Annotated in this window: 74 protein-coding genes and 1 tRNA gene; 36 read left to right on the plus strand and 39 right to left on the minus strand. The window is 66.8% G+C overall.

The genetic code is table 11. From position 1 onward, the window contains the following. Window positions 1–160 precede the first annotated feature (160 nt). A complete protein-coding gene (locus tag ACNQPB_RS18065; protein WP_498753801.1) occupies window positions 161–1,561 on the minus strand; it encodes an MFS transporter in 1,401 nt (466 codons plus the stop codon). Between the two features lie 291 nt (window positions 1,562–1,852). On the opposite strand from ACNQPB_RS18065, the gene ACNQPB_RS18070 reads away from it, so the two are divergent. From ACNQPB_RS18070 to ACNQPB_RS18090, 5 genes are all read left to right on the plus strand, one after another. After that, window positions 1,853–3,259, plus strand: a complete 1,407-nt coding sequence (locus tag ACNQPB_RS18070; RefSeq protein WP_498753802.1) for an MFS transporter — start codon at window positions 1,853–1,855, stop codon at window positions 3,257–3,259. A 1-nt stretch (window position 3,260) separates the two neighbouring features. Then, window positions 3,261–5,495: a molybdopterin oxidoreductase family protein gene (locus ACNQPB_RS18075; protein WP_498753803.1), complete on the plus strand. Its 2,235-nt coding sequence runs from the start codon at window positions 3,261–3,263 to the stop codon at window positions 5,493–5,495. Next, entirely contained in the window at window positions 5,492–7,045 is a 1,554-nt protein-coding gene (locus tag ACNQPB_RS18080) for an FAD-dependent oxidoreductase (protein WP_498753804.1), read from the plus strand. Before ACNQPB_RS18075 ends, ACNQPB_RS18080 begins: the two co-directional genes overlap by 4 nt. Window positions 7,046–7,165: 120 nt before the next feature. After that, window positions 7,166–7,555 carry a RidA family protein gene (locus ACNQPB_RS18085; RefSeq protein ID WP_498753805.1) on the plus strand — a complete coding sequence of 130 codons (390 nt, stop codon included), beginning with the start codon at window positions 7,166–7,168 and terminating at the stop codon, window positions 7,553–7,555. A gap of 32 nt (window positions 7,556–7,587) precedes the next feature. Beyond that, window positions 7,588–8,352, plus strand: coding sequence for an MBL fold metallo-hydrolase (locus ACNQPB_RS18090; RefSeq protein WP_498753806.1), 765 nt, complete (start codon window positions 7,588–7,590; stop codon window positions 8,350–8,352). 113 nt (window positions 8,353–8,465) lie between these two features. On the opposite strand, the gene ACNQPB_RS18095 is transcribed toward ACNQPB_RS18090, so the two are convergent. Continuing rightward, on the minus strand, window positions 8,466–9,881 hold the full coding sequence (locus tag ACNQPB_RS18095; RefSeq protein ID WP_498753807.1) for an NAD(P)H-quinone dehydrogenase: 1,416 nt from the start codon (window positions 9,879–9,881) through the stop codon (window positions 8,466–8,468). 138 nt (window positions 9,882–10,019) lie between these two features. Here ACNQPB_RS18095 and ACNQPB_RS18100 point away from each other — a divergent pair, with 138 nt between their 5' ends. From ACNQPB_RS18100 to ACNQPB_RS18115, 4 genes are all read left to right on the plus strand, one after another. Further along, a complete protein-coding gene (locus ACNQPB_RS18100; RefSeq protein WP_426302648.1) occupies window positions 10,020–10,838 on the plus strand; it encodes a purine-nucleoside phosphorylase in 819 nt (272 codons plus the stop codon). A 478-nt stretch (window positions 10,839–11,316) separates the two neighbouring features. Beyond that, a complete protein-coding gene (locus tag ACNQPB_RS18105; protein WP_498753808.1) occupies window positions 11,317–12,921 on the plus strand; it encodes a glycoside hydrolase family 68 protein in 1,605 nt (534 codons plus the stop codon). Window positions 12,922–13,033: 112 nt separating this feature from the next. Next, entirely contained in the window at window positions 13,034–14,668 is a 1,635-nt protein-coding gene (locus ACNQPB_RS18110; RefSeq protein WP_498753809.1) for a glycoside hydrolase family 32 protein, read from the plus strand. Between the two features lie 99 nt (window positions 14,669–14,767). After that, window positions 14,768–16,579 carry a phospho-sugar mutase gene (locus ACNQPB_RS18115; protein WP_498753810.1) on the plus strand — a complete coding sequence of 604 codons (1,812 nt, stop codon included), beginning with the start codon at window positions 14,768–14,770 and terminating at the stop codon, window positions 16,577–16,579. Window positions 16,580–16,581: 2 nt separating this feature from the next. Here the strand turns inward: ACNQPB_RS18115 and nirD are convergent, their stop codons facing one another. Then, on the minus strand, window positions 16,582–16,944 hold the full coding sequence (gene nirD / locus ACNQPB_RS18120) for a nitrite reductase small subunit NirD (RefSeq protein ID WP_498753811.1): 363 nt from the start codon (window positions 16,942–16,944) through the stop codon (window positions 16,582–16,584). A 247-nt stretch (window positions 16,945–17,191) separates the two neighbouring features. On the opposite strand from nirD, the gene nirB reads away from it, so the two are divergent. From nirB to ACNQPB_RS18170, 10 genes are all read left to right on the plus strand, one after another. Next, window positions 17,192–19,825: a nitrite reductase large subunit NirB gene (gene nirB / locus ACNQPB_RS18125; RefSeq protein ID WP_498753812.1), complete on the plus strand. Its 2,634-nt coding sequence runs from the start codon at window positions 17,192–17,194 to the stop codon at window positions 19,823–19,825. A 2-nt stretch (window positions 19,826–19,827) separates the two neighbouring features. After that, on the plus strand, window positions 19,828–20,862 hold the full coding sequence (gene cobA, locus ACNQPB_RS18130) for a uroporphyrinogen-III C-methyltransferase (protein WP_498753813.1): 1,035 nt from the start codon (window positions 19,828–19,830) through the stop codon (window positions 20,860–20,862). Window positions 20,863–20,947: 85 nt separating this feature from the next. Beyond that, window positions 20,948–22,039, plus strand: a complete 1,092-nt coding sequence (locus ACNQPB_RS18135) for a uroporphyrinogen-III synthase (RefSeq protein ID WP_498753870.1) — start codon at window positions 20,948–20,950, stop codon at window positions 22,037–22,039. Window positions 22,040–22,131: 92 nt separating this feature from the next. Next, window positions 22,132–24,759: a GMC oxidoreductase gene (locus ACNQPB_RS18140; RefSeq protein ID WP_498753814.1), complete on the plus strand. Its 2,628-nt coding sequence runs from the start codon at window positions 22,132–22,134 to the stop codon at window positions 24,757–24,759. Then, window positions 24,756–26,735 (plus strand): hypothetical protein, encoded by a 1,980-nt coding sequence (locus ACNQPB_RS18145; RefSeq protein WP_498753815.1) that lies wholly within the window; start codon window positions 24,756–24,758, stop codon window positions 26,733–26,735. Before ACNQPB_RS18140 ends, ACNQPB_RS18145 begins: the two co-directional genes overlap by 4 nt. Continuing rightward, window positions 26,732–27,781 carry an alpha/beta hydrolase gene (locus ACNQPB_RS18150; RefSeq protein ID WP_498753816.1) on the plus strand — a complete coding sequence of 350 codons (1,050 nt, stop codon included), beginning with the start codon at window positions 26,732–26,734 and terminating at the stop codon, window positions 27,779–27,781. The genes ACNQPB_RS18145 and ACNQPB_RS18150 overlap by 4 nt, the downstream gene beginning before the upstream one ends. A 45-nt stretch (window positions 27,782–27,826) precedes the next feature. Continuing rightward, a complete protein-coding gene (locus tag ACNQPB_RS18155) occupies window positions 27,827–28,780 on the plus strand; it encodes an acetoacetate decarboxylase family protein (protein ID WP_498753817.1) in 954 nt (317 codons plus the stop codon). After that, window positions 28,777–29,259, plus strand: coding sequence for a hypothetical protein (locus tag ACNQPB_RS18160; protein ID WP_498753818.1), 483 nt, complete (start codon window positions 28,777–28,779; stop codon window positions 29,257–29,259). The genes ACNQPB_RS18155 and ACNQPB_RS18160 overlap by 4 nt, the downstream gene beginning before the upstream one ends. Beyond that, window positions 29,256–29,702: a hypothetical protein gene (locus ACNQPB_RS18165; protein WP_498753819.1), complete on the plus strand. Its 447-nt coding sequence runs from the start codon at window positions 29,256–29,258 to the stop codon at window positions 29,700–29,702. The genes ACNQPB_RS18160 and ACNQPB_RS18165 overlap by 4 nt, the downstream gene beginning before the upstream one ends. Beyond that, window positions 29,699–31,042 carry a patatin-like phospholipase family protein gene (locus ACNQPB_RS18170; RefSeq protein WP_498753820.1) on the plus strand — a complete coding sequence of 448 codons (1,344 nt, stop codon included), beginning with the start codon at window positions 29,699–29,701 and terminating at the stop codon, window positions 31,040–31,042. The genes ACNQPB_RS18165 and ACNQPB_RS18170 overlap by 4 nt, the downstream gene beginning before the upstream one ends. Window positions 31,043–31,251: 209 nt before the next feature. Here ACNQPB_RS18170 and ACNQPB_RS18175 read toward each other — a convergent pair whose 3' ends face one another. Beyond that, a complete protein-coding gene (locus ACNQPB_RS18175) occupies window positions 31,252–32,721 on the minus strand; it encodes an HNH endonuclease signature motif containing protein (RefSeq protein ID WP_498753821.1) in 1,470 nt (489 codons plus the stop codon). Between the two features lie 298 nt (window positions 32,722–33,019). On the opposite strand from ACNQPB_RS18175, the gene ACNQPB_RS18180 reads away from it, so the two are divergent. The 7 genes from ACNQPB_RS18180 (at window position 33,020) to ACNQPB_RS18210 (ending at window position 39,021) form a co-directional block, all read left to right on the plus strand. Then, window positions 33,020–33,922, plus strand: coding sequence for an FAD-dependent oxidoreductase (locus tag ACNQPB_RS18180; protein ID WP_498753822.1), 903 nt, complete (start codon window positions 33,020–33,022; stop codon window positions 33,920–33,922). A 100-nt stretch (window positions 33,923–34,022) separates the two neighbouring features. Continuing rightward, window positions 34,023–34,715, plus strand: coding sequence for a deoxyribose-phosphate aldolase (gene deoC, locus ACNQPB_RS18185; RefSeq protein WP_498753823.1), 693 nt, complete (start codon window positions 34,023–34,025; stop codon window positions 34,713–34,715). A 53-nt stretch (window positions 34,716–34,768) separates the two neighbouring features. Beyond that, window positions 34,769–34,996 carry a hypothetical protein gene (locus ACNQPB_RS18190; protein WP_498753824.1) on the plus strand — a complete coding sequence of 76 codons (228 nt, stop codon included), beginning with the start codon at window positions 34,769–34,771 and terminating at the stop codon, window positions 34,994–34,996. 633 nt (window positions 34,997–35,629) lie between these two features. Beyond that, on the plus strand, window positions 35,630–36,079 hold the full coding sequence (locus ACNQPB_RS18195) for a hypothetical protein (RefSeq protein ID WP_498753825.1): 450 nt from the start codon (window positions 35,630–35,632) through the stop codon (window positions 36,077–36,079). 95 nt (window positions 36,080–36,174) lie between these two features. Then, the gene (locus ACNQPB_RS18200) at window positions 36,175–36,984 is read left to right on the plus strand and encodes a COG1470 family protein (protein ID WP_498753826.1); all 810 of its coding nucleotides are present in this window, start codon (window positions 36,175–36,177) and stop codon (window positions 36,982–36,984) included. A gap of 1 nt (window position 36,985) precedes the next feature. Further along, complete coding sequence (locus tag ACNQPB_RS18205; protein ID WP_498753827.1) at window positions 36,986–37,495, plus strand: hypothetical protein; 510 nt, start codon at window positions 36,986–36,988, stop codon at window positions 37,493–37,495. Next, entirely contained in the window at window positions 37,492–39,021 is a 1,530-nt protein-coding gene (locus ACNQPB_RS18210) for an OmpL47-type beta-barrel domain-containing protein (RefSeq protein WP_498753828.1), read from the plus strand. Before ACNQPB_RS18205 ends, ACNQPB_RS18210 begins: the two co-directional genes overlap by 4 nt. A 24-nt stretch (window positions 39,022–39,045) precedes the next feature. Here the strand turns inward: ACNQPB_RS18210 and ACNQPB_RS18215 are convergent, their stop codons facing one another. Further along, a complete protein-coding gene (locus tag ACNQPB_RS18215) occupies window positions 39,046–39,858 on the minus strand; it encodes a metal-dependent hydrolase (protein WP_498753829.1) in 813 nt (270 codons plus the stop codon). Between the two features lie 4 nt (window positions 39,859–39,862). Continuing rightward, the gene (mfd, locus tag ACNQPB_RS18220) at window positions 39,863–43,591 is read right to left on the minus strand and encodes a transcription-repair coupling factor (RefSeq protein WP_498753830.1); all 3,729 of its coding nucleotides are present in this window, start codon (window positions 43,589–43,591) and stop codon (window positions 39,863–39,865) included. Window positions 43,592–43,736: 145 nt separating this feature from the next. Between mfd and ACNQPB_RS18225 the strand changes: the two genes are divergently transcribed. From ACNQPB_RS18225 to nhaA, 3 genes are all read left to right on the plus strand, one after another. After that, the gene (locus ACNQPB_RS18225; protein ID WP_498753831.1) at window positions 43,737–44,234 is read left to right on the plus strand and encodes a DUF2505 domain-containing protein; all 498 of its coding nucleotides are present in this window, start codon (window positions 43,737–43,739) and stop codon (window positions 44,232–44,234) included. A 1-nt stretch (window position 44,235) separates the two neighbouring features. Then, entirely contained in the window at window positions 44,236–44,457 is a 222-nt protein-coding gene (locus ACNQPB_RS18230) for an SCO4848 family membrane protein (protein ID WP_498753832.1), read from the plus strand. Window positions 44,458–44,578: 121 nt separating this feature from the next. Then, a complete protein-coding gene (gene nhaA, locus ACNQPB_RS18235; protein WP_498753833.1) occupies window positions 44,579–45,904 on the plus strand; it encodes a Na+/H+ antiporter NhaA in 1,326 nt (441 codons plus the stop codon). 69 nt (window positions 45,905–45,973) lie between these two features. Here nhaA and ACNQPB_RS18240 read toward each other — a convergent pair whose 3' ends face one another. After that, window positions 45,974–46,999, minus strand: coding sequence for a hypothetical protein (locus ACNQPB_RS18240; protein WP_498753834.1), 1,026 nt, complete (start codon window positions 46,997–46,999; stop codon window positions 45,974–45,976). A 240-nt stretch (window positions 47,000–47,239) separates the two neighbouring features. Here ACNQPB_RS18240 and ACNQPB_RS18245 point away from each other — a divergent pair, with 240 nt between their 5' ends. Further along, window positions 47,240–48,073: a DUF2690 domain-containing protein gene (locus ACNQPB_RS18245; protein WP_498753835.1), complete on the plus strand. Its 834-nt coding sequence runs from the start codon at window positions 47,240–47,242 to the stop codon at window positions 48,071–48,073. A 2-nt stretch (window positions 48,074–48,075) separates the two neighbouring features. On the opposite strand, the gene sufU is transcribed toward ACNQPB_RS18245, so the two are convergent. From sufU to ACNQPB_RS18345, 20 genes are all read right to left on the minus strand, one after another. Next, window positions 48,076–48,537, minus strand: a complete 462-nt coding sequence (sufU, locus tag ACNQPB_RS18250) for a Fe-S cluster assembly sulfur transfer protein SufU (protein WP_498753836.1) — start codon at window positions 48,535–48,537, stop codon at window positions 48,076–48,078. A gap of 26 nt (window positions 48,538–48,563) precedes the next feature. Beyond that, a complete protein-coding gene (locus ACNQPB_RS18255) occupies window positions 48,564–49,871 on the minus strand; it encodes a SufS family cysteine desulfurase (protein WP_498753837.1) in 1,308 nt (435 codons plus the stop codon). A gap of 114 nt (window positions 49,872–49,985) precedes the next feature. After that, window positions 49,986–50,960, minus strand: a complete 975-nt coding sequence (locus tag ACNQPB_RS18260; protein ID WP_498753838.1) for a glycosyltransferase family 2 protein — start codon at window positions 50,958–50,960, stop codon at window positions 49,986–49,988. Then, window positions 50,957–51,631: a polysaccharide deacetylase family protein gene (locus tag ACNQPB_RS18265; RefSeq protein WP_498753839.1), complete on the minus strand. Its 675-nt coding sequence runs from the start codon at window positions 51,629–51,631 to the stop codon at window positions 50,957–50,959. The genes ACNQPB_RS18260 and ACNQPB_RS18265 overlap by 4 nt, the downstream gene beginning before the upstream one ends. 56 nt (window positions 51,632–51,687) lie before the next feature. Further along, the gene (locus ACNQPB_RS18270; RefSeq protein ID WP_498753840.1) at window positions 51,688–52,689 is read right to left on the minus strand and encodes a glycosyltransferase family 2 protein; all 1,002 of its coding nucleotides are present in this window, start codon (window positions 52,687–52,689) and stop codon (window positions 51,688–51,690) included. A 6-nt stretch (window positions 52,690–52,695) separates the two neighbouring features. Further along, a complete protein-coding gene (locus ACNQPB_RS18275) occupies window positions 52,696–53,718 on the minus strand; it encodes a glycosyltransferase (RefSeq protein WP_498753841.1) in 1,023 nt (340 codons plus the stop codon). 44 nt (window positions 53,719–53,762) lie between these two features. Continuing rightward, entirely contained in the window at window positions 53,763–57,359 is a 3,597-nt protein-coding gene (locus ACNQPB_RS18280) for a PKD domain-containing protein (protein WP_498753842.1), read from the minus strand. Further along, window positions 57,349–58,281 carry a hypothetical protein gene (locus tag ACNQPB_RS18285; protein WP_498753843.1) on the minus strand — a complete coding sequence of 311 codons (933 nt, stop codon included), beginning with the start codon at window positions 58,279–58,281 and terminating at the stop codon, window positions 57,349–57,351. Before ACNQPB_RS18285 ends, ACNQPB_RS18280 begins: the two co-directional genes overlap by 11 nt. Further along, window positions 58,278–59,039: a hypothetical protein gene (locus ACNQPB_RS18290; RefSeq protein WP_498753844.1), complete on the minus strand. Its 762-nt coding sequence runs from the start codon at window positions 59,037–59,039 to the stop codon at window positions 58,278–58,280. The genes ACNQPB_RS18285 and ACNQPB_RS18290 overlap by 4 nt, the downstream gene beginning before the upstream one ends. After that, a complete protein-coding gene (locus ACNQPB_RS18295) occupies window positions 59,036–59,857 on the minus strand; it encodes a CDP-alcohol phosphatidyltransferase family protein (RefSeq protein WP_498753845.1) in 822 nt (273 codons plus the stop codon). Before ACNQPB_RS18295 ends, ACNQPB_RS18290 begins: the two co-directional genes overlap by 4 nt. Next, a complete protein-coding gene (locus ACNQPB_RS18300) occupies window positions 59,854–61,032 on the minus strand; it encodes a DUF1972 domain-containing protein (RefSeq protein WP_498753846.1) in 1,179 nt (392 codons plus the stop codon). The genes ACNQPB_RS18295 and ACNQPB_RS18300 overlap by 4 nt, the downstream gene beginning before the upstream one ends. Next, a complete protein-coding gene (locus ACNQPB_RS18305) occupies window positions 61,029–61,484 on the minus strand; it encodes an FAD synthase family protein (protein WP_498753847.1) in 456 nt (151 codons plus the stop codon). The genes ACNQPB_RS18300 and ACNQPB_RS18305 overlap by 4 nt, the downstream gene beginning before the upstream one ends. A gap of 33 nt (window positions 61,485–61,517) precedes the next feature. Further along, window positions 61,518–63,089 (minus strand): sugar transferase, encoded by a 1,572-nt coding sequence (locus tag ACNQPB_RS18310; protein WP_498753848.1) that lies wholly within the window; start codon window positions 63,087–63,089, stop codon window positions 61,518–61,520. A gap of 542 nt (window positions 63,090–63,631) precedes the next feature. Beyond that, entirely contained in the window at window positions 63,632–66,346 is a 2,715-nt protein-coding gene (locus ACNQPB_RS18315; RefSeq protein ID WP_498753849.1) for an AAA family ATPase, read from the minus strand. Continuing rightward, window positions 66,333–69,074: a helix-turn-helix transcriptional regulator gene (locus tag ACNQPB_RS18320; protein WP_498753850.1), complete on the minus strand. Its 2,742-nt coding sequence runs from the start codon at window positions 69,072–69,074 to the stop codon at window positions 66,333–66,335. The genes ACNQPB_RS18315 and ACNQPB_RS18320 overlap by 14 nt, the downstream gene beginning before the upstream one ends. Window positions 69,075–69,222: 148 nt before the next feature. Then, window positions 69,223–69,807 (minus strand): aminoacyl-tRNA hydrolase, encoded by a 585-nt coding sequence (gene pth, locus ACNQPB_RS18325; protein WP_498753851.1) that lies wholly within the window; start codon window positions 69,805–69,807, stop codon window positions 69,223–69,225. Between the two features lie 120 nt (window positions 69,808–69,927). Continuing rightward, window positions 69,928–70,518 carry a 50S ribosomal protein L25/general stress protein Ctc gene (locus tag ACNQPB_RS18330; RefSeq protein ID WP_498753852.1) on the minus strand — a complete coding sequence of 197 codons (591 nt, stop codon included), beginning with the start codon at window positions 70,516–70,518 and terminating at the stop codon, window positions 69,928–69,930. Window positions 70,519–70,777: 259 nt separating this feature from the next. Further along, window positions 70,778–71,758 (minus strand): ribose-phosphate diphosphokinase, encoded by a 981-nt coding sequence (locus tag ACNQPB_RS18335; RefSeq protein WP_074586418.1) that lies wholly within the window; start codon window positions 71,756–71,758, stop codon window positions 70,778–70,780. After that, window positions 71,755–73,257 (minus strand): bifunctional UDP-N-acetylglucosamine diphosphorylase/glucosamine-1-phosphate N-acetyltransferase GlmU, encoded by a 1,503-nt coding sequence (glmU, locus tag ACNQPB_RS18340; protein ID WP_498753853.1) that lies wholly within the window; start codon window positions 73,255–73,257, stop codon window positions 71,755–71,757. The genes ACNQPB_RS18335 and glmU overlap by 4 nt, the downstream gene beginning before the upstream one ends. Window positions 73,258–73,396: 139 nt before the next feature. Continuing rightward, a tRNA-Gln gene (locus tag ACNQPB_RS18345) sits at window positions 73,397–73,468 on the minus strand. Between the two features lie 281 nt (window positions 73,469–73,749). On the opposite strand from ACNQPB_RS18345, the gene ACNQPB_RS18350 reads away from it, so the two are divergent. Beyond that, the gene (locus ACNQPB_RS18350; protein ID WP_498753871.1) at window positions 73,750–74,349 is read left to right on the plus strand and encodes a TetR/AcrR family transcriptional regulator; all 600 of its coding nucleotides are present in this window, start codon (window positions 73,750–73,752) and stop codon (window positions 74,347–74,349) included. Window positions 74,350–74,351: 2 nt separating this feature from the next. Here the strand turns inward: ACNQPB_RS18350 and uraD are convergent, their stop codons facing one another. The 6 genes from uraD to ACNQPB_RS18380 all read right to left on the minus strand — a co-directional run bounded on the left by uraD (window position 74,352) and on the right by ACNQPB_RS18380 (window position 81,204). Beyond that, window positions 74,352–74,879, minus strand: a complete 528-nt coding sequence (uraD, locus tag ACNQPB_RS18355) for a 2-oxo-4-hydroxy-4-carboxy-5-ureidoimidazoline decarboxylase (protein WP_498753854.1) — start codon at window positions 74,877–74,879, stop codon at window positions 74,352–74,354. A gap of 153 nt (window positions 74,880–75,032) precedes the next feature. Then, window positions 75,033–76,877: an ABC-F family ATP-binding cassette domain-containing protein gene (locus tag ACNQPB_RS18360; protein ID WP_498753855.1), complete on the minus strand. Its 1,845-nt coding sequence runs from the start codon at window positions 76,875–76,877 to the stop codon at window positions 75,033–75,035. A gap of 26 nt (window positions 76,878–76,903) precedes the next feature. Next, window positions 76,904–77,878, minus strand: coding sequence for a 4-(cytidine 5'-diphospho)-2-C-methyl-D-erythritol kinase (locus tag ACNQPB_RS18365; protein ID WP_498753856.1), 975 nt, complete (start codon window positions 77,876–77,878; stop codon window positions 76,904–76,906). Beyond that, on the minus strand, window positions 77,875–78,756 hold the full coding sequence (gene rsmA / locus ACNQPB_RS18370; RefSeq protein WP_498753857.1) for a 16S rRNA (adenine(1518)-N(6)/adenine(1519)-N(6))-dimethyltransferase RsmA: 882 nt from the start codon (window positions 78,754–78,756) through the stop codon (window positions 77,875–77,877). The genes ACNQPB_RS18365 and rsmA overlap by 4 nt, the downstream gene beginning before the upstream one ends. A 120-nt stretch (window positions 78,757–78,876) precedes the next feature. Beyond that, window positions 78,877–80,010, minus strand: a complete 1,134-nt coding sequence (locus tag ACNQPB_RS18375; protein ID WP_498753858.1) for a resuscitation-promoting factor — start codon at window positions 80,008–80,010, stop codon at window positions 78,877–78,879. A gap of 279 nt (window positions 80,011–80,289) precedes the next feature. After that, window positions 80,290–81,204, minus strand: a complete 915-nt coding sequence (locus ACNQPB_RS18380; protein ID WP_498753859.1) for a TatD family hydrolase — start codon at window positions 81,202–81,204, stop codon at window positions 80,290–80,292. Window positions 81,205–81,342: 138 nt separating this feature from the next. Here ACNQPB_RS18380 and ACNQPB_RS18385 point away from each other — a divergent pair, with 138 nt between their 5' ends. From ACNQPB_RS18385 to ACNQPB_RS18395, 3 genes are read left to right on the plus strand one after another with little or no spacing between them, the layout of a single operon-like run. Continuing rightward, window positions 81,343–82,470 (plus strand): AAA family ATPase, encoded by a 1,128-nt coding sequence (locus ACNQPB_RS18385; protein WP_498753860.1) that lies wholly within the window; start codon window positions 81,343–81,345, stop codon window positions 82,468–82,470. A gap of 9 nt (window positions 82,471–82,479) precedes the next feature. Continuing rightward, window positions 82,480–83,913: a DUF58 domain-containing protein gene (locus ACNQPB_RS18390; protein ID WP_498753861.1), complete on the plus strand. Its 1,434-nt coding sequence runs from the start codon at window positions 82,480–82,482 to the stop codon at window positions 83,911–83,913. Then, entirely contained in the window at window positions 83,910–86,360 is a 2,451-nt protein-coding gene (locus ACNQPB_RS18395) for a transglutaminase TgpA family protein (RefSeq protein ID WP_498753862.1), read from the plus strand. Before ACNQPB_RS18390 ends, ACNQPB_RS18395 begins: the two co-directional genes overlap by 4 nt. A 104-nt stretch (window positions 86,361–86,464) precedes the next feature. Here the strand turns inward: ACNQPB_RS18395 and ACNQPB_RS18400 are convergent, their stop codons facing one another. From ACNQPB_RS18400 to ACNQPB_RS18410, 3 genes are all read right to left on the minus strand, one after another. Continuing rightward, window positions 86,465–87,943 (minus strand): NAD-dependent succinate-semialdehyde dehydrogenase, encoded by a 1,479-nt coding sequence (locus ACNQPB_RS18400; protein WP_498753863.1) that lies wholly within the window; start codon window positions 87,941–87,943, stop codon window positions 86,465–86,467. Window positions 87,944–88,114: 171 nt separating this feature from the next. Continuing rightward, on the minus strand, window positions 88,115–88,978 hold the full coding sequence (gene rsmI, locus ACNQPB_RS18405; protein ID WP_498753872.1) for a 16S rRNA (cytidine(1402)-2'-O)-methyltransferase: 864 nt from the start codon (window positions 88,976–88,978) through the stop codon (window positions 88,115–88,117). 98 nt (window positions 88,979–89,076) lie between these two features. Then, on the minus strand, window positions 89,077–90,534 hold the full coding sequence (locus ACNQPB_RS18410; protein WP_498753864.1) for a peptidase M16 family protein: 1,458 nt from the start codon (window positions 90,532–90,534) through the stop codon (window positions 89,077–89,079). Window positions 90,535–90,623: 89 nt separating this feature from the next. Here ACNQPB_RS18410 and ACNQPB_RS18415 point away from each other — a divergent pair, with 89 nt between their 5' ends. Next, window positions 90,624–92,270: a dolichyl-phosphate-mannose--protein mannosyltransferase gene (locus ACNQPB_RS18415; RefSeq protein WP_498753865.1), complete on the plus strand. Its 1,647-nt coding sequence runs from the start codon at window positions 90,624–90,626 to the stop codon at window positions 92,268–92,270. A 106-nt stretch (window positions 92,271–92,376) separates the two neighbouring features. Here the strand turns inward: ACNQPB_RS18415 and ACNQPB_RS18420 are convergent, their stop codons facing one another. Both ACNQPB_RS18420 and ACNQPB_RS18425 read right to left on the minus strand, forming a co-directional pair. Next, a complete protein-coding gene (locus ACNQPB_RS18420; protein ID WP_498753866.1) occupies window positions 92,377–93,510 on the minus strand; it encodes a TIGR01906 family membrane protein in 1,134 nt (377 codons plus the stop codon). Between the two features lie 134 nt (window positions 93,511–93,644). Further along, window positions 93,645–94,637: a stage II sporulation protein M gene (locus ACNQPB_RS18425; RefSeq protein ID WP_498753867.1), complete on the minus strand. Its 993-nt coding sequence runs from the start codon at window positions 94,635–94,637 to the stop codon at window positions 93,645–93,647. A gap of 75 nt (window positions 94,638–94,712) precedes the next feature. Between ACNQPB_RS18425 and ACNQPB_RS18430 the strand changes: the two genes are divergently transcribed. Further along, window positions 94,713–95,510 carry an RDD family protein gene (locus ACNQPB_RS18430; RefSeq protein WP_498753868.1) on the plus strand — a complete coding sequence of 266 codons (798 nt, stop codon included), beginning with the start codon at window positions 94,713–94,715 and terminating at the stop codon, window positions 95,508–95,510. 27 nt (window positions 95,511–95,537) lie between these two features. On the opposite strand, the gene ACNQPB_RS18435 is transcribed toward ACNQPB_RS18430, so the two are convergent. After that, the gene (locus tag ACNQPB_RS18435; RefSeq protein WP_498753869.1) at window positions 95,538–96,770 is read right to left on the minus strand and encodes a L,D-transpeptidase; all 1,233 of its coding nucleotides are present in this window, start codon (window positions 96,768–96,770) and stop codon (window positions 95,538–95,540) included. Window positions 96,771–97,116 lie beyond the last annotated feature (346 nt).

Below are 97,116 nucleotides of genomic sequence, written 5' to 3' on the forward strand. Positions count from 1 at the left end.
TGGGGAACCCGATTCTTTCCTCAAGGGAGAATCTGATTTTGACCTTAGAGACGACACGGTCGTTGCAACTCCCAAAAGATCTGGGTGTTGCAACGACCGTTAGAACCCGCCAATGGTGCGGGGCCGCTTTTGCGTTGCCGGAAGGCTTACTAGCGCAGGCTCAGGCGATGTTGTCTTCGAACTCGCGGTCCTTGGTTTCCTTGGTCATCACCAGGGCAACCAGGGTGCACACTGCAGCGATGGCCAGGTAGATCCCGACCCACACCGTGCTGCCCTTGCCGGCCTGCCACAGGGCAATCGCCACGAAGGAGGCGGGCGCCGCACCGATAACCGAGGACAGGTTGTAGGCCACGGCCGAGCCGGTGTAGCGCACGTTCGCCGGGAACAGTTCGGGCAGGATGGCGGCCATCGGACCGAAGGTCAGGCCCATGAGCGCGAAGCCGACAATGAGGCCAACCAGGGCCGCGCCCTTGCCGGGACCGAACATCAGGCCCCAGGTGACTCCGAAGGCCAGGATGCCCAGGGTGACCCAGATCAGGAACTTGCGGCGGCCGTACTTCTCGGCCAGGGGCCCGGAGACCACGGTAAAGATGCCAAAGAACACCACGCCAAGGATCAGCATCCAGAGGAACTCACCGCGTTCGATGCCCAGGCCCGGTACGAAGGCGGTTTCGTTGAAGGTCTTGCCGGCCTTCACGGCGGCCGCACGGGCCACCTCGGCACTGGCCGGGGCGGTGCCGTAAGTAAGCGTGAAGCTGGTGGTCAGGTAGAAGAGTACGTAGGTGGCCAGCATGATGAAGGTGCCTGCGATCACTGCGCGCCAGTGGTACTTGAACGTGGCAGCCAGCGGAACCTTGGCCACCTGCTCCGATTCGACGACCTTCTGGAACGAGGTGCTTTCGACGAGCTTGAGGCGCACGTACAGGCCGATGGCCACCATTATGATGCTGGCAAGGAACGGGATGCGCCAGCCGAAGTCCATGAACTGCTTGTCGTCCAGGTAGAGGTCCAGGACAACGAAGAGCACGTTGGCCAGGATGAAGCCGATCGGAGCGCCCAGCTGCGGGAAGGTGCCCCAGATGGCCCGCTTGCCTTCGGGGGCGTTCTCGGTGGCCAGCAGCGCGGCACCGGACCATTCACCGCCAAGCGCGAGGCCCTGGCAGAAACGCAGCACAACGAGCAGGAGCGGGGCGAGCACGACCCAGCCCGCCGTCGTCGCCGGCGGAAGAAGGCCGATGAGGAAGGTGGCCACGCCCATGGTGAGCAGGGACGCCACCAGGGTGCCCTTGCGTCCGAGGCGGTCGCCGAAGTGGCCGAACAAGATCGAGCCCACCGGGCGGGCGATGAACGCGACGCCGAAAATCGCGAAAGAGCTCAGGATGGCGTTGATGTCCGTGGCGTTGGGGAAGAACAGCTTGGGGAACACGAGGACCGACGCGGTGGCGTAGGCGTAAAAGTCGAAGAACTCGATCGTGGTGCCGATCAGGCTGGAGAAGATGACCCGGCCCTTCGTATTGGCGGAGGCCGACTCGCTTTCCTTGGGTTCAGCTATGGAAGACATTCACCGTTGCTTTCGTTCGCACCGGTCCGGCGCCTGCGGCCTGCCCGGCAAGTTTTATTGAGACTTCAATAATAGTTCCCGCTATCCACACTTTGGACATTCCGTCCGGAATGCGGACTTCCGGAAACGTATCACTGTGTGGGTCAGGGCCACACTAGCCTTCACGGCTTCTCACGTGGTTCCGACACCCCCGGATAGGCAAATGTCACAGCACGTTTACACAGAGCGCCGGTCGCCGAAACGAGCCGTTCCTACCTTGGAAGTACCTAGTCCCCACCAAGGAGGCATCCATTGACTGTCGAACAAAGCGCACTGATCCAAGGCAAAGAGGCCGCCAAGCTTGAAATACCCGTCCTTGAACATCGTCCCGGCCGCTGGATCGCCAAATGGGATGCCGAGAACAATGGACAGTGGGAGGCCGAAGGCCGTTCCATCGCCAAGCGCAACCTCTACTGGTCCATCTTCGCCGAGTTCCTGGGCTTCGTGGTGTGGCAGTTGTGGTCGATCGTGGTGGTGCAGCTTCCCGGCGCGGGATTCAAGCTCGGCACCTCCGAGATCTTCTGGCTCATCTCGATGCCGAGCCTGGTCGGAGCGACCCTCCGCATCCCGTACACCTTCATGGTTCCGAGATTCGGCGGCCGCAACTGGACCATCATCTCCGCGCTGCTCCTGCTGATCCCTTCGATCGGCCTGGCCATGTGCGTTTCCAACCCGCAGACGCCGTTCGGCGTGATGCTCGCCGTGGCGGCCGTCGCCGGCTTCGGCGGCGGCAACTTCGCCAGCTCCATGGCGAACATCACCTTCTTCTACCCCGCCCGCGAAAAGGGCTGGGCGCTGGGCCTGAACGCCGCCGGCGGAAACATGGGTGCCGCCGTCGCACAGCTGGTGGTCCCGATCGCGGTGACGCTGCTCGCCGCGGGCACCGTCAACCTGCCCGCCGCCGGCCTGATCTGGGTGCCGTTCATCCTGCTGGCCGCCTTCGGCGCCTGGAAGTACATGAACAACCTCACCAGCGCCAAGGGTGACGTGGCCGGTTCCATCGCCGCCCTGAAGGAACCGCACCTGTGGATCATGGCCTTCCTCTACATCGGCACCTTCGGCTCCTTCATCGGCTTCTCCGGCGTCTTCCCCAAGCTCATCAAGGACTACTTCCCGGACTTCTCCGCCATCCATGTCGGCGCCGTCGCGCTGTCCCTGGCCTTCCTCGGCCCGCTGGTCGGTTCCCTGGCCCGCCCCTACGGCGGACGCATGGCAGACCGCCGCGGCGGTGCCCGGATGACCGTCACCTCCTTCGCCGCCATGGCCGTCATTACCCTCACGATGGTCGCGACACTGCCGCTGAAGAACTTCTGGCTCTTCCTGGTGCTGTTCCTGCTGCTCTTCACCGCCAGCGGCTTCGGCAACGGCGCAACCTACCGCATGATTCCGATCATCTTCGCGACCTCCAGCCGCGCAGCACGCAACGGCGCCGCCCCCGCGGCCACCCAGCGCCTCGCGTCCTCCTCGCTCGGGCTGATCTCCGCGATCGGCGCCTACGGCGGCTTCGTGATCCCGCAGGTGCTCAACGCCTCCAACACAGCGTCCGGCTCCTACACCCCGGCCTTCTACGGTTTCGTGGGCGCCTACGTGCTGATGCTCGCTGTCTGCTGGACCTGCTACCTCCGCAAGGCAAAGAACACCTCGATGGGACACATCTAACATGCCCTCCGGCACCGCCACCCACTGCCCGTACTGCGCTCTCCAGTGCGCCATGACCCTGTCCCCGGCCGCCGTGCCGGGGGCGGGGTTCCCGGCCGCGGACGCTCCGACGTCGGACAGCGCAAGGGCTGCCCTGCAGCAGAACACAGCTCCCCTCCTTGAGGTGGCTGGCCGCGAGTTCCCCACCAACCGGGGCGGGCTGTGCCGCAAGGGCTGGACCTCTGCGTCACTCCTGGGTCATGCGGGCCGGATCACCGAGCCGCTGCTTAAGGGCTCCGACGGCGTCTTCCAGCCGGTCAGCTGGGAGCAGGCCCTGATGCTCGTCGCGGGCGCGGTCCGGGACAGCTGGGCACGCCACGGGCACGACTCCGTGGGGGTGTTCGGCAGCGGCGGGCTCACCAACGAGAAGGCCTACCAGTTGGGCAAGTTCGCCCGGCTGGCGCTGCGCACCTCCCGCATCGACTACAACGGCCGTTTCTGCATGTCCTCCGCTGCGGCGGCCGGAAACCGGGCCTTCGGCGTGGACCGCGGCCTGCCCTTCCCCGTGGAAGACCTCGACTCCGCCTCCGTGATCCTGCTGCTGGGGTCGAACGTGGCCGAAACCATGCCGCCGTTCGTCCAGCACCTGCAGGGAGCGCGCGACGCCGGCGGGCTGATCGTGGTGGATCCGCGCCGCTCCGCCACCGCCGCGTTCACCGGCAACGGCGGTGGCATCCACCTGCAGCCCCTGCCCGGCACGGACCTCGCCCTCATCCTGGGCATCTCCCACGTGGTGGTCCACGAAGGCCTCGCCGACACCGCCTTCCTCGAGGAACGCACCAACGGCCACAAGGCCGTGCAGCGCAGCCTCGCCGCGTTCTGGCCCGAGCGCGTACAGTCCATCACCGGCGTCCCGGCCACCCTGATCCGTGAAACCGCGCGCCGCCTGGCCAGGAGCACACGCCTCGCCAAGGACGAGGGCCGCGGCGGTTGCTACATCCTCAGCGGCCGCGGCGTCGAGCAGCACGTGGACGGCACCGACACCGCCACCGCCGCGATCAACCTGAGCCTGCTGCTGGGCCTGCCCGGCTCCGCACGCAGCGGCTATGGCACCCTCACCGGCCAGGGCAACGGCCAGGGCGGCCGCGAGCACGGCCAAAAGGCAGACCAGCTTCCCGGTTACCGCAAGATCACCGACCCAGCGGCCCGCGCCCACATGGCGAAGGTCTGGGGTGTGGACGAGGCCCTGATCCCCGGCGCCGGGCTGCCCGCCGTCGAATTCCTGAAGTCCCTGGGACAGCCCGACGGCGTCCGCTGCCTTTTCGTGCACGGCGCCAACGTGGCGGTGTCCGCCCCTGACGCCGGCGCCGTGATCGCGGGACTGCGCAGCCTGGACTTCCTGGTGGTCTGCGACTTCTTCATGTCCGAGACCGCCGCCGAGGCGGACCTGGTGCTCCCCGTGGCCCAGTGGGCCGAAGAGGAAGGCACCATGACCAACCTCGAAGGCCGCGTCATCCGGCGCCGCCGGGCGCTTACCCCTCCCCCGGGGGTCCGCACCGAACTGTGGCTGATGTCCAAGCTCGCCGAACTGCTTGACGCGCCCTCCACCTTCAGTGAGGACCCCCGTACCGTCTTCGAGGAACTGCGCCTCGCCTCGGCCGGGGGGCTGGCCGACTATTCCGGCATCGACTACGACATGCTCGACGCCGGCGAGGCCGCCTACTGGCCGTACCCCATGGGCAGCACGGGAACCCCGCGGCTTTTCGCCGAAGGTTTCGCACACGCCGACGGCCGCGCCGCCATGGTGGCGGTCACCCCCTCCCGGCGCGCCCAGCGCAGCTTCCCGGGAGATTCCCTGGCCCTGGCCACCGGCCGGCTGCTGGAGCACTACCAGTCCGGGGCACAGACCCGCCGGGTGGCCGAACTTTCCGCGTCCCAGCCGGAGGCCCGCCTTCAGCTGCACCCGGAAACGGCGGCCCGCCGCGGCATCGTGGACGGCGGCCTGGTGACCGTCAGCAACGAGCGCGGCGAAGTCCAGGTCCGGGCCGAGGTGAACACCGCAATCCGGCCTGACACGGTGTTCCTGCCCTTCCATTTCCCCGGAGCCGGCAGCGCCAACCGGCTCACCGAGGCGGCCACCGATCCCATCTCCGGCATGCCGGAATTCAAGACCAGCCGGGTGTGGGTGAAGGCCCTTACAGCGGAACCCGCCATGGCCGCAGCAGCTTTGTCGTCGCACCGCAAGGAGGAATCATGAGCGAGCGCATCGTCGTCGTCGGTTTCGGGCCCGTGGCAGCCCGCCTGGTGGAGGGTCTCCTCCCGGCGGTGCGCCGCGGCAGCGTGAGCCTGATGGTCCTCGGCCAGGAGGCCGAAGCGGCGTACAACCGCGTGATGGTTGCCGAGTTCGGCGTCGGCCGCAGTACCGCCGAAGCGCTCGCCATGGCCGATGCCGCCGAGCTCATCGCCGAAGGCGTGGACGTCCGCCTTGGCGTCACCGTCAAGCGGGTGGACCGGGCCCGGCAGCGGCTGGTGCTCTCCGACGGGACCGCTGAAGGCTACGAACGCCTGGTCTTCGCCACCGGCGCCCGGCCGGTGATCCCCAACCTCACCGGCATCAACCCCGACCCCGCGCACCCCGTGCTGCCCTCCGGTGTCACCGCACTGCGCGACCTGAGCGACGCCGGGATGTTGCGCCGCGCCGTGACCGCCCGCCAGCGCGTGGTGGTGCTGGGCGGCGGCGTTCTGGGCCTGGAAACCGCCCTGGCCGCGGCCGAGGAGGGCGCGCAGACCACGGTGGTGCACAGTGGACCGCACCCCATGGGGCGGAACATCGACCGCGGCGGCGGGGCTGTCCTGAACGCCGCGCTGCGCTCGGCCGGCGTCTCCGTTGTCAGTAACGCGGTGTCCACCGCGGTGGAACACAACGGCCCGGACGGCACTTTCTCCGCACTGCTGCTCGACGACGGATCCCGGGTTGAGGGCGACCTCCTCCTGCTTTCCTGCGGCGTGCGTCCCCGCATCGAACTCGCCGAGGGTTGCGGCCTGCCCGTTGCCGCCGGCATCCTCGTCGACCACCGGCTGCGCACCCACCACGAACCGCACATGTTCGCCATCGGTGACTGCGCCGAAGTGCGCTGCGCGGACAAATCCTGCCCCGACTGCAAAGGCGCCACGGCGCCGTCGGGCCTGGTCGGTCCCGGCTGGCGGCAGGCCGAATGGCTGGCCGCCTACCTGGAAACCCTCGCCGAGGACGGCCAGCAGGCCGCGGACAGCCTGCCGCCGCTGGCGAAGGAACAGCCCGGCGTCGTGGTGCTAAAGGCGCGCGGCATCAACCTGGCCGTCGCGGGCGACAACTCGGCCGAACCGTGGGACGACATCCTGTGCCCTTCGCCGGACGGTCTTCAACACCGCGAGGTGGCTCAGTGGGCGGACCCCGGGCACGGCCGCTACGTCAAGATGACCACCCGCGGCGGGGTCCTGCAGGGCCTGGTCTCCGTGGGAATGCCCCGCACCGCCGCCGAGCTGGTGGTCCTGTTCGAGCGAGGCTCCGAGCTCTCGGCGGACCGTTCCCTGCTCCTGCGCCTGGACGGGACGGACCAGCCCGCCGGTGCGAACAACGACCCGGCGCGCACGGTGTGCCGCTGCGCCGGTGTCAGCGGTGCCGCCATCGAGGAGTCCGTGGCCTCCGGCTGCGCCTCCGTGCCCGAGGTCTCCAAGGCCACCCGGGCCGGCACCGGCTGCGGCGGCTGCCACGACGACATCAAGGCGATCATCGAAAAACACTTCCAAGGGGCCGTAGCGGCGTAGGGGCGCTCGCTCCTCCGCTTGCTGCCGGCCGTTTGCCATTATGGGTCGCTTTCACGCCATAATTCCGGCCCGAAATGGCAAACGGTGGGCAATTGATTGAGTTAACGCCACACTGTTCAAATGCCAACTCATCGTTTTAGCCGCGCCCTTTACCAGTCTTCGGCCCCCTTTTCGCATTTTGTGGAGCATAATGGCGCCGGCTTCACCGCCGGCATTATCGGCCAGCGCCCGGATGACGGAAGCCTGGTCTCCAGCGACGTCGCAGAGCAATGTGCGGCAATGATGGACAACCTGGCCACGCTTCTTTCAGAGCTTGGCTTGGACCTTTCAGAGATTTTACGGACGACGATCTATTTGACGGACTACGAGGACTTTGACGCCATCAACACCGTCTATGCCAAGTATTTGTCTGAGCCTTTCCCTGCCCGCACGACACTCCAAGTAGCAGCCCTTCCGCTCGGGGCCAAGGTGCAAATTGACGCCGTCGTGGCCCTTGGGAATCAAGCATGAACCCTGAGTTAGGACCCAGCTACGATGGGCAAATGCCCGAGCTTCCCTCCCGCGTCCATGAGACTGCGCCAGGTGTCTTTTTCGTCGAAGGCCCGGCCTCGAACTGGATTGTGGTCCGGGACCACACCGGTTTCATGCTGATCGACAGCGGCTATCCTGCCGACCGCGATCTGGTCCTTGGCTCCATCCGCGGGCTGGGCCTGGATCCGTCGGAGGCGAAGGCTCTGCTCATCACGCACGGGCACGTGGACCACACCGGCTCCGCTGAGTACTTTTCACGCACTTTCGGCACGCCCGTCCTGTGCGCACCGGAAGAACTGGGGCATGTCCAGGGCAGGGAAAAGCACCAGGTCACGTTGGCTCAGGTGCTCGTGCGCGCGTGGCGTCCGGCCGTCTTCCGGTGGATGCTGCACGCCATCAAGGCCGGCGCGCTAAAGGCGAAGCCCGCCACCCTGGCCGAAGCGTGGGACGTCGCCAGGCTCCGCAGCCTTCCGGGGAGCCCCGAGGCGATCCTGCTCCCGGGCCACACGCCGGGCAACGCCGCGATCCTGCTCCCGGCAGCGGGGGCCATCGCCGTTGGTGACTCGTTTGTCACCGGCCACCCGATCAGCCGGAGCTCCGGGCCCCAGATGCTGGACCGGATGTACCACTCGGCCCCGGCTGCTGCCCTGGCCGCGACACACCAGCTCGACGGCGTCGGTGCCTCCGTGATCCTGCCGGGCCACGGCCCCGCCCTGCGCATGCCGCTGGCCGAGGCCCTGGCGGAACTGCGCGGCCGAGCAGGAACCCAGCCCTGACACCGCCTTTCGACGCGCAAGTTCCCTGGCGCCACGGAACGTGTCCCACGACGCCGGAATTCCGTGCGCGCCAAGAAAGAAGCGCGTCGAAAAACGACGGGCGCGTCCGGAAACTACATGTGCACGTGCAGGCGGCGCGCGGCTTCCGAGATGGACCCGGTCAGGGACGGGTAGACGGTGAAGGTGCTGGCGAGGTCGTCGACGTGCAGCTTCTGGGTGACGGCCACGGAAATCGGGAAGATCAGCTCGGAGGCGTTGGGACCGACCACGACGCCGCCGATCACGGTGCCGGAGCCCTTGCGGGCGATGATCTTGACGAAGCCGTCCTTGGTGTTGCGCATCTTGGCGCGCGCGTTGCTGAGCAGGGAGAGCATGACGACGTCGCCCTGGTACTTGCCGGACTCCAGGTCCGCCTCGGAGACGCCCACGGAGGCGATTTCCGGGGAGGTGAAGATGTTGGAGGCCACCTGGTGCAGCTTGATGGGGGTGACGCTGTCGCCCAGGAAGTGCGCGATGGCGATGCGGCCCTGCATCGCGGCCACGGAGGCCAGGGCGAACACGCCCGTGCAGTCGCCGGCAGCGTAGATGTTCGGGGCCGTGGTGCGGGAGACGCCGTCCACCTTGATGTGCCCGGATTCGGAGAGCGCCACGCCGGCTTCCTCCAGACCGATCCCGGCCGTGTTCGGGATGGAGCCGACGCAGACCAGGCAGTGGCTGCCGGTCACGGTGGTGCCGTCACCGAGGGTGACCTCCACCCCGGTTTCGGTGCGCACGACGGCGTTCGCCCGGGAACGCGAGAGGACGCGCACCCCGCGGCGCTTGAAGACGTCCTCCAGCACCGCTGCGGCGTCGGTGTCCTCGCCGGGCAGCACCTGGTCGCGGCTGGAGATCAGGGTGACCTTGGAGCCGAGGCCGTTGTAGGCGGACGCGAATTCGGCGCCCGTGACGCCGGAACCCACCACGATCAGTTCTTCGGGCAGTTCTTCGAGGCTGTACAGCTGCGCCCAGTTCAGGATGCGCTCACCGTCCGGCTTGGCGGTGGGCAGTTCGCGCGGGTGGGCGCCGACGGCCAGCAGGATGGCGTCGGCGGTGACGGTCCTGGTGCCCTCGGTGGAGAGGACCTCGATGGTGTGGTTGTCCACGAGCTTGCCCGAACCGATGACGATCTCGACGCCCAGCTGGTCCAGGGCCTCGTGGATGTCTTCTGACTGTTCGCGGGCCAGGCCCAGGAGTCGGTCGTTGATGTGGCCGAGGTCCGCGCGCATGTGCGGGGCGACGTCGCCGCCGTCGACGGCGAACTTGACCCCCAGCTCCCCCGCCTCGCCGACACGGGTCATGAGGTCCGCCGTCGCGATCAGGGTCTTGGAAGGTACGACGTCGGTGAGGACGGCGGAGCCGCCGAGGCCGGCGCGCTCGATGATGGTGACATGCGCCCCGAGGGCCGCTGCGACCATGGCGGCTTCGTAGCCGCCAGGACCTCCTCCAAGAATTGCGATACGGGGTGAACTGAAGTCAGGATGCATGGTCACAAAGAACAATTGTTACGTATCGCCGGGGGTGCTTGCCACTAAGCCCCGCCTGAGTGGCCTGCGCCTCACCAGCGGGACCCCTTTCGCTGTTCAATACTGCGCTGTTCAACACCGCGAAGCGCCCTGTAGCTTGTACCCGTGAGTAACAGTGAGCTGCTAAACACCGATCCCTTCGAAGCTGCCCGGGACGCCGCGGACTACATCGCCGCTGAGACCGGCGTCGAAAACCACGACGTAGCGCTGGTGCTTGGCTCCGGCTGGGGCGCCGCCGCCGACCTCATCGGCGAAACCACCGCAACCCTCACCGCGGCCGAGGTGCCCGGTTTCTCGGCACCCGCCGTCGAAGGCCATGTGGGGACCATCCGCTCGGTGCTGACCAAGGAGGGCAAGCGGGCGTTGGTGCTGGGCGCGCGCACCCACTACTACGAGGGCAAGGGCGTACGCGCCGTGGTCCACGGAGTGCGCACCGCGGCCGCTGCCGGCTGCAAGACCTTGGTGGTCACCAACGGCTGCGGCGGGCTGAACGAAGCCTGGTCCCCCGGTACCCCGGTGCTGATCAGCGACCACATCAACCTCACGGCAACCTCGCCGCTTGAGGGCGCCACCTTCGTTGACCTGACGGACCTCTACTCGTCCCGCATCCGGGGCCTGGCGCGCGAGGTGGATCCCACCCTGGACGAAGGGGTCTATGCCCAGTTCACCGGACCGCACTACGAAACTCCCGCCGAGGTGCAGTACGCCAAGCGGATCGGCGCGGACCTGGTGGGCATGTCCACCGCTCTCGAAGCGATCGCTGCCCGCCATGCCGGCATGGAGGTCTTCGGCATCTCCCTGGTCACCAACCTGGCCGCAGGCATCAGCCCGGTACCGCTGAGCCACCAGGAAGTCATCGAAGCCGGTGAGGCTGCCGGTGCACGGATCTCGAAGCTCCTCGCGGAGATCATCGCGAAGCTCTAGAGCTACTCACCGGCCCGGGAGTCGGGGCCCGGGGGTCGGGGCCTGCGGGCCGACGCCGACCGGCCGCCTGCCTGCAGAATCCGGGGGGTCCGTCAAGTCAAACGGACCCCCAATTAACGGCGCATGAACTCTTCGAAATAAAGCAGATTTATGCGAAACACTTGCATCGGAAGTGCGGCTGTGGCACGCGCGCGATGTAGAAATGTAAACGCTTGCGCATATTTGTCAGACAGCCGTGATGGGCGGCACGGGAGCCGGCGAAACCGGGCTTGATCCTCCCGCCGGGAACGTGCAAGCGTTGAAAACGTTCCGGCGGCACCCCCTGCCGGAAACCAGCGTTGGCTGCCCCGGGCCGCCAACGCCACTCGATACGATGGCGTCCTCGAAGGCGGCATCACCGTCATCGAGGAGCCGGAGTTGAGACCCCGGGCCCTTGGCCCGTCTTCCACGAAACACAACTCCGCGAGAAGAGCAAAGCATGAGCACTCACTCAACCCCCACGCGGCCCCGCCGCCGCCTGCGGGCTGCCGTGGCCGTCACGGCAGCCGCGAGCGTCGCCGCCTCGGTCCTGTTGGCCTCCGCGGCCGCACAGGCAAACATCCCGTCCGACCCGCCGTCGAGCACTATGCCGGCACCGACCCCCGGCTTCGCGCTGCCCGCGGTCCACACGCAGAAGGCCTATGACCCCGCCGCCGACTTCACGTCCAAGTGGACCCGCGCGGATGCCAGGCAGATCATGGCCCAGAGCAACCCCAACGTGGCACCGGGCCAGAACTCGATGAGCCCCAACGTCTCCATGCCGGAAATCCCGCAGGACTTCCCGGCCATGAACGACGACGTGTGGGTCTGGGACACCTGGTCCCTGACGGACGAGAACGCCAACCAGATCAGCTACAAGGGCTGGGACGTCATCTTCTCCCTGGTGGCCGACCGCCACGCCGGCTACGGCTTCGACCAGCGCCACTGGAACGCCCGGATCGGCTACTTCTTCCGTAAGACCAACGCGGACCCGAGCAAGGACAAGTGGAACTACGGCGGACACCTGTTCCTGCCCAATTCCTCCATCGGCAACACCGAATGGTCCGGTTCGGCCCGCCTCATGCAGGGCGACAAGGTCAACGTCTTCTACACCGCCACCACGTTCTACGACGTTGCCGAGCGCAACGCCGGCGGCGGCGGAATCGCCCCGGACGCCGTGATTGCCAAGGCCCTGGGCAACATCCACGCCGACAAGAACGGCGTCACCTTCGACGGCTTCCAGCACACCAAGCTGCTGGAACCGGACGGAAAGATGTACCAGACCAAGGCCCAGAACCCGGGCTTCGCCTTCCGCGACCCGTACACCTTCACCGACCCGGCACACCCGGGCAAGACCTACATGGTCTTCGAAGGCAACACCGGCGGCAACCGCGGTGAATACCGCTGCACCGAGGCCGACATGGGCTACCGTCCGGGCGACCAGCACGCCGAGACCGCGGCCCACGTCAACTCCACCACCGGTTCCTTCTACCAGACCGCCAACGTCGGCCTGGCCGTCGCGGAGAACAAGGACCTGACCAAGTGGAAGTTCCTGCCGCCGATCCTGTCCGCCAACTGCGTCAACGACCAGACCGAGCGCCCGCAGATCTTCATCCAGAACGAGAACGGCAAGAACAAGTACTACCTGTTCACGATCTCGCACCAGTTCACCTACGCGGACGGCATGCGCGGCCCGGACGGCGTTTACGGCTTCGCCGGCGACGGTATCCGCTCCGACTTCCAGCCGGTGAACAACTCGGGCCTCGCGCTTGGCTCCCCTACTGACCTGAACCTGCCGGCTAACAACCCGAGCGGCACCATCTCCGGTCAGCAGAACGGCCGCCAGTTCCAGGCCTACTCGCACTACGTGCAGCCGGGCGGCCTCGTGCAGTCGTTCATCGACAACGTCAACGGCGTGCGCGGCGGCTCGCTCTCCCCGACCGTGAAGATCAACTTCAAGGACGGCGTGACCCAGGTGGACCGCAGCTTCGGCCAGAACGGCCTTGGCCCCTTCGGTTACCTGCCCACCAACGTCCGCGTCGGCGGCGAAGGCCTCTACAAGTAGGCCACAACCAAAACCGCGGGGCAGGCGTTGCGAACCGTCTGCCCCGCACCGGCGGGGACCTCCACCACCCACGGAGGTCCCCGCTCTTCTTCAAGCCTCAGGATTTTCCCCCATGCTTTTCCAGAACCCCCTCAAGACCTTCCGCCCGGCACTCTGCGCGGCAGCCGCCGTCGTCGTCGCCCTGACTGCCGGGTGCACCGCCTCAACATCGGAAAACCCGACGACGGCCGCCCCGCCTGCCGCTTCCGCCGCGGCGCCGTCCGCGAGTGACCCCTGGCGGCCCGCCGTCCACCTGAGCGCGGAACGGAACTGGATCAACGACCCCAACGGCCTGGTGTACGAAAACGGCACCTACCACGCGTTCTACCAGCACAATCCGCACGGGAATTCGTGGGGCAACATGTCTTGGGGCCACTCCACCAGCACCGACCTCATCCACTGGACCCAGCAGCCGGTGGCCATGGAAGCGAGCGAGGCCGAGGAGATCTTCTCCGGTTCGATCGTGCTCGACACGCACAACGCCTCCGGGCTCGGCACGGCCGGAAACCCGCCCATGGTGGCCCTTTACACCAGTGCCTACGGCAAGGGCGGCGCGCGCCCGGCCGGGGTCCAGGCCCAGTCCCTCGCGTACAGCCTGAACCACGGAAAGAGCTGGCGGAAGTACAAGGGCAACCCCGTGCTGGACCTTGCCCCGAGCTCCAGGAACTTCCGCGACCCCAAGATCACCTGGTACGAACCGGGCAAGTACTGGGTGATGACCACTGTGGTGGCCGATGCCCAGGTGGTCAAGCTGTTCAAGTCCACCGACCTGCTGCACTGGGAGTTCCTGAGCGACTTCTCCGGGGTCGGCGCCCAAGGCGGGCTCTGGGAGGTCCCCGAACTGCTGCAGATGGACGTCGCCGGTTCCTCCGCAAAGAAGTGGGTCATGCTGCTGAGCATCAACCCGGGCGGCATCGCCGGCGGCTCCGGCATGCAGTACTTCGTGGGCGATTTCGACGGCCGGAAGTTCACGGCGGAGAACGCAGCCCCGCCCGGCGCCCCGCTGAGCGATAACCAGTGGCTGGACTACGGTGCCGACTTCTATGCGGCGAACTCGATCAACGGCGCCCCCGGCGGCAAGCCCGTGCTCCTTGGCTGGATGGGCAACTGGGACTACGCCCAGCACGTGCCCACCACGCCCTGGCGCGGAGCCATGGCCGTCCCCCGGGAGCTGGAACTGGTGCGCGACGGCGGCCGTTACGCCCTGCGTTCGGGCATCGCCACCGCGGCCGACGAGGCCCTCGGCAAGGCGGCGGCCGGTGAGGTCCGGCGCAAAGACCTCACCGTCTCCGGTTCTTTTGAATCCTTGGGCGACGGTTTCGGCGCCCGGACCCAGCTTCTCGACGTCGAAATCGAACCGGGCGGGGCATCGGAAGCGGGGCTGGTCCTGCGCGGCTCCGCGGACGGCAAGCGGGGCCTGCGCATCTCCTACGAACGTGAAAGCGGCACCCTGAAGGTGGACCGCTCCGAGGCCGGCACCGACAACTTCTCCCCGCTGTTCAGCCCGTACCACCAGGCCCGGGTTCCGCTGAAGGACGGCAAACTCCGCCTGCGCATCCTGCTGGATTCCTCCTCCCTGGAGGTCTTCACACCGGAGGGCACGGTGACCATCACGGACACCTTCTACCCGGCGTGGGACGACACGGAAACCCAGGCGTTCAGCCGCGGAGGCCAGGCGACGCTGAGGATCTCCTCCACGTCCCTGTGAGCCAACGCGGGGTCGGATCGCACCCATTTCGACAGTTTGATGGGCCGTATCTGACCCCGCGTTGCCAGTTGGGAAGGCAATACAGATAGTTTTGTTCCTATGACATCGAGCGATGCCGCCCCTGAATCGTCAGAACAAGCGGCCTTGGGCCAGTTGATCTCCGCAGCCCGCGTCTGGGCGCGGCAGGATCCTGATCCGGTAACCGCAGCCGCGCTGGACGAACTCGCCGACCAGGCCGCCGAAGGAACCGCGCTGGCCCGCCAGCAGCTTGAAGACAGTTTCAACGGCACCTTGCAGTTCGGCACCGCCGGGCTCCGGGCTGCGCTCGGCCCCGGCCCCAACCGGATGAACCGGGTGGTGGTGCGGCGGGCAGCGGCCGGCTTCGCGGCTTTCCTGAACGATGCGGTGTCTAATAGCGCCGTATCCAACACGGCAGCGGCGACGGAGGCCCCCGGCTCCCGGCCACGCGTCGTCGTCGGCTACGACGCCCGCCACAATTCCGATATCTTCGCCGCGGAATCGGCGGCCGTCTTCACGGCGGCGGGGATCGAGACCTTCCTGATGCCTTCGGCCCTGCCCACTCCCCTGCTCGCCTACGCCGTGCGGGCGCTGGACTGCGACGGCGGCGTGATGGTCACCGCGAGCCACAACCCGCCGCAGGACAACGGCTACAAGGTGTACCTGGGCGGGCGGGCCGTGGAGGAAAGCGGCCGAGGCGCCCAGATCGTGACGCCCTACGATGCCCGGATCGCCGAATGTATCGAGGCGGTGGGCGGCCTGGACACGATCGCACTGGCCGAAGACGGCTGGACCGTGCTGCCCGAGTCGATCTCCGAGGACTACCGGGCCGCCGTCGTCGCCCTTGCCAATCCCGCGCTCTTTCCGGCGCGGGATCTGAGGGTCGTCCTGACGCCGATGCACGGCGTGGGCGGCGATACCGCTGTCGCTGTGCTCAAGGACGCCGGGTTCCATGATGTGACCCTCGTCGAAGAACAGGCCATACCGGACCCCGATTTCCCCACCGTGAGCTTCCCGAACCCGGAGGAGCCGGGTGCGCTGGACCTCGCACTGGCCGCCGCCGAACGGCTGGATGCAGACATCGTGCTTGCCAACGACCCCGACGCCGACCGTGCCGCCGTCGCTGCCCGGGACCCCGAAAGCGGGGCGTGGCGGATGCTGCGCGGCGACGAGGTAGGGGCGCTGCTCGGTGCGCACGTGGTGGCGCGTTCCGCTGCGGGCTCTGTTGCAGGGGATCCCGACGGCGGCGCGCCGGGCGTGTTCGCCAACTCGATTGTGTCGTCGCGGCTGCTGTCCCGGATCGCCGCGGCTGCGGGTGCCGCACATGAGGAGACCCTCACCGGCTTCAAGTGGATCTCCCGGGTTCCCGGCCTGGTGTACGGCTACGAAGAGGCCTTGGGCTACTGCGTCGCCCCGGAGCTGGTGCGGGACAAGGACGGAATTTCGGCGTCCCTGCTGATCGCCGAACTGGCAGCGGCCGCGAAGGCGGCAGGCCAGACAATCTTCGACACGCTGGACGAGCTCTACCTGCTGCACGGCCTGCACGCGAGCGACCAGCTCAGCATCCGGGTGGCCGACCTCGGCCTGCTGGACGCCATGATGAACCGCCTGCGCTCCGACCCGCCCGAGGCATTCGGAGGCTCCGCCGTCGAGCAGTTCACGGATCTTTCCGAGGGCAGCGAACAGCTCCCGCCCACGGACGGGCTGCTGTACCTGACCCGGGACCAGAGCCGGGTCATCATCCGCCCCAGCGGCACGGAGCCGAAGCTCAAGTGCTACCTGGAAGTGATCGTCCCCGTGGAATCGGCCGCGGAACTGGCCGAGGCCCGTGCCGCAGCACGGGCCTCGCTGGACCGGATCCTCGCGGACGTGCGCGAGGCGCTGGGGCTGTAGGCCTACAGCTCCACTTCGATGAAGCCGTCCACGATCCGCGTGGCATAGCTTGCCAAACGCAGCCCGGGGTCGGAGAAGCATTCGCCCGTGCGCAGGTCGTAGACCTCTTTGTGCAGCGGCGAGGCGATGGTGGGGCTGCTGCCGCGCGAGCCGATGATGCCGCGCGCCATGACGTTGGCCAGCGTGGCGGGGTCCTGCTGGGCCACGGCGTAGACCTCGCCGGACGCCAGGCGGAACAGGGCCAGCTGCAGGCCATCGATGAAGGCCGCCTCGCCCCAGGCAGGCTCGAGTTCATCCAATGCGCAGACGCGGTGCCAGCCTGCCGCCGGGGCGGTACGTGTTTCGCGTTCCAGTACTACCGTCATGTCTTTTCCTCTCGCCTTGCCGGGACTGCAAATGGGGATACCAAGAACGGTAGGCCGGGCACGTTTCGCTGGAAGGCCTGCCGTGTGTCCGGTACGTAAAAGAGTGCTCACAGGGCCCGAAATGTAAGCGTGACCCAGAAGTTAAACCCACGAAACAATCGGGAAACTGAGGCGAAACTGGCCCTCCCTACGCTGATATGACCAGCTGCGGAGCACCCTCTTCCGCAAAATCTGCGAAAGGCCAGCAATGACCGGACCCACCAATGCCCCTGAGACCCCGCGCATCGTCGTCGTCGGCGGCGGCCCTGCCGCCCACCGCTTCACGGATGCGATGTACACCCGTGGTCTCGAGGGCTGGCATCTGACGGTCCTGGCTGAAGAGGTCCATCTCCCCTATGACCGTGTGGCACTGAGCAAGGCCCTGAGCGACATGGACTACGACCTCACCATGGGCGACACCGCCATGTGGGACCACGAATCGATCACCCTGCGCACGGGCGAACGCGTCACCGGCATCGACACCGCTGCGCAGGCCGTGCAGACCTCCACCGGCGCCAGCTACCCCTACGACCACCTGGTGGTCGCCACCGGCTCCGATGCCGCGAAGCTCCCCTTCCCCGGCGGCGAGCTCGCCCATGTCTACCGCACGCTGGACGACGTCTGGACCATCAATAAGGCGGTTGCCGAGCTCGGCGGGAAGCTGGGCCGCCCGGTCCGCACCGTGACCATCGGCGGCGGCCTGCTCGGCCTGGAAGCCGCGGCCGGCACCATGGAACTCGGCGCCGAGGCCGCAATCGTCAACGGCTCCCGCTGGCTCATGAACGCCCAGCTGGACGAGGGCGCAGGCCAGGCACTCGGCCGCCTCGTCTCGGCGAAGGGCCTGGAAGTGCACACCGGCAGCTACCCGGCCGAGGTCCTTTCCGACGACGACGGCCAGGTCACCGGTGTGCTGTTGAAGAACGGCACCGTCATCCCCGCGGACATGGTGATCGCCTCCATCGGCGTCCGTGCGCGCGACGAACTGTTCCGCGGGTCCGACGGCGGAGCTTCCCTTTTCGAGCTCGGCCCCAAGGGCGGCGTGGTCATCAACGACCACTGCCGCACCGGCGTCGAGAACGTCTGGGCGATCGGCGAGGTGGCGAACTTCGAGGGCATGACCATGGGCCTGGTGGCTCCGGCGAACACGATGGCCGAGATCGTCGCGGACCGCCTGCACGGCGGGCAGGCGACCTTCCCCGGCTTCGACACCGCGACCAAGCTCAAGCTCTCCGGCGTGGACGTGGCCAGCTTCGGCGACGCCTTCGCCACCACCGAACACGCCCTGGAAATCGTCTACGCCGACCCCGCCCGCGGCGTCTACCAGAAAATCGTCACCACCGATGACGCCAAAACCCTGCTCGGCGGCATCTTCGTCGGCGACGCCACCCCCTACATGAGCCTGCGCCCCCTGCTGGGCCGCGAACTCCCCGCCGAACCCGGCGCCTTCCTCTCCGCAGCCGGCGGCGGGGACGCCCCGGAAACCGAACTGCCCGACGACGCGATCCTGTGCTCCTGCAACAACGTCGCCGCCGGCACCATCCGCGAGAACATCAACGGCTGCGGCGCCTGCGACGGACGGGCCCCCGTCCAGGAACTCGGCGAACTGAAGACCTGCACCCGCGCCGGCACCCAGTGCGGCTCCTGCGTGCCGATGCTCAAGAAGCTCCTCGAAACCGAACTGACCAAGTCCGGCGTCGAAGTCTCCAAGGCCCTGTGCGAACACATCAGCCTCTCCCGCCAGGAACTCTTCGAAACCATCCGCATCCTGGAACTGAACTCCTTCGAAGACATCATGGCCCGCTACGGCACCGGGGCAGGCTGCGACATCTGCAAACCCACCATCGCCAACATCCTGGCCAGCCAGAACAGCGCCTACGTGCTCGACGCCGGCCGCGGCACCCTGCAGGACACCAACGACCGCGCCCTGGCCAATATGCAGAAGGACGGCACCTACTCCGTTGTCCCCCGGATCGCCGGCGGCGAAATCACCCCCAAGGGCCTCGGCGTCATCGCGGCCGTCGCGGAAAAGTACGGGCTGTACACGAAGATCACCGGCGGGCAGCGCATCGATATGTTCGGCGCCCGGCTCGAACAGCTCCCGGAGATCTGGAAGGAACTGGTGGACGCCGGCTTCGAATCCGGCCAGGCCTACGGCAAGAGCCTGCGCACCGTGAAATCCTGCGTCGGGTCCACCTGGTGCCGCTACGGCGTCCAGGACTCGGTAGCCATGGCCATCAACCTGGAACTGCGCTACCGCGGCCTGCGCAGCCCCCACAAACTCAAAATGGGCGTCTCCGGCTGCGCCCGCGAATGCGCCGAAGCCCGCGGCAAGGACGTAGGCGTCATCGCCACCGCCGACGGCTGGAACCTGTACGTGGGCGGCAACGGCGGAGCCGCCCCCGCCCACGCACAGCTGCTGGCCAAGGACCTGGACGACGAAACCCTCATCAAATACATCGACCGCTACTTCATGTACTACATCCGCACCGCCGACCGCCTGCAGCGCACCGCACGCTGGCAGGAAGAACTCGACGGCGGCATCAAGCACGTCGAAGACGTGGTGGTCCACGACTCCCTTGGCATCGCCGAAGAACTCGAAGCCGCCATGGCCAAGCACGTGGACACCTACGTCGACGAATGGGCAGACACCTTGAAGGACCCGGAGCGCCTGCGCCGCTTCCGCTCCTTCGTCAACGCCCCCGACCAGAAGGACGACTCCATCACCTTCGTCCCCGACCAGCGCGGCCAGATCCGCCCCGCCACCAACGAAGAAAAGGGCAGTGTCCTCATCGGCGCCACCATCCCCGTCCGCGGCAGCTCCACCAACGGAAGCGAGAACTGACCATGCAGCTCAGCATCGACCTGACCAGCCGCGACGTCCTCGTTACCGGCTCCGAAACCGCCGCCCGCCAAGCGGTCCGCCGCTACCAAGCGGCAGGCGCGAATGTCTTCCGGCTCAGCGTTCCCGAAGGGGCACCCGGCGACGGCCCGCTCCCGGAGCGGCCCTTCCTGATTGCCGCCGTCGACGACGGCCAGCCCGGCTGGGAGCCGCTGCTGGAGCGTTCGCGCGCGGCCGGCGTCCTCGTGGCGGCGGAACCCGCAGCAGGCCCGGCAGGCCACGTGACCCTGGTCGGCGGCGGACCCGGCACCTTGGACTTGCTCACGGTCGGTGCCGTCAGCGCTTTGCGGGACGCCGACGTCGTTTTCTACGACCGCCTGGCCCCATGCCAGGAACTGGAGCGCCTCACCAGCGGCCGCCTGGTGGACGTCGGCAAGCAGCCGGGCCACCACAAGGTGACCCAGGGCGACATCGAAAAGCTCATGGTCGAGGCGGCGCTGGCCGGCGAGAACGTGGTGCGGCTCAAGGGCGGTGACCCGTTCGTGTTCGGCCGCGGCGGCGAGGAAGTTGCTGCCTGCGTGGCCGCCGGTGTTCCTGTGAACGTCATTTCGGGCGTCACCAGCGCCATTTCCGTTCCGGCGGCCGCGGGCATTCCGGTCACGCACCGCGAAGTCAGCCACATGTTCACCGTGGTGTCCGGCCACGCGCCGCTGACCGAGAAAGAGCATACTCACTTGGCCGGCCTGGGCGGCACCATCGTGGTGCTGATGGGCATTGGAACACTTCCGCAGCTCGCCGCCGGCCTGCGCCGCGCCGGCATGCGCGCGGACATGCCGATCGCCGTCGTCGAACGCGGCTACCGTCCTGGCCAGCGGACCACAGTCGCCGAACTCGGTACGATCGAAACCGCGGCCGCAGGCTGCAGCAACCCGGCCGTCCTGGTCATTGGCGAGGTGGTCGGGGTGGCAATGGCCAGCCGTAACCATGCTGCTGCCTCCGCTGACCTGAACCGCCTCGCAGCTTCGCTCCTTGAAGCCTGAAGGGACCCATATGAGCACCACGTCCATCATCAACGCCGAGGAAAGCACCCCGCTGGCGGCCGTCGAGACTGACACAAGCGATGCTATGACCCCGCTGGACGGCTTCCTGATCGGTGTGACATCGCACCGCCGCTCCCGCGACCTGATCGAGGCCCTTGAACGCCGCGGAGCCGAGGTGCTACATGCCCCCGCGCTGAAGATCGCCCCGGTGCAGGAAGACACCGTCCTCATCGAGGACACCAAGACCATTATCGAGGCGCGCCCGGACATCTGCATCGCCACCACCGCCTACGGCATGCGCCGCTGGTGCGAGGCTGCGGATTCCTTCGGCATCGGCGAGCAATTGCTTGAGGTGCTTTCGGCCACCCGCATGTTCGTCCGCGGCCCCAAGGCCCGCGGTGCCGTCCGCGCGGCCGGCCTGGCCGACGTCGGGATCAGCAGTGACGAAACCACCGCCACCCTGGTGGACATGCTCCTCCAGGAGGGTGTGCGCGGCAAGACGGTGGCCGTGCAGCTGCACGGTTACACGGACTTCCGCCAGCTGGAACGGCTGCGCATGTCCGGTGCGACGGTTCTGACCGTCACCCCTTACCGCTGGGTGAAGCCCGACGGCAGCGACAAGCTTCCGCGCCTGATCGAGGCGGCCTGCGGCGGCAAGCTGGACGTGCTCACCTTCACGAGCGCGCCCGCCGTGGATGCACTCTGGAGCACCGCCCACGAGATGGGCATGTACCGCGAGCTGATCGAAGCGCTCAGGACCCAGGTGACCGTGGCCGCCGTCGGCCCAGTCACCGCCCAGCCGCTGCTCGACGCCGGGCTGTCCCCGCTGATTCCGGACCGCTACCGCATGGGCGCGATGATCCGGCTGGTCACCGAGCACCTGGCACTGAACCATGTGCGACGCATGGCCACCAAGGCCGGGCAGGTGGAGCTGCGCGGCCGCTGCCTGAAGATCGACGGCGAAGTGGTGGACCTTGCCCCGGCTCCCCTGCTGCTCCTGCGGGCGCTGCTCGGGGCCGGCGGTGCGGTGCTCTCCCGGGAGTCACTGTCGGAGCTGCTGGAACTACGCGGCTCGGTGCACGCCCTGGACATGACCGTGAGCCGCTTGCGCTCCGCGCTGCCCGACGGAAGCCTCGTGGAAACCGTAGTGAAACGGGGCTATCGCCTGCGCGTCTGACGCAGTTGGCGCAATTACTCCAAGGCATGGACAGATTGCGCGGCCGGTGGGAACATGTCGCTATATTCCGCAGCTGCTGCTAAGGAACGGCCATGACTTTGCCGGGGAAGTATCAACAGGATGAGACCGTGGACGCCGTGGTGGTCGGCTCCGGATTCGGTGGTTCGGTGGCTGCCCTGCGCCTGGCCGAGGCCGGGAAATCCGTGGTGCTCATGGAACGTGGGAAGGCCTACCCGCCCGGCAGCTTCGCACGGAGCCCAGCCGAGATGGGCCGGAATTTCTGGGACCCGGACCGCGGGCTGTACGGCCTGTTCGACGCCTGGACCTTCCGCGGCATGGAGGGCCTGGTGTCCAGCGGCCTGGGCGGCGGTTCGCTGATCTACGCCAACGTGCTGCTGCGCAAGGACCCCAAGTGGTTCGTCAAGGAATCCCCGGTTCCCGGCGGCGGCTACGAGAACTGGCCCTTCAGTTACGAGGACCTGGAGCCGTTCTACGAGGACGCCGAGGCCATGCTGCAGCCCGTCCCGTACCCGTACCAAGACACAGCCAAGACCCTCGCCATGGAAGCCAGTGCCGCCGCCCTGGGCCTGTCCATCAGCCGGCCGCCGATCGCCGTCACTTTCGCCACCGCACCCGGCGCTGAGCCCGGCACCAACCAGCCGTTGTCCGCCGCACCGTATGGCAGCGTCCACGGCGAGCGCGCCGTGCGGACCACCTGCACCCTCTGCGGCGAGTGCGATATTGGCTGCAACTCCGGGGCCAAGAACACCTTGGACCACAATTACCTCTCCGCGGCGAAGAAGGCGGGGGCGGACCTCCGGACGTTCCACGATGTGCGCGGCATCAGGCCGCTCGGGGTTTTGGGAGACGGTGGTTCGGGAGACGGCGGCCCGGGGAACGGCAGTCCAGGCTACGAGGTCCGCTACGTGGTCCACGATCCCGAGAACCCCGAGGCTCCGCTGTTCGAGCGGATCATCCGCTGCCGGAACCTGGTCATCGGGGCGGGCACCTTCGGCAGCAACTTCCTGCTCCTGCGCAACAGGGCCTCCCTGCCCGGGCTCAGCGAAACCCTGGGCACCCGCTTCAGCGGCAACGGCGACCTGCTGACCTTCGTCATGGGCGCCAAGATGCACGACGGCGGCAAGGTGCCCGCAACCCGCACCCTCTCGGGAAGCCGCGGGCCCGTCATCACCACGGCCATCCGTGTACCGGACACCATGGACGGCGGCACCGGGCGCGGCTACTACGTGGAGGACGCCGGCTACCCCGCCTTCATGAACTGGCTGATCGAAACCGGGCAGCTCGGCCAGGTGGTGCGCCGCACGGCCCGGGTGGCCGGCCAACTGCTCAAGGACCGGCTCTTCGAAGCCCGCCGCTCCAACGTCTCCGCCGACCTCGCCGCTGCGCTGGGCGACGGCAGCCTCTCCGCCAGTTCGTTGCCCCTGCTGGGGATGGGCCGCGACATCCCGGACGGCGTGCTGAGCCTGCAGGACGGCAGGCTCGCCGTGGACTGGACGCTCGCGACGTCCACGGGTTACTTCGGCAGGGTGCGCAAGACCATGGCGGACATCGCCGGCGAACTGGGCGGGGACTTCGTGGATAATCCGCTCTGGTGGGCCAAACGGGTCATCACGGTACACCCCATCGGCGGCTCCCCGGCTGGCCGCAATCCGTCGGACGGCGTGTGCGATTCCTATGGTGAGGTGTTCGGCTATCCGGGGATGTTCGTGGTGGACGGCTCGGCCATGCCGGGACCCGTGGGGGCCAACCCTTCCCTGACCATCGCGGCGTTCGCCGAACGCGCCTGCCGGCGCCTGCTGGAAGGTGCCCCCTCTGCTTCCCGCGGAATCACCCTGGAACCGGAGTCCGTCGCCGACTCCCCCGAAGAGTCACCGCGCGTCCTGGCGCCGGACGCCACGAAGGGTAAAGCCGCCAAGCCCGAACGGCCGGCCCCTGTGAGACCCGATCCGGCAAAACCCGATCCGGCAAAGCGCGGTCTCGGCGCGCCGTCGACGGCAAACTCCACCGCCACGTCAGCCCCCGCCACTTCTGTCAGCTTCACTTCGGTCAGCTTCACTTCGGTCAGCTTCACAGAGCAGATGCACGGCTGGTTCAGCCCGGGGCAGAGCGATCCCGCCAAGGGCCTGAGCCTGGGCCGGGACCGGGACAGCCGGATCATGTTCGAACTGACCATCACGGCCCCGGACATCGACGCCTTCGTGGCCGACCCCCTGCACCAGGCCAACGCTGAAGGCTACGTGCTGGCGGACCGCTTCGGCGGGCGGATGCCGGTGGAGAAGGGCTGGTTCAAGCAGTTCGTGGCGGACGCTTCCCCGGACGGACGGCCGGCCCGGCGCATGCATTACCGCCTGTGGCTGCGCGATCCCGGCGGAACCCCGCTCACCTTCACGGGTTTCAAGCTCATCCACAACGACGCCGGACTTGATTCCTGGGCGGACACCACCACCTTGTACGCCACGATCGTGCGCGGGCACGTGCCGCCCCCGGATCCCGGCCAGCCGCCGTCGGACGAATGGGCGTCCCCGCCCGCCGTCGCGGTCGCCGGGGCGGGGATCCTGCGCATCCGCCCGCTCGACTTCGCCAAGCAACTCACCACGTTCCGGGCTGCCGGCCCTGAACCGCTGCCGGCCCTGGCCGCCTTCGGGAACTTCTTCCTCGGCGAGCTCTGGCGGGTCTACGGCAATCGCGCACGGCGATGAAGCGCAAAGAGCTCGCACTGCACAGCAAGGACCTGGGCTTCACACCGCGGGACGCGGTGCGCTGGCTTGCTCCGATCGCCCTGGGCCGCACCGCCCTGAAGGTCATGACGGCCACGGTCTTCGCGGACTTCGGCGACAAGCGCGAGCTGGAGGCAGGACTTCCCGGCACACCCCTCGAGCTGGCCCGCCTTCCGCTCCCGGGCCAGGCAGCCCAGCCGCCCGTCGAGCGCGGGCTGCCGGAGCCAGCCGTGCACGGGAGGGATGGCCTGTGGCTGGACTTCACCGCTGACCTGGGCGACGGCTTCGACGCCACCTACACCGTGGCCCTGCTGCTTGCACAGGAACAACTGACGGTGGACGGGACGGAACTGAAACGCGGAAACGTCCTGGTGCTTGGCGGGGACGAGGTCTACCCCGTGGCGTCCCCGGGCCGCTACGAGGACCGCATGGTGGGCCCGTACCGCACGGCCTTCCCGGCGCCCGCTGCAGGCGGTCCGCCACCCACGTCGTGCCCGCCGGCGAACGTCCTGCTGGCCCTGCCCGGGAACCACGACTGGTACGACGGCCTCACCTCCTTCATCCGGGTTTTCACCCGGCAGCGCAGCATCGGCTCCTGGCGCACAGTGCAGAACCGCAGCTATTTCGCGGTGCGGCTCTCGGGCGGTGCGGACACGCCGGGCTGGTGGCTCCTGGGCCTGGACAGCCAGCTGGGCCAGTACATCGACGAGCCGCAGCTGGAGTACTTCTACCGCAACGTCAGCACCCTGCTCGTTCCGGGCGACTCGATCATCCTGTGCCTGGCTTCCCCGTCGTGGGTCTACTCGGAAACTGCCGGGGACCGGGCCTTCCAGCAGGCGGACTTCTTCGAACAGGACTACCTGCGGCGCCGCTTCAACCCGCAGACCGGGCTCTTTGAGGACACCGGCGCCACGGTGCGGCTCTGGCTGAGCGGAGACCTGCACCACTATTCGCGCTATGCGGAATCGGATCCCGACGGCGGCACGCCGGTCCAACTGATCACCTGCGGCTTGGGCGGGGCGTACCTTTCTGACACCCACTGGCTGCCCGACGAGCTCCGGCTTGCGCAGCCGGTCCGCGAGCGCGGGCTGTCCGCCGCGTCGCCATCTGCGGCCCGGAGGCATGCGGATCCCGGAAACGGGCGCCGCTTCGTCCGCGCCCCGGGCAGCCATCCCGCCAGCGACACCAGCCGTCGGCTCGCACTCCGTCTCGCCAACCCCTTCTCGCAGTACTGGCTGGCCGCCCGGAACCCGGGCTTCGGCCCCTTGCTGGGCCTGGTCCACGCCGTCGTCTTCCTCGCCGGATGGGTGGTCTACAGCAGCGGCCGCGGACGCTCCCTGATGGCGGCCATGGACACTGTGGGCCTGCCCCGGGCGCTGTTCTTCGGCCTGCTGTGCCCGCTGCTCACCCTGGGACTCTTGGTGGTTTTCTGGAAGCTCTTCGGCCGAACCCGCCTGCTCCGAAGCCGGGGCGGACTGCTGACCCTGCTCCGCGGTGTCCTCTACCAGCTGACCGCCCTGGGTGCGGGCATCAGCCTCGCCGTCCTGGCTGCCCTGATCCCGCTTCCCCCCGGACTTGTCGCGTTACTGGTCCTCGCCGTCGTATACGTGTCCGGCTGGGTCCTCGGCAGCGAAGCCTTCGCGCTGTACATCCTGCGCACCCCCGGCGGGGAGGTGGCCTCGTGGAAGATGTCCGGCCAGGCCGTGGAGGACCACAAGGGCTTCCTGCGGATGCGCCTCGATCCGGACGGCGGCCTCACCGTCCACCCCCTCCTGGTCGAGACTGTGTGCCGGGACTGGGAGCTTGAAGACACGCACGACGGCGTCCGGCCCGTTCCGTCCAGAGGCTTGCCGGCCGTCCGGCTTCTTGAACAGCCCATCACCATCCAGCCCACCGCCACTGCCCAAGCGACCGCCACCCAGCCAACCGCCGCCCAGCGGGAAGGAATCCAACCATGACCATGACCATCACCCGGGCAGAACATCGCAGCGAGGTCATTCCATTCAAAGCCGGCGACGGCGTTCCCTTGAACTTGGTGCACGTGACCTCTCCCGTGGAGCCGGCCAAGGGACCGGTGCTGCTGGTGCACGGCTCCGGCGTCCGCGCCGAACTGTTCCGCCCGCCCATCCCCACCACACTGGTGGACGTGCTGCTGGAGGACGGCTGGGACGTCTGGATGCTGAACTGGCGCGCTTCGATCGACCTGGACCCGCTGTCCTGGACGCTCGGCGACGCCGCCGTGCATGACCATCCTGCCGCCGTCGAGCACGTGCTGCAGGCCACCGGGGCGGACACCCTCAAGGCCGTGGTGCATTGCCAGGGCTCCACCTCGTTCAGCATGTCCGCAGCGGCCGGTCTGCTGCCCCGGGTGGACACGGTGATCTCCAACGCTGTGTCCCTGCATCCGGTGGTGCCTGCGTTCTCCCGCTTCAAGATCGACCATTTCACGCCGATCGTGAAGGCCTTCACCCCCTACCTTTCCCCGGCCTGGGGCAACCGCTCGAACGGCTATTTCACCCGTTTCGTGCGCTCCCTGGTCAAGGCCACCCACCATGAATGCGACAACACGGTCTGCAAGCTGGTCAGCTTCACCTACGGCAGCGGCAGGCCGGCGCTGTGGTCGCATGAGAACCTCGACGACGCCACCCACGAATGGATCAAGGGAGAGTTCGCCGAGGTCCCGGTCAGCTTCTTCGAAGAGATGGGGCACAGCATCCGCGCCGGGCACATGGTGGCCGCCGGATCGCACCCCGAACTGCCGGAAAACTACGAGGCCCAGGCCCCCAGGACCGATGCCCGCTTCGTGTTCCTCGCGGGCCAGGACAACCGTTGTTTCCTGCCCGAGAGCCAGGAACGCAGCTTCCGTTTCTTCCAGCAGCACCGCCCCGGAAAGGACGCTCTCCATCTCCTCCCCGGCTACGGCCACCTGGACGTCTTCTTCGGCGCCCACGCCTGGCGGGACACGTTCCCGATCATCGTCAAGGAATTGAACTCAGGCAATTAATCAAGCTCAGGCAAGTAATCAAAACTCAGGCAAGGAGCTCGACTCATGAACAAGCTCAACGGGCTGCTGGCCGGGCTCCTCCGGCTCATGCCATCCCCCCTCCCGCGGCGCCAGAACGAGTTGCGCGGCCGGTTTGCCCGGGCGGACGGCATCCCCTACTCCATGCCGGTCAACTCGGACGATTCCCCGGTGCTCATGGCGGCGTTCCCCATCAACAAGCGAGCCGCGGCGGTCCTCCTGCCGGGCGAGGAGATGCGCCCCTTCAGCCTGGGCGGCAAGGGCCTGTTGGTGGTCACCGTGGTCAACTACAAATCCACGGACATCGGCAAATACATCGAGTATTCACTGGCCATCGCCATCACCCACGGCAGGCGGCCGGTCCCCCCGCTGCTGCCCCTGCTCTTCCAGAAGACGTTCGGCCTGGGCCAGTTCGTGGTGGACTTGCCGGTCAGCACGGAAATCTCGGTCAAGGGCGGCAAGGGCATCTGGGGCATGCCCAAGCACCAGGCCAACCTGGATTTCGTGGTGACAGATTCCACGGTGTCGGCCCAGTACGACAAGGACGGGATGCTGGGCTGCTTCGTGGAAATCGAACGCCCCGAGCCGGCAGGGTTACCGCTGAAACTCGCCGCCTCGAACTACTGCGCCTTCCGGGGCATGCTCTGGAAATCGGACATCTACTTCGAAGCCACAGGCGACCTTGCCCTCGGCAAGGCGGCCAAGGCCCGGCTCATCCTGGGTGACGCGCCCGGCGTCGCGCTCCTCAAGACCCTGCAGGTCGCCGAGAAGCCGGTCTTCACCGCCTGGCTGCCCGAAGCCCACGGCGTGCTGGATGACCACTACGAGGCGTGGTTCCTCACCGCCCCGAGTGCGGCCGAGGCCGCGGCGCAGCGCGGCGGCGAGATGATGGACAGTGTGGTGGGGCTGGGCCAGGGCCAGGAATGGCTGGAACCACCGGACCGCAGCAGGATCCCCGGGAACATCAAGGCGTCCTCGTGAACTGGCTGCTGCTCCTGAATGTCCTGTACTTCCTGTTCGGGGCCACCATGTATGTGGGCACCATGTGGGTGCTGAAGTGGTTCCTCTACCCCACCTGGGAATCGCTGGAACGCGGCAACGTGGACATGCACTTCGGCATCCCCACTCGGCAGGCCACCAAGTTCTTCACTGTGGTGGTGCCGCCGATGTTCATCTCCGGCGCCATCCTCGTCTGGAGCGAATGGGGCAGCATCCGCGTGGTTCCGGCCGCAATCTGCCTGCTGGGCATCATCACCCTGACCGTCGTGGGACAAGGCATCATCATCCCCATCAACGTGCGCATCCGGGGCGGGGACTTCAAGGACGACGCCGAACTGCGCACCCTGCTGCGGCGCTGGATGTTCCTCAACGACATCCGCTTCTACGTCTCCACCATCGTGTGGCTTGCCATGGTCTGGCTGCTCGTCGACCGCGGACGGCTGCTGGAGTCCTACCTGTGAACACAAACCCCGCGACAAGCGGCCCGGCTGCCTGGGCGGCGGCCGACCCCCTGCGCGCCGTGCTCACCATCCTCGCGGCCATCACGGCGCTGACCGGCGTCGCGGAAATCGCCTTCGGCGGATTTGTCCTGCACCTGCTGGGCGCCGAGGCGACGCCGCTCGCGCTGCAGTTGTTCGGCACGCTGGGCATGTTCATGATCGTAGTGGGCGGTCTGCTCCTGCATACGCTGCTCAGGCACGACGCCGCCCCAGAGGTCATCTTCTGGGCCGGGGTACAGAAGTCCGGGGCGTTTGCCGCCGTCGGGTTCGGTGTCCTGAACGGCGTGTTCGCGGCAGCCGCACTGGCAGTCGCCATCTTCGACCTCGCGACGGCGGTGCTCTGCTTTGTCTATTGGCGCCGGGGTCTACTGGCACAGGATGCATTCGGAGGAAGGCTGAAATGAATCGTTCATTGGTGCTGGCGGGCGGCGGGATGCGCGTGGCATGGCAGGCCGGTGTGGTGCGGGCGCTGGCCGAGGAAGGACTGGAATTCAGCCATGTGGACGGCACGTCCGGCGGGATCCTGACGGCGGGCATGCTGCTGTCCGGGATCGGGCCGGAGGAGATGTGCGCCCGCTGGTCCACGGTGGACGTCAAGGACTTCGGCTCGGCCCTGCCGTTCGGCGACTACCTCAAAGGCCCGTGGTCCCTTCCTGCGCTCGGCGACGCGGACGGCCTGCTCAACAAGGTCTTCCCCGCCCTGGGGATCGACGCCGGAACCATCCGCAGCAGCGCAACGGAACCGGGCGCCGTCGGGGGTTCCTTCAACGTGGTGGAGTTCACCGGCAAACGCTGCCACGCGATCGACGCCACCGAAATCGACGCCGAACTGATGGCCGCGGGCATGTCCCTGCCGATCTTCCTGACGCCGCTGCGACGTGACGGGAAGATCTGGACCGACGCCGTGTGGGTCCGCGACGCCAACGTGCAGGAGGCCCTGCGGCGCGGGGCCGAGGAAGTGTGGCTCATCTGGTGCATCGGGAACTCGCCCTATTGGGGCGACGGGCCGCTGGAGCAGTACGTGCACATGATCGAGATGAGCGCCATGGGGGCGCTGCTGGCCGATTTCGACGCCGCCCGGGCCACGGGACGCGAATTCGTGCTCCACGTCATCCGGCCGGAACATCCGCTGCCCCTCGACCCCGAGTTCTACCTCGGCCGGATCAGCGCCGACGCGCTCGTGGCCATGGGGTACAGGGACGCCCGGGCCTACTTGGCCGCCCGTCCGTCAGAGGGTTTGCCGAAGGACGAACGATGCACCGCCATGAGCGAGCCGGACCCCGGTGTCCGCTACACGGACCATCTCCGCGGCAGCCTGGACGGGCAGGACCTGGAGTTCACCGCCGTAGTCGAAATGCCTTCCTCCGGGACGGGTGCGAGGCTTTCGGGGTTCCTCGATTCGGAGCGATTCGGTGCCCGGCGCTTCCTGGCCGGCGGGCGGGTGGAGGCCTCCGGCGACATGTTACGGTACCGCGCAGAAGTACTGCTCGACGGCGGCTGGCACAAGCTGACGGTCACCCGCACCTTCCACGACGACCCCGGACCGGACGCCTGGACCGACTCCCGCAGCGCCATCCTGGAGCTGGAGGGCTTTCCCCCTGTGGAGCTACGGATGGCACTCGGCGATGCAGCCGCACTGATCGCGTCGGTGGAGCCGGTAGGTTCGCACGGTTTCCTGGACCGTGCCTCCGCGGCAGCGGGTTTCATTGGCAACGGGCTGCGGGAGCTGCTGGAGAAGTACTGACTGCGGTGCGTAGTGGCCGGCGCGCCGCAGCGGCACGGTCGTGCGCCTTTCTGAGGCGCAGTCGTGCGCCTTTCTGAGGCGCAGTCGTGGGCTTTGCTGAGGCAGAGTCGTGCACGACGCACCCCATGTTGAGCCGGTCCTTGTTTGAACCGCCCCCCGTCGTTCGACTGGAGGGCCCTGGGAAATCGCTGGCATTGGACGGCTTGGGGTCAGAAGGGCGGCGGGTCCGGTTCGGCGCCCTGGCGTGCCGTGAAGGTGGCCGGTGTTGGGGGTTGGTCTGTGTACTTTCGGCCGGTGGGGCTGGTCCACTCGAGGACTCCTCCCGCGGCCTGCCGGAGCGTCCATTGTGAATGGTGTTTGAGCATGTGGTGGCGCCGGCAGAGTCCGGCGAGGTTGCCGGGTTCCGTCGGGCCGCCGAGGGCCGCGTCGAGGGTGTGGTCGAGGTCCAGTTCGCGGGCTTTGATGCCGCATCCGGGGAAGCGGCATCGTGAATCGCGTGCCCGCAGCAGCCGCCGCAGGTTTTCGCTGGGCCGGTACCGGTCCACGGCCAGGACGTTCCCGGTGTCCGGGTCGGTGAGGACCCTGTTCCACCCGGCTGCCGCGCCGGCCAACAACCGCGCGGTGTCCGTGTCGATCGGGTGGCGTCCCTCCAGCTCGGCCGGGACACGGGAGGCCGGGACCCGGGCGGAAGTGTCCGCCGGGTCTTCGCAATCCGACAGCCTTGGTGCTTCCAGCAGCTTCGCCGGCACGGTGACATCGACTCTGGCCATGATCGCGGCCAGGACGCCGTCGGGGGTGTCGTGACCTGTCGGGGTGCCGCGCAGCATCAGGTCCGCCAGCAGGTCGGCCCGGAGTTGGTCGACCGAACGGTGCTGAGCAGGCGTATGGCCCTGGTCAAGCGGGCAGTCGGCTCCGCCGTCCGGCTGGCTGCCTGCGGCCGCGCCGGCACGGGTGGCCGCGCCTGGCTGTGCGTGGGCGTCGGAATAAGCATGTGCCATCTGCGTGAGCCGGTCGTGGATCCCGTACGCCACCACCGCGGGCAGCACCGCACCGAGTTCGGCCATTCCGTCCGGCAAGGGGTTTACCCAGACCCGGCGTTCTTCCCGTGCCCGTTCGTGCCGGGTGGTCAGGGGCTCACACTGGGCTTTCTCGGCCTCGAGCACCGCCAGGCGCCGCACGCGCCCCGGTGCCTGCCGCTCCGCGTACCCCACGACGGCTTCCTCGTACCCGGCCCGGGCGTCCGCGTCGGCCAGTCTGGTCCCGGCATCCTGGATCACCCGGGCATGGGCCAGGCTGATCCGCCCTTCCGAAAGAGCCCCGAAAGTCAACGGGAACCTGCTGACCAACTCGACCGCCTGCCCCATCTGCCGCTGCACCGTCCGGTCACTCATCCGCGCGGCCGCGGCGATCTCCGCCGCCACCGCCCGCTCGGCCAGCTCAGCGGCCCGGGAATCCCAGCCCGCGCCTGCAAACCCGGCCGGCGCACCGCCGTCGGGCATCATCAACTCCGCCACCTTGGACGCCATGACCAGCAAACCCTCCCGGACTGCCTGCACACGGGCCAACACGCGCTCAACGGACTCAATCGAAGACACCACGTCAGCCAACACACCCAAGGGGTCCTTCCCCTCCGGTGCTGTCCAGGTCAAAACCATCCCCGTGGCTGTGGTGTTCTCCATGCCTTAATTCAAGCAAGGGCGTCTGACATTTTTGGCGCAAGTGCGGCTAGCGGGATTCGGCCGGACGTCGTACCTCGGGCTCCGTCCCGACTCGCGGTTTGCAAGACGTGAGTTGAAAGAGCCCACACCTGTGACCTACCTCATTACCAGCCAGTAACGGTCAGGGAACGGGAACCCGAAAAACTGCAACGCCCGGGAAACACCCCCGAAAAGGCGCTCTTCTAGGCTGAATGCAACCGCGAAACACCAACTGAACTCCGCTCGCAAAAGACCGCCCATGAAGCGAAAGGGACCCGCCATGCCGGAAACCTCAACCCACCTCGTCATCGCAGGAGCCGGGCCGGCCGCCCAGTCGCTCCTCCGACACCTGACCGGATTGGAAAGCCCGGTACAACCCAACAGCCTGGGGTACCCCGCTCCGCCGTTCGCCGGCCGGATCACAGTGCTGAGCAACCGCGACGAGTGCCCCGAGGCGCTGATGGAAGCGGCCGCCCATCCGATGGTTTCGTTGCGATTCGGCCAGGCTGCCAGTTTCATCGACGCGGCGAACCGGAAGGTCACCACCACGGAAGGCCTCGAGTTCTCCTACGACCAGCTTGTGATCGCCACCGGTTCGGCCCCGCTCCAGCCCCCGGTACATGGCGCCGAACATGCACTGGCGTATTCCACGATCGACGACGCCGAACGCCTCGGTGCCAACGTCGAGGAAATCGCCGCAACGCTCGGCCGCAGGCCGCTGGGCATTCTGGTAGGCACCGGCCCATCGGCAGGCCAGGCCGAGGCGGTCTTGAGGGCAAGCGGCGTCCGTCCGGTCCGCACCACGCTGCGTCCGGCCGCCGTCGTGTCCTCGCCTGTCTCCGGCCGACCCGCCGCCGGAATCGTCTTCGACGACGGCAGCATCATGAACGGCGACCTCGTGGTCCTCGCCGAGGAACGGGCACCGCGCAACAGCCTCGCCGAAAGTGCCGGACTGAAGACGGCTCCCGACGGCGGCATCCTGGTGGGCAGCGGATTCGAAACCTCCGTGCCGGGCATCCGGGCGATCGGCGACTCCGCGGCACGCGACGGCCTGCGGCTTGGCCTGGTCCTCTCCGCAAAGGAAGCTGCTGCCCGCTGCGCGGGGCATCTCGCCGAGGCTTCCCGGCCTAGCGAAACCGACCGCCTGGTACCGTCCGAAATGCGGGTCATCGCGGCAGCCTGACACTGCCGCCGGCGGGCCGGTCCGCGACGCGGCGCCTGTGGCAAGATGGTCCTTTGACGAGCCATCTAGCCGCCACCCGGCCCGCCACGGAAGGATTGCCATGAGCCACGACGCCGCTACCGCAGCAAGCATCGCCTCCTATATCGACCACACCCTCCTCAAACCCGAGGCGAGCGAGGCCGAAGTCCACCAAGTCTGTGCCGAAGCCGTCGAATACGGTTTCAAGTCCGTCTGCGTGAACCCGATCTGGGTCAAAACGGTTTCCAAGGCCCTCAGGGGCTCCGGCGTACTCACCTGCGCCGTAGTGGGCTTCCCGCTCGGCGCCACGCCCAGCGACGTCAAGGCCTTCGAGGCACGCGGCGCGGTGCTGGACGGTGCCGAAGAAATCGACATGGTGATCGACATCGCGGCCGCCCGGGCAAATGACAAGGGCGCGCTGGTGGATGACATCACCGCCGTCGCGGAGGCCGTGCACGCCGGTGAGGCGATCCTGAAGGTCATTATCGAAACGGCGCTGCTGAGCGATGCGCAGAAGGTGCTGGCCTGCGAGGCCGCAATGGAAGCCGGGGCCGACTTCGTGAAGACCTCCACCGGATTCAATGGCGGAGGCGCCACCGTGGAAGACGTGGCCCTGATGCGCAAGACCGTCGGCCCGGACATCGGCGTCAAGGCCTCGGGCGGAGTGCGTTCCCTCGCCGACGCACGGGCTATGATTGCTGCTGGTGCAACACGTATTGGCGCGAGCTCCGGAATTGCCATCGTCAAGGGTGAACAGGGTTCATCCGCCTACTGACCGGCCCGGCAGCCGCCATGGAATTTGAGCCCCGAGGGGCCGAGGAGGAAAGAATGTCCCAGCACGCTGGCAGCAAGCCCATCGAAAAAGAGAACAACCTGGCACAGAGCCTTGTCCTGTTCCTGGTCAGCATCGCCCTGTTCCTCGGCGCCATCTACTCGCTGTCCTTCCTGACGCTGGACAACGCTTGGCCGATGGCCGTCTGCCTGGGTCTGTTCGCCCTGGCCTTCTGGATTCCGCAGACCATCCTGGGCCGCTCCGACTCGGCCGGCGAGCACTAAGACATAGGCGAGCACTAAGACATAGGCGAGCAGTAAGACACAAACGTAGCAAGGCCCGGGCAGGTTGCCCGGGCCTTGCTGTTTAACCGGACATTCCGGTTGATGGCGTCTTCTTGGAATTTTCCGAAATAAGCCCCGAGAATTCGGGGAAAAGCACAATTTCCCTGAAATCGCGCATCGCCTTTCGCACGTCATCACTTTCCACGCTTTCCCACATCTTCCTTCCTCGTCCGGACAAGTTTTTTGTCCCGCCGGCGGGTTCGTTCCCGACAAGATTCCGGCAGCTACTTGCTTCCGGATTCACCGCGTGCCGCGCTGCGCCCGCGCCGCCCGGCCTTTGCCTGCCTGGATTCCGGGCACCTGCGCCCGCCCGCGCCGCCGGCGGGCCCGCCTGATCGTTTCGGCATTAGGTCCGCCTAACTGAGTACACGGGTCAGGTAATCACTATTTGCCCCATAAAAAGTCGAGTACAGCCAACCATTGATGGCAAATTCATGGCATGCCAACCTATGTTCATCGACTGGCTGGGCAGTCAATACAGAAACGCATTACGGAAACAGTTTTGCCATTCTGCGGACCCCTTGTGCCGGTTTAGGAAAACAACACAATTCAGGGAGTCTCAAAATGCGCAAAATGACAGCAAAAGGGAAGATCTTCGCCACGGCGGCCGCAGTTGCCCTCGTAACCGCCGGCGGTGGAGCGGCCTATGCCTACTGGACAACCACGGGCAGTGGTTCCGGACAGGCAGTGAACTCGGCCGGTGGCGGCACCGTGACCCTTCACGCAAACTTCGCACCGGGCGTGGCCCCCGGCGGCTCAGTGGCAGTGACTTACACCGCCGACAACGCAAGCTCCACGACGGACACCAAGGTGGGGGCGTTGACCGTGGATTCCATCACCACCAGCGACGTCAACTGCTTGCCCGCATGGTTCAGCGCAGACGCCAACACGGGCAACGCGACCGTGCTGCACAATTCCACCGGCACCACCGTGGGAACCGGCACCTTGACGTTCGCGAACGACGCCGCCAACCAGGACGCTTGCAAGAGCGCCACCGTGACGATCCACGTTTCCAGCATCTAGTCGAATCGGGTTGGTGGGCTTCGGCCCACCAACTTCGATGACAGCGACCCGTTACCGCCGACTAGAAAGGCACGAGGGTGCAAAACTATCCAGGAGTGTTCCGCTCAGCGCGGCACGGTGCTCGTTCGACCATCGGCGCACTGCTTACAGTCGTGCTCCTCATGCTGGTGTCTGCAAGCTCGCTCTTCGCAGGAAGCGGCAACGGCGGGACCAAGACGATCACCCTCGCTTTGAGTCCGAACACGCGGACCGTCCAGCCAGGCGAATCGGCCGGCTACAACGTCACGGTCAAGTCGCCGGACGGATACACGGGAAGTGTCTCGCTCTCTGTCGCCGGCCTGCCAGGCAACACGTCTGCGGCATTCTCCCCTGCCACCGTCACCCTTGCCTCGGGCTCCTCCGGGTCGAACCTGACGGTGACCACCACGGCCGCCACACCCGAGGGAACCTTCAACCTCAGCCTCAAGGGAACCGGCGGAACCATCCAGTCCGCCGTCGTCACCGTTCAACTGACGGTCGCAGCAGGCAAGCGCGCCTTCACGGTCTCCGGAAGCCCCGCCACGCCCCTGTCCCCGGGCTCTTCCACGTCCATTGACCTTCAACTGAACAACCCGAACAACGGGAGCCTGGCTGTCACCAACCTGACAGTGTCCATCGCCGGCATAACCCGCACACCCCAGGCCATCGCCAAGAACCTGCCGTGCACCACGGCGGACTATGAGCTGACCCAGTTCAGCGGCAGCTATCCGTTCACCGCGGTTCCGGGCACCTCATCGCTCTCGGGAAACGGCATCCTCCAGGCTAAATGGCCGCGGATCAGGATGCTGAATACCTCCACCAACCAGGACGGTTGCAAAGGCGCAACCATCCAGCTTGCATACTCCGGAACCGGACAGGGTAACTGACATGAAGCCGACTCGATGGTTGAAGACCGGCCCGCTCCTCGCAGCCAAGGCCGTGGCCACGTCCGCCGTATTGCTCATGGTGATGGGGGTAGGGACGGCCTACGCATACTGGTCCACGATTGGGATCGGAAGCGGCTCCGCGGCCAACGGCACCATGCAAACGGTGTTGGTGGATGCCTTTGTCAGCGGTGATTCGCCGGCAACCTCGCTCGTCCCTGGAGGCACTGCGGATGTGATCCTCCGGGCCACCAACCCGAACGGCTTCGCGGTGCAGGTATACAGCGTCACGGCCAACGGGCAGGCTACCGCCGATGCCTCGCACGCCCTGTGCACCACCACCGGCGTCACCTTCAACCCGCCCGCCGCGCCATTGAGCCCCGCGGTTGTCGTACCGCCGAATTCCTCGGTCCTGATCACCCTCCCTGGCGCCGCGTCGATGTCCGCAGCCTCGCAATCTGCGTGCCAGGGCTCCGTATTCCGGCTTCCAGTGACGATGGCGGTGCGCAAATGAGCAAGCCCATGCACCGCGCAAGCAGTGGAAATGCCCCGACGCTCCGGCGCCGCATCGTGTGGACGGTCTCGGCCATCCTGTTCATCACCTGGGGCGCCCCGGCGGCCAACGCCTTCTGGCAGACAGTGAGCAGCAGCAATTTTGCAGCGGCCAAGGCAGATGCGCTGCCGCAGGGCGGCACTCCGGCAGCTTCGCCGGCCGGCGCCAACGTCAGCGTCAGCTGGGCGGCCGTAACGACGCCGGGCGCGCACGCCGTGGCGGGCTACACGATTGCCCGCTACGCCTCCCCCACCGGCGGCACCAAGATCGACGCCGGCGGCGGCTGCGCCGGGACTGTCAGCGGCCTGGCCTGCACGGAGCAAAACGTGCCCGACGGCACCTGGTATTACACCGCCACCCCGGTCATCGCACTGTGGACCGGCACGGCCAGCGCGCGGAGCGCAGGCGTGACCGTTGACGTCACGGCTCCGACCGTCTCCGTGACCTCGATTTCCCCGGCACCGAACGGGGCAGGCTTCAACAACTCCACCCCGGTCACTGTCAACCTGGGTGCGGTGGACAACCCTGGTGGTACAGGCGTTGCGGCCATCAAGTACTCCGTGGACGGCGGCAGCACGGTTGTCATCAACGCGGCCACGGCAGCCGTGAATGTCAGCGGCAACGGCACGCACACGGTGTCCTTCTTCGCCACGGATGTCCGCGGCAACTCGGGCGCACCGCAAACGCAGACCATCCGCATCGACACACTGGCCCCCGCTCCCCCAGCGGTCTCCGCACCTACGTACGTGAACATCGCCAATGTGGCCAACGTTCCAGTCACCGGCACGGCAGAAGCAGGAGCCTCCGTGGTCCTCACCGTCACCGATTCCGGGGCGCACACGGTCACCCAGACCGTCAGCGCCAACGGATCCGGCAACTGGAGCACCGCCGGGCTGAACCTGACATCGCTGACCACTGACGGACCCCTGAGCTACAGTGCGGTCGCCAGGGACGCAGCAGGGAACACCGGCCAGCCGGGCACCGCAACGTCCACCAAGGACGTCGCCGCACCCACCGTCAGCTCCATCAGCCTCGCGAACAGCGGAGGAACCGGACAACAAGGCCGTGCCAGCACCGGAGATACGCTCACCATGGTTTACTCCGCAGACACGGCCGCCAGTACCCTTTGCAGTTCCTGGAGCAACGGTGCAGCCACCGCGTCGGCCACGGGAACGGCAAGCATCAGTGCCGATGACACCTTGACGTTCGTCAGCACAAGCTGTTCCACGCCGGCCATCGGAGGCGTGAAGCTGATCGCCAACTACAACAGCAACGCCAGCACAGCCCGTACCTACGCCGCCACGGTTTCCTGGACCAAGTCCACCGGGACCCTGGTCCTCACCCTCAACGACGGCGGCAGCGGCGGTACCCGAGGGGACGATTCCACACTTGTCGCCCCCGTCTACACCCCCGCGCCAGGCGTCGCTGACACCGCCGGAAACCCGATGACCGGAACGTTCACGGCGGGCACGCAGTCCGGATTCTAGGACCCGGGTGCTGGGACCCGGATTCTAGGACCCGGCAAGCATCGCCGTGAGGAAGGACATTACGGCCGGCCAGCGGGCATGTAACAAGGCCCAGGCCGCGCCGCAGATCCCCACCATGGCGTACCCGCTGACCGGGATCAGGAGCAACCATTCGCGGCGCGAACCGGCTTTGCCCAGCAGCGGAATGGACAGCGCACCGTTGGCCCTCCAGATTCCGCTGACCAGGGGAAGCTTCCGCCAGAACTTCGGCGGCTTGATCACAATCGGCCACAGTAGCGGCACTCCCCCGGTGGTGATCATGTCGCCCACGATGTGCACCACGACGCCGGTCAGCATGGACAGCGGCAGCCAGGCCCACTGCTGCGGAGCGAACCAGGTGACCAGCCCGGCCGCGGCCAGCGCGAAGACCCAGTTGGCCAGCCAGCCGTGCTCCGGGAAAAGCTTCAGCGCCTTGGCCGCCAGGTTGATCATGAACATGCACAGCAGCCCGGCACCCACGGAGAGCCTGCCCACCGGGGTGTCCAGCTGGAACTGCGCCGCCATGCCCGCCAGCAGCACGAACGCCGCAGCGCCCAGCAGCGAGTGCGTTCCCTGCCGGTGCCCGCCGCTGGCCTTTTCGATCCCGACGGCGATCAGCCGCGAGAGCGGCGGCAGCGAGTGGGCGATGGTGCTCGAGCGGTGGTCCCAGTCGCACACCAGCGCCGTTCCCGCCGTCGTGAGCGCCCCGATCAGGATCCCGGTGGAATCCAGCGGATACCAGCCCAGGGCATACGGGCCGGTCGAGGCAACAGCGATCCACGCCGCGGCTCCTGACGCGGCGTGATGTCCTCCCATCATGCGTTCAGCCAGCCTTTACGGGTTCGTCCGCGAAGATCGCGGTGATGACCGTGTTGGCCCAGTTCAGGATCTCGGCGTCCTGCAGGTCCCGGCCGCCGATCTTGGCGGTCTTGGGCTTGGGGATCAGCACGGAGTCCAGCGCAGGCTTCACCTGGGAGCCCGGGTACATGCGGTTCAGGCGCATCACCCTGGACTCGGGCAGGTTCGCCGGGGAGAAGCGGATGAAGTTGCCCTGGAGCGCGACGTCGGACAGCCCGGTTTCGCGGGCCGTGACCCTGAAGCGCGCCACGGCGATGAGGTTCTGCACGGGCAGCGGCGGCTCGCCATAGCGGTCCACGAGTTCGGCCAGGACCTCGTCGATGGCCTCGTTCGTGACGGCGGCAGCGAGCTTCCGGTAGGCCTCCAGGCGCAGTCGTTCCCCGGGCACGTAGTCGTGCGGCAGGTGGGCGTTGACCGGCAGCTCGATCTTCATGTCGGCGGCCTTTTCCTCGGCCTCGCCGCGGTATTCGGCCACGGCTTCGCCCACCAGTCGGATGTAGAGATCGAAGCCGACACCCTGGATGTGGCCGGACTGTTCGCCGCCCAACAGGTTACCGGCGCCGCGGATCTCCAGGTCCTTCATGGCCAGCTGCATGCCCGCGCCGAGCTCGTTGTGGGTTGCCACGGCCTTGAGCCGCTCCAGCGCCACTTCGCCCAGCGGCTTCTCCGAGGGGTACAGGAAGTAGGCGTAGGCGCGTTCCCGGCCACGGCCCACACGGCCGCGCAGCTGGTGCAGCTGCGACAGGCCGTACTTGTCCGCGCCGTCCACGATCAGGGTGTTGGCGTTGGAGATGTCCAGGCCGGTTTCGATGATGGTGGTGCAGACCAGCACGTCGAAGCGCTTTTCCCAGAAGTCCACAATGATTTTCTCGAGCCGGCTCTCGGACATCTGCCCGTGCGCCACCTCAACCCGGGCTTCCGGGACGAGTTCGCGGATCTGCGCGGCCATCCGTTCGATCGAGGACACCCGGTTGTGCACAAAGAACACCTGGCCCTCGCGCATCAGTTCGCGCCGGATCGCGGCAGAGGTCTGCTTGTCCGTGTACGGGCCCACGTAGGTCAGCACCGGGTGGCGTTCCTCCGGCGGCGTAGCCAGGGTGGAGGTTTCGCGGATCCCGGTCAGGGACATCTCCAGGGTGCGCGGGATCGGGGTGGCGGACATGGCCAGCACGTCCACGTTGGTGCGCATCTTCTTGAGCGCTTCCTTGTGTTCGACGCCGAAGCGCTGCTCTTCGTCGACGATCACCAGGCCGAGGTCCTTGAATTCGAAATCCTTGGACAGCAGGCGGTGCGTACCGATCACCACATCGACGGCGCCGCTCTTCACGCCCTCCGCCGTTTCCTTCGCCTCCTTGGAGCCCTGGAAGCGGGACAGCGGCTTGACCCGCAGCGGGAAGCCGGAGAAGCGCTCGGTGAAGGTCTCGTAGTGCTGCTGGGCCAGCAGGGTGGTGGGCACCAGCACAGCCACCTGCTTGCCGTCCTGCACGGCCTTGAAGGCGGCACGGACGGCGATCTCGGTCTTGCCGTAGCCGACGTCGCCGGACACCAGGCGGTCCATGGGGATCTCCCGTTCCATGTCCGCCTTGACCTCGTTGATGGTGGTCAGCTGGTCCGGGGTCTCCACGTAGGGGAAGGCCTCTTCGAGCTCGCGCTGCCACGGAGTGTCCGGGCTGAAGGCGTAGCCCCGCGAGGCCATGCGGGCCGAGTAGAGGCGGATCAGTTCACCGGCGATTTCCTTGACGGCCTTGCGGGCCTTGGACTTGGTGCTGGCCCAGTCGGCGCCGCCCATCTTGCTCAGTACCGGCGTGTCACCGCCGACGTAGCGTGTCACCTGGTCCAGCTGGTCCGTGGGCACGAAGAGCCGGTCCCCGGGGGCGCCGCGTTTGGAGGAAGCGTATTCCAGTACAAGGTACTCGCGGACACCCTCAGAATCCTTTGCGCCCCCGATCACTTTTCGCTGGATGAGCTCGACGAACTTGCCGATGCCATGCTGTTCGTGGACCACGAAGTCGCCGGCGTGCAGCTGCAGGGGGTCGACGGCGTTGCGCCGCTTGGAGGGCATCCGCCGCATGTCCTTCGTGGACGCTGCCGAGGACCGCCCCAGCAGGTCCGCTTCGGTGAGCAGCCCGAGCTTGAGCCCGTCGAGAACGAAGCCGCGTCCGACGGCGGCCGTGGTCACCTCGATGATTCCCGGCTGCGGCTCCTCGGCCAGGGTGTCCACCCGCGCGCAGGGAATGCCGGCGTCGTGGAAGAGCTCGGCCAGGCGCTGGGCCGGGCCGGGACCGTCCGTGGCCACCACGATCCGCCACTGGTCCCGGACATGGGAGCCGATGAAATCGAGCATTTCCGCAACGTCGCCCTGGTAGCCGCGGGGCTCCCGGGCGTGCAGGTTCAGCACGTCGATATCCAGCACCAGGTCCTCGTCCGTGGCGAGGGAGGTGATGGACCACCAGGAGACCTCATGGGCCAGCGCGGCGCTGCGGGTGTCCGTCAGCGAACGGAAACTGGCCGCATGGAGGTCCGTGGCCGCCTGCCCGGCCAGATCAAGGGGCGCGGCACCGCCGTCGGACGCCGTGGACCACGCGGCCTCAAGGAATTCCTCGTTCGTGGCCGCGAGGTCGTGGGCACGGGTGCGGACCTTCTCGGGTTCGATCACGACGGCGATCGAGCCGGCGGGGAGCTGCTCCACGAACGGCACCATGGCATCCACCAGCACCGGGGCCAGGGACTCCATGCCCTCGACGGCGATGCCCCCGGCGATCTTCTCCAGCATGTCCGCCGCGGCGGGCATCTGCGGTTTCAGGGTGGCGGCGCGGGACATCACGGAGGGGGTGATGAGGATTTCGCGGCAGGGCGGCGCATACAGTTCGGTGGGGTGCTTGATGGTGCCGGAGAGGGAGGTCAGCGAGCGCTGGTCGGCGACGGCGAACCAGCGCATCTGCTCCACCTCGTCACCGAAGAACTCGATGCGCACGGGGTGGTCTTCGGTGGGCGGGAACACGTCCAGGATGCCGCCACGGACGGCGAATTCGCCGCGGTGCGTGACCATGTCCACCCGCGAGTAGGCGGCGTCGGCGAGGCTGCGCACCAGCTCCGTGAACGGCACCTCTTGTCCCACTTTGACCGTGACGGGAACCAGGTCCCCGAGGCCCGCCACCACGGGCTGCACCACGGCACGCACTGGAGCGATCACCACACGCAGCGGCGACGCGGCTTCCGTGTGGGCGGCGATCTCCGGGTGGGCCAGCCGGCGCAGCACGGACAGCCGCCGGCCGACGGTGTCCGAGCGCGGAGACAACCGCTCGTGCGGCAGGGTCTCCCAGCTCGGGAACGCCGCGACGGATTCTTCCGGAAGGTAGGAAGCGAGGGCCGCTGCCAGGTCCTCGGCCTCGCGTCCGGTGGCGGTGACGGCCAGCACTACCGGAGTGCCGCCGTCGGGAACGCCACCTCCGGCCGGTGCCTGGGACGCCAGGCCGTCCGCCATTTCGGCAAGCAGGGCGGCACGAAGGCCGGCCGGGGCGCTGATCTGGTAGTCCTCACTGCGGCCGGCGAAGCCCCGCGCAGCTTCCGGGCGGACCCTGGCGAAACCGGCGTCTTCGCCGAGGACGCGCCGCAACCCGTCGAGGGATTCGCCCGCGACGGCGCCGGCCTGCGCCGTTGACTGACCTGCCGTGGACTGGCCTTTGGGGCTCATGAATGGCGCTCCTGGGGTGGGGAAAGCAACACGAAAGCCCGAAATTCTGCAGAACCCCGGGGACTTTCCTAGCCTACCCCGCCCACCCCGTAGGATGTTTGGGAGCCTCAGAAGCTCTCAACCGACATACCCATGGAGGACCCCCATGCCCCTGGCCGCATCCACCACCCTGCCGCACAGCGTTGACCGCGTTGCCGCTGTCTTCGTGAACGAAGAATTCCTCAAGCACACCAGCGAACTCGTTGGCGGCACCCTCGAATCCTTCAACGTCGAAGGCGACCCCGCGGGCGCATTCAGCACGGTCACGGTCCGCACCCTGCCCACCACCCGCCTGCCCGAGATCGCGCGCAAGTTCGTCGGCGAGAGCCTCACCGTCACCCAGACCGAACAGTGGGCAGCCCCGGCCGCGGACGGTTCGCGCAGCAGCACCATCGCCCTGAAGATTGCCGGAGCTCCCTTGGACGTCACCGCCGCGCAGCGCCTGGTTGCGGACGGCCCCAGCACCCGGATCGAACTCGAAGGCGCCGTGACCTCGTCCGTTCCGTTCCTGGGCGGCAAGATCGCCGACGCCGCCGAGCCCATGGTCGGCAAGGCCCTGAACATCCAGTCGCAGCAGGCCCAGGCCTGGCTCGAAAGCCACTAGCATGCACCTCCCCGCAATCCTCGGCTGGGTGCTGGTGGTTGCCGGCGTCTGGTCCCTGGCGGTGTGGCCGCAGTTCCTCAAGCGCGTCATGAAGGACCCTCGCGCCCGGGACGCGGCCGGCAAGCCCACCAGGTTCCTCACCGTGCACGTCGTACTGGTGAGCATCTCCATGGTGCTGGGTCTCGCGACGGCGGCGATCGGCGTCGCAGGCCTGCTCGGCTGACGCTTCCCCCGCCTGCGGCGGACAACCCGGCGCACCTGTCCCACCCGGTAGGATGGAACACAGGTGCGCCGGGAAGTCTGGTCGGCAACGATTTTGCCGACCCTCCCGCAAAAGGAGCCGCATGAGCCCGCACCCGACTTCCCCGCAATCCCCCGTACGCCGGGTGTTCGCCCGCGCCAGCTTCCCCGAATACCAGCGGGTCCTGGCGATCCTGCGGACCGAAACCGTGGGCGGAGCCTTGCTGCTCGCCGCCACCGTTGCCGCCCTGCTGTGGGCCAACTCGCCGTGGGCCAGCGGCTACTTCGCGCTCCGGGACGTCAAGCTCGGCTACGCCCCCTGGCACCTCGAACTGAGCGTCGGCCATTGGGCATCAGACGGCCTGCTGGCGGTGTTCTTCTTCATCGCCGGGCTAGAACTCAAGCGCGAATTCGTTTCCGGCGAGCTACGCAACCCCGCGAAGGCCGTGGTCCCGGTGGCCGCCGCCGTGGGCGGAGTGGCCCTCCCGGCACTCATTTACGTACTTTTCAACCTGGGTTCCGGCGCGGAAACGCTGAAGGGCTGGGCCATCCCCACCGCCACGGACATCGCCTTTGCCCTGGCCGTGCTCGCGGTCATCAACACGCACCTTCCGGCCGCGTTGCGCACTTTCCTGCTGACGCTCGCCGTGGTCGATGACCTGATCGCGATCGGGATCATCGCCTTCTTCTACTCCACCGGGCTCCAGCCCCTCATGTTGCTCGCCGCCCTGGTCCCGCTGGCCGCGTTCACCTTCCTGGTCCAGAAGCGTGTCCGTTCCTGGTACCTGCTGCTACCCCTGGCCGCGGCCACCTGGGCATTCGTCCATGCCTCGGGAATCCACGCCACGGTGGCCGGCGTGCTGCTCGGCTTCGCCGTTCCGGTCCTTTCCTCCGGCAGGAAGGGCGAACCCGAACACGGACTGGCGGAGAGCTTCGAGCACCGCCTCCGCCCCTTCTCCGCCGGCTTCGCCGTCCCGGTGTTCGCCTTCTTCTCCGCCGGGGTGGCCCTGGGCGGCGCCGCCGGGTTGCGGGTCGCCTTCACTGATCCCGTGGCCCTGGGCATCGTCGTGGCCCTCGTCGCGGGCAAGACCCTCGGGATCTTCGGCACCACCTTCGTCCTGACCAAGTCCACCCGTGCCCGCCTGGACAGCAGCCTCGCCTGGATCGACGTGGCCGGCCTGTCGCTGCTCGCCGGTGTCGGTTTCACGGTCTCCCTGCTGATCGCCGAACTCAGCTTCGGCCCCTCCTCCGCGCACAACGACCACGCCAAGGTGGCCATCCTGGCGGGTTCCCTCTGTGCGGCGGTGCTTGCCGCCGTCGTGCTCAGGGTCCGCAACCGGCACTACCGGAAGGTGGAGCTGGAAGAACAGCGCGACGACGACGGCGACGGCGTCCCTGACGTTTTCGCCGCCCCGGAAGGCGCGGCCTGAGGCAGCGGCCGGGAAAGCACGGACCCGAATGGGCCCGTGCCTTCCCCCCACCTCAGTTGCCTGTGAGAGTTATCGGCCTTGCCACTGGGTGGGGATGTACCACCCAAGATACGGAGCACCAGGCCAACTCTGGCCAACGATCTTGATCGAACCGGCAGTGGTGACATATCGCCCATCACCCAGGCTGATCATGACGTGACCGTAATACCCATTGATTGCCGCGGCACTGTAGAAGACAATCGCACCTTTCGGCGGAGTCCCGTTGGTGCTCACCTGTCCACGGACGGCGTTGTAGTGGGCAACTGCCGAGGCGTACTTTCCGGACACCCCGTAGGCGTTTTCGACGAAGCGCTCACACCAGCCGTCCCATCCTGTCGCTCCCACCATGCTCTGTGCCCAGGCCGCAGCTCGATCCGCCTTCGTGGACGTCGGCGGCGGGGCCGAGGCACACGCTGCAGTGACCGGGTTGCTGGTACCCGTGTAAACATAGGCGTCACTGATCCAGCCACCACCCACTACTTGGTACCAGATCGATGATGCACCGTAGCGACCGGTCAGGCGCTGTCCGTAGGCATAGCAGCCAAGTGGCAGCACGCTTCCAGCAGCCACGACCCGGATCGGTGCACGATACGTGCTGGGCTCCGGTCGGATATTGACATCGCCAACACCGCTACCGGTCGTGATGACTTTCGCCGTCTTGCACGCCGGAGTCACAGCATTGCTTGTCCCCGTGTAAACGTAGGCGTCGCTGATCCAGCCTCCGCCATCGACGGCGTACCACATGGACGATGCTCCGTACCTTCCGGTGAGACTCTGACCGTAGGTATGGCAGTTAATCCCGATTGAACTTCCTGCCGGGACAGTACGATAAATGACCGAGGAAGTGTTTGTGCTTTGGCGGATATTGACATTGCCGACGCCACTTCCCGTCGTGATGACTTTTGCGGTGTAGACCCCGGCATAAGCCGGGACGGCAGTGACGGCGGCAGTTGCCAGGCCGGCGGCTGCAATTGCCAGGCCAGCCGCCGACGACGCAATCCTGTGGATCATCTTGGCTTTGGTCTGCCTTCTGAATTTCTTCCTTGTTGGGTCCATTGGATGCCCCCGCTTTCTCCTGATGTGAGTTAGGAGAGGAGCCGAACGATGACGTCTTGGCTCAACTCAAGTTCAGAGGAGCATGGTTTTCGTCCGGCCGGGTCCGGAAAGGTTCAGGACGGAATCTCCGGACATCCATTCCACCTTCGTCATAGTTGTGCAAGCCCAGCAACCGGCCTTCCTGGTTGCCTTATGATCAGCCTGTTGCAGACACTTGCGCACCCCGGAGTGAGGATTCCAGTGACCGATCAGCCCATCACAGATCAAGACACGGCCGAAGCGTTTGCTGCGGATCTAAGGCAGCTGAGGCAGAGCTTCGGCACACCGGCTTTCAAGTCCCTCGAACGGGCCACCGGCATTTCCAAATCCACGCTCTCTGAGGCCCTCAAGGGCGACAAACTACCAACCGAGTCGACGGTCCACGGACTCGTGAGCCACTTCGGAGAAGACCCCCGGCCCTGGTGTGAACGGCGCGAGCGGATCCAACGGTCCAAGACTCCTGCCGAGACGGTGACAGCGTCGAAACCCGCCAATGGAAAGCCCGGCATCCCGACGATTTCGGTCCGCAAAGCAGTTATGCTCGCGACCATCACGTCATTGATCGTCGGAATTCTTTCATCGGTCATGACGGGCATTTTGGTTGCCAACCAGGCCCAAACTACCCACACCAACGCCAATACCGGCGCTCCAAGCGAGGCAGCACAAGCACTTCCAGTTGGAAAGACGGGCGACAACATCTTTGATTCGAAGTGCGTCAACGACGGAAAGATCATCGCAAGCGAAGAGCGCGCGGAGAAATCCCAGATTCAGATTCTCATGTCCAACCGCTGCAATTCACTGTGGGCCCGTGTCACGCGATACGACGGCAAAGCATACGGAAACACTATGGCTATTCGTATCTACGACAAGAATGAGCCAAATGGTCCCCTCACCCAGCAAGTAGATGCGAAGGATGTGCAGACAATCCTGACGACGATGATCGTCCAGAAGAGTGTGGCTGACCAGTTCTGCGCTGTCGCCAGCTACACGTCCGGCAGCCGCAACGTGGATCTGGGACTACCCATATGTGTCTAGCCCTAAGGCCGGGGCCCCGTCGCCTGCCCCAGTGCGTCCTCCGCCGCCACCCAGGACAACATTGCGCACTTGACCCTGGCCACGTAGCGGGCCACGCCTTCGAACGCGGCGGCGTCGCCCAGCACCTCAGGGTCGGCGGCGATCTTGCCGCGGGAACGCAGCATCTCCCGGAAAACGTCGATCAACTTCCGCAGTTCCTCCGGGTCCGTGCCTTCGGCGAGATCCGTGAGCACCGAGGCGGAGGCCATGGAAATGGAGCAGCCGTCGCCGTCCCAGCGGAGTTGGCTGACCTTGCCGTCGGCGACGGCGAGCCGCACCGTGATCTCGTCCCCGCAGGTGGGATTGAGCTGGTGTGATTCGCCGCAGCTGGCCCCGGCCGGCGGCTGTTCGGATGCCAGGCCTTCGCCGTGGCGGAGCTTCGAGTGGTCCAGGATGATCTGCTGGTAAAGGGCGTCAAGACTCATGTTTTTCCTTGTGGTCCGAAAGGGCGTCAGACCCGGAAGTAGGAACGCACGCCGGCCACGGCTTCCAGGAGGGCGTCGACGTCGTCGGTGGTGTTGTAGAGGTAGGTGCTGGCGCGCGTGGTGGCCGTCAGCCCGAGCCTGCGGTGCAGCGGCTGGGCGCAGTGGTGGCCGACACGCACGGCGATGCCGAGGTCGTCAAGGTACTGTCCGACGTCGTGGGCGTGCACGCCGTCGACGTCGAACGCTGCCAGCCCGATCCGCTCCCGGCCCGCAGCCGGGCCGAGCACGCGGATGCCGGGAATGGCGCTGAGCCCGCTGACCAGGCGCTGGCCGAGGACCATTTCCCATTCGTGGATCCGGGCGATGCCGGTCTCCTTCAGGTAGTTCGCGGCCGAGGCCAGGGCGATGGCCTGGGAGATGCGCTGGGTGCCGGCCTCGAAGCGCTGCGGCGCGGGCAGGAAAGCGGCCTTCTCCATGGTGACGGTGGTGATCATGGAGCCGCCCGTAAGGAACGGCGGCATGGCGTTGAGGTGCCCGGCCTTGCCGTAGAGGGCTCCGATGCCGGTGGGCGCGAGCATCTTGTGGCCGGAGAGCACGGCGAAGTCCACGTCCAGGGCCTTGACGTCCAAGGGCATGTGCGGCGCGGACTGGCAGGCATCCAACACCACCAGGGCGCCGTGTTCCCGGGCCAGGCCGACCAGCTCGGCCACGGGGTTGATGGTGCCCAGCACGTTTGAAGCGTGGGTGAAAGCGAGCACGCGGGTGCGGGGGCCGACGATCCGGGCGGCCTCCTCCAGTTCCAAGGCTCCCGCGTCGTCTACCGGGATGTAGCGCAGGGTGGCGCCCGTGCGCATGGCGAGCTGCTGCCACGGAATGAGGTTGGCGTGGTGCTCCATCTCGGTCACCACGATCTCGTCCCCCTCGCCCAGGGCGAAGCGCGCGGATTCCGCAGGGGCACCGGGAAGGGAGGCGTTGAGGAAGGAGTAGCTGAGCAGGTTCAGGCCCTCGGTGGCGTTGGAGGTCCAGACCAGTTCTTCGCTCCGGGCACCGATGAAGGCCGCCACCGTCCCGCGTGCGTCTTCGAAGGCTTCGGTGGCCTCCACGGCCAGGTAGTGGGCCCCGCGGTGCACGGCAGAGTTGCGCTGTTCGTAGAACTCCTGTTCGGCTTCGATGACGCTCAGCGGGTTCTGCGAGGTGGCGCCGGAATCCAGGTAGATGAGGTCCCGGCCGTTGACCTGCTGGTGCAGGATCGGGAAGTCGTTGCGGATGCGCCGCACCTCATCGTTGTCGAGGGTTGCTGCCGAATGGAGCAGATGTGTGGGGATGGCAACCATGGCGTACTCCTGGGTGGACCTGTAGGGCATGCGGCGCTGCCCGCGCTCCGGAGGAGCTGCTCCGGAAGAGCTGCTCCCCAAGAACCTGGGTCAATTACGTCACACTGACTGGTCCTAATTATCCCATGTCCCGGGCAGCACCCGGTCACGGCCCTCCGGGCGGCGCTCCGTGACCGTCAAACGCCAGCCGTCCATGATCCCGCGGACCGCCGCGCCGAGCGGTCCGAACGGGTGAAGAAACTGCCGGCGCCCGCCCCGCAGCAGAATCTCCCAGCTTGCCTCGAGGGACGCCATCTTCCAGCGCCGCAGATCGGAATCGTCCAGGTTCCGCGCCGCAAACAGGAAACGGTTCCTGATGTTGTAGTAGTAATACGTGCGGGACTTGGCTCTACGCGCGTACGCCCTGGTGTTCTTCTCCTGGGTTCCGCCCTCGTCGTGTACCGCCCGGGCATCCGTCAGCGTCACGATTTCGCCGCCGGCCAAGCGGACCCGGTGGGACAAATCCACGTCCTCCCAGTAGAGGAAATACCCTTCGTCGAATCCGCCCACACGGTCCCACAGTTGCAGATTCAGCATCAGGCAGGCGCCGCTCAGCCACGGCTCAAGCCGTTCAGTGCTGCCAGGAACCCGCCGCCTTCTGGATGCCGTCCTGCCGGTCTCCAGATATAAGTCGGCGCCGCCGAACCACACCGATCCGTCAGGGCGGTGCACCGTGGGGGAAACCAAGGCCAGGGGGTTCTCGTGCACGGCCTGCCAAAGCCTAAGCAGGCTGACCCGGTCGATGCTGGCATCGGGATTAAGCAGAAGGCAACAGCCCGCCCCCAGCTTCCTGGCCTGCTCGACGCCTACATTGACACCCTTGCCGAAGCCCAGGTTGGTGTCCGGCTCAATGAGGCTCCAATTGTTTGCTGCGGCCAGCCTGGCAACCGCGTCGCGCTCTGACTTCGAGGTGAAGTTATCAACGACAACCACCATCGCCTCCGGTGAGTGCCCCGCCACAGCCAGGAGGTTCTTGACGAGCAGCCCGTGCGAGCCGTAGTTGACGACAATAAGGGCCAAGTCCGCCAACGGCCGGCCGAGGCGGTTCATCCGGCCCGTCCTTTCCCCGTGAGCCACGTGGCACGTTCGACGCTTCCGGATTCAAGGGCCTTGGAGAGCGAGCAACCCTGCAGGCCACGCTGCGCAAAACCTTCGAGGACCAGCCGGGTCAGGCGACCCCGGTCAAAGTCCGGCTCCGGACCGTCGTCGGCGCCGTCGCCCGCATTGGCAAAGCCGTCGTGTGCGAGGAGAATCGTGCCCGCCCGCGGATCTTCGGTGGCCTTTATCACCCTTTCGGACTGCGATACGTGCCGGGAGTCCCACATGGTGCGCGTCCACATCACCGGCTCCAGCCCGGCCGACCTGATGGCGAGCCAGTTGGACGGAGTCTGTGCTCCGTAAGGCGGACGCATCCAGCGGACGCGCCGGCCGGCCAGATCTTCCAGTTCGGCCTTCGCCTGCGCAGTCCGCCGGGCGACGACGGCGAACGGCAACGCCGGAAGGCGCCGGTGGTCAACGCCATGCAGGGCCAGCTCGTGGCCGCCCATGAGGACCTCTTCAAGCAAGCTGCGGTAAACGCGGGCACGCGTCAGGAGAACGAAAAACGTTGCCGATGCGCCCCGCTCACGCAACGCCTCCAGGACGGCCGCCGTCCCGCGGGGGTCAGGTCCGTCGTCGTACGTCAGCACGACGTGCGGGAGGGAAGTCCGGACCCCGACCACCGATCCTGCGATCCCGCTTTTTCGGACCGCCGCTTTCAAGCCGTGCCCAAGCTGCCTCACCGCGTCCCGGCCCCCTGTCCGCCAGTCCGCGCCAGAAGACGGGTGAATCGCTCGGACCATGACCCGGAGCGGCCGTATTCCAAGTACGCGATCCCGAGGGCACCGGCGAGCATGCCCGCGCCCCGAAGTACCGAACGCAACCCCCGCGCCTCGTGCCGTTGGGAACGCGCGGCCAGGCCCAGCACGTAGCGGCCGCCGCCGCCCGCGATCCGCAGGAGCCCCTGTGCGATGAACCGCAAGCGGACGATGAGGGCCTGCGGAAAACCCGAAGCCATCTGCAAATCCACCAACGCCAGTGAGTTTCCATGGCTCCACGATCTGGCGAGCACCCACCGGCGTGTGGTGCGGATGCCCGGCACATAGTCCGTCGTGACGGACTCGTCGCACCAGACGATCGTGCAGCCGGCCCTGCGGAGCTGCCGGCTGAAGAGCGTGTCCTCTGCTCCCGTCAGGCCGAAATCCGCATTGAAACGGACGCCGGATTCCCTGACCTGGCGCATGTCCAGCAGAAGGTTCCCGGCCGCCGCAACCTCGATGGGGGTTCCCGTCTTCATCCTCCTCCGGACGAAGAACCTGCCGGCGGAAATCCATGGATCCGGCATGGACTCAAATTCCGACACGACCCGGCCCATCACGGCGGCGGCACCTGTCTCCTCCCAGGTCTCGACCAAGGGCACCAGCCATTGCTCCTGGGGCCGCTCGTCGTCATCAATGAACACCAGGAGGTCCGCGCCGGACGCCTCGTCCAAAGCACGGTTCCGGCCCGCCGATATTCCGGGTTCCGGCTCCACCACATAACCGACCAGCCCGGGATCGAACATCCGGACGGTGTCCCGGGCACTCGCCGCAGGATCGTTGTCGACGACGAGGATCCTCGCCGTGAATGCGGGATTCGCATTGAGGCCGGCCACGTGGCGGAGGATCACAGGCAGTCCCAACCGCAGTTCCTCAGGCCGCTTGTACGTCAGGACGGCCACTACAAGCCTTAGGTCGCGCATCCGGCTTCACCTCTTCGCAGTCTGTGCCAGTGCGATGGCCTCCCGGTAGGCCTGCACGTGCGCCTCTGAACCATGCGTCCAGTCCCTCGAAAGAAACGTCGGGCTCCGGGACGGTGCTCCTTCCCTGAGCGAGCGGAGGGCCCGCACTATGTGTTCCGCAGTGATCTCGCCCTCAAAGGTGAAGACCCATCCGGGTCCCACCTCCTCTCCCAGCCTGCGGTTGACGGGGTTTTCCGGCACCAGGACCGGCCGGCCCAAGGAAAGCGCGGTCAGGATGGCGCCGGAGTTGTGCATGAACCGGTACGGCAGGACTATCAGCTCCGATGAAGTCATCAGCTTGACCAGTTGCTCGTCCGGGATGAACTCCAACTGCAGCCGGATCCGTGGATCCGGTGCTGCGAGCTGGACGATGGATTGACTCAGCTCCGGGGAGGATGGATTGCCGGCCAGATGGAGCACCAGCCCCTCCATCAGGGGCTCCGTCCCACGGAATGCAGTCAGCAAGCCTTCGACACCCTTGTACCTGCGGATGAGTCCGACGTAGGCAAGATGGCCCGGCAAGGGCCTTTCCGGGAGGTAAGGCGAGAACCATTTCCGGTAGTCACCGTGAGGGATCAACAGATGTGGAGCTTCGGCCGCTACCGGGGTTTCGGTATTCAGGGTGATCCTGAACTTCGTCTGCCGGTCAATGGTCCGCAGCAGAACCCTTTCCCGGAGGGTGATGCCCTCCGGGAGGTTCAGGTTATGCACCGTCCTGACGATCGGAGTTCCTTTCCAGCCCAGCCGGAGCAGCAACCCCACTGTGAGGACCTGGCGGACTGCCTTCCTCATGGGGGTCCGGCCGTCCACCAGGATCTCCGGCCAATGAACATGGAACACGTCGTAATCCGCACGGAGGGCGTTCCGCCAGCTGAAGTTCAGCACCTCCACTCCGGGCACATCGCGCAGGCCCTCCTGGAGCATCACGAGGTATGGATTCGTGGTGGGACGCGGCACCGGGAAGGATTGCAGGACCGTCAGCTTTCTCATGTTCACCCCCTCAGGAGTTCAGTAGCCGGGATGGGTCAGAGCTCCTACCGGGCCTCGCGGACCAGGAATGAGCTGAAACCGGAAGTGACGATTCCTACGGTGGATGTCCTCGAAACGTAGACCAGCAGACCCAGCGATCCGCTCGCCTGGAGGACGCCCGCAGTGGCGTCCGTGAATGTCGACGCCCACGCAGCCGGCTCCGGGTCCGTTGCACGCCAGGCCTTGGCCTGGAGCACCGTCGGCGAAACTCCCGATACCTGAAGCCTGATCTGGAGCTGGTCTCCGGCATTGATTGTCACGCCGGGAACGACGTAGCTGGTGAGGGTCGTTTCGGCTCCCCCCACCACCCGGACGAGGTACAAGGTCACCTGGCCGGTTGCGGAAATCCACACCTTTGCCCGGTAGTCGTTGTTCGTGCCCACCCTCCGGCCGATCAGTGAGACAAAGTAGCCGCCGCCGTCGGGCCGCTTGTCCACAGCCACTTTGACCGTGAGATCGCTGGCCTGGGAGGACACTGCGTTCAGGTAGGCCGTGGACTGGCCTGCGGCATCCGTTACCATCCGGGCGGTTCCCGGGGTGACCGAATAGCTGGTACCGGCGGCGCCCACGGTCCACGGACCGCCCACATCCGCCGAGCCGAAACCGGAAGTAACCGTCCTGGCAAAATCGTCCTGGGCAATGATTCCGGGGGGCGCTACAACGGTAACGTCGTGGCTGATCACGCCCGTCGCACCCTTGTTGTCAGTCACGGTCAGAGTGACACTGTAGGTTCCTGCGGTCGCGTAGGTGTGGGACGTCGTCACCCCCGTGCCGGCAGCGGTTCCGTCGCCGAAGTTCCAGCTGTAGGAAGCAACCGTCCCGTCAGGGTCCGACGATGCGGATGCGTCCAGCGTCGCCGTCAGCGATGCAACCGACGCAGTGAAGGACGCCACGGGTGGTTGGTTGGGTGCGGTGACGGTGACCGAATTAGTCGCCGTGCCCGTTGCTCCCTTGTCGTCTGTGACCGTCAGCTGAACCTGGTAGGTACCGGCCGCCCCGTAGCTGTGCGCCGTCGTCACGCCGGACCCCGCTGGCGTGCCGTCCCCGAAGTCCCAACTGTAGGAAGCTATGGTCCCGTCGGAATCGGCCGACGCGGACGCATCGAAGGATACCTGGAGGTCCGCCGCGGAGCTCGTAAACGAAGCGGTGGGAGACTCGTTGCCTCCACCTGTGGCCCACAGGAAGTGGTTCTGGATCTCCTGGTCGCTGAGCACGGAAGGATAGATCGCGACGTCGTCAATGGAGCCGTTGAAGTAGCGGCTCGTTGGCGCAGACGCCCAACCGTTGAGGTTGTCGCCGCCGACCTTCCAGTAACCGTAATACACCTGTGCGGACGTGGCGTCCGTACGTTGTCCAACCTTCTGGCCGTCCACGTAAAGGGCCATGCCCCCAGTCCCGAGACTTGCGGTGACCTGGTGCCATCTTCCGTCGTTGTATCTGGTCGTTGTGTTGAGCGTGGTCCGTACGCCGTAGGGATTGACGCCGAACCAGAGCCGGCCGAGGTTGTCCATGTAGACGTGCCTGTCGTAGCTGCCCGAATTCCCGGTGCTGTTTCCGAAGCCCAGGATCTTGCCACCAAGCAGAGTGCTCGTCTTGAACCAGCCTTCGAGGGTGAAGGTGTTCGGCCCGGATATCGTGGTCTGGGTCCGGGCCACTCCCGTGGACACCCCGGAGAAGTTCGCCGCGGTGTTGCCGTCGCCCTGGATGGCGCCGGCAGCGCCCCAGGTCACCCCGGCCCCGGTGAGCAGCGGGAGGTTCCCCGCCGCATCTGCAGCAGTGGTGCCTCCGGTTTCGCCGAGCCGCCAGTAGTTCGTCGCGCCGTTCCCCCAGGTTTCGGAGGCGTAGTGGCTGAGCGTGCCGCTGGAGGCGACAGTGACGTTCACCGTCTCAGAGCGGGCGAAGTTTCCCGAGCTGTCATGGACGAAGACACGGTACCCGTAGGTCCTCCCGGGTTGCAGACCCGTGTCCGTGAAGCCCATGGACGGCCGGTTCCAGAAATTCGAGGAGAGACTTCCCACAAATATCGGATGGGTGGTGTCGCCGTCACGGTTCACCTCGTACGTGAGGTTGGCGTTGTCCATGTCCCAGTTCGCCTGCCAATTGATGCGGACTGTTCCCGCGGCCGGCGAAAAGACGGTGGGGTTGAAAGCTGCCCCGACGATTTGCGGGCCTCTCGTGTTTGGCGCCAAAGTCTTCACGGCAAAGCGCACCAGGCCCTGTTGGGGTGTTCCGTTGACGGACGGGAATTCGCCGCCAAGGATCACGTATGAATCATTGCCGGTCACCGCCCAGGCAGCCTGTTCCTGGCCGGTGAAAGTGCCCCATTGGAGCTCCGGGTACCACTGGAGGAGGGCGGGCGAGGGATTCCCTGCGAAGTTGGTGTAGTCATACGGTTCCCGCGTAATGGTTCCGGTAGCTGCTTTGCTGAAGGCGAGGGCGCGGTGGTAGGTCCACCCAGGTTCGGTCTGCGGGAATCCTCCGATATTGCCGCAGTAGTGGTCGTGGCTCACCGTGTAGACGGCGGTTTGCGAAGGGTAGATCCCGTAGGTGTCGCCGTGGCAGTCTTCGATCCATTTGATCGAGCCATCATTCCAGTTGGCCGAGAACGTCCCTTCAAGGGACCCGCCGGCCCTGCCGTAGGTGTACCCGGTGCCGTAGGCGTTCGTGGCGTCGGAGTCGAGGCTGAGAATGGCCCCTTGCGTCCCTCCGTTGCGGATCAGGGTGTTGGCGGCCCATGGAAGCACGTTGCCTTGGGTCGTGTCGAGGGCGACCAGTCCGTAGCCGGGGTTGGTGGAGCCGTTGACCGAGGTGAAGCTCCCTCCCACGAGCACCTTCGAGGCATCAGGGGAAAGCACCATGGCGTTCACATCGCCGCCGGCGGGCTGGGGGTTCCACGGAAGGAGGGCGGCATTGCTGGCCTGCACCGCGGCCAATTTTGGACGGGCAACCGAGCCGAGGGCGTTGAACCACCCGCCCAGATAGACCGTGCTGCCGGTGGCGGCGATGGCCGTGACACGCGAAGTCGCCCACGGGTTGAAGGAAGTGATCAACGCCCCGGTCGTCGGGTTGAGCGCCGCTACGTACGATTGCGGGGTTCCATTTACCTGCGTGAATGATCCGCCAACGTACAAGCGTGATCCGTCAGGGGAAGCCGCGACAGTGACGCCTTGGGCATTCAGGCTGGCATTGAACGTGGCGTCGAGCACCCCGGTCCGGATGTCATAGGCGAGAATATTCGCCTTGGGCACAAGGTTTGTGCCCGGAGCTGCTCCTGCAGGCCGCGCGTTGGAGAAGCTGCCCACCGCATAGGCCTTGTTTCCGATCACAGTCTGCTTCCAAACCACCCCGTCCACCTGCACGGTCGGGAGCGCATCCGCGGTTACCGTCGGAGGTGTCGCAGGATTGAGGGGATTCACCGGATCGCTGTCCGCGAACGAGGCCGACGCCCCCAGGACCAGTGAAGCCGCCATCATGGCAGCCGTGGTGGCAAAGGACATGGCCCTGCGCACCAAGTACTTCTTGCCCCGCCTTCCGCCAAGGACAGGAGAAGGTCCCTTGCCCGGGGGCGTGGCGCCGGTAACCGGCAATTCCTTAATAGACATGGTTTTCCCTGCCTTGATGAGTGCTTGTAATGCCAGATGCCGCCAAAATGCCGATGTCAGTGGTGGAGTACAGGCCCCGGATCCAATGGTCATTTCGGTGCAGGTCCACATTGAGTTCGTTCAACGGTGCGTGTTGGCTGCCGGGGATGATGGGAAAATTCCGCGCGGTCCCGTGCACCTGGCGCACCGGAATGCCGGCGCGCAGGGCCACCCAGTGGAGCCAGATATCGTCTGCGCCGGGGCAGACGTCCATGAAAAGCGCGCCCCGGCGGCGCAGTTCGCGCAGCATGCCCGGCGGATAGATCACACCCGAGGCTCCCAGAGCGAAATTGCTGAAGGCGGGTTTGGTGTCGCGGCGGCATCCCCAGACCTCGTACTGCGTGATGCTTCCGTTGTTGACGCCGATCATGCTGACCCGGTGGGCATGGATCATGTCCGGGTGGGCCAGGTTGGCCTCCAGGAGCACCCGGAGCCAGTTGGAGGGATAGAGGACGTCGTCGTCGGCAGTCACCAAGGGGTAGCCCTCCAGTTCAGGCGCCGAAACGTAGGGATAGTACTTCGTGTGGGGTCCGTAATTACCGCTGAGCCGGACCTCCACGCCGCGGCGCCGCAGCCTGCGCAATGCAGCGGGCTCGGAGTCCATGAGCCGCGGATCATCCAGCCAGAGGATCAGCCGGCGTGGCCTGATCTCGCCGCGGGCGATCGATTCGAGGGCTACCGCCACAGTGTCGATCCGCGCCCCGTGGGTGGTCATCGAAACCACGACGTCGGCAGTGCCGGTGGCCCTGCCACGCACCAGCAGGTTCCGCAGCCTTAGCCGGGCCAGCCCTGCGTAGGAGGCAAAGGGGAGTTCCTTCCCGACGCGGTGGGCTCCGGTCCGTCCCGTCTCAGGCCTCGAAGGCCTGGTGATGATGCCGGTCATCGCGGAGCCTGCCCTTCAAACACTGCTATCGGCGTAAGGGCATCCAAGTTCAAGTAGATCCGGACATCATTCCTCTGGTCCAAAGGTATAGCGAAGACGAGGACGCTTGAGGCGCTGCCGCCGGGGGCAACGGACAAGGGAAATTCGGTCGCTCCGGGGCCGCTGAGTTTGCCGGACGGGATGTCGCTGCTGCCGTAGCTGACGTTGACAACCGCCGTGTCGAGCGGCACAGCCGCCTTGGTGCCGTTGCTGACCGTGACTTTGAACCGCACCGCCGGGCCGGCGATCTCGCCAATGCCCTTGGCTTCCCCGGCCACGGCTTCAAGATCGGTGATGGTGGCAGTGATTCCGCTCTTGACCGCCTTTTTCTCGCTCAAAGGTACTGGCGCGGCGACCGGCTGGGGAATTGCAGCCAGTTCCTTCTCCGTCTTGTTTCCGGGGCGAACCGGCGCGGGGTCCTTGGCCGGCGCGCTGCTCTTCGGGGAGGGAGCCTTCGACGGCCCCGCGGACGCGGTCGCCGTTCCTGACGGCGGGACAACCGCGCTCGTGGGGCCCGACGTCGGGCTCCCGGTGCCGTCGGGGACGGTTGCCGCTGAGGGCGTTCCGCCTGTGGGTCCGGGCTGGTTGGCAGCCCAGACGACAACGACGGTACCGGGAAGTGCGAGTGCGGCGACCAGGAGCGCCGCACGAAGCCGTGGCCCGGCACGCCGGGTGGCTCCGTTTCCGGGCGCCGGCCCGGAACGTGAGGAATTGTTCATCGCTGACCCCCAGCATCTGGCAGAGATTCCGGGACAGGTTCCCGGAGGTGTCGTCCATGCGGCGCTTCGGGGAGCATGGAAAGCTCCCGGAACCATTTGACGGACGCCAAGACCAGGAACGCTGCCGTCGCCGCAACAATCACGGTGTACACAGTGATGAACACCGGCACTGCCCCGTAGAGCACAAAGACCCAGCACAACAATCCGTAGTCCATGGGCACCACCATGACGGAGCGCACCCAGGAAGGCCGGCGGGCATCGTCGGCCAAAGACTCGACGCCGCGCTGCCGGCGCAGCTGTTCAGTGAGGATCATGCTGAAGAACAGGACCGCACAGACCACTGCCGCGGAGAGCGGTACCAGCAGCACCAGGAGCGGAACGGCGTCGAAGCGGTACAGACCCACCACCAGGGCGAGCGGAAGCACGGATGTCTTGACCGAGTCCACCATGTGGTCGAGCCACTCCCCCGCCGGAGACCCGGTCCGCGTGAGGCGGGCAAGCTGTCCGTCCGCGGAATCCAGGGCGTAGCCGGTGGCCAGGAGCAGGGCCACCGCGACGCCGAGCCACAGCGACGGCGGGAACAGAATGAGCAAGACGATTCCCGCAAAGGTGAACACGGCGCTGATCCCTGTCACCGCGTTCGGCGAGAGGCCGGCCGCAAATGCCAGCGCGGCAAGGTAGCGCCCCAGCCGGCGGTTGACGTAACGCGAGTAGGCCGGTGCGCTGCGCGCAGCGTTCTTCTGCGCCCCGCCCAGGCGGACGAGGGCGCTGCGGAACGCCGGGGAACCCCCGACGCCGGAGACCGCTTTGACGCTCACCGCACTACCCTCGCTGTTCCGTGTTTGGCTGTTGCCCGCTTGGGATTGGTCCGCCGGCCGCGCTTGGCGGCGAGGTCCAGGCACAGTTGCTCATAGCCGTCGGCGACGTGGTCCCAGTCGTAGCGGCGCGCGAAGGCGCGGGCCAATTCGCCGCGTTCGGCGAGCCCTTCCCCGCTTTCGGCGTCGTCGGCGAGCGCGGACACCTCGTCCGGGCTGCTGAAGTAGCGGCCGGCGGTGGAAAGCACCTCGCGGTTGAAACCGACGTCGAAGGCGTTGGTTGCCGTGCCCGATCCGATGGCGCGCAGCAGCGACGGGTTGGTCCCGCCTACCGAGTGCCCGTGCCAATAAATGCGCGCATTGGCGTAAAGCTGGTCCAGCAGTTCCTGGTCCCACACCCCGCCCACAAAGCGCACACGTTCGTCGCCCAGGGCATGGACCGTGCGGGTGTACTCATCCGAATACGGCGCCGAGCCAACGACCACCAGCGGCGTCTTCGCGGCACTGCGGACATACCCGTCCACGATCAGGTGCACATGGTTTTCGGGTTCAAAGCGCGCCACCACCAGGTGGTAGCCCTGCTCTTCCAGGCCGAGTTCGGCCAGCTTCGCGGACCCGCCCCCGGACCGGATGGGGGCGCCGTACGCGAGGTACACAGTGTCGGCGTCGAACTTTTCCCGGTAGTAGTCCTGGATGCCGACCGCGTCCGCGATCAGCAGGTCCGAGCACCGGACAGCGAGCGCCTCCATGCGCAGGTAGTACTTCTGTCCCGCGGGACCCCACTTTGCACGTTTCCATTCGAGCCCGTCCACGTGGGTGGCCACGGGGATCCCGGCGGCGCGGATCAGGGGCAGGAACGGCGCGTTGGCGGCGTTGAACACGATGGCGGCATCACTGCGGCCGCGCAGCTGCCGCCCGATCAGGTGCGTGACGGAGAGCCCGGTGTGGCTGAGTGTTTCCAGTGCGCGCTTGCGCAGCGCGGGCAGGAAGACCAGCTTCATGCCCAAGTACTCGTGCGGGTCCTCCTCCGGGTTTCCGTTGCTGTGCCGGCAGTACACGGTAACCTCATGGCCGCGGGCAGCCAGGCGCCGGCCGATCTCTTCAATGGCCGTTTCGAAGCCGCCATACCGGGCCGGCACCCCCCGGGTTCCCAGCATCGCAATCCGCATTCCGCTCATGGCCGGCTCCAGGCGGTGCGCCGGTTTGGCTGCTCTCCGATCAATTCGAGGGCTGCGCGCAGGGCGGAACTGGAAGTGTGCACGGTGTACGGGAAGTAAACGACTTCGACACCCACTTTCCCGAAGGCCTCTTCGAGCCGCAGCCCTTCGGGAGTGCCTTTCCAGTCGTCACCCTTGAAGAACAGGTTGAAATGCAGTTGCTCCCAGACCTGGAGCTTGTCCGGCACGGTTTCGGCGAAGGCCATGTCAACGTAGCCGATGTTCCGTACGATCTCGATCCGTTCGGCGAGCGGAACCACGGCTGCCCTGCCCCGGACCAATTCCAGCATCTCGTCGGAGACAACTCCTGCAATCAGATAGTCGCAGCGGCTTTTGGCATGCTTGAGGATGTTCAGGTGACCCACGTGGAACAGGTCGAAGGCGCCCGGCGCGTATCCGATTCTGAGACCCATGATGCAAGCACCCCTTCCAGTAAGGCGGTCCCGCTAGTAGGCACCGACCGGCTTCAGGACCACCTTGGCGGTGCGCCAAAGGATCATGATGTCGCCGGTCAGCGACCAGTTTTCGACGTAGTAGAGGTCCAGGCGGACGGATTCGTCCCAGTCCAGGTTCGAGCGGCCGTTGATCTGCCAGAGGCCGGTGATGCCGGGCTTGATCAGCAGCCGTCTGCGGGCGTGGGTTTCGTAGCCGTCCACTTCGCAGGGCAGCGGAGGCCGCGGCCCCACCAGGCTCATGTCGCCGCGCAGCACGTTCCAAAGTTGCGGAAGCTCATCCAAGGAGTACTTGCGCAGCCAGCGTCCCGCCCGGGTGACCCGGGGATCATCCTTGATCTTGAACAGGGGCCCGGAGCCTTCGTTCAGCTCCGCCAGGCCGGCAAGGTCCTCTTCGGCAGTGATCACCATCGAGCGGAACTTGTACATCATGAAGCGCTCGCTGTTCCGGCCCACCCTCTCCTGCTTGAAGTACACGGGACCGGAACTGTCACGCGAAACAATCAGGGCCAGGACGGCGAACAACGGAAGCAGGAGCAGCAGCGCCGCTCCGGAAACCATGATGTCCACCGCACGCTTGAGCACATGCTTGCCGCCGGTGAACTGGGGCAGTTCCACATGCATAAGCGGGAGGCCTTCAACCGGCCGCCAGTGGATCCGGGGTCCGGCAACGTTGGTCAGGCTCGAGGCCAGGGCCAGGCCGGCGTCGGTGCACTCGAGGGTCCAGGCGAGCTCCCGGATGGCCTTCGGCCCGCCCGGCAGGGTACCTGCGACGACCACGGAGTTCACCCCTGCGCGCTGCGCGGTTTCCGCCACCTCCTCGGCGTCGAGCCCGCACATCACCGGGATGCTCCTGGCAGAAAGCTGGAGGCGGCTGCCCGCCTCCATGCCCGGCAGGGCCGCGCCCACCACCTCGTAGGCAGCGCCGGAGACCTTGCCGAACTGCCGGATCACGTATTCGACGTCGCTCCGCTCACCCACCACCAGCACTTTGGAAAGGTAGTGGCCGAATTCACGCTGGCGGCTCAGCCACGCGCGCCATTGCCAGCGGCTCAGCACCAGGAGGAACGCCCCGGCGGGCAACGCGAGGGCGAAGTAGCTGCGCACCACATCGACATCCAGCACGATCATCAGGATCGCCATGCCGCCGAAGACCCGGATGGTAGCGTCCAGCACCCGCTTGTATTCGTCCGAACCGATTCCCAGGACTCTGTCATCGCGGGTGTGGTAGACCTCCAGGGCGAGCACCCAGACCACCAGGATCACGCCGCTGACGATCAGGTATGAGGTGCCCGAGGAAGAACTCAGGGCGCTGGCGGGTTCGAAACGCAAGGTGTAGGCGGCCACCACCGTGAGCAGCACGATCGCAATGTCCGTAATGCGCAGGAAGCGCCGGTATCGCTTGGCCCAGGGTGTCCCGGAGTCCACGGACGTCGCCGGGGCAAGCAGCGCAGGATCCCATGCCGTCCGGTGCGGAAGGTGGGGTTTCAGGGACGCAGAGCCGGTTTGGCGCCAGTAGGCGGAGTGGTTGACCGTGCGTGCGTGGAAGTCGTCGATGGCGCTCATGCCGAGACCAAGTTCAGGGAGCCGGCGGCGGCTGGGGGTAGAGCCTTGGTCTCAGAAGACTCTAACGCCGCCGGCTCCGTCTTTGGGGCGCAGCCGGACCCAGGCGGACGGCGCCAGAAAAAACCGGAAATAAGCGATGGACCGGACACACGGCCGGACTCTTCGGCCGGCCGCCCCCCATCGTCAGCGCACCGCAAACTCCGGTGCGTAACCGCTGGCAGCGCCCGCGCTTCCAGCACGGCGGTCAACGACACATGATCGTCGAGTCGGGCTGGTAGCTGGCGCATCGTGAGACCCTTTTTGGCTGTTTTCCAGTGGCTGAATTCAGTCAACCGTCTGGAGCAGCGCGGCACATCCGTAGCCACTACTCGACTTCAAAGGCCATACAGGGCCGGAGCCGCGGTTCAGGTACTCAGTTCAAGAGGGGACGGAACGAGCATTACTCGGCTGTACTCATTCCAATTAGTCAATTCGCTTGAATAACTACTCGACCGCTCCTGAAGTACTCAGTTTGGGGTCTCAGGGATCTGAGTAGCCGCCTGCTAGAGGTTGCCGGCCGCGGAAAGTTCCTCGCGGCTCCGGATGCCCAGCTTGGCATAACTGCGGTATAGGTGGCCTTCAACGGTTCGCACGGACACCATCAGCTTGTCGGCGATCTGCCGGTCGCTCAGGCCCGATGCGGCCAAGGCGATGATGTCCCGTTCACGGCGCGTCAGCTGCACGGTCCCCGGTGTGGGCAGCTCCGCGGCAGGAGTGCTCCTCTTCTCCCCGAGGGCGTGGTCGCATGCTTCCTTGCCTGCCGCCGCCTGCCGTGCCGCGGCCCGGTCCCCGCTGCCTTCGGACAAGGACAGCCCCAATGAGTAGCAGTCGCGCGCGAGCCGCATCTGGCCGAGCGCCCGGAGGTAGTCCCCCGAGGACAGCACGGTCCGGATGTCCTTGCTCCCGCGGGCCGTGGCAAAGCGCGTCCAGGCCGACGCCCAAGTGCCGCTCATGGTGCCGCCGTGTTCCACGGTCCGCTGTGCGGCCGTCGAACTGCCCAGCTCCAACCAGAGCGAAAGCGCCTGGAGTTCGACGCCGGCCGGGAGCCCGCCGGCCTCACCCGCCACCAGGTCCTGGAGCCTCTGGATGCCTGTGCCGTCGCGGCCCAGGGCTTCCTTTGCGGCGGCGGCGAAGACCGGCGCGAGGAGGGCGTCGGGCCCGGAACCGCGGCGGATGGTGTCGCCGAAGGCGTCAAGCATGGCCCGCGCCGCGCCCGTCTCACCGGCACGGACGCCGGCGTAGGCCGCCATCGCGGTTGCCGGAGCCAGCACCTGTTGCGGATCATTCAGCCGTAGCATCTCGACGGCGGGACGCAGCACCTTGAACGCCTCGCCGTGGTGGCCCTGGCGCAGCCGGGACAGCCCGCGGAAGTACTGGACAGTGCCCCCGAATGTCATCAGGCCGGCACCGGATTCCGCTTCATAGGCTGCCAGATGTTCCTCTGCACCGACCCAGTCGCCGGCGTCCAGGGCTGCGGCCACCTTCCGGTACAGGACGAACTCGGAATAGAAGAACAACTCCTCCGGATCCATGTCCACGTAGGCTGCCGCCTGTTGCGCGACGCCGTGCGCCTGGACGGGATCCCCCTTGGCACGCAGCACATCCGCACGAAGGGCGAGGAGGAATGCCCGTGCCGGGCCGCCGTCGTCGCCTACTGCGGTAGCGGTCTCAGGGGCATCAAGCAAGCTCGCCAGCTCTTCGAATTCCCCGGAAACGTCCAGCGACAGGAGCCTGGCCATCAGCTCCCCGGCCTCGTTTTCACGCGCGGTAAGGCCGGATATCCTGCCGGTTCCGTTGCCGTTGCCCGATTGCAGGAAGTTTTCCAGCAAGGAGTGCAGCAACGCGGCGCCGCCGGTCCATTTCCGCCTGCCGGCCTTGCCGTTTTCGGCAGTGCGGACGGTTTCCGAGAGGACCCGGGCCGCTTCGGCATATGCCTTGCTCGCTTCTGCGTAGCGCCCGGCATTGAAATGGGCGCGGGAGGCGGCCAGCTGGGCGTGGGCCTTGGTGGGACCCTGCGCCAGCATGGTGGCCAGCGAAATTGCGGCTTCGTTCTGGAAGGTCCGGGCCGCATGCACCGAGGCCCTGAGCAACTGGCGCTCGGGAACCTTCACCCCGGATTCCAGGGACCAGATCACCCTTCGGAGCAACGCCGCTTCCGACGTCTGATGCTGTTCGAGGCGCCACGCCAGCTGCTGGTGCAGCTGCAGGCTCCGGGAAGCCGAAACCATGCTCCGGATTGCCTCGGCGTAGATGGGATGCCGGAGCCGGAGCATGTCTCCCCCGCCGGATGCCACCAGAAGCTGGTTCTCCACGAGATTCTGTAGCAGGTCCACGCCGAAGTCGTCTTCGAGGGCATCCATGCTGACGGGCTCCGCCAAGGCGATCAGTGTCAGGGCATCCCGCTCCTGGGCAGTCCTGCGCAGCAGCTGGTTCCGCACGAATCCGGTAAGGGCTGCGCCGTCGGTTGCCAGGGCCCCGTTCAGGATCCAAACCCCATTGCGCCTGGCCAGGGTGCCTGCCGAACGCGCGTCCTCCACCAGGCAGGTGAGCAGCAGGGGATTTCCCTCGGAAGCCGACCAGAGGAACTGGACCGTACTTGCGAGGACCGGTGCGCCGAGGAGGTTTTCGCAGACTTCGCCCACGTCCCCCCGTCCCAGGTGCCCGAGGTCGATGCGTTCGGCCATGCTGTCATACCAAAGCTGCATCAGGGGCGCGGGCAGGCCCGGGCGGGGACGTGCAGAGGCCACTACCTTGGCCCAGTTGGCGGTTATCAGGTCCACGATCACGTTCGCGGTGGCCTCGTCCAGTTCGTGGGCGTCGTCCACCAGCAGGAGCAGCGGTTGCTTGCGGCCTTCGCGGAGCCGCTCGAACTGGGCCCAGAAGGCCCGCAGGATGGCGATGTGGGAACTGGTGGGATCCTCCGGAAGGTCCACCAGGTAAGGCGCCAGCACCCCGTAGGGAACGTTCGAAAGGGACGGGCTTCCGTGCACCCGCATGACAATGAATTCCTGGGACAATGCCGCCGCGATTGCCTCGGCCAGGGTGGACTTCCCGGCCCCGGCTTCGGCCACCAGTAGCACCGCGGCGGTGGACCCGCCGCGCAGGGCCTGCGTGGCCAGGTCAAGCTCGTGGTCCCTGCCCACCAGTGGACGGGTCCGTACCGGATTGACGTCGGCGAGGCCGCCAGGGCCTTCGATGCCCCTGCTAAATGAGGCCAAGCAGATCACGTCGCGAGGACACACTCAGCTTGGCAAAAACCTGGTAAAGATGGCCTTCAACGGTGCGGACAGAGACTCCGATGTCCTTGGCGATGTCCCTGTTGGAGACGCCGTGCCCGGCCATCCGGGCAATCTGCCGTTCACGTTCGGTGAGCAGCGGCGCATTGCCCTGCGGCACGACGGGCAGTTCAACCAGCAGCTGGGAAAGCCTGTCCAGCCTGGCCTGCGCCTGGCGCAGGGTGGTGTGGTCCGAGACGGACCTGGAGTAGTCGAGGGCGAGGGCAACGCAACGGGCCTCCATCGCGTCCAGCTCCAGGCTCGCCGCAACGTCCGCGGCCTCCATCATGATCCGGGGGCTGTGCGCCAGGCAGCCCTTGGCCATCAACGCCGAGAGCCTTGCCAGCGGACCCTGCCTGTGCCCGGCGATTTCCTCCATCAGGCGGAAGTCCTCTTCCCGCCCGTTGACCGTGGCGCCCACCAGGTTCAGTCCGGCGGTGGTGTAACGGCCATGCGCGAGATCCTCGCGCGCCGCGGAGATGAGCCGTTCCCGGGCCTCAGGCTCGCCCAGCCAGCGCCGGGCCATGTCGGAGCAGAATTCCTGCGCACGGTTCGAAAGGAACGATCCGGAAGTTCCGGCGTCGTTCTCCATTGCCAGGTAACTGTAGGCATTCGGCGAGTCGCCCAGCTGGGCGTATGCGAAGGCTGTGGCCGCGTAGGCAAGCTGGAGCAGTCCCATGATGGAGCGGTGCTCCAGTTGGGCCACGGCCGGAAGGAGGAAGTCCAGGGCTTTGGCCCCGCGTCCGGCGAAGAGGTTGGCCAGGCCGACGGCGAGTTCCAGCGCCGCGCCCCTGTACTGCAGTTCCGAAGGCGATGCGAGGGGCCCGGAACCCAGCATGCGCAGGCAGCTGCGCCACTGGCCTGCCTGAAGGTGGGCGCAGAAAGCCGCCAGGCGGAAGTAGTCCCGCAGCCCGTGCGTTTCCGGAAGCGATTCCATCCTCTGGCCGACGAATTCGACCAGCCGGAGCGCGTCCACTTCCCGCCCCGTGACGGAGTAGGCCTCGATAAGGATCACGGCGCAGGCGAGGCTATGCTCCAGATGGCCGGGGTCCTGGTCCGCGGAGGCGCTCTCCAGGGCCCCGATGACCTCCGTGTAGTTCCCGATATATGCGGCGTGCGCGAATTCCTCCAGGTCCAGTCGCCGTTCAGCCGCGGCGAGTTCTTCCTGGGCCGATGGGGCAGCTGACGCGTGCTCCCGGAGGGAAACCAGGCGGTCCCTGGCTTCGCGGATGACGCTGCTGGCCTCCTCCGCACGGCCCGCTGCCCAACGCGTGGCGTTTCCGCGGGCGGCGAAGTACGTAGCAAGTTCAAGGGCCGGCAAGGCATCAATCTGTTCCCGGGTCACATCCAAGACCTCGGCGAGAGCCCGGCGATAGTCGGCCATCAGGATCAGGGCCTCGGCTTTCCGGCACTGCCCGGCCACCCACTCGGGATCGCTGCGCTGGATCTCTGCGGCGCAGTCCAGCGCGAAAAGGGGGTCGAACTGGCGGACCGCAGCACCGGCAGCAGCCAGAGCGTGCGCCGCGCTGAGCGGCATCTGCGCATCTTGGGACAAGGCTGCGTGGCTGAGGACTTCCTGTTCGGACATGTCCGCCGGATCGGGCTCCTGGCCATCCAGCAAGGTGGCCCGCAGTTGCCTGCGGCGGGGCACCGTCAGCCAGGAGCGCACAATGTCGGCCACATACTGCTGCCGCAGCGAGGTCCAGCGTTCCGGGGAATCGTCCACGGCAAGGAGCCCGGAATCTTCCATGTCAGCCAAGGTCTTGGCGTCATAGACCGCGGCGAGCCGGCCCAGCGGGACGCGCCGTGCACAGGCCAGCATTTCGACGATCTCGCGCGCTTCGGGGCTTTCCTTGGCCCACCGCGCCCGGACCACTTCTTCGAGGCCGTGGGCACTTTCCATCACAAGGTCGCCGCGCAGGGTCCAGACCGAATTCAGCAGCACCAGGTTGCCGGCCGCACGCTGCTCGGCGACCAGGGACTCGAGCAGGAGGGGATTGCCGCCCGAGGCGGTATGCAGACGGCTGACCAAGGCAGCCGTCATCCGGTGCCCGAGCATCGTGCCGAGGACCTCGGCGGTCTGCTCGTGGCCCAGGGTTTCAAGCTGGACCTCCGCGAGCCTGCCTTCCTGCAGGAACCAATGGAAGTCCACGGGCAGGTCGCTGGGCTGTTGGGCGATCGCGATGATCCGGGCAGCACCAGTCAGCAGGATGTTCATGAGTACACCGGTACTCATCTCGTCCGTGCCGCCGGGATTGTCCAGGACGAGGATGACCTCCCGCCCGCCGGCGTCCTCGCGGATCAGGGAGGTGATTCCCTGCAGGATCCCGGTGGGCGACGCCATGTACTTCTGCGGCAGCCTGGCGAGCATGAAGCTGAAACAGCTGTACGGAGCGCCTTCCCCCGTGGAAGCGCTCCGCAAATGAATGACGTATGGGTTGTTGTCCAGGGATGAGACGACCAGCCGCCCCATGGAGCTTTTTCCCACCCCCTGGGCGCCGGTGATCACCACGCCGAGTACTTCGGGACGGCCAAGGGCGTCCTTGACCCGCGCCATCTCGCGCCCCCTCGCGGCGACGGACCACTGCATGTGGCTGTCCGTCCCGGCATCCTTCTTGCCATGCTCCAATGCCATCGAAGCATCGCCCCAGCTCTGCGTCTCCCTAGACATTTATCAGTCCTCAATGTCCGGTGGCGAGGGCCGAACGGTGCCCGGACGCCACTTAACGAGTAGCGTACTACCTCCTTTTCCAAGTAAGTAGAGTCTGCGGAAAGGCACTGACTGAACGAGTAGAGCAAGTACTACCCGTCCCCGGAATTCAGTTTTTGGCGGGGTGGAATTTCTGTTGGGCAGCCGGCAGCCCGCTGGAGACCAGCATCTCGACGGCGTCCGCGGCCTCGTCCAGAAGGAACGGCAGTTCCTTCTTCTCCGCCGTCGCGAAATCCCGCAGCACGAAGTCCGCGGTGTCCATCCTGCCGGGCGGACGGCCGACCCCCACCCGGACGCGTAGGTAGTCCTTCGTGGCAAGTGCCTTCGAAATGTCCCGCAGGCCGTTGTGGCCGCCTTCCCCGCCGCCGATCTTGAGCTTGACGGTGTTGAAGGGAATGTCGATTTCATCGTGGACCGCAATGATGTGGTCGGCCGCGATGCCGAAGAACTTCGCCAACGCCGATACCGGGCCGCCGGTGACGTTCATATAGCACATCGGCTTGGCCAACACGATCTTGGGACCGCCTATCCCGAGCCGGCCTTCCAGCACCTGTGCCCGGGCCTTGTGGGCCTTGAAGCTCCCCCCGATCCGGGAAGCCACCTCGTCAAGGACCATCTGGCCGACGTTGTGCCGGTTGTTGCTGTACTGGGCGCCGGGGTTGCCGAGGCCGACGACCAACCAGGTTTCTGTCATGGACTCATCCTAGGAATCATGGGGTGAAAGGAAAAAAGAAGTGGCCGGGACCCGTACGGGTCCAGGCCACTTCCACAGGCATTCCTGCCCCGGCTCCGCGTTTCCGGGAGCCGGCAAGGACTACTCGGCGGCGGGAGCGGCTTCCTCAGCGGCTTCGCCGGCTTCCTCAGCCGGGGCAGTGGCCTCGGAGAGGTTGACGATCAGGGTCTCCGGGTCGCTCAGCAGGGAAGAACCCTTGGGCAGTTCGAGGTCGGAAGCGTGGACGTGCGCGCCGGCTTCGCGGCCTTCGATGCTGAATTCGATGGCGGTGGGCAGGTGGGTTGCCTCGGCCTCGAGGGAAACCGTGGTGGCTTCCTGGTTCACGGCAACGCCGGAAGCTGCTTCACCGGTGATGTGCACTGCAACGTCAACGGTGACCTTCTCGCCCTTCTGGACGGTCAGCAGGTCGATGTGCTCGATGATCTGCTTGATCGGGTCGCGCTGGATGTCCTTGACCAGGGCCAGGTGCTCTTCGCCGTTGATGTCCAGGGACAGCAGGGCGTTGGCAACGCGGACGGCCAGGGTGGTGGCGCGGCCCGGCAGGTTGACGTGCAGCGGCTCGGCGCCGTGGCCGTAGATGACGGCGGGGATCTGGCCGGCTGCGCGGGCGCGGCGGGCGTAGCCCTTGCCGAATTCGGTGCGCAGTTCTGCTGCGATCTTCTGCTCAGACATAAGAGGCTCCTCTTGTTCGATGGCCGACGGCGCGTGGCCGGGCCAGGTGGGCGGCGGGACTCGTCCGGCCGCCCGCCGGCCGTAAGGCCGGCTTGGGAGCCCAGGACCCAGTCGATAACGGGACCGCAACAAGGCAGTCCCCTCGCCAAGGTGACGTCCCATCCTAGCAGACCGGCCGCCGTCGGGTTTAAACGGAGGGACCCGCTTAAACGGAAGGACCCGCGGACAGATGTCCGCGGGTCCTTCCTTCGGTCTGGTTTCAGGCCTTGCCGTCGAACAGGCTGGTGACCGAACCGTCGTCGAACACTTCGCGGATGGCGCGGGCGATCAGCGGCGCGATGGACAGCACGGTCAGCTGCGGGAAGCGCTTCTCGGCCGGGATCGGCAGGGTGTTGGTGACCACCACTTCGCGGGCACCGGACTCGGCCAGGCGCTGCGCCGCGGGATCGGAGAACACTGCGTGGGTGCAGGCGATGATGACGTCCTTGGCGCCGGCGTTCTTCAGCACCTGGACGGCGCCGGAGATGGTTCCGCCGGTGTCGATCATGTCGTCGATCAGCACGCAGGTGCGGCCTTCGATCTGCCCGACGACGGTCTTGGACACGGCCTGGTTCGGCACCGTGAGGTCGCGCATCTTGTGCACGAAGGCCAAGGGGGCGCCGCCCAGGCGCTCGGCCCACTGCTCCGCGACGCGGACGCGGCCGGTGTCCGGGGAGACCACGGTGATGTTGTCGGCCTCGACCTTGGTGCGGATGTAGTCGGCCAGCAGCGGGATGGCCATCAGGTGGTCCACGGGGCCGTCGAAGAAGCCCTGGATCTGGGAGGTGTGCAGGTCGACCGACATGATGCGGTCGGCACCGGCAGTCTTGTAGAGGTCGGCCACCAGGCGGGCGGAGATCGGCTCGCGGCCGCGGCCCTTCTTGTCCTGGCGGGCGTAGGGGTAGAACGGGGAGACCACGGTGATCCGCTTGGCCGAGGCACGCTTGAGCGAATCGATCATGATCAGCTGTTCCATCAGCCAGTTGTTCAGCGGTGCCGGGTGCGCCTGGATCACGAAGGCATCGGTGCCGCGCACGCTCTCGGCGGAGCGGACGTAGATCTCTCCGTTGGCGAAGTCGTAGGCATCAATCGGCAGGAGTTCGGTCTCCAGCTCCTTGGCGATTTCCTGCGCGAGCTCCGGGTGCGCCCGCCCGGCGGCAAGAACCAGTTTCTTCTCGCCGTGTGCCGTAATTTCGCTCATGCCTGTTTGCCCTCTTCTGTGGTTGCCTGAGTACTTGAGGAGTCTGGGGTGCCGCCGTCCTGCGCCAGTCGGGCTGCGGCCAGCTGGGCGGAGTTGCTGCCGGGGCGGTTGGCGATGACCCAGCCTTCGGCGTTCCGCTGCCCTGCCGCGGTGACGGCCAGCGCACCTGCGGGAACGTCCTTGCGGATCACGGTGCCGGCACCGCTGTAAGCGCCGTCGCCGACGCTGACGGGAGCCACGAAGACCGTGTTGGAACCGGTGCGGACGCCGGAGCCGATCACGGTGCGGTGCTTCTTCTCGCCGTCGTAGTTGGCGGTGATATTGCCGCAACCGATGTTGGTGTCGTCACCGATTTCGGCGTCACCGGCGTATCCGAGGTGGGACAGCTTGGAACCGCGGCCGATGGTCACGTTCTTGGTTTCGTAGAAGGCGCCGATCTTGCCGGTCTCGCCCAGGACCGTGCCCGGACGCAGGTAGGTGAACGGGCCGACGCTTGCCTTGGCCCCGATCCTGGAGCCCGAGCCGTGGGTGCGGGTCACCTTGGCGCCCTCGCCCACCTGGACGTCGGTGAGGGTCGTGTCCGGGCCGACGACGGCGTCGCGCGCCACCGTGGTGCTGCCGTGCAGCTGGGTGTTGGGCAGCAGGCGGACGTCTTCGTCGAGGGTGACGGTGGAGTCGATCCAGGTGGTGGCGGGGTCGACGACGGTCACGCCGGCGCGCATCCAGCCTTCGACAATGCGGCGGTTGTGTTCGGCGCCAAGGGCGGCGAGCTGCACGCGGTCGTTGGCGCCTTCCACCTGCCAGCGGTCGCCGGTGACGACGGCGGCCACGTGGCCGCCGTCCTGGCGGGCGATGGCGAGGACGTCGGTGAGGTACTTCTCGCCCTGTGCGTTGTCGGTGGTGACGTGGTTCAAGGCGTCGCGCAGGACAGCGGCGTCGAAAGCATAGATTCCCGAGTTGATCTCGCGGATGGCCCGCTCCGCGTCGCTGGCGTCCTTGTGTTCGCGGATGCCCAGCACGGAACCGTCTTCGGCGCGCAGGATGCGGCCGTATCCGGTGGCGTCTTCCAGGACGGTGGTCAGCACGGTCACGGCGTTGCCGCCGGTCTCGTGCGCGGCAACCAACTCAGCCAGCAGGCCGGAGCTGAGGAGCGGGACGTCACCGTAGGTCACCACCACGGTGCCCTCCACCGTGCCTTGCTTGTCCAGAGCTTCGAGGCCCTGTTCGACGGCGCGGCCGGTGCCGGGGACTTCATCCTGGTCCACCACCAGCGCATCGGCGGCGATCTCGGCCAGGTGGGCGGCCACCAGGTCGCGCTGGTGCCGGACCAGCACGGCAAGGCGTTCGGGGTTGATGCCCCGGGCTGCGTCGAGGGCATGTCCCACCATGGATTTTCCACCGATGGGATGGAGGATCTTGGGTGTACGCGATTTCATGCGCGTGCCCGCACCAGCGGCCAGGACGATTACAGCGGCAGGGCCTGTTGCGGCGGGGCTCACTAAGTCGCTCTCCTTGTTCGGTTTCCACCGGGGTGGACCCGGCTGGCATCTGCTCAATCCTACTCTGGCTCCGGAGGCCACCATCCGCCGATGCGGCGGTCCGACCCCGGAAAAACAGTGCCGGCAGATCACCGACGAGTTCCGCCCATAGGATTCGAACCTATACTCCACGGCTCCAAAGGCCGGGGTGCTGCCGTTACACCAGAGCGGACCGTGCGCGCCGGCCGGCAGGCATGGCCTGCGGTTCCCCGGGCTGACCGGGTGGCGCGCACAGGTATCAAGTCTGCCATGACCGTTTGCTTCCGCGCGACTTCGGACCCCCGCGTGCATCGTCATCCGGCGGCGGACGCCCCGGAACCGCGCCCCATGGAATCTTGTCTCCTTGCCATGAGGCATGATGGTTGGGTGAGCAACAGCACAGGATTTTCCCGGCAGGACGGCGGAACAGCGGGCGCCGTGGAGGCCGCCGCCGGCCGCCCCGTCCGTGCCCGGATGACCGGTCCGCAGCGCCGCTCACAGCTGATCGACGTCGGCCGCGGCCTCTTTGCCGCCCGCGGACTGGACGGCACCACCATCGAGGAAGTCGCGGCAGCGGCGGGCGTCTCCAAGCCGGTCATTTACGAACATTTCGGTTCCAAGGAAGGCCTCTACACCAAAGTGGTGGAGAGCGAATTCCGGATCCTGCTCGATTCCATCAACGATTCCCTTGCGGTCGAAGCCAAGCCCCGCGTCCTCGTTGAACGGGCCGCCCTCGCCTTGCTGGGCTATATCGAGGAACGCACTGACGGCTTCCGGATCCTCATGCGCGACGCCCCGCCGTCCCAGCCCGAAGGCGCCTTCTCCACGCTGCTCTCGCATGTGACCGCCCGCGTGGAGCACATCCTCTCGGACGAGTTCTCTCGACGCGGCTTCAGTTCCGCCGACGGGGCCATATACGCCCAGATGCTGGTGGGCATGGTGGCGATGACGGGACAGTGGTGGCTCGACAGCCGTACTCCGGACAAACGGGCCGTCGCCGCGCACCTCGTTAACCTCGCCTGGAACGGCCTCACCGGCCTGCAAAAGGATCCGGAGCTGCGGGACGAGGCGTAGCGTCAGGACGCGACGATCCGGTCGAGGCGCCCGCGGGAGATGATGGCGATCTGGCGCAGCGCCTCCTGCAGCTCCGATTCCGAATCGGCGCCGATGCGCCGCTCGAACTCCGCGAATATGGAGTCTTTGGTGTGCCCGCGTACCGCAATCACGAACGGGAACCCGTGCAGCGCCAGGTAATCGCGGTTGAGGTCGGCCATCCGCGCGAGCTCCTCCGAACTGAGTGCATCCAGCCCTGCGCTGGACTGCTCGCCCGTGGACTCCGTAGTCATCTCCCCCGCCCTGGCTTCTTTGCCCGCCAGGGCCGGGTGGCCGTTAAGGAAGTCCAGTACCGTCTGCCGGCCGGCCGCCTCGACTACTGAGAACATCGCCTTGTGCAGTTCGTCGACATTCCCGAAAGGATCCGCGCGCCAGGCCCGGCCCGCTACCCACGGCGAATTCTCAAAGACCGGACCGAGTGCGTCAACGAACGCTTCCTTGTCCATGGCGTTGATCTCACTCAGGCTGTAGGTGGACTGGGATGACGACATGAAATCTCCTTTGATTTCCGCTGACGCAATATGCGCCCGGCACCGCGGGTCGAACGGGGTGCCTTGAGATTATGAAGCGCCGAAAACCGGGTCAAGAACCTCCGCGAACACACCAAATATGACCGGCCATCCGGGACCGGGCGTCAGCCGGCCCTACTCCCCCAGGATTTCGGCTGCCTCAAGCCATTCGAGTTCGAGGCCTTCCTTTTCGGCGAGGAGTTCCTGGAGTTTGGCGTTCAGTTCGCCCAGGGCGTCGAAGTCGCCCGACTCGGACTTGGCCGCCATCTGGGTGTGCAGCTTTTCTTCCTGCTGGGCGAGCTTGCCGAGCTGGCGGTCGATCCGGTTCAGTTCCTTGCGGGCTTCGCGCTTTTCCGCCTCGGTGGGGCCGTTTGTACCGGCCGCGCCTGAGGCGGTGCCCCCGGCAGCGGAGGCCGCCGTCGGGCTGGTGCCGGCAGTGCCGCCCACCGCACCGGAGGACAGGGCCGCTTCGCGCAGTTCCAGGTACTGGTCGACGCCGCCGGGCAAGTCGCGCAGCTTGGCGTCGCCCAGCAGCGCCATCTGGGAGTCCGTGACGCGTTCCAGGAGGTAGCGGTCGTGGCTGACCACCACGAGTGTTCCGGGCCAGCCGTCCAGCACGTCCTCGACCGCGGCGAGGGTGTCGGTATCGAGGTCGTTGGTGGGTTCGTCAAGCATGAGGACGTTGGGTTCGCCCACCAGCAGGCGCAGCAATTGCAGACGGCGCCGTTCACCACCGGAAAGGTCGGCCACGGGGGTCCACTGCTTTTCCTTGGTGAAGCCCAGCTGCTCCACGAGCTGGCCGGCGGTGAGGTCCTTGCCGGCCACGTTGAAGGAGCGCTTCTCGCGTTCGATCACCTCGACGACCCGCAGGTCCTTGACCTCGTCGAGTTCCTTGACGTCCTGGCTGAGGACGGCGGTGACCACAGTCTTGCCGCGCTTGACCTTCCCGGCATCCGGAGTGATGTCGCCGTTGAGCAGGCGCAGCAGGGTGGACTTGCCGGCGCCGTTGACGCCCACGAGGCCCAGCCGCTGGCCGGGCGCCAGGCGCAGGGTCACATTGTCGAACAGCTTGCTGCCGGCGTCGCCGCCCACATAGTCGAGCGAGACGTTCTCCAGGTCCAGCACGTCCTTGCCGAGGCGGGCGGTGGCCATCTTGTTCAGGGCGACGGAGTCCCGGGGATCGGGAACGTCGGCGATGATTTCGTTGGCCGCTTCGATGCGGAACTTGGGCTTGGAGGTACGGGCGGGCGCGCCGCGGCGCAGCCAGGCCAGTTCCTTCTTGACCAGCTGCTGGCGCTTGTTCTCGACGACGGCGGCCATGCGGTCGCGCTCGGCGCGGGCCAGCACGTAGGCGGCGTACCCGCCGTCGAACGGGTCCACCATGGCGTCGTGCACCTCCCAGGTGCGGTTGCAGACCTCGTCGAGGAACCAGCGGTCGTGGGTGACCACCAGGAAGGCGCCCTGCTTGGCCCGCCAGCGGGACTTCAGGTGCCGGGCCAGCCAGGCGACGCCTTCGACGTCGAGGTGGTTGGTGGGTTCGTCCAGCATGATGACGTCGTGGTCCTCGATGAGGAGCTTGGCCAAGGCCACCCGGCGTTTCTGGCCGCCCGAAAGCGCGTGGACATTGGCGTGCCAGTCGACGTCGCCTACCAGTCCGCCCATGATTTCGCGGATCTTCGGATTGGCCGCCCATTCGTGGTCCGCACGGTCGCCGACGATCGCGGCACCTACAGTGAGGTCCCCGTCCAACACGTCGGACTGGTCCAGGTAGCCGATGTTCACGTCGCCGCGCTTGGTGACCCGGCCGGAGTCCGGGGTGGAGCGCATCGCGAGCAGCCGCATCAGCGTCGATTTGCCGTCGCCGTTCCGGCCCACCATGCCGATGCGGTCGCCGTCCTCCAGGCCGAGCGTGACGCCGTCGAGGACAGTACGGGTCGCATAGGAAACGGTGAGGTTCTCACCGCCGAGCAGGTGGGCCACTGGGTACTACTTTCTTGGGGAAGCGATTAATGGAGGGTATCGGAGATGATCCGCGCCCCGGGAACCGGCCCGTGGACGGACAGTGCCGTGTGGCCGAGGTGTCCGAGCTCTTCGGCCAGCTCGCGGGCGCCGGCCGGGCTGTGGGCGAGCAGGGCCACGGTGGGCCCGGAACCGGAGACGAAACCGGCCAGTGCCCCCTTGGACTCGCCGAGCCCGATGGTGTCCCGCAACCGCGGGGCCAGTTCGATCGACGCGCGCTGAAGGTCATTGACCAGCACACGGCTCAGTGCTTCGGGGTCGCCGCCACGCAGGGCCTGCAGGATCTTGGCATCCACCTCGCTCGGCTCGTCGGCGTCTACGCCCTCGGCGTCGCGCAGGCGGTCCAGGGCCCGGAAGACCTCCGGGGTGGACAGGCCGTAGTCGGCGCAGACCAGAACCCAGTCCATCTGTGCCTTCGCCAGCGCGGGCGAGAGCTTGTCCCCCACGCCGAGCCCGACGGCGGTGCCGCCCAGCAGCGAGAACGGAACGTCCGCGCCGAGTTCGGCCGCCAGGTGGGCGAGTTCCTCGCGGGACAGACCGCTGTCCCAGAGCGCATCGCACGCCAGCAGGGTAGCGGCGGCGTCGGCGGAGCCGCCGCCCATGCCGCCGGCCACCGGCACCCGCTTGGTGATTTCCAGATGCACGCCGGTGGGGTTCTCGGAGACCTCGGCCATGATCGCGGCCGCCTTGTACGCAAGGTTCCGTTCATCCAGCGGAATGTCGACGCCGTCGAGCTCCAAGGTGCTGTCCGGGCTGATGCTGATGGTGATGCCCGGCGTCCGGGTGCTTGTTGCGGCCACTTCCTCGTAGAGGGAAACGGCCAGGTACACACTGGCCACGGAGTGGTAGCCGTCCGGGCGCAGCGGGCCTACCTTCAAGGAAACGTTGACTTTGCCGGGCGCACGGACCTTTACGGTGCGCGGCACGAAGCGGCCTTGGTTTCCGGCGACGGCGCGGCTCATGCGGCCTGCGGGTGGCGTGCCTCGGCGATCCGGATGTAGGCGCCGATGTCCAGCACCTCGCCGCGGGCCGTCGGGTCCACGCCTGCGGCGATGAGGTAGCGTTCGGCTTCGGCGGCGCTTCCGGCCCAGCCGGACAGGGCGGCGCGGAGGGTCTTGCGGCGCTGCGCGAACGCGGCGTCGATGACGGCGAACACCTGCTCCCGGGTGGCATGCGTGTCATGGGCTTCCTGGCGCGTGAAGGCCACCAGCCCGGAGTGGATCTTGGGCGCCGGCCAGAACACGTTCATGCCGATCACTCCCGCCTTGCGCATATGTCCGTACCAGGCGGCCTTGACGGAGGGGACGCCGTAGATCTTCGAACCCGGGGTTGCGGCGAGCCGGTCCGCCACCTCGTCCTGCACCATCACCAGGCCGTGGCGCAGGCTCGGGAAATGCTCCAGCAGGTGAAGCACCACGGGCACGGCGACGTTGTAGGGCAGGTTGGCCACCAGCGCCGTGGGTTGGACGGGTAGCTCGGTGACCTTCATGGCGTCCGAAAGCACCAGGTGGAAATCGTCCGCGGCGTCGGGGCGCCAGGCGCGCACTGTCTCCGGCAGCTTGGCTGCCAGCACCGGATCGATTTCGACCGCCACAACTTGCTTGGCGGCGTCGAGCAGTCCCAAAGTCAGCGAGCCCAGGCCAGGGCCGACCTCGAGGACGGTTTCTTCCGGGTCCACACCGGCGACGGAGACGATGCGGCGGATCGTGTTGCCGTCGATGACGAAGTTCTGGCCCAGCGTCTTGGTGGGGCGGACACCGATTTCCTCGGCGAGCCGTCGGATGTCGGCGGCTCCCAGAAGGGGCGCGACGGCGGCAGGTTCGGAATTCGCTTCAGTCACCTAGGTATCGTATCGCCTGCCCGGCGCCCGTCGTTCCGGCGGGGCGTCCGGTGCCGGACGTGGCAAAGGCCGGGCCCGGGAAATCCGGACCCGGCCTTCACAGCCGTAAGGTGCCCGCCGTCAGGCGGCCCAGCCGCAACCCCACGGGGAAAGGCCGCGCTGTGCGTAGACCCGGTTGGCGATGTCGATCTGCTGGGCCTTGCTGGCCAGGCTGGCGTTGGCAGCGTAGGCGCCGCCGCCGGAACCGAGCCAGGTCTGGATGTCGAACTGCAGGCCGCCGTAGTAGCCGTTGCCGGTGTTGATGGCCCAGTTGCCGCCGGATTCACACTGGGCGATCCGGTCCCACATGGCTTCGTTCGGAGCACCGGTGGGCCCGCTGGAGGTCGCGGGCGCGGGGCGTTCCTTGGTGCCGACGGTGACCTTCTCGGCCACGGGCTTGACGGTCACCGCGGAGGTCAGCAGGGTGCGGGAGGCTTCGCGGCCGTCAACGAGGACCAGCTTGAACTTCTTGTTGAGCTGGCCGAGGACGCCTTCCTGGGTGACCTTTTCCTCGTCGGTGTACATCGAGGAGCTCTTCGTGGTGACGGTCTCGAAGGGTACGTTCTCGGTGACCGTAGTTGTCTTGGAAAGGTCCACGCGGGACACCTTGATCACCATGTTCTTGATGACCGGGGCCTGGCGGGGCTGGGAGACGCGGTCATTCGCACCCAGCACGACGCCGGCGTCCTTGAGGACGGAGGCGACGTCGGCCGCCGTCGTGGTCTTGACGGAACTCTTGCCGTCCGCGATCAACGTGACCTTCTTGGGGGTCGAGATCGAGACGACCGAGCCGGACACGGCCAGGTGCATGTCCTTGTCCGCGGAGACGGCCGAGGAGCTTGCCACACCGAGCTCGGTGATGAGGCCCTCGACGTCCGGGGAGTTCGTGTTGACGGTCCGCTGGGTGCCGTCGAGGGTGACGGAGACCGACTTGGCAAGGTTCACGTTGATGATGGAGCCGTTCTGCACCGAAGCATCCAGGGCCGGGCTGACCCGGTCCGCGGGCTTGAGGTCGACCTTGGCAGACTTGACCACCTGGTCAACCGTGCCGCCGAAGGTCTGGACGGAGCTTACTTTTCCATCAACGTTGAGGGTGACTGTCTTGTTGTTGCCGGTGAAGGCGACAACCCCGAGCACCAGCGCCGAAAGCACGAGGAGCTGCGCGGCGACCTTGGGAAAGCTGAACTTGCCGTCCGTGGTGAAGAACTTGACCATTTTTGCCCGTAACTGTTGGACCATCCGGGCACGGGGAAAAGCGCACCTGCCCGACTGCCGCGGAGGTGGCCCCTGCGCGCGGGCGCAGGGAATTACCGCGGCGGAGCACATGCGCCGCCACTACCGATCTACGTGAAAATTTCCAGTGCGAACGGAGTTTTCGTATCCGGTGGCCTTCCCCGACCCCGGCTACTGGTTACCCACTGTAACCGAAGCGTTATAAATCGACCAAGAAATTGTGCATACCCGGTATGCAGCAGGCAGCGGCCCGCAGCGGCTTCAGTCCCACGATCCGTAGGCGGAGAGCGTGTTCCCGGCCAGCTGTGCGCACAGCCCAGCGAGGTCTTTTTCCGCAACCTCGGCCATGGCCCGCACGGTGTACGGAACCATGTAGCTGGCGTTGGGCCGGCCGCGGTAGGGGTGCGGCGTCAGAAACGGCGAGTCGGTTTCCACCAGCATGAGTTCCGGCTCGGCGAGCAGCAGGGCTTCGCGGAGGTTGTCGGCGTTCTTGAAGGTGAACGTCCCGGCGAAGGACATGTACCAGCCGTTTTCGTTGCAGATGCGGGCAAGGTCCGCACCGCCGGAGAAGCAATGGAAGACCACCTTCTCCGGGGCCCCCTCTTCGCGCAGCACCTGGACGACGTCGTCGTGGGCGTCCCGGTCATGGATCTGCAGGGTCAGCCCGAGCCGCTTCGCAATGTCGATGTGGCGCCGGAAGGAATAGCGCTGGTGGGCCAGTCCGTCGCCGTGGGTGCGGTAGAAGTCCAGTCCGGTTTCACCGATCGCGCGCACCCTCGGGTGCCCGGCAAGTTCCTCGATCTCGGCGAGCGCACTCTCCAGTTCGCCGCGGCCCGCATAGGCCGGGGCGTCATTGGGGTGGATGGCAACCGCCCCCAAGAGCCGCCGGTCGGCTTCCACGGCCCGGACGGTGAAGCGTGACGACTCCAGGTCGCAGCCCACCTGCACCGCCCCCTGGACCCCGACGGCGGCAGCCGCGTCCAGCGCGTCCGTCACCGATACCTCCAACAGGCCATGCCGGAAGTCGAGGTGGGTGTGGTTGTCCATCACCGGAACCGGCAGCGGCTCCGGCGCGGGCGGGTACTCCTTGCGGGACCGCTTGCCGGCGGCTTCCCCGGCGTCGCCGGCGGCATCTTCCGGAGCTCGATAGGAAAGCGGCGGGAGGGAATTGCACATGCGTCCACCCTAACGGCCTGCAGTCATTGCAATGGCCCTGTCTGCGGCAGGCACGGGCTGGGTAGTCTTGGTAGCAGGGGGTGGAGCATCCCGCCAGGCGCAAGCCTGCGGGGTTCCGTCATGGCTGAAGGGTTGTCCATGGATTCACAGCATCAGAGCACGGTCCGGCACCAGGGAATCGTCCACGCAGAGGAAACCGCGGCCGAACCGGGATCATCCAACGGCCACAGGCATTCCGCCATGCCCGCCGCCGAGTTCCACGCCGCCAGCGAGAAGATCCTGGCCGCGATCAACCAGGTCATCGACGGCAAAGCCGAAGCAGCCAGGCTCGCCCTCACAGTCCTCCTCGCCCAGGGGCACCTGCTCGTGGAAGACGTTCCCGGCGTCGGAAAGACGCTACTCGCCAAGACCCTCGCCCGGAGCATCGACTGCGGCGTCAGCAGGATCCAGTTCACCCCGGACCTGCTGCCCTCGGACGTGACCGGGGTATCCATCTACAACCAGTCCTCCCGGCAGTTCGAGTTCCGCAAGGGCGCGGTGTTCGCAAACATCGTCATCGGGGACGAGATCAACCGTGCCTCGGCGAAGACGCAGTCCGCGCTCCTGGAATGCATGGAGGAGCACCAGGTCACGGTGGATGGCCAGTCCTACAAGATGGCCGAACCGTTCATGGTGGTCGCCACCCAGAACCCGATTGAAATGGAAGGGACCTACCCCCTTCCCGAGGCCCAGCGCGACCGCTTCATGGCCCGGATCTCCATGGGCTACCCGGACCAGGCCTCGGAGATCGAGATGCTGGAAACCCACCAGGCCGTCTCCCCGCTGGCGAAGGTCACCCCGGTGGTGACAGCGGCCGACGTTGCCGCGATGATCACGGCGGTGCAACAGGTGTATGTTTCCCAGGCCGTGAAGGAGTACACCGTGGCGATCGGGCATGGCACCCGGGACAGCGCCCGGCTCCGGCTCGGCGCCAGCCCGCGCTCCCTGCTCCAGCTGCTGCGTGCGGCCAAAGCCACCGCCGCCCTGGACGGCCGCGACTTCGTGCTTCCGGACGACATTGTCGCGGTGGCCGAACCCGTGCTCGCACACCGCATCATCCTGGAACGGAAGGCCGCCGGCGCGGGCGATACCCCGCAGAGCGTCATCCGCTCCATTTTGGCCTCCCTGCCCGTCAGCCGCGACGCCGCGGCCGACGCCCGCCGCGGGCGCACGCCGCAAGGCTTCCTTGACCGAGCGCAGCGTGGTCAGGGAAGCGGCGGGGAGTAGGAGCCTACCGTGGCCCTGCTGGAACTGCTTCCAAAGCATTTGTTCACCAACCGGGGCTGGGGCCTGCTGGCCGCCGGCACGGGCTCGCTGCTGCTTGCCCAGATCATGGGGCGCCGCGACTTGCTGGCACTTGGCATCCTGCTCATCGTCCTGCCGCTTGTTTCCCTTGCCGGGGTGCGGGTCCTCAAGCCGCGGTTCCAAGTGTTCCGGGACTTCGCTCCGCCCACCGTGGAGACCTCTTCCACCGCTACTGTCCGCCTGGCGGTAGCGCGCACCGGCGGCTCGGACACACCCGTGATCATGCAGGAGCAGCTGCCGCCGCGCTTCGGGGAGCCGCCGGCGTTCCGCTTCCCCGCGCGCTCTGCCAGCGGCGGCACCAGCCGCTACGAATACCACCTGCGCTCAGGCCGGCGCGGCCAGTTCAGGATCGGTCCGGTCACCGCCGAATTCTGTGATCCCTTCGGCTTGTCCCTGCACCGGCACACCATCGACGACGGCGACCTGCTCACGGTGACGCCGGCCGCCGTCGACCTCCCCGCGACCGGGCTGGCCGGCGCCCGCGGCAACGACGGCGTCACAGCCACCCGGATCAGGGCCAATCCAAGCGATGACGACGTCATGACCCGCGAATACCGCCACGGCGACCCGATGCGCCGGGTCCATTGGGCGGCAACGGCCCACCACGGCGAACTGATGGTCCGGCAGGAGGAATCGGTCACCACCCCCGAGGCCACCATCATCATGGACCACCGGTACTCGGCCTTCGCCGCCGGTCCGGGATCCCGTTTCCCCGCCGGACACGACGATTCATTCGAACTGCTGAGCAGCGACAGCTTCGAATGGGCTGTTACGGCTGCGATGTCCATCAGTGCGCACCTCGCCGAACGCAACTACTCCTTGCGGTTCCTGGACGCCGCCGGCAATCCCGCTTTCCGTGGCTCCCATTCGGCTCCGTTCCCGGACACGGAGGAATACAGCGGCACCGGCGGGCTGCAGTCGATCGCCGAAAGCCTGGCAGCCATCCAGCTGGACGGTCCGCGGCATCAGCACAGCGAGGGCAAGCACGGCGATACCCGGCGCGGCGACAACGGAATCCCCGACGGCGGTGAGGCAGCCTTCGATGACCGGCTGATGGACAAGCTTGCGGCACACCGCCTGCGCGGCCCGGTGCTCGCCCTGGTTGGTTCCTTGAGCGAGACCGAGGCGCGGGCCCTTGCCCCGGCGGCCGGATACGGGGCCAACGCCTTCGCGCTGCTGGTCACCGAGCATCCCCGCAGTGTCCAGCCTGCTGTGGACGCGCTCCGGCTGGGCGGATGGCGGGCCCTCGCCGTCACGCCCCGGACGCAGCTGGCCGCGGCCTGGTCCGCGTTCGACCAGGGGGAGATCATCGCGGCGGCTGCCGCAGCCATGGACGTCCGGCGCGGAGCGGCGGTGCCGCGGTGAGTGGACAGAGCGGCGGTGCCCGCGGGCATGGCCTGAAGAAGAATCCCGTCGGCGCCTACCCTTGGGCCATGGCCGGCGCCATCGCCGCCGCAGTCATCGGCGCATCGCTGTCCCTCAACGGCGTATTCAGGGGCTGGGGGTGGCTGTTCCCTGTCGTCGTCACCGTCGGGGTCGTGGCCTTCGCCATGGCCCTGCTGCGGGCAGTGCGGGCGCCCGCCGGGCTCGTGACGCTGGGCGGCCTGGCAGCCCTGACGTTCATTCTCTGCAACACCTTCCTCAGGAAGGAGAGCATCGCGGGCTTCATTCCCGGACCGGCAAGCCTGACGCAGGCCTTCGCGCTGTTCGACAGGGCGGGCGAGACCGTCTACGCGGAGACCGCGCCGGTGGCTCCCAACACCGGAATCGTCCTGTTGAGCTGCATATGCCTTGGCCTCGTGGTGATCCTGATCGACACCCTGGCCATTCCGCTGGCCCTGCCGGCCACCGCAGGCCTCGGCCTCCTCGCGGTGCTGGCGGTTCCGGCCACGATCAAACCCCAGGGTGCCGGGCTGGCCGGATTCCTTGCGGCTGCGGCCGGCTTCATCATGATCCTGGGCTGCGCCCAAAGATTCGCCCCGGATTATCGGCTCCAGTCCGGCGCAGGGCAGGGACAAGGCCAGTTCCGGCGCTCGGTGATGCTGGGCAGCGCGGCCCTTGCCCTCGGCATGGTCCTCCCGCTTGCCGTTCCCGGCTTCGAGCAGGGCACCTTCCCGGTCGGATCCCGGTTGAACCCGTGGGGACCGTCCAACGGGCTGAACCCCATGATCACCCTCGGCAACAGCCTCCGCACCCCCACCGGGGACGGCAGGATCACGTACGCGACGAGCTCAAGCGCGCCGGTCTACCTGCGTTCGGTCACCATCGACCGCTTCGACGGCGAAAGCTGGGCCCCGGATGACCGCTCCTCGAGCAGCCAGCTCGGCACAGGGCAGATTGTTCCCGGATACCCGCTCCCTGAAAACCTGATCCGTGAGCAGACCATCATCGACACCGGCCAGTTCACCAGCCCGTATCTGCCGGTGCCGTTCGCGCCCGGGGTGGTCAACGGACTCAATGGCCGCTGGTCCTGGGATCCGCTCACCTTGAGCATCCACGGCGAAGGCACAACCTCACGCAACCAGCACTACACAGTCATCTCGTTCTTCCCGCAGATCACGGCGGCAGCGCTGAGCCAGGCAGGAACCACGTCTCCGGGTGCCGGCCGGATTCCCGGGGAGTTCACCGAGGTCCCGGGCAACCTTCCGGAAATTGTCCGCACCACCGCAGCCAAGGTGACGGCGGGGACCGGGAACAACTTCGCCAAGGCCCTCGCCATCCAGAGGTACCTGCGTTCGGCCGAATTCACCTACTCCCTGCAGGCCCCGGTGCAGGGCGGCTACGACGGCAACGGCTTGTCCGTGCTGGCTGACTTCCTGCAGCAGAAGAGCGGGTATTGCGTGCACTTCGCCTCAGCCATGGCGGTCATGGCCAGGGTTTCCGGAATCCCCAGCCGGATCGCCATCGGTTACGCGCCGGGGCACCCCACCGGAAACACGATCGCAGTGGGCGGCCGCGAGCCGCTGGCCGAATTCGCCGTGGATGCCCGGGACGCACACGCCTGGCCGGAACTTTACTTCGAGGGGCTTGGCTGGGTGCCTTTTGAACCGACCCCTTCGCGGGGTTCCATTCCGGACTATGCCGCCGATGCCGTGACACCGGGCGGCAGCGGCAGCAACCTGGGCGAAGACACCATCCCCATCCAGAACCAGGGCCCCCAGCCAGACAGCAGCGCCCTTCCGGCCGCTCCCTTGCCGGGCGCCGCGGCCGGTGCCGGCACCGGAATCCCGGAGGGGGTCTTCGTCCTGGCCGGTGTCCTGCTTGCCGCCGCCCTGTTGATGTCTCCCCGACTGCTCCGCGCAGGCATCCGGGCCCGCCGCCTCCGGGGGTTCCGTGCCGCGGGACAGGCCACGGCCACGGTCTCCCCCGCCTTGGCGTGGGATGAGCTGCAGGACTTGGCCCGGGACTACGGCCATGTCCCGCGGGCCAGCCAGACGCCGCGGCACTTTGCCGCCGGCCTGCTGGACTCCGTTCCATCCGCGCACGCCGACGACGCCGGCATGCGGGCTGTGCAAGTGCTCACCGCCGACTTCGAGCGGCTCAGTTATGGCCGCCCCGGTGACGGCAGCGCACCCGGCGCCGGGACCCGGCTCACCGAGGCCCGGCTGGCCGCGGTGCGGTCGACGCTGCGACGGGGAGCGTCACAGCTGGTGCGCCTGCGCGCGGACTGGTACCCGCCGTCGTTGTTGTCCCGCTGGTTCCGGATAGTTTCCGCCCCGTTCCGCTGGGTGGGCCGGGGCGCCGTGCGCGTGGGCACCTGGACCGGGAACACGTTGCGGAAGGGGATCCGCGCATTGCGGCGCGGCACCTGAACAGTAGGCAACTGAACAGTAGTGGTTGCAGCTACGGCGAAGGCCCGGCACCGGATTGTTTTCCGGAACCGGGCCCTCGCTGTAGTGTCGCGCTGGAGCAGCTGTTAGCCGGCGTACGGGTCGGCGATGCCGATGTACTGGGTGGTGGTGTACTCGGCGATGCCCTCGGCGCCGCCTTCACGGCCCAGGCCGGACTGCTTCACGCCACCGAAGGGCGCGGCTGCGTTGGAGATGACACCGGCGTTGAAGCCGACCATGCCGAACTCGATCTGCTCGGCCACGCGGAACATGCGGGCGTAGTCGCGCGTGTAGAGGTAGGACGCCAGGCCGTATTCGCTGGCGTTGGCCAGCTTGATGGCCTGCTCTTCGGTGGCGAAGGTGGTCACGGGGGCCACCGGGCCGAAGATCTCGTTGAGCAGGATGTCTGCGTCGTTCGGAACAGACAGCACGGTGGGGGCGTAGAAGTAGCCGTCGCCCTCCACGGGGCCGCCTCCGGTGGCGACCGTTGCACCCTGGGCCACCGCAGCGGTGACCAGGGCGTGGACGTCTTCACGGGCTCCGGAGTCGATGAGCGGACCCACCTTGCTGGCGTCTTCGGTGCCGCGGCCCAAGGTCAGGGCACCCATGGCAGCAGCGAACTTCGCCGTGAACTCGGCCGCCACGGACTCGTGGACCAGGAAGCGGTTGGCGGCGGTGCAGGCTTCGCCCATGTTGCGCATCTTGGCGGCCATGGCGCCTTCGACGGCCTTGTCCAGATCGGCATCCTCGAAGACGATGAACGGCGCGTTGCCGCCCAGTTCCATGGAGGTGCGCAGGACGTTGTTGGCGGCGTCGGCGATCAGGCGCTTGCCCACGGGGGTGGAGCCGGTGAAGGAGACCTTGCGGAGGCGGGAGTCCTTCATGATCGGGCCGGAGATGGAGGAGGCGCTCGAGGAGGACACCACGTTGACAACGCCGGCGGGAACGCCGGCCTCGACCAGGGTTGCCACGAACAGCTGGGTGGTCAGCGGGGTGAACTTGGCGGGCTTGATCACCATGGTGCAACCGGCGGCGATGGCCGGGGCGACCTTGCGGGTGGCCATGGCGAGCGGGAAGTTCCAGGGGGTGATCAGCAGGCAGGGGCCCACCGGCTTGCGCTGGACCAGGATCTTGTTCTTGCCCTCGGGGGTGGTGACGTAGCGGCCGTAGTCACGGACGGTCTCCTCGGAGAACCAGCGGAGGAACTCGGCCCCGTAGGTTACTTCGCCACGGGCTTCAGCCAACGGCTTGCCCATTTCGAGGGTCATGAGGAGGGCGAAGTCCTCGGCACGCTCGGTGACGAGTTCGAAGGCGCGGCGCAGGATTTCGGCGCGTTCGCGCGGTGCGGTGCGGGCCCAGCCGGCCTGTGCGGCGTCGGCGGCGTCGAGGGCGGCGAGAGCGTCCTCGCTGGTGGCGTCGGCGATGCTCAACAGGACCTTGCCGGTGGCCGGGTCCTCGACATCGAAGGTCTTGCCGGTGGAGGCGGCGCGCCATTCACCGTTGATGAACAGACCGGTGGGAACCTTGGCGAGCAGCTCGGCTTCGCGATCGGCGGTGACAGTCACAGTGACTCCTTCGTCAGGCGGTGGATTGTGGAAATGCACCAACCCGTGGTGTTACGTGGGTCGCAGTATTGCGGGATTAACTGCCACGGTACTGCCGGACTCAAAAGAGTGTCTACGCCTTCGCGCACTGCCGCCGGCGTCCGTCTCTGTGCACTTGCACAGGGCACTGCCTTAACGCGCCGCGAGCACAGCAGAGTACAGTTCGCGTTTGCTGACGCGGGCCTCTTCGGCCACGGCGGCCACGGCTTCCTTCAGCCGGATTCCCTTCGCCACGAGCTCATTAACCGCGGCCACGTGGTCCTCCGGGGTGCCGGGCGCCTGTTCGGGTGCACCGTCCACCACCACCGCGATTTCACCGCGGACCTCGTTGTTTTCGGCCCATTCCAACAGTTCGTGGACGGTGCCGCGGAGGACTTCCTCGTAGGTCTTGGTCAGTTCTCGGCACACGGCGATCCTGCGTTCCCCGCCGAAGCGCTCGTGGAGGGCCCTCAGCATGGCCTCGAGCCGGTGCGGGGCTTCGAAGAACACCATGGTGCGGCGTTCCCCGTCGAGCTCCGCAAGACGGGAGCTGCGCTCCCCTGCCTTCCGCGGCAGGAAGCCCTCGAAGCAGAAACGGTCGGTGGGCAGGCCGGAGAGGGCGAGGGCCGTCAGCACCGCGGACGGGCCGGGCACGGCGGTGACGAACAGGCCCGCGGCCACGGCTGCCTCGACCAGCCGGAAACCGGGGTCGGAAACCGCGGGCATGCCGGCGTCGCTCACCATCAGGATGGTCTTGCCGGCCTGGACCTGTTCCAGGAGGTCTGCGGTCTTGGTGGCTTCGTTGTGCTCGTGGTAGCTGATGACCCGCCCGGAGACCTCGATGCCCAGGGCGTGGACCAGCCGGTGGAGCCGGCGGGTGTCCTCGGCGGCGATGACATGTGCGGTCTGCAGCAGCTCCACCAGGCGGCTGGTGGCGTCGCCGACGTTGCCGATCGGCGTGGCCGCAAGCACGATCCGGCCGCCGCCCGGGATGACGGGCAGGAGATCGTTGCTCAAGGCGTCGCCGGTGTGGGGTTCCTGGACGGAATCGTCGACGTCGGCCTGGGGCTCTGCTTGTTCGCTCACCTGATCAAGCCTACTTGCACCCGAAGCAGCTAGTCCTCCGGAAAGGACCGGACCGATTCCGCCGGGAACGATGCGAGCAGGATTCTCCGCAGCGCTTTGTTCTTCTTCCATTCGGTGACATCGAACTCCCCGCTCCTTCCGCGGCGGTCCATGAGCGCCACACATCCGCAGCTGCGATCCCCCACCACCACGATGTCCGCCAGTGTGATCGCCTCCAGCCTGCCCCCGCTTCGCTTCATGACCTGGTCCGGAGTGAGCCACAGTTCAGCGTCCGATGACTTGCTCCGCCAAACCCGGTGCTCATCCGGGCCGGCAGCCTGGGCGGGCTGCCAGATCCCGAAGCGGTCAAAGGACAGCCCGATGGACTTGGCATGCCTTTTCCGGGGTTTCGCATGAGCGGCGACAGCGACCATCAGGCTTTCAATGCTTCCGGCCAGGATCGAGGTGAGCCGGTCAGCCGTAAGCGCGCGGACCTTTTCCATCGCGTCCGTCAGGCTCGCCGTGCTCCGGCCACGCAGGCCATTGACTGCCAGCTGGTCCAGGTACCAGTCCGGGATCGAGCGGCCGTACTCCAGCTCAATCGTGCGGGCCTTCCGGGCGCATTCCACCGCGTCCGCTCCGAACCCGTCCCGGACCACATCCAGCAAGGCGGCGACACCGGATTCAAGGGACGCGATGATGTTCGACGACGTCGGGTCAAGGACGAGGTCAAGCTGGACGAGGTCGCTGTCCACCGGACTTTGAATGTCCGTCATCGAATAGATCAATCCACGGGTATGCCGGAGCCGGCTGTGGAGTTCGTAACGCAGAGCTTCGGCGAGCATTCCAGCATCCGGGGCGGATACCAGCAAAGACAGCGCCACACCATCTTTCCTTGAGACAAACAAGGTGGGACTCGAGACAAGCGGCACGGGTTCCGGAGTCCTCTCCGGAACCTGGCCTGACGGCAGCCGGGCATCCAGGGAATCCGGGATACGGCCGGTGAAAGTCAGCGCGGCATTTTCCTTGACCAGCCAAGCTCCAGCCCAAGCAAGCAGCTCAGCCTTGGTCAAGCTGTGAGTTGCCGGCGCACCGAAGTGGGCGACGCCCAGGTCCGTTGCGCCAAAACGGTTGGTCAGCAGGCCGGCCGAAACCTGGCTGAACTTCCGCGGATCTTCAGCCTCAAGGACTGTCTTCTCCAGGGCGATGTCCTCTTCGGATATCTCCGGGAAGGAGGAAACTGCAGCCGCGATGGCATTAAGGAACTCCGCGACGTCGTCCGGCTCGCCACTTGCCCAGAACTCAACGGAATCCGTGCCGGTTGTTGCGCCGTGCAGCACCGTGGACGGGTAGACGGAGCGTAGCAGCAGATGCTCAATCAGGTGGTTGATTCCTGCCAACAACACCGGCTCGTCACGCATGCCGAGGCCGAAGTGCAGCTTGCCGTTGCACGGACCCTCGCCATCGAGCGAATACGTGGCGATGCCGTTATGGAGGCCTGTCTGCACCGTCTGTGTAATGCCGGAAAGTCTCCCAAAAAACTCAGGGCTTCCGCGCAAGGAACGCTCTGGCCTCGCCCACAGCCGGCGGCGGTAGCATGGGGCAGGTGACCGAGACCTCCGTGCGCCCTGCCTCCCCAAGCTGGCTGGTGCGGCCCGCCGGAGCCTTCACGGCCGCTGCGCTTCGGCGGAGGCTGATCGGCGACATCCAGAGCTGGCGGGACTATCCGCCGTCGTTGCGTCTGTGGTTCTGGCTGATTCCCACGCTCACGGCGGTGATTGCCGGAATCCTCCGCTTCGTCCGGCTGGACAACCCGCAAAGTCTGGTGTTCGACGAAACCTACTACGTCAAGGACGCCTACTCCTACCTGCTGAGCGGCTATGAAAGGAACTGGCCCCAGAAGGCCAACGATTCCTTCAAGGCAGGGCACCCGGTCCTGCCGCTGGACACCCCCGAGTACGTGGTGCACCCCCCTGTCGGCAAATGGATGATCGCCTGGGGCATGGGTATTTTCGGCCCGGACAACCCCTTCGGCTGGCGCTTCGCCGCGGCCCTGACGGGAACCCTCTCCGTCTTCCTGGTGGCGCTCATCGCGCTGAAGCTTTTCCGTTCCCACGTGCTGGGCGGGGTGGCGGGGCTGCTGCTCGCCATCGACGGCCACCATCTGGTCATGTCCCGTACGGCCATCCTCGACATCTTCCTGATGTTCTGGCTCCTTGCCGCCTTCGGCGCCCTGCTGCTGGACCGCGACGACGGCCGGCGCCGCTTGGCGGCACGCCTCGCCGCAGCCTACCGGGACGGTCCGCCGAAGGCGCTGGCCCTGGCGGCGGGACCGTTCCTTGGGATGCGGTGGTGGCGGCTCGTGGCCGGGGTGTGCCTCGGCCTGGCCGTGGGCGTGAAATGGTCGGCACTGGCCTTCGCCGCAGGCTTCGGCCTGCTGACCGTCTTGTGGGACATGAGCGCCCGACGGATCGCCGGAATCCGGAGCTGGGCCAGCGCCGCCGTGCTCAAGGACGGCATCCCGGCATTCTTCACCATGATCCCGGTGGCGGCCGCCGTGTACCTTGCGACCTGGACAGGTTGGTTCCTCTCCAAGGACGCCTACTTCCGCGGGTGGGCAGAGACGCAGCCGGCTTCAGGCTGGGACTGGATTCCCGCACCGCTCCGTTCCCTGGCGCACTACCACCTGGAGGCGTACAAGTTCCATCAGGGCCTTGGTGCGGACCATCCCTATGAAGCGAGTCCGTGGACGTGGCTGGTGATGGGCCGGCCAACATCGTTCTTCTACGAGTCCCCCAAGCTGGGTACCGCCGGCTGCGAGCTCCCGAGCTGCACCACCGCGGTCCTGTCCGTCGGCAACCCGGTGATCTGGTGGGGTGCCACAGTCGCCCTGGCGGTGTTGCTGTTCTGGTGGGCCGGGCGCCGCGACTGGCGGGCAGGCGCCATCCTCGCCGGAGTCGCCGCCGGTTACCTGCCGTGGTTCATGTATCCCGAACGGACCATGTTCTTCTTCTACGCCCTGTCCTTCGAGCCCTTCCTGATCCTTGCGCTGAGCTACGGGCTCGGCAAGATCCTGGGCCGGCGGAGCGACCCGCAGTGGCGGCGGCTGGCCGGCCTCTGCCTCGTGGCGCTTTTTGTGGCCCTTGCCCTCCTGGTATCGGCGTATTTCTACCCAGTCTGGACAGGCGAGACCATCAGCTACCAGGAATGGCGGATGCGGATGTGGATGCCGTCCTGGATCTAGCGTTAAACATTTTGATCCTGCAGTTCAGGTGGCTTCAGCAAGTCTGAAGCCACCTGAACTGCAGGATCATTGCTGCCTGCCCGGCAGCGTGCCCGTGACGGTGCCGCTAGGATTTACCCCCGCCGGTGACCGTGCCGCTCTGCTGCGTCCCGGCGTCGTCGGCGTCCTCTACGGCAGTGCCTCGTTCCCCTTCAGCTCCCTTCCGGGGCGGCAGGCCGCGGCGGCGGCGCGTGGGCCAGGTAAAGATGAGTGTGAGCAGGGCTGCCAGGAAGACCAGCCCCGCAATGGCGATGCCCGCATCCATCCAGAACTGCCCCGGGAACAAACGGATCAGAGTGTCATCCAAGGCGAAAGTCCACGTACCGTTGGCGAAGAAGATCCTGTGGAATTCGGTGAAGAACTGCTGCCAGCCCAGGACACCAAGGGTTCCCAAAGCCAGGATGATCACCAGCGTGGCAATGGACCCGGCGAAGAGCCCGCGGCGGATCCCGCCTGTGCTGCGCTTGCGCAAGTACAGCATTCCGATAATGCCGATGACAACCATCAGTGCAGCCGCCCCGAACGCCGAAAGCATCACGAACTTCACGTCGGCCATATGGGCAACTTCGCTGTCCTTGAACAGCTTCGTGCCGTCTTGGTGGACCAGGTCGCCCAGGAAGCGTGGCCCGGCCCAGTTGCTGAGGTAGTCCACGGCGTAGGAACCGTAGGTCATCCTGTCATCGGTGCTGAAGCCGTAGCCGTCGCCCGGGAAGCCGGGGCGGTTGTACTCCACCCAGAGGAACAGCGGGCTGGTGACGGCCCTGATGGCCAGGACCAGGAGCACCACCGGATAGAACACCGCGAGGAGCACCTGGAAGATCCGCGGCGGCAGCGGCTTGGCGTTGGCGGCGTGCTCGCGTTCGGCGTTGCGGCGCTCCACTTCCGCTTCCGGTGGCCGGACCTGAAGGGCCGACGTCGGAAGCGGCTCGGCGAACAGGGACGCTTCCGGTGTGGCCTCGGCAGCTTCAGCGGCCTTGCGGTCGGCCCGGCTTTCGGGCTGTTTCGCCTGGGCAGTCCCGGGCCCAGCCGGTGCGGGAGCGTCTGTTGGCTTGGCGGATTCAGCCGGAACGGCGGGCGAAGCGGAGGGCGCTTTCCCGGTTCCTGCCTTTGCGGCCGCCGGTTTCATCCACTCGAAAGCCGGCTCGCCGTCGTCGTCCATTTCCACGTCCGGCTCGCTGGGGTTCGGGGTTTTGTCACTCACGTCGCTTCACTTCCGTCGGGTTCGCATGCCGGCGTAAAACAGGTCGCCGGCAATATTCTCTGTGTTCGAGCCTACCGTCAGCCCTTGGGCCGGGCGACGAGCCACCCCGGCGGGCACCGGAATCCCGTGCCCTGTCAGGCAGCAGCCGCCCGGTATCCGGCATCCCTGCTGTCCAGGTCACCGGTCGCTCCGGCGCGGGCGGCGCGACCGCCCAGCACCAAGGTGTACACCCAGTAGGCGGCAAGGACCAGCCCGCCGACCAGCAGTTTGGCCCAGACCGGCAAGGGGCTGGGCGTCACGAAAGCTTCAACCAGCCCCGAGACGAGGAGCACGAGAACCAGCCCCAGGGCCACGGTGATCAGGGAACGGCCTTCATCGGCCACGGCCTGGATGCGCCGCCGCGGGCCTGGTGAGACCATCGCCCAGAAGATCTTCAACCCCGCGGCGGAGGCAATGAAGACCGCAGTAAGCTCCATGAGCCCATGCGGAAGGATGTAGCTGAAGAACACGTCCAGCTTGCCCGTGGCGGCGAAGACCCCGGCGGCGATCCCGACACCCTGGGCGTTGGCCACCAGCATCATCGGCACCCAGAACCCCGTGATTCCCAGGGCCACGGCCTGGGCCCCGATCCAGGCGTTGTTGGTCCACACCGCACCGGCGAACGAGGCTGCGGGGTTTTCCGAGTAGTAGTCGACGAACTTCTCGTCCACGTACTGCTTCACTTGCGCGTTGCTCCCCAGGGAGCGGAGGGCCTCGGGAGACGTTCCGATCCAGAACGCATACGCCGCCCCGACGACGCAGAAAAAGACCCCGCACCACAAGGTCATCCACCGCAGCCGATAGAACGCGGCCGGCAGGGACACAAAGAAGAACCCGGCCAAGTCTTCCATGGCGTTCGAACGGGCCCCCGTGAAACGCGTCCGCGCCTGGGCCAGGGCCGCGGACAAGGACGCCGACAATGCCCCCTCCGGCGCCACGGAACGGATCAGGGACAGGTGCGACGACGCAGTCTGGTACAACTTCAGGAGTTCGTCGGCCTCTTCGCCGCTGAGGCGCCTCTGGTGCGCCAGATGATGCAGGCGCGCCCATTTGGCAGAGTGCACCGCGGAAAAGGCGTCGATATCCACGGCACTACCCTAACCCCCGCCTCCTGTTGGCGGGGCCTAAACTCTGAAGACAAGCAATCACAGTTGGGGGCATCCGTGAGTTCCATCATTACCGGCGAAGCAGTGGTCCTTGAACTCAGGCCGGCATCGTTTGCCGCCCGCGCGCTCGGCCTGATGCTGGACCTGCTGGTGTATTTCGTGCTCCTGATGTTCATGAGTCTGCTCATCGGCGGCATGCTCCCGGACCTCGATGATGCTGCCGGCAGGGCGGTCATGCTCTCCGGCGTGGTTTTATGCCTGGTGATTATCCCGGTGGCCGTCGAGACTCTGAGTCGCGGACGTTCCGTGGGCAAGCTTGCCGTCGGCCTGCGGATTGTGCGCGACGACGGCGGTTCCATCCGGTTCCGCCATGCGGTGATCCGGGGGCTCGTCGGCTTCCTGGAAATCTTCCTGACGTTCGGCGGGCTGGCCGTGGCGGTCGCCTTGTTCAACGACAAGTCGAAGAGGCTCGGCGACATCGTGGCCGGTACCTATTCAGTGCGCCAGCGCGTGCAACAGGAGGTGAAGGTCTTCCCGTATGCACCGCCCTACCTGCAGGGCTGGGCGGCCCTCGCCGACATCGGCCGGATCCCCGACGCGGCTGCCCGGCGGGCCAACCAGTTCGTGCAGCAGGCACCGAGGATGGCTCCGGCGTCGCGCACCAGCATGGCGGTATCCCTGGCGTCGGAACTGTCCGCGCACGTGGCTCCCCCGCCGCCTCCGGGAACGCTCCCGGAGGATTACCTGTGGGCGGTGCTGGGCGAGCGCCGGAACCGGGAATGGAAGAGGCTCACGCGCGCCGAGGAACGCAGCCGGCGCATCGGGGAGCGACTCGGCCGGGTGCCGTTCAGCTAGGGGTGCCGTTCAGCCAGGAGTGCCGGCTCAGCGGTGGGCGTAGGTGGCCCAGGGAATGTTCCAGTCGCCGAAGCCTTCCAGCGGCTCCACGGCGGGCGCCCCGGTGTTCAGCACCTGGACCAGGTCGCCGGTCCGCATGTTGTCGAAGAACCAGGCGGCATCCGCGGGGAGCAGCCCCACGCAGCCGTGCGACACGTTCACCGAACCCACGTAGGCATATGCAGACGGCAGCGCCTGGTGCACGTATACACCCGAGTTGGTCAGGCGGTTGGCGCGTTCCACGGTCAGCGGCGGGTAGTAGCCCTTGTCTCCGGGCTTGAGGCCGATGCTGCCGGCGTTGAACTTCGAATAGCGCTGCTGTTCCATGATCACCGCGTAGCCGGTGGGAGACAGCCAGTCAGGACCGCCGAGAGTCACCGGTGCAGTGTGGGCAAGTTTGCCGTCGATGTACACGCTCATGGTCTTGGTCACGTCGTCGACCACGGCAATCCGCTGCGGCCCGGTCGTGTAGGAGACCTTGACGTTGGAGTTGCCGATCATGCCGTTGCCGAACTCCTTGCCGAACAGCGCCAGGTCCACCGTTACCTTTGTGCCGGAGGCCCAGAACTTCTCGGGGCGGATGCGGACCTTCTGGTCGGAGTACCAGTGCCAGGCCACCTTCTGCTTCGACGAGACCGTCACCTTCACGGCCTTCTCCATCGCGGCCTTGTTCAGGACCGGTTCGCTGAAGTTGATCTCGATCGGCTGGCCGGAGCCCATGACCGATCCGTTGAGCGGGTACACCGAGGCGTCCGCTTCGTTGGGTGTGGAGACTGTGGTGAAGCTCTGGGTTTTCTTGGTTTCCCGGCCGGCGCCGTCCACAACGGTGTAAGAGAAGCCGTATTTCGTGTTGAACTTCAGCGGCTCCAGGGTGCTCCATGTGCTGCCGTCCGCGCTGACAGTGCCCTTCACTGGCGTGCCGCCGGCGGCCGGGGCCAGGAGAACATCCTTGACGGTGCCGTTGACGGCCTTCACGGTCGGCCCGACGGCGGGGTTCACTTCGCGTGCGCCGTCCAGCGGGGTGATGCCCAGTTCCACGGCCTTGACGACGGCGGAGGCGAGCCCGACCTCGCTGCCCTGCGGGGAGCCGGCCTCCGATTCCGGGGCATGGTCCAGCCACGAAGGCGCCGTCGCGACGCCGATTCCGCCGGCTGCGACCACGGCACAGATTCCGGCAATGGCCAGGATCTTTCCGGTGCGGCGTTTTGCCCTGTTTCCCATGTTCCGTCTCCACATCCCCAAATGCTGCCCGGCATCGAAACGGGCTTGTCAAAGTAACCAGTCAATTCTAGCCGCGCCGGGGCGGCAAACAGCGAGGCGCGGGTTGCATGACACGACCCGCGCCGCGACCGGCCATTCGTGCCGGGACCACGCCGCCCGGGTTCCCTTGGTGAGCGAAGCGAAGCAAGGGAGGTGGCGGTTGGGCCCACGCCGCCCGGGTTCCCTTGGTGAGCGAAGCGAAGCAAGGGAGGTGGCGGTTGGGCCCACGCCGCCCGGGTTCCCTTGGTGAGCGCAGCGAAGCAAGGGAGGTGGCGGGGATTAGTAGCGGTAGTGCTCCGGCTTGTAC

This window comes from Curtobacterium sp. LFS079 (assembly GCF_047977865.1).
Classification (GTDB): domain Bacteria; phylum Actinomycetota; class Actinomycetes; order Actinomycetales; family Micrococcaceae; genus Arthrobacter.

Excerpts from the sequence above, each read along its gene's own strand:
- ACNQPB_RS18065 (WP_498753801.1), bottom strand. The coding sequence starts at position 1,561 with ATGTCTTCCATAGCTGAACCCAAGGAAAGCGAGTCGGCCTCCGCCAAT.
- ACNQPB_RS18075 (WP_498753803.1), top strand. The coding sequence starts at position 3,261 with ATGCCCTCCGGCACCGCCACCCACTGCCCGTACTGCGCTCTCCAGTGC.
- ACNQPB_RS18080 (WP_498753804.1), top strand. The coding sequence starts at position 5,492 with ATGAGCGAGCGCATCGTCGTCGTCGGTTTCGGGCCCGTGGCAGCCCGC.
- ACNQPB_RS18085 (WP_498753805.1), top strand. The coding sequence starts at position 7,166 with ATGCCAACTCATCGTTTTAGCCGCGCCCTTTACCAGTCTTCGGCCCCC.
- ACNQPB_RS18090 (WP_498753806.1), top strand. The coding sequence starts at position 7,588 with ATGCCCGAGCTTCCCTCCCGCGTCCATGAGACTGCGCCAGGTGTCTTT.
- ACNQPB_RS18105 (WP_498753808.1), top strand. The coding sequence starts at position 11,317 with ATGAGCACTCACTCAACCCCCACGCGGCCCCGCCGCCGCCTGCGGGCT.
- ACNQPB_RS18110 (WP_498753809.1), top strand. The coding sequence starts at position 13,034 with ATGCTTTTCCAGAACCCCCTCAAGACCTTCCGCCCGGCACTCTGCGCG.
- ACNQPB_RS18115 (WP_498753810.1), top strand. The coding sequence starts at position 14,768 with ATGACATCGAGCGATGCCGCCCCTGAATCGTCAGAACAAGCGGCCTTG.
- nirD (WP_498753811.1), bottom strand. The coding sequence starts at position 16,944 with ATGACGGTAGTACTGGAACGCGAAACACGTACCGCCCCGGCGGCAGGC.
- nirB (WP_498753812.1), top strand. The coding sequence starts at position 17,192 with ATGACCGGACCCACCAATGCCCCTGAGACCCCGCGCATCGTCGTCGTC.
- cobA (WP_498753813.1), top strand. The coding sequence starts at position 19,828 with ATGCAGCTCAGCATCGACCTGACCAGCCGCGACGTCCTCGTTACCGGC.
- ACNQPB_RS18135 (WP_498753870.1), top strand. The coding sequence starts at position 20,948 with ATGACCCCGCTGGACGGCTTCCTGATCGGTGTGACATCGCACCGCCGC.
- ACNQPB_RS18140 (WP_498753814.1), top strand. The coding sequence starts at position 22,132 with ATGACTTTGCCGGGGAAGTATCAACAGGATGAGACCGTGGACGCCGTG.
- ACNQPB_RS18145 (WP_498753815.1), top strand. The coding sequence starts at position 24,756 with ATGAAGCGCAAAGAGCTCGCACTGCACAGCAAGGACCTGGGCTTCACA.
- ACNQPB_RS18150 (WP_498753816.1), top strand. The coding sequence starts at position 26,732 with ATGACCATGACCATCACCCGGGCAGAACATCGCAGCGAGGTCATTCCA.
- ACNQPB_RS18155 (WP_498753817.1), top strand. The coding sequence starts at position 27,827 with ATGAACAAGCTCAACGGGCTGCTGGCCGGGCTCCTCCGGCTCATGCCA.
- ACNQPB_RS18170 (WP_498753820.1), top strand. The coding sequence starts at position 29,699 with ATGAATCGTTCATTGGTGCTGGCGGGCGGCGGGATGCGCGTGGCATGG.
- ACNQPB_RS18175 (WP_498753821.1), bottom strand. The coding sequence starts at position 32,721 with ATGGAGAACACCACAGCCACGGGGATGGTTTTGACCTGGACAGCACCG.
- ACNQPB_RS18180 (WP_498753822.1), top strand. The coding sequence starts at position 33,020 with ATGCCGGAAACCTCAACCCACCTCGTCATCGCAGGAGCCGGGCCGGCC.
- deoC (WP_498753823.1), top strand. The coding sequence starts at position 34,023 with ATGAGCCACGACGCCGCTACCGCAGCAAGCATCGCCTCCTATATCGAC.
- ACNQPB_RS18190 (WP_498753824.1), top strand. The coding sequence starts at position 34,769 with ATGTCCCAGCACGCTGGCAGCAAGCCCATCGAAAAAGAGAACAACCTG.
- ACNQPB_RS18195 (WP_498753825.1), top strand. The coding sequence starts at position 35,630 with ATGACAGCAAAAGGGAAGATCTTCGCCACGGCGGCCGCAGTTGCCCTC.
- ACNQPB_RS18205 (WP_498753827.1), top strand. The coding sequence starts at position 36,986 with ATGAAGCCGACTCGATGGTTGAAGACCGGCCCGCTCCTCGCAGCCAAG.
- ACNQPB_RS18210 (WP_498753828.1), top strand. The coding sequence starts at position 37,492 with ATGAGCAAGCCCATGCACCGCGCAAGCAGTGGAAATGCCCCGACGCTC.
- ACNQPB_RS18215 (WP_498753829.1), bottom strand. The coding sequence starts at position 39,858 with ATGATGGGAGGACATCACGCCGCGTCAGGAGCCGCGGCGTGGATCGCT.
- mfd (WP_498753830.1), bottom strand. The coding sequence starts at position 43,591 with ATGAGCCCCAAAGGCCAGTCCACGGCAGGTCAGTCAACGGCGCAGGCC.
- ACNQPB_RS18225 (WP_498753831.1), top strand. The coding sequence starts at position 43,737 with ATGCCCCTGGCCGCATCCACCACCCTGCCGCACAGCGTTGACCGCGTT.
- ACNQPB_RS18230 (WP_498753832.1), top strand. The coding sequence starts at position 44,236 with ATGCACCTCCCCGCAATCCTCGGCTGGGTGCTGGTGGTTGCCGGCGTC.
- nhaA (WP_498753833.1), top strand. The coding sequence starts at position 44,579 with ATGAGCCCGCACCCGACTTCCCCGCAATCCCCCGTACGCCGGGTGTTC.
- ACNQPB_RS18240 (WP_498753834.1), bottom strand. The coding sequence starts at position 46,999 with ATGGACCCAACAAGGAAGAAATTCAGAAGGCAGACCAAAGCCAAGATG.
- sufU (WP_498753836.1), bottom strand. The coding sequence starts at position 48,537 with ATGAGTCTTGACGCCCTTTACCAGCAGATCATCCTGGACCACTCGAAG.
- ACNQPB_RS18255 (WP_498753837.1), bottom strand. The coding sequence starts at position 49,871 with ATGGTTGCCATCCCCACACATCTGCTCCATTCGGCAGCAACCCTCGAC.
- ACNQPB_RS18260 (WP_498753838.1), bottom strand. The coding sequence starts at position 50,960 with ATGAACCGCCTCGGCCGGCCGTTGGCGGACTTGGCCCTTATTGTCGTC.
- ACNQPB_RS18270 (WP_498753840.1), bottom strand. The coding sequence starts at position 52,689 with ATGCGCGACCTAAGGCTTGTAGTGGCCGTCCTGACGTACAAGCGGCCT.
- ACNQPB_RS18275 (WP_498753841.1), bottom strand. The coding sequence starts at position 53,718 with ATGAGAAAGCTGACGGTCCTGCAATCCTTCCCGGTGCCGCGTCCCACC.
- ACNQPB_RS18280 (WP_498753842.1), bottom strand. The coding sequence starts at position 57,359 with ATGTCTATTAAGGAATTGCCGGTTACCGGCGCCACGCCCCCGGGCAAG.
- ACNQPB_RS18285 (WP_498753843.1), bottom strand. The coding sequence starts at position 58,281 with ATGACCGGCATCATCACCAGGCCTTCGAGGCCTGAGACGGGACGGACC.
- ACNQPB_RS18290 (WP_498753844.1), bottom strand. The coding sequence starts at position 59,039 with ATGAACAATTCCTCACGTTCCGGGCCGGCGCCCGGAAACGGAGCCACC.
- ACNQPB_RS18300 (WP_498753846.1), bottom strand. The coding sequence starts at position 61,032 with ATGAGCGGAATGCGGATTGCGATGCTGGGAACCCGGGGGGTGCCGGCC.
- ACNQPB_RS18305 (WP_498753847.1), bottom strand. The coding sequence starts at position 61,484 with ATGGGTCTCAGAATCGGATACGCGCCGGGCGCCTTCGACCTGTTCCAC.
- ACNQPB_RS18310 (WP_498753848.1), bottom strand. The coding sequence starts at position 63,089 with ATGAGCGCCATCGACGACTTCCACGCACGCACGGTCAACCACTCCGCC.
- ACNQPB_RS18320 (WP_498753850.1), bottom strand. The coding sequence starts at position 69,074 with ATGTCTAGGGAGACGCAGAGCTGGGGCGATGCTTCGATGGCATTGGAG.
- pth (WP_498753851.1), bottom strand. The coding sequence starts at position 69,807 with ATGACAGAAACCTGGTTGGTCGTCGGCCTCGGCAACCCCGGCGCCCAG.
- ACNQPB_RS18330 (WP_498753852.1), bottom strand. The coding sequence starts at position 70,518 with ATGTCTGAGCAGAAGATCGCAGCAGAACTGCGCACCGAATTCGGCAAG.
- ACNQPB_RS18335 (WP_074586418.1), bottom strand. The coding sequence starts at position 71,758 with ATGAGCGAAATTACGGCACACGGCGAGAAGAAACTGGTTCTTGCCGCC.
- ACNQPB_RS18350 (WP_498753871.1), top strand. The coding sequence starts at position 73,750 with ATGACCGGTCCGCAGCGCCGCTCACAGCTGATCGACGTCGGCCGCGGC.
- uraD (WP_498753854.1), bottom strand. The coding sequence starts at position 74,879 with ATGTCGTCATCCCAGTCCACCTACAGCCTGAGTGAGATCAACGCCATG.
- ACNQPB_RS18365 (WP_498753856.1), bottom strand. The coding sequence starts at position 77,878 with ATGAGCCGCGCCGTCGCCGGAAACCAAGGCCGCTTCGTGCCGCGCACC.
- ACNQPB_RS18375 (WP_498753858.1), bottom strand. The coding sequence starts at position 80,010 with ATGGTCAAGTTCTTCACCACGGACGGCAAGTTCAGCTTTCCCAAGGTC.
- ACNQPB_RS18380 (WP_498753859.1), bottom strand. The coding sequence starts at position 81,204 with ATGTGCAATTCCCTCCCGCCGCTTTCCTATCGAGCTCCGGAAGATGCC.
- ACNQPB_RS18385 (WP_498753860.1), top strand. The coding sequence starts at position 81,343 with ATGGATTCACAGCATCAGAGCACGGTCCGGCACCAGGGAATCGTCCAC.
- ACNQPB_RS18415 (WP_498753865.1), top strand. The coding sequence starts at position 90,624 with ATGGGGCAGGTGACCGAGACCTCCGTGCGCCCTGCCTCCCCAAGCTGG.
- ACNQPB_RS18435 (WP_498753869.1), bottom strand. The coding sequence starts at position 96,770 with ATGGGAAACAGGGCAAAACGCCGCACCGGAAAGATCCTGGCCATTGCC.